The sequence below is a fragment of the Pseudophaeobacter sp. C1-32P7 genome (assembly GCF_041008775.1).
In the GTDB taxonomy this organism is placed as follows: domain Bacteria; phylum Pseudomonadota; class Alphaproteobacteria; order Rhodobacterales; family Rhodobacteraceae; genus Phycobacter; species Phycobacter gallaeciensis_A.
On record NZ_JAXGFR010000005.1, the window covers coordinates 115,344 to 226,355 of the forward strand.

Sequence of the window (111,012 nt, forward strand, 5' to 3'; positions counted from 1 at the left end):
AGGAGCTTTCGGAAACGGACCGCGCCACCGTGCGCCGCGCCCGGCAGATCGAACGGTTTCTGACACAGCCATTCTTTTCCACCGAAAAGATGACCGGCATACCGGGACGGTTCGTGCCGCTGAGTGAGACGCTGTCTTCCTGTGAGCGCATCCTGAATGATGAGTTCCGCGATCATCCCGAAAGCGCCTTTTACATGATCGGAACGGTGGCGGATCTGGCGCAGAAAGAGGGGGCGGGACATGCGGCTTAAGATCCTGCTGCCCGACCGGCTGTGCCTTGATCTGGAGGTCGTGCGTATCGTGGCCGAAGGGCCGGATGGCGCATTCGGGATGTTGCCGCACCATATCGATTATGTCTCTCAGCTGGCCCCGGGCATCCTGACTTACGAGGAGACGGGCGGGCAGGTGCGCTATGCTGGGATCCATTCCGGAACACTGGTGAAGGTCGGGGATGAGGTGCTGGTCTCCACCTCCGGCGCGGTGCTGGGCGATGATCTGCAGACGGTGCAACAGCGGGCGCAGGCCGATTTCCGCGCCGCCGAGCAAAGCGAACGGGCCGCCCGCGCCGCCTTGGCCCGGCTGGAGGCACAGATCGTGCGCCGGTTCCTGGAACTGGAGCAGGCGCTATGAACGGCGAACGGCCCGACGCAGAGGAGGCGGAAGAGATCGTCCGCAAGGCCCGTCGCAAACAGGCGGCACAAAAACACCCGCAGCGCAGCGCGCTTTATGGGCTGGGGATGTTCGGTCTTGTCGGCTGGTCAGTTGCGGTGCCGGTGGTTCTGGGCGTCGCGCTGGGCGTCTGGATCGATGGACACGTCCAGTCGCACCGGTCCTGGACGCTGATCCTGCTTTTGGCCGGTGCGGCGCTGGGTTGTCTCAACGCCTGGTACTGGGTGCAGCGCGAAGGGGGTGATGAATGACACAGGCGGAGACACCGTGATGCAGATCAGTCCCGATCAATGGATATTGGCCGAATGGCACGGGTTGCAGCTGACCGCCACTGTGGCGTTTACCTGGCTGGTGATGGCGCTACTGGCCGCCGGGTCCTGGCTGGTCACCTCGCGCCTGTCGACGGGCGAAAAGGTCTCCCGCTGGCAGGTCATGCTGGAGGTCATCGTTACCGCCATCCGCGACCAGATTTCCGAGATCAGCGGCGGTGACGGCGCGCGCTATCTGCCCTTTATCGGAACCCTGTTCCTGTTCATCGCCGCCGCCAACCTGCTGTCGGTGGTGCCCGGCTATGTGCCGCCTACCGGCTCCCTCTCCACCACTGCGGCGCTGGCCATCGCGGTGCTGGTGGCAGTGCCCGCCTTTTCCATCGCTCGGCAGGGGATCGGCGGTTACCTGAAGACCTATGTGCGGCCCAGCCCCATCATGCTGCCCTTCAATCTGGTGTCAGAGGCATCGCGGACCGTTGCCCTGGCCGTGCGCCTATACGGCAATGTCATGAGCGGCACGATCATCGTCGGCATCCTGATCAGCGTGGCGCCGTTCTTCTTCCCGGTGGTCATGCAGGTTCTGGGCCTGCTGACTGGCCTGATTCAGGCTTATATCTTTGCCGTTCTGGCGATGGTTTACATCGCCTCGGGCGCCCGCAGCAGCCGATCGCCGTCGTCTGGTGCGGGCGCCTCCCCTGCCAACCAAACCGGTCACAGCCAAACACGAAAGGAACCCTGATCATGGACGCTTCCGTCTGGATCGCCATCGCCTCGATTGTCACGGCGGGGCTGACCATCACCATCGGTGCCATCGCCCCCGCGCTGGCCGAAGGCCGGGCTGCGGCGCAGGCGCTGCAGTCCCTTGCACAGCAGCCGGACGCCGCCCCGACGATCACCCGCACCCTGTTCGTCAGTCTTGCGATGATCGAATCCACCGCGATCTACTGTTTCGTAGTGGCGATGATTCTGCTGTTTGCCAACCCATTCGTGGACATCGCTGCCCTGACTGCGGCGCTCCCGGGCGGAGGATGATCCGGTGCAGATCGACTGGCTGACCGTCGCGGCGCAACTGGTGAACTTCCTCGTTCTGATCTGGTTGCTGAAACGCTTTCTCTACGGGCCTGTGACCAAGGCAATGGCCGAGCGGGAACAACGGATTGCCGAGCGGCTTGGCGATGCGCGCCGCGTGCGTGAAGAGGCTGTCACCGAAGCCGAAGCGCTGCGGGCCGAGCGGCAGGCGCTGGACAGCCATAGGGAGGCCGAGATGGCAAAGGCCCGCGCCGCGGCCGAGGCGTTGCGCCAAGAGCTGGAGGCCGATCTGCGCGAAGACATGGAGCAGAAACGTGCGGCCTGGCTGGACCATTTGCAGGAGGACCGCACTGAAATCGTGCTGGAGATGCAAAAGCGCACAGCCGCCCACGTGGGGCAGGCGCTGCGCCGTGTTCTGGCGGATTTCGCCGGAGCAGATCTGGCGGAGCAGATGGCGGCAGAGTTCGCCCGGCAATTGTCCTCGCTCGACCTTGAGGAGCGCAGGCGGCTGGAACGGGCAGCGGAAGGCATGCCGGGGGCGGCGCTGGTGGAATGCAGCATGGAACTGCCAAGCGCGGCGCGGCGTCACCTGACCCGCGCCATCCACGACGAGATCGCAGAGGGTATCAAGGTGGATTATGCCACCGCCGGGGATGTTACCTTTGGCATCCGTCTGACGCTGGGCCATCAGGTGCTGGACTGGTCGGCGGGGCGTTATCTGGACCGGCTGGGCCTGCTGATCGAAGAAAGCCTGGATGCCGTGGCAAGCGAGGCTGCCGATGCCGCATGACGGGCAGAACGGCGGGCGCAATGACAAGCGCACAGACGGGCAGGGCATGGCGGGCCGGATTGCCGCAGGGCTGGTCGACCGGATGGACCGGATCCTTGCCGAAACCGCCCCGGTGGCCGAAATCACCGATGTTGCCCGGGTTCTGTCTGTTGGCAATGGCATTGCGCGGATCGCCGGGTTTCCCGACCTCAGGGCGGATGAGCTGGTGGTCTTTGCCGGTGGGCAGACCGGTATCGCCTCCAGCCTGGCCACCGACCGCATCGGGGTAATTGTACTGGGTGACAGCGTCGGCATCCGCCCCGGTGACAAGGTGCACCGCACACGCCGCGTCGTTGACACACCGGTTGGTGCCGCGCTGCTGGGGCGGGTTGTCGATGCGATGGGGCAGCCCATCGATGGTGCTGGACCGTTGCAGTGCCGCGACCGCGCCCCCATCGAACGTGCGGCCCCGCCCATCATGCACCGCGCCCCGGTCAGCGTGCCGCTGCAGACCGGGATCAAGGCGATCGATGCCGCCGTGCCCATCGGGCGTGGTCAGCGCGAGTTGATCGTCGGTGATCGGCAATCCGGCAAGACGGCCATCGCCGTCGATACCATCCTGAACCAGCGCGACACCGGGGTGATCTCGATCTATTGCGCCATCGGGCAGCGGGCCTCGGCCGTGGCGCGGGTGATTGATAGCCTGCGCAAGGGCGGCGCACTGGAGCGGACCATCGTCGTGGTGGCCGGCGGAGAAGACGCGCCGGGGTTGCAGTTCATCGCGCCCTATGCAGCCACTGCCATGGCAGAGCATTTCATGGATGAAGGGCGCGATGTGCTGATCGTCTATGATGATCTGACCCGCCATGCCCGCGCCTATCGCGAGCTGTCGCTGCTGTTGCGCCGCCCGCCCGGCCGCGAGGCCTATCCCGGGGACATCTTCTATATTCATTCGCGGCTTTTGGAGCGCGCCACCCCGCTGCGCGAGGAACACGGTGGCGGTTCGCTCACCGCCTTGCCGGTGATCGAAACCCAGGCGCAGAACATCTCGGCCTTTATTCCCACCAACCTGATTTCCATCACGGACGGGCAGATCTACCTGTCGCCCTCGCTGTTCGAAAAGGGCAGGCTGCCGGCCATCGACATCGGCACCTCGGTCAGCCGCGTTGGCGGCAAGGCGCAATTGCCTGCCTTTCGCGCCGTGGCGGGAGATTTGAGGCTCTATTACGCGCAATTTGAAGAGCTGGAGACCTTTGCCCGCTTTGGCACCCAGATCGATGCCGAGACACGGCAGCGGCTGGACCGGGGGCTGCGGGTGCGGGAAATCCTGAAGCAGCGTGAGCATCAACTGCTTGAGGTGGCGGACCAGATCGCGGCGCTGCTGGCCGCGACCGAAGGGTTGTTCGATGCCATTCCTGCTGACAGGGTCAGCGATGCGGGGCTGCATGCGGCTCGGGCCGCCCGCCGGACCTGTCCCGAGATCTGCGATGCCATCGAGGGCGGCGCGCCGCTGGACCCGGCGCAGCGGGCGGCCCTGATCACGGCGATGCAGGCGGCGCTGACCGGGTTCTATCCCGACGATTCGCATTCGCCGCGGCGCGAAGGAGTGGGTGATGCAGACGCTTGAGGCGCTTTCGGCGCGGATGCACACCACCGCCGAGATCCATTCCATCGTACGCACCATGAAAAGCCTCTCTTCGGTCAGTATCCGACAGTACGAACGCGCCGCTGCGGCGATGCTGCAGTATGAACGCACGGTGGATCTGGGGTTGCAGGCTGTGCTGCGTGATCAGTCTTTGCAGACGCAGGCGGGGTCACCCGCAGAGGTGGCGCCGAGATCAGCGCTGATCGTCATCGGCTCTGACCGGGGGCTGTGCGGGCGGTTCAACGACCGGATTGGTGGTCGCGCGGTCGCGCGGATCTTGGAGGAGAGCGATTGCCGCCTCTGCGTGCTGGGCCAGCGGGTGGCGGCGCATATGGAGGCAGAAGGGCATATGCCCGATGCGCTGTTTGCGCTGCCCGGATCGGCCGCCGGTCTGACGGCCACGGTGCATGCGGTTGCGGTGGAAATCGACCGTTGGACCGAAGCGGGCGTCGGGACAGTCTCGCTTTTGTTCAACCGCCGCGCCGGGGCTTCATTGGCGGTGCCGACCGAGTGGCCGCTGCTGCCGGTGCCGCGCGGGGATCTCGATGCGCTGGCACGTGAACCCTGGCCATCGCGCAGCCTGCCGACCTACCGCATGGCGCCGACCAAGCTGTTCTCCTGGCTGATCGGGCAGCGGATCTTTGTGCAGATCTATCGCGCGCTTGCCGAATCCCTGGCCAGCGAACACGCCGCGCGTCTGGCTGCCATGCGCCGGGCAGAGGGCAATATCAGCGACCACCGCGAAGAGCTGATGGATGCCTATCGCCAGAAACGGCAGGAGGAAATTACCCGCGAACTACTGGATATCATTTCAGGCTTTGAAGCGGTGGATCAGGGTGATCCAGCCTGACAGTCCTGTGTCGGCGCGGCGGACTGGATACAGGCGCCGTTACGGGCGTTGCAGCTGGCTTTTCGGCATCATCATATGCACGCCTTTTTCGCGGTTCACCGTCTGGGTGATGCGCAGATCGGCGGCGAGGCTGCAGAGCATATATGCGTCTTCCCGGCTGATCCCCAATCGCGCCTCGGCCACGGCAATCATATCCCGCAGGGCCATTTCGGCGCAGACATCCAGATCGGCATGCATGCCCATGGTGATGTGATGCGATGGCGTTTCTGCTTGTGGGTAGTCCAGCGACAGGTCCCTGCGCAGGGACAGGCGGAAATGCCCGCGCAGCGCCGTTTCGATGGCGGTGACGCAGACCTCGCCATCGCCCTGCGCGGCATGACCGTCGCCACAGGAAAACAACGCGCCCGGTGCCAGAACCGGCAGGTACAGGGTGGTGCCCGCGATCAGTTCCTTGTTGTCGATATTGCCGCCATGGCGACGTGGCTCGATGGTGGAGATCCGCCCCCACTCGGGCGGCGGCGCCACCCCCATGACCCCAAAGAACGGCGCCAGCGGCAGATCGGTGCCCCAGGGCAGGTGGGCCAGTTGCCGCTCGGCGTCCAGCGGCAGGATGGTGCGCTGGCGTTTGGGAAATTCCAGCGGCAGCGTCCCGGCCAAGGGCCGGATCATGTTGTAGCCCCAGTCCTGCCGCAGCGAGATATCGAGGATATCGACTTGCAGTACATCGCCCGGCTGGGCGCCACGTACCTCGACCGGGCCGGTCAGGATATGGCCCGGCATGCTCGGCAGGCCGGCGGCGTGAATTTCCAGCAATTCCGGCGGCACGTGAAAACCATCTCCGGGCAACATGTCGGGGCCGCCCGAGACGGTGTCGATGATGACCTCTTCGCCGCTGTCGATGGACAGGGCAGGCGGATGGGCCGCGTCGAAAAAGCCCCAGTGGCAGTTCTGCACCGATGCGGGAAGGGTGGATGTCATGATGCGTCTCCTGCCGGTTCCGTTGTGATCTGTGCGCCGCTGTTACTTGCCGGTGTCTATGTCGAACAGTTCGGTCTCCCAGCTGTCGTCGCCGGGGTCCATTTCGCTCCGCAGCGCGTCAAAGCGGGTGGTCAGGTGTTCGCGCATGGCTGTGCGGGCCACATCGCTGTCGCCGGTGGCAATCGCCTCGATGATGGTCACGTGCTCGCAATGCGACACCTCCAGCGACGGCCCGCTTCGGGCACGGGCGCGGATGCGGATCCATTCCGGGTTCTCGCGGATCCGGTCAAGCAGGGCAAAGGAGGTCAGCAAGGGCCGGTTGCGGGCGCATTGGGCGATCAGCCGGTGAAAGGCGCCATCCCAAAGTTCGATCGCTTCCGGACCGTTGGATTCAAACTGCCGCTGGGCCAGACGGCGCAGGCGCATCAGCTCATCCGGCTGCATCCGTTTGGCACACAGCGCGGCAAGCTCCGGCTCGATACACAGGCGCGCTTCCATCACTTGTAGCGCGTTGGTCTCCCCGGCGATCTTGGCCGCGAGGTCCCCAGTCGGATCGGCGGGTTGTCCGGCAAAGGTGCCCTTGCCCTGTTTGCGCCAGACCAGCCCCTGTTCTTCCAGACTGTCGAGCGCCAGACGCACCGCCCTGCGGCTGACGTCGAACTGTTCCGACAGCACCCGTTCGGTGGGCAATTTGCCGTCTGCGGCGAGGCTGCCCGATTTGATCAGGGCCAGAACCTTTTGTTTGATCGGCTCGATAGACGAGCTGCGGGAGTGTGATGACATGACAGACTTTTTCTCAGACAGGGTCTGCATATTGAAGCAAAAAATGGCGCAAAGGGTAAAAACAACAGCGCCCGGGGCATACCGGGCGCTGTTTGATCAATAATCGACGGCCTGCGATTTGCTGGGGCGTCCTTCTGCGATGCGGCGGGCCTCTGCCGCGGCGATATCGGCGTCGATGCCTTCGCGGGTGGGCAGGCCAGAGAACCGCTCGGCCGTGGGCATGCCCTTGGAGAAATGCACATAGCGTTCCTGCGCGACCTCCCAGAGGCGGGCCAGCTCACCTAGGGGGTCCGCGTGGTCATCGGCCCGGATGTCGAGCCAGGCATGCTCCTGTCCGCGATGGATCACCAGTCCGGCGGCCTGACGGCCCCGTTTGTCGCCACCTGCGGCCTCTCCGGCTTGCATGGCCACGATCAGACGCTCAGCAAAGGGCAGATCCGCGTTGTCCTTGTAGGCCGCCGAGGTTGCCTCGATCACCTCGGGGCCGGTCAGCATATTGCCCGCCACCGAATGATCCTCGGCCAAGAGGTGCCCGGCCCAGTCGACGCAATCGGCGCCGGTATGGGCGACAAAGCGACCTTCGGCATCCATCATATGGGCCTGGCGGATCGCCTGCCCCTGATCGCGAAGGGCGAAATCGGCGAGCACCGCCTGGGCGTTTTCACCGGCGGCCATGCGCCTGCGTCCCTCGGTGCCCCAGACCGGATTGCAGAAGGCCTGCGACGCCACGGCGACAGTCGGCCCGACAAAGGGCACCACCGCGCCGCAGGCGAAGAACCGGGAGGCGACGATCACAGCGATCGCGCCATCCTCGGGGTTCTTGGCAATCAGCGACCAGGTCATCGGCCGACCGCATAGGCCTGCATCAGGCGCGGGGTCGCCGCCGCGCGCAGCATGCCGTCCGGTTCGCGCAGGGCAGCGGTCAGCCGACCGACGGTCCAGGGATCCGCCACCACGACGTTGTGACCCCGGGCGCGCAGATCGGCGATCACCGCCTCGCCAAAGTTCGGCTCGACCATCATTTCGGCGGTGCGCACTTCGCGTGGGAAGAAGGATCCCTGGAAGTGCATGGAATGGAACAGCGGCGCATCCATGCATTGCTGCAGTTCCATGCCGAAATGCACGAAACGCAGGAACCAGATGAGCTGCCACTGGTCCTGCTGGTCACCGCCGGGGGTGCCAAAGACCATCTGCACACCGTCTTTTTCCGCATAGCTGGGGGTCAGGGTGGTGCGGGGGCGGCGGCCCGGCGCCAGCGAGGTCGGCAGACCGTCCTCCAGCCAGAACATCTGGGCGCGGGAGTTGAGCGGGAAGCCGAGGCCCGGAATGACCGGGGAGCTTTGCAGCCAGCCGCCTGAAGGGGTTGCGGCGACCATGTTGCCCCAGCGGTCGATCACGTCGAGATGCACGGTATCGCCGCGCTTTTCGGTGAGGTGCGACATGGTCGGCTCCTGCGCCGCCACCTGCCCGACGTTGAAGTCCCGCGCCGCGCGCGCGACATATGCGTCCGCCAGATGCTCGAAGCCGGGCACCCGGCCCGGGCGCTGCTCGGTCGAGGCCTTGTCGGTGATCAGTTTGCGGCGCTCGGCGTTGTATTCCTCGCTGAGGAGGTACTCCATCGGGATCTCGGACTGGGCAGGGTCGCCGTAATAGGCCTCGCGGTCGGCATAGGCGAGCTTCATCGCTTCGGTCACGGTGTGCACGAACTCGGCGCCGAAGGGATCCATCGCGCCAAGGTCAAAGCCCTTGAGGATGGCAAGGCCCTGCAGCAGTACCGGTCCCTGGCTCCAGGCGTGGGTCTTGTGCACCGTCCAGCCTTCGTATTCGTAAGACAGGGTGTCCTCATAGGTGGCACGCCAGTCCTTCAGGTCCTCGGGCGCCAGCACCGCACTGTGTTTCTCGTCCGAGACATCCATCACATGGGCGTCTTTCAGATAGTCAAAGATCGCCTCGGCCACGAAACCTTCGCGCCATTCGGCGCGGGCGGCGTCGATCTGGGCGACACGGTCCTCACCTGCGGCTTCGCCCGCTTCGGCCAGACGTTCATAGGTGCGCGCCAGATCTGGATTCTTGAACAGGGCGTTGGGTTTCGGCGCTTCGCCACCCGGGGCCCAGACAGCAGCCGAGGTTGGCCATTCGGTTTCAAAGAATTCCTGCAGACCGGCAATGGTATTGGCCACACGCGGCAGCACCGGATGGCCATCGCGAGCATAGCCGATCACCGGCTCCAGCACCTCGCGCAGGGACATGGTGCCGTGATCGCGCAGCATCATCATCCAGCCGTCAAAAGCGCCGGGAACAACGGTTGCGAGCAGACCCGAGCCGGGGATCAGGGTCAGCCCCTGTTCGGTGTAGGCTTCGATGGTTGCGGCCTTGGGCGCCACGCCCTGTGCACAGACCACCTTGGTTTCGCCTGTTTCCGCCTTGTGGAAGATCGCAGGCATATCGCCGGCCGGACCGTTCAGATGCGGTTCCACCACTTGCAGGACCAGCGCGGTTGCGACGGCGGCGTCAAATGCGTTGCCGCCCTTTTCCAGAATGCTCATGCCGACGGTCGAGGCAATCCAATGGGTCGAGGTTGCGACCCCGAAGGTGCCCCGGATTTCGGGCCGTGTTGTAAAATCGGACATCTATGTCTCCGTTTGGTCTAGTGCTCGCGGGGGTCCAGCGCATCGCGCAGACCATCGCCAAGAAGGTTGAAGCCCAGCACCACGAGAAAAATCGAGATGCCCGGCCACATGGCCATCCAGGGGGCTTGATTGAGGAAATTTTTCGCTGTGTTCAGCATCGACCCCCAGCTGGGCGCGGGCGCCTGCTGGCCAAGGCCGAGGAAGGACAGCGAGGCCTCGGCGATGATCGCCGTGGCAATGGTCAGGGTTGCCTGCACCAGGATCGGCGGCAGCACGTTTGGCAGGATATAGCGGCGCAGGATCTTGGGCGTCGGCAGGCCGATGGCCAGGGCGCTGTCCATGTAGTCTTCGGAGCGCACGGTCAGAACCTGCCCGCGGGTCAGGCGGATGAAGATCGGCGTGGCCGAGATCCCGATGGCAATCATCGCATTGGTCAGCGACGGACCAAGGAAGGCCGCCAGCGCAATCGCCAGGATCAGGAAGGGAGCCGCCAGCAGGGCTTCGGTGCAGCGCGAGATCACCGCATCGGTCCAGCCGCCGAAATAGCCGGCCAGAATGCCGAGCGGCACGCCAAGGGCGAGGGCAATCCCGACCGAGACCACACCGGCCAGAAGCGAGGCCTGCGCCCCCCAGATCAGGCGGGACAGCACATCGCGGCCAATCTCATCCGTGCCCATCCAATGGGCGGCCGAGGGCGCCTTGCGCACGGCGCCCCAGTCGGTGGCGGCGGGATCAGGGATCGGCAGCACGGGGGCCAAGAGGGCAATCGCCACGAAGAAGGCCACCAGAATGCCGCCGAACAAGGCGCTGCGGTGAGAGCGGAACTTCTTCCAGACGCGGTTCTTGCCGTCGCTGATTGCATCCTGCTCGGGGGTGAAGGGGGCTGTAGCTTCGGTCATCTTATTGCCCTCTCAGCCGTGGATTGAGGATGAAATACAGCGCATCGGCCAGAAGGTTCATAAAGATAAAGCCGACCGCGGTCACCAGAACGATACCCTGCACCACCGCATAGTCGCGGTTGAACACCGCATCGACGACCATCTTGCCAAAGCCGGGAATGGTGAAGATCTGCTCGGTCAGGACGGCGCCAGCCACCAGTTCGCCGAACAGCAGCGCGGTCAGGGTGACAATCGGGGTCAGCGCGTTGCGGAAGGCGTGTTTCAGAACCACGCGGCGTTCGGTCAGCCCCTTGGCGCGGGCGGTGCGGACGTAATCGGCGCTGAGCACGCCCAGCATGGCCGAGCGGGTGTGCCGCATCATCGTGGCGGCAAGGGCGGTGCCCAGCACGAAGGCAGGCATCAACATGGTGCGGATCGACTGGGTGAAATCCTCGGACAGGGGCACATAGCCGGATGCGGGCAGCAGCTGCCATTTCACCGACACCAGCAGGATCAGCATGATGCCAAGCCAGAAGTTGGGGATCGACAGGCCCGAGAGGGCTACCACATTGGCCAGGTAATCGGTCAGCGTACCCTTGCGGTAGGCCGACAGGATGCCCGCAGGCACGCCGATCGTCAGGGCAAAGATCATCGACATCGCCGCCAGTTGCAGCGTCACCGGCAGTTTCTGCATCATCAGCTCGGTGACCGGCTGGTTGGTGCGCAGCGAAATCCCGAGGTCTCCCTGCAGGGCATTGGTGATCCATGTGAAATACTGCACGATGATGGGATCGTTCAGGCGGTATTTCTCGCGCAGCAGTTCCAGTACCTCGGGGTCGCGCTCTTCTCCGGCCAGCACCAGAAGCGGATCCCCCGGCAGCAGCTTTTGCAGGGCGAAGACAAAGATCGAGATCAGTATGATCGTGGGCACCGCGATCAGGATGCGGCGCATGAGGAACAGGAACATCGGGCAGACCTGACGGATTGGCTGCGACCCCGAAGGGCCAGAAGATCTGCGCCGCCCGCGCGCAGGGCGGGGCGGCGCAGGGTGGGTATCACTCGTTCCAGGTGACGCCTTCGAGGCGGATCATCCCGTCCGGATAAGCGGTGAAGCCTTCCAGATTGGTGTTATGCGCCCAGATCCAGGTCTGGTGGTAGAGGTAGACAATCGGCGATTCCTCGACCAGCACGTCGCGCGCGGCATCATAGGACGCCTTGCGGGCCTCGGTGCTGGAAGCAACGCGCGCCGCGTTCAGCGCCTCATCCACGGCAGGGTTGGAGTATTTGCTGTCGTTGAGGCCACCGTTCGTGGTCATGAACTGGTGGATGTTGCCATCGGGATCGACCCGGCCGGACCAGCCGATCTGGCTGGCGGTGTAATCACCGGCGGATTGATCGGCCAGCAGGGTGGCGAACTCTTTCGAGACGATCTTCACGTCGATGCCTGCTTCGGCGGCCATGGCCTGAACCACCTGCATCAGCTGCAGCGGAACGGTGGTGTTGGGGACCTGAACTTCCAGCTCCAGACCATCGGGATACCCGGCTTCGGCCAGCAGTTCCTTGGCCTTGGCCACATCGCGGCCCGGAACCGGGTAATCGGCGTCATACCAGGGCGAGGTCGGCGGATAGGGCTGGTTGCCAGCGGCAAAGGCGCCTTCAAAGACCACCTGGTTGATCGCGTTGCGGTCGATGGCATAGCTGAACGCCTGACGCAGGCGCGCGTCGTTGCCCCAGGGGTTGTCGCCCTTTTCACCGTTGTTCAGGTTGAAGGTGATGCCCTGATAGCCCAGCGAAACCGCGTCGGCGACAGCGATATTCGCATCTGCATTGGCCTGTGCCAGGTCGGTGGCGGCCAGACGCTCCAGCATGTCGATATCACCCGACTGCAGGTTGGCCAGACGCACGGTGGTGTCCGGGATCGGCAGGAAGGTCACGCTGTCAAAGGCGATCTTGTCGGCGTTCCAGTAGTCCGGGAACCGCTTCAGGACGATCTTGTCCTGGGCGACACGCTCTTCAAAGCTGAACGGGCCGGAGCAGACCGGGTTGAGGCCGAAATCCACGCCTGCTGTCGCGGCGGCGGTGGGCGACATCATCATGCCGGCACGGTCGGCCAGCTGCGCCAGAAGCGTCGCGTCGGGGCCTTTGAGGTTCAGCTTGATCTCATACTCGCCGGTCACTTCGGTCGAGGTGATGGAGGACAGCTCGGATTTGCGGCGCGATTCATCGAGGGTCTTGGAGCGTTCGATATTCGCGGCCACGGCCTCGGCGTTGAAGGGGGTGCCATCGTGGAATACCACGCCTTCGCGCAGCTGCATGGTGACGGTCATGCCATCCTCGGACACCTGCCATGCGGTGGCCAGCTGCGGGATGATTTCCAGATCCGGGGTGATGTCGACCAGCTTGTCGCAGAGCGAGGCATAGACGATGCGGCCCACGAAGGTGCGCGACTGATCCGGGTCCAGCACGTCGGCGTCCGATTGCAGGCCGATGCGCAGATCCTTGGCGCTGGCGCCGGTGGTCATCATCCCCAATGCGGTGGCGCCGAGAAGGGCAGCCATCAGGGTGGGTTTCAAGTGTTTCATCGTCTTGGTCCTCTCTGTCGGGTCTTGCTTTTGGTTACGGTTGGTTCTGGGGGTGTTCTGATGGGATTATTCCGGCGTCAGCGGGGTGACCTTGGCGCCTTCGATGGCGGCGCGGTACAGGGCAAACCGTTCTTCGGCAGCGGCGGAATGGGGGGCCTGCTGCGGCGCACCGGCCGGAGCGTCGATCTCCTGCCAGTGGTGGCAGGCCACCTGATGTGATGCGCCCTCAACAGTCGAAAGATCCGGCACCGTGGTTTTGCAATCCGGCCGCGCAAAGGGGCAGCGGGTGTGAAACCGGCAGCCGGGCGGCGGTGCAGCGGGGCTGGGCATCTCGCCAGTCAGCGTCGTGATGCGGTCCTCGCCCTCGGCGCGGGGCGCCGGGATCGAGGCCAGCAAAGCCTGGGTGTAAGGATGGCGCGGGGCACTGAAGACCTCTTCGGCGGTGCCCATTTCCACGATACGGCCCAGATACATGACGGCGACACGGTCGCTCATGTGGCGGATCACGCCCAGATCATGGGCAATGACGACCAGCGTTACCCCCAGTTCGCGGCTGAGATCACCCAGAAGGTTGATCACCTGCGCCTGCACCGAAACATCCAGCGCCGAGACCGGCTCATCCCCGATGACCAGTTTCGGTCCGGTGATCAGGGCGCGGGCAATGCCGATCCGCTGTCGCTGCCCGCCGGAGAATTCATGCGGATAGCGGCCCGCGTGTTCTGCGGGCAGGCCGACCTTCTGCATGATGTCGGCCACCTTGGCGCGGCGTTCGGCGGCGCTCAGCTCGGGGGCGTGGACCTCCAGCGGTTCCGCGATCAGCTTGCCCACGGTCATGCGCGGGTTGAGCGAGGAAAACGGATCTTGAAAGATGAACTGCATATCGCGGCGTAGCCGGGTCAGATCCGGTCCGGCGGCATGGCTGATATCCTTGCCGTCAAAGACGACCTCCCCCGACGTGGGCTCCAGCAGCCGCATCAGCAACCGCGCGAGGGTGGATTTGCCGCAACCGGATTCGCCGACGATGGCAAAGGTCTCGCCGCGTTTCACCTCAAGCGAGATCCCGTCGACTGCCTGCACCACGGGGGATTTTTTCAGAAAACCGCCGCCGCCGAAATGTTTGGTCAGCGCGTCGGTGCGGAGAATCATGTCCTTGCTGCTCATGCCTGCACCGCCACATGGGTTTCCAGAGGAGCGAAATGGCAGGCGACGCTGTGATCGTCTGCAAGCGTTCGGAGATCGGGCCGCGTGCTGCAGGCGGCAGCGGCAAAGGCGCAGCGCGAGCGGAACCGGCAGCCTTCGGGCATGTTGCGGATCGCCGGAACTGAACCCGGCACCGTGGCCAGACGTTCGCCGGGGCGATCAAGGCGCGGCATCGCGCTCATCAGGCCGATGGTATAGGGATGCTGAGGATTGGCGAAAATTTCCTTGGTGGAGCCCTGTTCGACCACTTCCCCGCCGTACATGACGGCAACGCTGTCGGCCACTTCACCAACGACCCCCAGATCATGGGTAATCATGATGGTGCCCATGCCGGTGTCGCGGCGCAGATCGCAGATCAGATCAAGGATCTGCGCCTGAATGGTCACATCAAGCGCGGTGGTGGGTTCATCGGCGATCAGCAGCTGCGGATCATTGGCCAGCGCCATGGCGATCATCACCCGCTGACGCATACCACCGGACAATTGGTACGGATATTCGCCAAGCCGTTGACGTGGCGCGGGAATGCCGACCTTCTCCAGCATCTGATGGGCGCGTTCCATTGCCTCGGCCCGGGTACCACCCTGATGCTGCAGCACGGTTTCTGCGATCTGGTCGCCAACCGTGAAGGACGGGTTGAGCGAGGTCATCGGTTCCTGAAAGATCATCGCGATCTGATTGCCCTGTTGATCGGCGGGCAGGTTTTCCTTACGCAGATCGTAGGATTTCCCAAGGAAATCGAGATTTCCGGACAGAACTTCTGAGGATCCTTTGGGCAATAGCCCCATGATCGACATTGCGGTTACGCTTTTACCGCAACCCGATTCGCCGACGATACACAGGATTTCACCGGGGGAGACTTTCAGGCTCATACCGTTGACGGTGGCCTTCTCCTGGCCACGAAACCGCAGTGTAAAGTCTTCGAGGCGCAGAATATCCGCCGGTTCTGCATCTGTCTGAATCTGCCCTGTTGGCATATGCGGCCTCCCCGGCCTTTGGATTGGTCTGGATCATTTGTACCAATTCACTATTGGTTCAAATTGAGCAGCTGTCAACGCCCTCGATATCATCCAGGCGGACCACCGGGAAAATCTGACGAAAATTTAGGCAGGCGGGAAGGAAGGGGTGTGCCGAAGGTTCAGGCGCAGCGGGCGCGCTCAGCTTTGGCGGGTGGCGGAAAGGGTTGTTTTTCAGCGGGCAACGCACGGACGCCTCGTTGAAAAAGGGAGAGCTGAAAACGCCGGACGCAGCGGCAGGCCCGCGGCGTGATCGCGCTCACGCCGCGCCCGATGCTGGGAATACGCCTTTGGGATCTGTCGCTAGTGATTGAGAACTGTGATTTCCACGTCGCCACAGCCCAGGTCGCTGATGTGCTGGCGAATCTCGCCCTCGTAATTGGGGTTCATGATAATGATGGTCCGCACCCCCTGATCGCGCGCCGCTTTGGGCGGGAGGATCGGAGTGGCGGTTATCGGCATGAAACAGCCTTGCTTTGCAGTGTTGAGATCAATGGCGAAGTCAATCGGCGCGTCCTCTGCGCTGTTGAAAAGCAGGGAAAAGGTCACGCCCTTGGAAGCCGCCCCCCAAAGCGCGATGGGCCCCACCTTGTGCCGGGTCTCAAGATAGCCTTGCCACTGAGACCTGATTTGATTGGTCTCGGATACATACCGTCTGGCCGCGGCATCGTCGATTGCCGGCAGGGTGGGGTCGGATGCCTCCTGTGACGGCCTCATCCGGGCCGAGATCCACATGTACTGATCGTCATAGACGGGTGCGACCTCACAGGCCAAGCCATGGCGGGCCAGAAGCGTTGCAACGGATCTTGGCGTGTAGATTGAGCAATGCTCGTAGAAGAAGTCCTGAAAGGCCAGGTTGCGCAGAATCCAATCGGCGTCCGGCGTTTCCAGGAAAAGGCTCCGCTCCGGCGTCATTGACGCTGCCAGCGCCTCGGCAAAGGCCTGAACATCGTTGATATGCTCGATCGTGTGGCGTGAGCAGATGACATTGGCCTCTGCGGGAATTTTATCGATCTGATCGGGGGTGAACATGACCCGGTGGACCACGGCGCCGTCAGGCAGGTTGTCATCGCCCGTGAACGAAGGGTCAAATCCGGTCAGCGAGGCAACACGGCCTTTTCCACGCACGTGAAGCAGGGCCATGAAATCGCCCTCGCCACAGCCGATTTCAACATAGTGAATGGGCTGATCTTCGGGCACCGAGGCGAGAATTCGGTCGGCCATGGCATCAAGGTGGGCCAGGTAATAGGGTGATGCGGTGACGTCGTTGTTGTATCCTGCATCATAGGAAATATGGGACGGGTCAAACTCATCGTTCCAGACGAAACCACAGGCAGCGCAGCGCAGGATATGCAGCGCCCCGGTCGGAAATGTTCGCGCGGCATCCGGGGTTTCCAGGGCGACGTTCTGAAGCGAGGGGACCTGCGGGCGGCGCTCAATCGTCAGATTCCCAATTGCATTCTCGCAAACCGGGCAGGAGGAAATTGAAGCCTTCGTCATTCAGATTGACCCTTCTAGTCACTTTTTGTGCCCGAGTCCTGCCACAAGAGGATTAAGGAAAGCTTTGAGGTCCGCATGGCTTGTGCCTTTGGCGAAGGTTGGAGGGGGCGGTTGTGAAGGGGGAATCACGCCGAACTTCTGCGTCTGGATTGGGCAGTTGCGGGCAAGCGTGCGCAGGCGTGGTTATCGTTCGGGGATGGTTTGCGCCCGAGAAAGCCGGAGCATTCGCACCGATGTATCTATCGGTGTGTGATCAGTGATTTGAGTGTCTTGAAGAAAGTGGTGAGCCGTGCAGGATTCGAACCTGCGACCCACTGATTAAAAGTCAGTTGCTCTACCAACTGAGCTAACGGCCCACTTCTTCTTGCTGTCTAAGCGAAATACTCCCGAAGGATCAAGCGCTTAATTCGCGTCGGTGTCGCTTGGCTTGGTCATCCATGCTGTCCCGATAGGCGGCGTATCTAGGGGGAGTACGGCGGGGGGTCAACCCCTTTTTTCAAGTTTATTGGCACAAGGCTGGATTCATCTTTGCACGAGGTCTATATGCCCGCCATGAGCATGACAGAAAACATCGGTTTCCCCTTCATGAAGATGCACGGGCTGGGCAACGACTTTGTCGTTGTGGATGCGCGTGTGCAGGACATCGCGATCACGCCCGCGCTGGCGCAGGGAATCGCACACCGGCAGTTCGGTGTGGGGTTCGATCAACTCGCTGTGATCTCAAACGGTGCAGGCGATGCGCATCTGACCTTCTACAATGCGGATGGCTCGACCTCGGCGGCCTGTGGCAATGCCACCCGGTGCATTGCCCGCCATCTGATGCTTGAGACCGGCAAGGATGCGCTGCATCTGACCACCGACCGCGGTGATCTTTATGCGCGCGATGCGGGCGAGGGCCTGACTTCGGTCAATATGGGCCAGCCGCAGCTGGACTGGCAGGAAATTCCGCTGGCCGAGGAGATGGACACGCTGGAGCTGCCGATCGAGGGCGGGCCGACGGCCACTGGTATGGGCAATCCCCATTGTACCTTCTTTGTCGAGGACGCCGATCTCATCCCGCTGGGGGAGTTCGGCCCGCGTTATGAGCATCATCCGCTCTATCCTGAACGTACCAACGTGCAGGTGGCCCATATTGTCGGCCCCGATCATATCCGTATGCGGGTGTGGGAGCGCGGTGTGGGCGTGACTCTGGCCTCTGGCTCCTCGTCCTGCGCCACAGCGGTTGCAGCGGCCCGCAGGGGCCTCACAGGGCGCCGGGTGCGCATTGACCTGGATGGGGGCACCCTGTGGGTCGACTGGCGCGAGGATGGTGTCTGGATGACCGGTCCGACCATGCATGTCTTCAGCGGCACCTTCACCGCCGAATTCCTGGATTCGCTGCGATGACAGCGCCCAAGTTCACCACGCTGGGCTGCCGCCTCAACGCCTATGAAACCGAGGCGATGAAGGAACTGTCCCGCGCGGCGGGGCTGGAGGATGCCGTGGTGGTGAACACCTGCGCGGTGACGGCCGAGGCGGTGCGCAAGGCGCGCCAGGAAATCCGCCGTCTGCGCCGGGAAAACCCGGAGGCGCCGATCATCGTCACCGGCTGCGCCGCCCAGACCGAGCCCGAGACCTTTGCCGCGATGGAAGAGGTTACCCGCGTCATCGGCAATACCGAAAAGATGCAGCCGGACACCTGGGCTGAGATCGCAAAGGGGCCTGATTTCATTGGCGAGACCGAGAAGGTTCAGGTCGATGACATCATGTCGGTTACCGAAACCGCAGGCCACCTGATCGATGGATTCGGCACCCGCTCCCGCGCCTATGTGCAGGTTCAGAACGGCTGCGATCACCGCTGCACCTTCTGCATCATCCCCTATGGCCGCGGAAATTCGCGCTCGGTCCCTGCTGGTGTGGTGGTGGACCAGATCAAGCGGCTGGTGGACAAGGGCTATAACGAGGTGGTGCTGACCGGGGTGGATCTGACCTCCTGGGGCGCGGACTTGCCCGCTGAGCCGAAGCTGGGCGATCTGGTGATGCGGATCCTCAAGCTGGTGCCGGATCTGCCACGCCTGCGGATTTCATCCATCGATTCGATCGAGGTGGACGAGAATCTGATGCAGGCTATCGCCACCGAGCCGCGTCTGATGCCGCATCTGCACCTGAGCCTGCAGCATGGCGACGACATGATTCTCAAACGCATGGCCCGGCGCCACCTGCGCGACGATGCCATCCGATTTGCCGAGGAGGCGCGCAAACTGCGCCCCGATATGACCTTTGGTGCCGATATCATTGCCGGTTTTCCGACCGAGAGTGAGGCGCATTTCGAAAACTCGCTGAAGCTGGTGACGGATTGCGATCTGACCTGGCTGCATGTCTTTCCCTATTCGAAACGGGAAGGCACGCCTGCGGCGAAAATCCCGAAGCAGGTGGATGGCAAGGTGATCAAGGACCGCGCTGCCCGTCTGCGCGCCGCAGGCGATGCGCAGGTTCAGAAACACCTTGCTGCGCAGGTAGGGCGCACGCATCGGATCCTGATGGAAAACCCCCATATGGGCCGCACAGAGCAGTTCACTGAGGTGACCTTCGAAGCGGCGCAGGATGAGGGGCAGATCGTGACTGCGGTGATCACAGGCGCCTCCAAGGGCCAGTTGACTGCCTGAATCGGCCCTCCCTGCGCTTCTGCGCGGGGATCAGTCCTTTGGCGTCCAGTCGGGTTGGCCTGCAAAGGAGAGCACGTCAGGGCCGAGTTGGTCCCAATGCGGCCGGTCGCGTGCAAATACGACGACTTCGATCTCCAGACCCTCGGCATCGTCCATCGTGCCAAGCGACAGGGTCAGGTGATCGGGGGTGCGGGTGTTCTGTCCGTAGATCTGGCATCCACAGGTACCGCAGAAGGCCTTGGTGACCTCTGAGGCCTTTCCGGACTGGTACCTGAAGGTGCTGACTTCACCGCTGATGGTGACAGCCTCTATCGGGAACATGGCGCCGACTGTGTGACCTGTCCCGCTGATCCTTCGGCATTCCTCGCAATGGCATTGCGCGACAACGCGCGGCTGCCCTGTTGCTACATAGGTGACGGCGCCGCAAAGGCATTTTCCGGTGTATCTGGTCATGGACAGACCCTAGAGGGCATGGATGGTGCCGCAACCACAAAGAAAAGCCCCCGCCACTGGCGGGGGTTTTCTGTTTCTGCATCAGGGGAAGACCTGGTTTACGAGGTCTTCTTGCCCTTGTGGGGCGCCCAGAGGCGTTTGTTGGTCAGGTACAGCAGCACCGACAGAACGGTCAGGATCAGTACGCCGACGAAACCGGCGGTCTGACGGGCCATCATTTTGGGCTCTGCGGTCCACATCAGGAAGGCCGCGACGTCCTGCGCCATGTGGTGCACGTCGTTGGCGTGACCGTCAGCGAATTCCACCTGCTCATCCGACAGCGGCGGCGCCATCGAGATCCAGCCGCCGGGGAAGGCGGTGTTGCCGTAGAAGGTGGTGCCTGCTTCTTCCTTGGTCTCACCGGTGTAGCCGTCCAGCAGCGAGGCGATGTATTCGGCACCGCCCATGCCTTTGAACAGCTGGTTCAGACCCGATCCGTAGGGACCGTGGAAACCGGCACGCGCCTTGGCCATCAGGCTGAGGTCGGGGGCGCCGAGCGAGGTGTTCGCCGGGAAGTGGTCAACCGGTTTTGCGGGGCGGAAATCGTCCAGCTCGGCATCGAACACTTCGAAGTTTTCAGCGGCATAGGCGCGGACCTGATCCTCGGGCAGGCCGGGGCCGCCTTCGTCGGACAGGGTGCGCAGCGGCACGAACTTCAGACCGTGACAGGCCGAGCAGACCTCGGTGTAGATCTGCAGACCGCGTTGCAGCTGGTTCTGGTCATAGGTGCCAAAGGGGCCCTCGAAAGAGAACTGGAAGTCCTCCACGTGGCCGCTTCCGCCTGCCGCAAAACCTGCGGCAGGAATGAGCGCCAGAGCGAAGGCGGCACCGGTTGCGAGTTTCTTCAACATGGGTAGCTGTCCTTCTAGATTACTCGGCAGGAGTGGCTTCGCCGGATTTCTTGCCATAGTGGGCGTCGAAATCCTCTTCGATGGTGGCCGGCATTGCGGTCGGCTTCTCGATGACACCCAGCAGCGGCAGGATCACCAGGAAGTAGCCGAACCAGTAGGCCGATGCGATCAGCGAGAACGATGCATAGGGCTCTTCTGCGGGCATCGCACCCAGCCACATCAGGGCAAAGAAGTCGATGATCAGCAGGTAGAACCACCACTTGAACATCGGACGGTAGCGACCCGAACGCACGCGGCTGGTGTCCAGCCAGGGCGCCAGAGCCATCACTGCGATGGCACCGAACATGGCCAGCACGCCGAAGAACTTCGCATCGACGATACCGCCGGTGATGAAGGAGGCGATCTGAACCACCCAGACTTCGGAGGTGAAGGCACGCAGGATCGCGTAGAACGGCAGGAAGTACCATTCGGGAACGATGTGTGCAGGCGTCGCCAGCGGGTTGGCTTCGATGTAGTTGTCGGGGTGACCCAGGTAGTTCGGCATGAAACCGACGACGGCCCAGAAGATCACCAGAACGATGGCCAGACCCAGGAAATCCTTGATCACGAAGTAGGGCCAGAACGGCAGGGTGTCTTTCTCGGCTTCTTCCTTGGATCCTTTACGGACATCAACACCGGTCGGGTTGTTGTTGCCGGTGGTGTGGAAGGCCCAGATGTGGACGATCACGAGGCCAGCAATCACGAAGGGCAGCAGGTAGTGCAGCGAGAAGAAGCGGTTCAGCGTCGCGTTGCCAACAGCGGGTCCGCCCAGCAGCCAGGTCTGGATCGGCTCACCGATGAAGGGAATGGCGCCGAATAGGCCGGTGATCACGGTCGCGCCCCAGAAGGACATCTGACCCCAAGGCAGAACGTAGCCCATGAAACCGGTGCCCATCATCATCAGGAAGATCAGCATGCCGATGATCCAGGTGATTTCGCGGGGCGCCTTGTAGGAGCCGTAGAACAGGCCACGGAAGATGTGGATGTAGACCGCGATGAAGAACAGCGAGGCGCCGTTTGCGTGCAGGTAGCGCAGCATAAAGCCGCCGTTCACGTCACGCATGATGTGCTCAACGCTGGCAAAGGCCAGATCAGCATGCGGAGTGTAATGCATCACCAGCACGATGCCGGTGGCGATTTGCAGCGCCAGGCAGAAGGCCAGAACGATGCCCCAGATCCACCACCAGTTCAGGTTCTTGGGGGTGGGGATCATGATTGTGTCGTAGATCAGACCGACGATGGGCAGGCGGCTGTGCAGCCACTTCTCTGCGCCAGTCTTCGGTTCGTAATGGTCGTGCGGAATACCGGACATGTGGCGTCTCCTTATCCCAGCTTGATGGTTGTGTCGTCGTGGAACTCGGCGACCGGTACGTGCAGGTTCTGCGGGGCGGGGCCTTTGCGGATCCGGCCTGCGGTGTCGTAGTGCGAACCGTGGCAGGGGCAGAACCAGCCGTTGAAGTCACCAGCGCCATCGCCCAGCGGCACACAGCCGAGGTGGGTGCAGACACCCATCATGACCAGCCATTCGCCGGCTTCGTCCATGGTGCGGTTCTCGTCCGATGCGTCGGTGCCCGGCTTGTTCGGGTTTTCCGAGGCCGGATCGATCAGCGCGGACAGTTCAACCGCCCGGGCTTCGTCGATTTCGGCTTGGGTCCGGCGGCGGATGAACACCGGCTTACCAAGGAACATTACGGAAATCTGTGTTCCCACTTCCACGCCGCTGATGTCCACCATGATCGAGGACAGCGCCTTGACGTCAGCAGAGGGGTTCATCTGATTGACCAGGGGCCAGACTGCGGCACCTGCGGTGACTGCCCCGGCGCCGACAGTGGCGTAGTAGAGGAAATCTCTCCGGGTTCCTTCGTTGTCTTCTGCGTGGGACACGAGGTTTTCTCCAATTCCAGCGCCCGTTTAGGGCAAACATGCGCATACACTGCAAGAAACCCGCAGTGCCTTATCGCGCGTATCTAGCGGGGAGAAGCCCTTTCGTCCAGCCGTGATATACGCGCCGTTGTGTCGCGTGGGCAGTTTCTTTTGACAGACTGTCACAAAAGCCACTGTTGTTTTGACAGGCCCATCCCCGGTCGCAGGCTGCCGTTCAGGCGGCTGGCGGCTGGGTGGCCTGCATCGAGGGACGCGATTCGAATTCCGTGAACCAGTCCGCCAGCGCCTCGTTGCCGTGGCGCCAGTTCGAGGTCGGGTGGCGGAAATCGAGATAGGCGAGGGCGCAGGCGACGGCGATCTGCCCCATGTCCAGCGGTCCTTTCAGATGCGCCATCCAGCGACTGTTGAGCGCCGAGCAGGCCCCCAGCACTTTGCCTAGCTGAGCTTCGATCCAGTCTTCCCAGACCATGCCTTCGGGACGCAGACGCCGTTCATAGGTCATCAGGACCGCTGCATCCATCATGCCATCCGCAGTCGCCTCCAGCACCTTGGTGTCCCAGGAACGCGCATAAAGATTGCTGCCCGCGCGATGGTCCAGATAGGCGCAGATCACCCGGCTGTCATAAAGGGTTGGCCCGCTGGCCCGGGTCAGCGCCGGGATCTTGGCCAGCGGGTTGCTGGCCTTGAGATCGTCGCTGGGGGCGATGGCTGTGGTGTGCACATCGACAATGTCCACATCCTCCAGTTGCTCGGTTTCATGCAGCAGCACCATGACTTTGCGCACAAAGGGCGAGGCGGGCGAGTGAAAGAGTTTCATGATGGACCTCCCAAGGTTTGCCGCCACCCTAGATCGCCAGCGGGACAATACAATGTGAAAAAAATCTGCGGCGCGCTGAAACTTTTTCGCGGCTCCTGCGTGATTTCGGGGTGAACCGACATTGGTTCGCCAATTCGAACGCTTGAAACACATCTCTTGGAAGGAGTTTCACAATGAAATCCGTTATTCTGTCTGCCGCTCTGGTAACCACTGCCGCCCTGTCCGCCCCGGTGCTCGCCGGTGGCCATATGAAGCCCATGGTCATGGCCGAGGATCAGTCGGTTGCAAACGGCATGGTCAGTGCCAGCCAGGTTGTGGCGCCCGCAAACGGCTGGCTGGTGGTGCACCGCACCAATGTCGACATGAAGCCGGGCCCGGTTGTGGGGCACGCGCCGCTGCGCAAAGGTGAAACCGCCGATGTCGCCGCCATCCTGACCGAAGAGGTCGCGGCAGGGGACATGCTGATGCTGATGGTCCACGGCGAGGACGGCGGCATGAAGACCGGCATGTTCGAATACACGCTTGGCGCCAAGGAAGACGGCCCGGTCAAGATGGACGGCAACCTGGTGATGACCGTCATCACCGCCAAGTAAAACAGACTTTGGCTGACCGCTGGCCAGATGCCTCCTTCTTGGTTGCAAGACTAAGAGCGGAGGCAGGGCACCCGGCGTTCTGCGCCGGGTGTTTTGACTTTCTGTGCGACCTGTCTACCTAGGTGGGAAATCAGGGCCGGGCAGATATGACAACACCAGCAGAGATCGAGACGATGATCGCACGAATCGCCCTGCGCGACCGGCGTGCTTTCGCAGCGCTCTATGATGCGACCAGTGCCAAACTGTTCGGCGTCTGCCTGCGGGTGCTGAAAAACCGCGGTGAGGCCGAAGATACCCTGCAAGAGGTCTTTTTGCGGATCTGGGCCAAGGCGGATAGCTATGCGGTGACTGGGCACAGTCCGATGACCTGGCTGATCACCATCGCCCGAAACCTGTCGATTGACCGGCTGCGGTCCCGTCAGGCGCGGATGTCCGGTCAGGGCGACGGCGGCGATCTGCTGGAGCAGGTGCCGGACAGCAGCCCCGGCCCCGAAGCCACTACCATTGCCCGGTCCGAGCAGGCCCGCATGAACGCCTGCATGGAGGAATTGCCGCAGGACCGTGCAGAGGCCGTGCGCGGCGCCTATCTGGAAGGAGACAATTACCAGACCCTGGCGGAACGTCACGGCGTTCCGCTGAATACGATGCGTACCTGGCTGCGTCGCAGCCTCCAGAAACTGAAAGAATGTCTGACCCGATGAGCGGCACCGATACCCCTCAGGCAGAGCCTCCCTTCGACGACGAGTTCCTCGCCGCCGAATACGTGCTGCATCTTCTGGATGCCGAGGCACGGCGCAGCTTTGAGGCGCGCCTGGTGGCGGAGCCTGCCCTGCGGGAAGAGGTGCATCGCTGGGAGGCGCATTTTGCCAGCCTTGCCGAAGAGGTGCCCGAGACCGCGCCACCCGCCCGGGTGAAGGCGGCGCTGATGGCGCAGATCGACGCCGCGCCGGAAGGTCCAGAAGGCGTGCGGCGCATCTTCTCGGCCTGGCGCATGGGGCTTGGCGTGCTGGCGGCGGCGCTGGTTCTGGTGGCGGCGCTGGTGCTGGTGCCGATCCTGACGCGCCCGGATTTCTCACCGGCCTATCATGTTGATCTGGCCTCGGCCGATGGCGACCTCTTCGTGGCCGCCGGGCTAGATGCGGAGCAGAACCTGCTGCTGATCCGGCGTGATCAGGGCGCGCCGCGTCCCGGCCGGGCGCTGGAACTGTGGCTGATTGCCGATGGGGCCGAGGCGCCGGTCTCCCTTGGGGTGCTGCCGGATGAGAATGAGATTTTCGTGACTCTGCCTGCGGAGCTGGTGCAGCAGTTTGCCGGGGCGACTCTGGCGATCTCGGACGAACCGGAAGGCGGCTCGCCCACCGGTGCCCCCAACGGCGCGGTTCTTGCCGCTGCCGCCGTCGAGACCCTGTGATTGCGGCCCAGACCCGCGCGGGGCAGTCCGGGGATCAGGAGCGCATCATCCGGGCCAGATCATCCAGCTCGGCGCCAAAACCGGTGGTGATCTGATCCGCGACCGCCGTGCGGGCGGGCTCAGGCTTGTTCTGACTCAGCTTCCAGGTGCCCTCCACCGTTTCGATGCTGAGCCGCACCGGCACGATCATCCGCATCATCCGTTCCAGCGCCTCCGGCTCCATCTTGTCGCTGTGCCAAGGCGGTTTCGGCAGCAACCGCGCCTCGTAAAACGCGGATTGCCGGTCCAGAAGGCCCAGCAGTTCATCCTGCGGGCGCTGTTCCAGACTGCCGGTCAGATGCACGGCGACGTAATTCCAGGTCGGCACCTGATCGGCCAGCCCGTACCAATCGGGCGAGACATAGCCATCCGGCCCGCTGACGGCCAGCCGCGCAGCCTGCGGGGTTTTCAGCACCCGGGTGATCGGGTTCGACCGTACCAGATGCAGATCGGCAGAGGTGCCGTCTTCGCTCAGCAAAAATGGAACATGGCTGATCAGCGGCGCCTCTGCCGTGGAAACCGCCAGCACGCCAAAGGCGCGCGTCCGGGCAAAATCGAGATTCTGCGCGCGGTCTGCATCATGATAAATGGGATTGGGGTGCATATTGATCTCCTGACGTCGCGAACAGACTTGAAACACCGGCCCGCTGTTGGCAAGTTCCGCCTGTTCTCAGGGCGGGGCGAAATTCCCCACCGGCGGTATGCGGGGCGTGTCCCCGTCAGCCCGCGAGCGGCTTTTCGGGGCGTGTCCCCACAGCCAATGAGACGAACATCGGTTCCGGTGGCGTGGACAAGCGCGTCCACAGCCCGAAAAGTGGGAACCGTTTTTCGGATCAAGCTGTGGAGCAGTCAGGAAAGTGACAAGCAGATCTGGTGAGAGGCCAGAGCCGACGGTTATAGTCCGGATGGAAGAGAACGTGCGACAGGGGCTGCCTTTTTCGGGGCGGGGCTCCTGCTGTTCGTTATCGCCTTGGGTGACGTGTCGAACCTATAGGAGATAACCATGACACACACCCGATATGCATTCATCAAGGCCAATTGGCACGCCGATATCGTCGATCGCGCGCTCGAAGGATTTCAGGAATTGATCCCGGCCGAGCAGATCGATGTTTTTGACGTGCCTGGCGCATTCGAGATGCCGTTGATGGCGCAGGAGCTTGCCAAGACCGGCCAATACGCCGCCGTGGCTTGCGCTGCGCTCGTGGTGGATGGCGGCATCTACCGGCATGATTTCGTGGCGCAGGCGGTCGTGGACGGGCTGATGCGTGCAGGAATGGACACCGGCGTGCCGGTGCTGTCTGTCTCGCTGACCCCGCATCATTTCCAGGAAACCGATCACCACATGGCGATCTACCGCGACCATTTCGTTCAGAAGGGCCGTGAGGCGGCGCAGGCTGCGCTGATGATCACCAAGACGCGGGAGCAGGCAAAGGGATTGGCGCAGGCTGCGTAGACCTTCGTATTTGTGACCAACAGCCTGCCGCTTCAGCGGCAGGCACGCGTCCGCCCGCCCCCACGGCGGGCGCGTTCCGCTCCCACCTCGGTCGGACGCTGAACTGCCCTTCTGAAAACAAACTACCCCAGATAAGCCTTCAAGGCAGGCGGCGGGTTGTCCAAAAGATCCGCCGTTGGCCGGGGCGGATGAGCCTGCCCCTCGGCCACCAGCACCACCTGATCGGCAATGCGCCGGGCGTCGCCGGGGTCATGGCTCACCATCAACAGCGTTGCGCCGCTCTCCGTTGCCAGTTCCGCCACCAGATCCAGCATCTCGGCCTTCAAGGCAGGACCCAGTGCCGCGAAGGGTTCATCCAGCAGCAGGATATCCAGCCCCTGCACCAGCACCCGCGCCAGCGCGACACGGCTTTGCTGTCCGCCGGACAGGGCGGCAGGTTTGCGCGCCTCCATGCCTGAAAGGCCGACTCGCTCCAGTGCCTGCGCGACGCGCGCGTGTTCGGCATCGCTCAGTCGCAGGTTCGGTTGCAGGCCCAGCCCGACGTTCTGCGCCGCGGTCAGATGGGGAAACAGATTGCCATCCTGAAACAGCATGGCGACCGGACGCTTGCCGGGCAGCTGATCGCTCAGATCGTTCTCTCCCCAGAAGATCCGCCCGCCGGAGAGGGGCAGAAACCCGGCGATGGCCTCGATCAGGGTGGTCTTGCCCGCGCCGGATGGGCCGATCACCGCAACCCGCGCGCCGGGGGGAATCGCGAAATCGGCGGTCAGGATAAAGCCGCCATTGTCGATGCGGATATGTTCAAGCTTCAGCATGCCAGCGTCCTCCCCGGTCCAGGATCCAGAAGGCCCCCATCGACAGGCACAGCAGCACCAGTGCCGCACCCGCTGCCGCCTGCATCTGGTAGGCGCCCATCAGCCGGTAGACCTGCAAAGGCAGGGTGGCGACCTCGGGATCGGCAAAAAGGGCGATGACCCCAAGGTCCCCCATCGACAGCGCCGCCGCCAGCCCGGCGGCAAATCCGATCTGCGCCCGCATACGCGGTAGGACCACCCACAGGATAAAGGGTCGCCCGGTCATATCAAGAGAGAGCGCAAGCCGCCGGTGCCGGGTGATGACATCGCGGGCCGCCGGGATCAGGATCCGCATGGCAAAGGGCAGCGCCATCACCGCATTGACCAGCGCCGTCACTGGCAGCGCCAGCGCAAAGGGGCTGGCCACAGGATAGATCAGGATGAACAGCCCGGTGCCGATCACCAGCGGAGAGGCGGCAAGTCCCAGAAGTCCGGCGACCTCCATCGGCAGCGGGCGCCCCAGCGCCGCCGCCAGCGCCATCGGCAGGGCCAGCGCCAGCAGGATCAGGGTGCTGGCGCCTGCCACCAGGATTGAGGCCCCCGCGGCCTTCCAGACCGAGGCGGGCAGGGTCAACACGCCCGGCAGCCCCGACAGCACCACCGCCAGCAGCGGCAGGAGCAGGAACAAAGCGGCAAAGAGGATCCAGAAGCCATCAAGCCCGCGCGCCACCGCGCCGCGCCCGTCCCAGCGGCGCAGCATTCGGTCAAGCCCGCTGCCGAACCCTTCGCCCACCGGGGCGCGCAGGGCGATCATGGCCGCCAGCGCGGTCAGCAGCAATTGCACCGCCGACAACAGCGCCGCGCGGCCCAGATCGAAATCGAAACTGAAGGCCTGATAGATCGCCAGTTCAATGGTGGTGGCGCGCGGGCCACCGCCCAGCGTCAGGGCCACGGCAAAGCTGGAGAGGCAAATGGCAAAGACCACCGCCAAGGCGCCGGGTACGACGCGGGCTAGCATCGGTGCCTCCAAAAGCTGCCACATGGCGCGCGCGTCTGCGTCCAGTTGCGCGGCCAGACGAAAACGTTCGGCGGGGATCTCCTGCCAGCCTTGCAGGATCAGCCGCGTCGCCAGCGGCAGGTTGAAAAAGACATGGGCCAGCACAACACCGTGCAGACCATAGATGCTGAGGGGTTCAAGTCCGAACAGTCCCAGCGCATCGCTGACCCAGCCCGCGCGGCCAAAAACCGCGAGCAGGCCAAGGATGGCAACGATCACCGGCAGGATGAAGGGTGCGCCCAAAAGGGCGATCAGCAGGCTGCGCCCGGCAAAGCGCCGCCGCGCCAGCGCGCGGGCCACGGGCACCGCAAGGGCGACACTGAACAGCGCCGACAGGCCCGCCTGCACCAGCGTGAACCGCACCGCCGCCCAATCGGCGGTGACCAGCCCGCGCCCGGGTTCGGCGCGTAAGGCGACCGCTGCCAGCGTGCCAAGGATCAGCGCCGCCACCAGCAGGGCGGCGCCATATCCCGCAGCCGGGCTTAGCGGCTGAGCGCGCCGCGCCATTCGTCCAGCGCCGCATCACGCACAGCCGCAGCCTGATCGGCGGGCAGCAGCAGCGAATTTGTCGGGGTGATCAGCGTTTCAAATCCCTCGGGCAGACCGCCGTCAGGCGTCACCGCCGGATACATCCAGTTGGTGGTGGGGATGACGGACTGAAAGGCATCGGTGACCATAAACTGAAGGAACTGATCGGCCAGCTCGGGCTGGTCGCTCGCGGCGAGTTTGCCGGCGACCTCGACCTGCATGTAATGGCCTTCGTCAAACGACGCGGCCGCCTTGCTGGCGTCCTCTTCCGCGATCAGGTGATAGGCGGGGGAGGTGGTGTAGGAGAGCACCATGTCGGCCTCGCCCTCTAGGAACATGCCATAGGCCTCGGACCAGCCCTTGGTCACGGTGACGATATTGTCAGCAAGACCTTCCCAGATTGTCGGCGCCTCATCCCCGTAAGCGGCCTTCACCCACATCAACAGGCCCAGACCCGGGGTGGAGGAGCGCGGATCCTGGATCACGATCCGGGTGTCGCTGGCGGCCAGCGATTTGAAATCGCCCGGCACATCGGCAGCCGCATTGTGGACAAAGGCGAAATAGCCCCAGTCATAAGGAACAAAGGTCGCATCTTCCCAGGCGATGGGCAGATCGAACTCGGCGCTGACGGAATGATCCGCAAACAGGCCGCTGTCCTTGGCGGCGGCGGTGAGGTTGGTATCCAGCCCCAGCACCACATCTGCATCGGAACGGTTGCCTTCCAGCTTGATCCGCGCCAGCAGCGCGGCGCCATCGCCCGCGCCGACCAGTTTCAGATCGCAGCCGCAGACCTCTTCAAAGGCCTTCTCGACCGCAGGGCCGGGGCCCCAGTCCGAGACAAAGCTGTCGTAGGTGTAAACGGTCAATTCGGGCGTCTCGGCGAATGCCGCCGATGCGCCGAGCAGTCCCGCTGCAAAAACAGAATACTTCATGGCATCCTCCTTTGCGGCGATGGGCAAGGGTGGTGCCGTTGACGGGTCTTATCCATAGCCTTCCCTCCGCCGGTGTTAGCCGGTTCAGGTTCAACGGGTGTGATCTCAGCGCCCTTGTGCGACGCACCCCGAGGTGAGCGGCAACCTAAGTCGCGGGGGCGGCAAAGACAAGGAAAGAGGGTGGCGGCGCGGATGTTTCGCGCGCGAAACAGGTGACCAGTGCGTTGCCGCAGCGTGCGCGGGACAGGCAACGCGGGCGCAATTGCACTTGAGCCACGCCCGCCCCGCCGCTAAGCACGGATCGCAAAGGAGACCGCCCCCATGTCGATGAACAGCTTTGGCCATCTTTTCCGCGTCACCACCTGGGGTGAAAGCCACGGTCCCGCGCTGGGCGCCACCGTCGATGGTTGCCCGCCGAACGTGCCGCTGGAGCCGGAGATGCTGCAACAGTGGCTGGACAAGCGCCGCCCCGGTCAGAACAAGAACATGACCCAGCGCAATGAACCGGATGCGGTGAAGATCCTGTCGGGTGTCTTTGAAGGAAAATCCACAGGCACGCCGATCCAGCTGATGATCGAGAACACCGACCAGCGCTCCAAGGATTACGGCGATATCGCCCAGACCTTCCGCCCCGGTCATGCCGACATCACCTATTACCAGAAATACGGCAACCGCGATTATCGCGGCGGCGGACGGTCCTCGGCGCGGGAAACGGCGGCGCGGGTTGCAGCGGGCGGTGTCGCCCGCGAGGCGATCAAGGCGTTGGCGCCGGGGCTGGAGATCAAGGGCTATATGGTCGCCATGGGCGAGATGGGCATCGACCGGGAACGGTTCGATTGGGACGCCATCGATCAGAATGATTTCTGGATCCCCGATGCGGGCGCTGTGAAAGACTGGGAAGACTACCTGCAGGCGCTGCGCAAGGCGCATGATTCCGTCGGCGCGGTGATCGAGGTGGTGGCCCGTGGCGTGCCCGCCGGGATCGGCGCGCCGGTCTATGGCAAGCTGGACACCGATCTGGCGGCGGCGATGATGTCGATCAACGCGGTCAAGGGGGTGGAGATCGGTGAAGGCATGAATGCCGCGCGTCTTAAAGGCTCGGAAAACGCCGATGAGATCTTCATGGGCAACGATGGTCAGCCGGTCTATTCCAGCAACCACGCAGGCGGCATCCTGGGCGGGATTTCCACCGGCCAAGATGTTGTCGTGCGGTTCGCGGTAAAGCCGACCTCGTCGATCCTGACGCCGCGCCAGTCGATCCGCAAGGATGGCAGCCCAGCCGAGGTGATCACCAAGGGCCGCCATGACCCCTGTGTTGGTATCCGCGCGGTGCCGGTGGCCGAGGCGATGATGGCCTGCGTGATCCTAGATCACCTGATGCTGCACCGGGGACAGATCGGCGAGAACCAGGGGAAGATCGGCTAGGGGCCACAGAGCCATGGGCGCGATCCTGTCGATCACCTTTCCGATCTATGCGGCGCTGGGCCTTGGCTACGGGATCGTCTGGAAAGGCTGGTTCACCCCAGAGGATATGCGCAGGTTCGGGGCCTATGTGCTGAACATCGCCCTGCCGGCGCTGATCTTTTCCGCCGTGGCAGCGCGCAACCCGGCCGAAGTGTTCCAGCCCGGATATGTGCTGGCCTATGGTCTGGGCGGGGTCGCCACCATCGCGGTTTCCTTCGTGCTGTTCACCCTGCGCGGCGTGGATCCGCGCCGCCGGGCGTTGGGCGTGATGGGATCGACCTGTCCCAACAACGGCTTTGTCGGCTATCCGATCATGCTTCTGACCTTTCCGGATCTGGCTGGGGTGATCCTGGCGCTGAACCTGCTGGTCGAGAACCTGATCCTGATCCCCACGTGCCTGCTCTTGATGGAACTGGCGGGCAGCACGCCGGGCCAGCCTCTGCTACCGAAACTGCGCGGTATCCTGTGGAACATGGCGAAGATGCCGATGCTGATCGCACTGGCGCTGGGGCTTGTGGTTTCGGCTGCTGGCCTGACGCTGCCGGGGCCGTTCCTGCGTTTTGTAGATATGCTGGCGGCCTCGGCCGGGGCGCTGTCGCTGGTGGTGATCGGTGGATCTCTGGTGGGGCTGCCGATGCACGGCAACCGAAGTCTTGCGGCGCAGATCGCGGCGAGCAAGCTGCTCTTGCACCCGGCGCTGGTGGCTGGCGCGGCGGCGGTACTGCTATGGGCGGGTCTGGTGACGCTGCCGGAAGAGTTGCACAGCGCGGTGATCCTGTCGGCGGCGATGCCGATGTTCGGGATCTATACGGTGCTGGCCCAGCGGCAGGGGTTGGAGGGCGCGGCGAGTCTGGCCATGCTGACCGCCACGAGCCTCGCCTTTGTGACGCTGACCGTTCTGTTGTGGCTGCTGGTCTGATCTAAGTCTTTGGGGCAGGCGGAATGCTCCCGCGCCCGCAGGGGGCCGACTGCGCCAGCACCCTTTGTGTGGCATTGGGCCGGGCGCTGTCCTTTGGACAGCGCAAGTGTAATTGCTGAGAGGTCCATTGAGGGGCAGATCTGCCCTCAACGGACCTACACAAGGATCATACCCTCTGGCGCTGCCTCAAGGGTGAACCGCGCTATCGCGCGGCCGCAGTGCGGCCCTTGACCCATCACCAGAGAGCGGGGGCAGAAGGGCCGCTCAGGAGGTGGGGATCGCGTAGCTGTTCACCGGGCGGGAGACATTGTGCAGTTCGACCTCGCCCAGCGGAATGGCATTGGAGGGGTCTTTCAGTACATCGGCGCTGACCACGATCTGGTGACCTTGCGTCTTGCCATATTCACCCAGGCGGGCGGCGACGTTGGCGGCGCGTCCGATGACGGTGAAATCGAGCCGTTCCTGCGAGCCGACGTTGCCATAGGTGACCGAGCCATAGGCGAGGCCGGTGGCGCATTGCAGGGCCGCCAGCCCGGTGTCGCGCGCCAGCTCGGGCAGTGCATCGACGATGGCGCGGGCCGAGGCCAGTGCCTGGCTGCGGGCGCGGTAGCTTTTCTGCGGGTCGGCGGGGAAGACCGCCAGCACAGCGTCGCCGATGAATTTCAGCACCTCGCCGCCGTTGTCATGCACGATTGTAGAGGCGGTTTCAAAAAAGCCGTTCAGCAGCTGGATATAGGTATCGCGGCCCAGGTCCTCTTCGAGCCGGGTGGAATTGCGCAGATCGCAGAACATGATGGCGGCGTCGATCTCATCCCCGTCGCCGCGGCGGATTTCACCGCCCAGGACCCGCGCGCCGGAGCGTTTGCCGACATAGGTTTCCAGCAGCGATTGCGCGTTTTCGCGCTGCATGAAGACCTCGTAGTAGCGGGCGATCACGGCGCTGCATTCAAATATCAGGCCCAGATTGGCGGTGGTGAACCCGTCGGGGTGATCGCTGGCCACGGTCATCACGTTGATGCGCCCGTCCGAGAACGGCAGCGGCATGGCGACGTAATCGGTGGCGCCTTCGCTGCGCAGGTCCTGAAGGATCGGGAAGGCATCGTCGGGCAGATCGCGGTGCAGCCGGTGGCGCACACCGCCAAGCCCCTGCGAGACGTGGCGCAGGGGGCTGTTCTGATACTGCGGTTTGCTGAGGAGGTCATAGCTGGGTGCGGTGACGATGATCTCGGGGGAGCGGCGTTTCCAGACGTAATTCTTGCCCGCGATCATCGGGTGCAGGGACCAGGCCAGCACCGACAGCCGGGCCAGTTGCACGCCCTGTTCGCGCAGTTTTTCCGCCAGCGCCTCGGTAAAGCTTTCGGGAGTGTTCAGCATTGCCGCTTCGCGCAGCAGCCAGTCGATCAGCGGGCCGGAGATATTGCCGGAATCAGGCGGGGTGAGCGTGTTCTCCCCCAGATCCAGCTGTGTTTCATCATCCTGCACGAAACCCACATGGCCGGTGATCCCGGCAGCCTCCGGCAGGGTGTTCTCGTAGATCCAGACCGCATTGTCGACGCGCTCGTCCTCAAGCTTCAGATCGTGATAGCAGGCGGTGCCTTTGAACGGGCAGAAGGTTTGCAGCGCCACCCGTTCTGACAGGGGCACCAGCACATCGTCACGCGGGAAATAGACGGTGGGCGGCAGGCGGGTTTCATACATCACCTTTGCCGCGCTGCTTTCGGCGAGAAGGACACCGTTGCGGAATACCCGCACCGGACCGCTGAGCGGTTCGACCAGAATGCCGTATCCCCGGGCGGGGGGCTTAACGTGCACATTCATCCGGGCTGTCCTTTTTAAAAACCGATCTGTGGAGTTGGTCCTATATGGGGCGGGCTCTGCCGGGTTTCCAGATGCGAAACCGGCAGATGCCGCACAGGTGATGTGCAGGTTGCGCACGATGTCGGTGCTCTGTCGCGCATTATACCATGCGGATGACATCCTTGCTAATGGCGAGCACATAGCCGCGTTTGGCGATGTTCTTGACCAGAAGCTCGCTGATCATCTGGTTGCCAAGGGTATCGCGCAGGCGTTTGATCCGGGTGGCGCCGGCGGCCTCGTCACAATCGCTGCTGTGACGGCCGGAAATCACCGCTTCAATTTCAGCGCCCGACAGGACATCATCATCCATCCGCGCTTCGGCCAGGGCCGCGAGGGTCTCCATCGCTGCCGGGGTCAGGCGGAAGCCCATGCTGTTGAGGTAGACGGTGTTTTCCTCGCGGCTGATCAGCAGCTCGTTGACCTGAATGCCGGCGCGTTCGATCTGCGCCATGCGCCGGTTCAGGAGCAGCAGCATGGTCAGCACCACCAGCGCCGCCAGCATCATCGCAGCGGCAAAGACCAGCAGCACAAAGATCACCATGCGGTAGCTGGCCAGCGTATCGGCAAAGGCGGTGCCGGACTGGGCGAGAATCTCCAGCAGCTTGATCTCGGCCTGGGTTGTCAGATCGTTTTCCACAAAGACCCGTTCGACACGGGCGTCAAAGGCGTTGGCATCGGGCAGGGTCAGCAGAAGCCAGGTCCCGGCAATCGCCAGCAGCGCCACGATGGCGACGATACCAAACGCGACCACCCGCCCACCCGCGGCGCGCATTTCAGAAACGGAGGTAATAGGAGCCCGCATTGGCCTTCCTTTGTTGCAGGCCTTCGGGCCCAAAGACCGACAGCACGTTCAAGAGGGTCCATCCGGCAGGCGCCAGACGGGCCGTGATTTCCTTGCGGGCCGGGCCCTTCTTGCAGGGGCCGGACAGCTGGATGACGCCATAATGCAGTTTCAGCGGGTTGTCCTGCTTGGCCTTGTAATCGGCATAGCAATCGGCGGCCTGCGCCTGCGGTGCGCCCGCAGTCAGGGCCAGAGCCAGGAGGGGGATCAGGAGCATGTGTTTCATGACGCAACCCTGCGCCCGATCGCGCCGATATTCAATAACAGCAGCGTCTTGGCGGGGCTGATATCCGATATCAGGGGGGCGTTATTGCCTGTCCGACGGCAGCAAAGCCAGGGTTGGATCACCGGCTTCTGGCCACGATGAAACATTCAACGACATGCCGCCCTGCGCCCCTGATGAAAGGCTTTGATATGACCTACTCCGCTTCCACCCGCCGCTGCCCACAGGGCAAATCCCACCGCAAGTTCATTGCGTTGATTCTGTCGCTGTCGCTGGCCATTACCGGTATCTCCGCCGCGCCTGCCCGTGCCGACGAAGACGTGGCAAAGGTGCTGGCAGGAGTGGCTCTGCTTGGCATTCTGGGCGCGGCGATCAATGATGCGCGGCACCAGGACCGTTACACTGCACCGGTGACCACGCCGCCGCATGGCCATGGGTATCCTCAGCACGGCGCACACCCCCACCACGGTCGTCCGCATCACGGGTCGCGCCCGCTGCCGCCCCGGGTTGCGCGTTATGACCTTCCTGCGCAATGCGTGCGCTATTTCCCCCGCTACAGCCGCAGCCATACCTTGGTCGGGGAGAACTGCCTGAAGCGCCAATACCGGTACGAATCGGCGCTGCCGCAGGTCTGCCGGGTGACCTTCTGGAACGGGCACAAGCATCGCAGCGGTTACAAGCCGACCTGCCTGCAGAACCGAGGTTACTGGTTGGTGCGCCGGTGACGGGCAGGGCTGTGATATTTCCGCAACAGTGAGAGGCGATTTCAGAGGGGCATTGCCCCTCTTTTTCCTTTGGCCGGGCGTGACGGGATTGCAATACCGCGCTGGTTTGGGTCTCTCGGATCCATGGACAAGCCAGATTACAGCCTTGAAGACGCCGCCCGCGCCCGCGGGTCCCTGATCATCGCCGGAGTGGATGAGGTGGGCCGGGGGCCATTGGCCGGACCGGTCACGGCAGCAGCCGTCATACTGACCCCTGAATGCATTCCCGAGGGGCTGAATGATTCCAAGAAACTGAGCCCGAAAAAACGCCAGGCGGTGGAGCAGGCGATCTTTGACAATGGGGTGGTTGCGATTGCCCATGCCACCGTTGAAGAGATTGATTCCCTTAATATTCTCCGCGCCTCGCATCTGGCGATGGAACGCGCCGTGGCAGCTCTGAACCCGCAGCCGGATTACCTGCTGATCGACGGGAACATGATCCCCAACGGGCTGCAGATTCCGGCCGAAGCAGTGGTCAAGGGAGACGGCAAATCACTGTCGATCGCGGCGGCCTCGATCGTGGCCAAAGAGGCGCGGGATCGGATCATGGTGGATTTAGCGCAACAGTTTCCGGGATATGGATGGGAGAAAAACGCAGGCTACCCGTCGAAACAGCACCGCACGGCGCTGGAGGAATTGGGCGTCACCCCACATCATCGGAGATCCTTCAAGCCGGTCCACAAGATATTGTATCAAGAGTGAACCGTAGACTGCTGTTCTAAAAAACAAATTGACCTCGAATCCCGGATGACTCATCCTGTGGATAACCAAAATGAGCGCAAAAATGCGCCGTGGTTATTGAGGCAGAGCAAATGAACAAAACCATGACGAAGGGCGCCGCGGCGCTCCCTCTAAACGCGATTCTTGGTGGCAATTGCATCGAGGTCATGGCCGGACTCCCGGCAAATTCCGTCGATCTGATCTTCGCGGACCCCCCTTATAACCTGCAGCTGAAGGGCCAGCTTCATCGCCCCGACAACAGCAAGGTCGATGCTGTCGATGATCACTGGGATCAGTTCGACAGCTTCAAGGTCTATGACGATTTCACCCGCGCCTGGCTGCGCGAGGCGCGCCGGATCCTGAAGCCGAACGGCTCGATCTGGGTGATTGGCTCGTACCACAACATCTTCCGGGTCGGATCGGCGCTGCAGGACGAGGGCTACTGGATCCTGAATGATGTGATCTGGCGCAAGTCCAACCCGATGCCGAACTTCCGTGGCAAGCGCTATACCAACGCCCACGAGACGATGATCTGGGCGTCGAAGTCGGAAGGCGCAAAATACACCTTCAACTACGAAGCGCTGAAGGCCCTCAACGAAGGCATCCAGATGCGCAGCGACTGGGTGCTGCCGATCTGCACCGGGCATGAGCGTCTGAAGAACGAGAATGGCGACAAGGCGCATCCGACGCAAAAGCCGGAATCGCTGCTGCACCGCATCTTGGTCGGCTCGACCAACCCGGGCGACGTGGTGCTTGATCCCTTCTTTGGTACTGGTACCACCGGTGCCGTGGCCAAGATGCTGGGCCGCGAGTTCATCGGGATTGAACAGGAAGAGGCCTACCGCGAGGTGGCAGCAAAACGCATCAAGGCAGTGCGCAAGTTCGACCGTGAAGCCCTGCAGGTTTCGGCCAGCAAACGCGCGGAACCGCGTGTTCCCTTTGGCCAGCTGGTCGAACGCGGTATGCTGCGCCCCGGCGAAGAGCTGTTCTCGATGAACCAGCGCCACAAGGCCAAGGTGCGCGCCGATGGCACGCTGGTCGGCGGCGAGGTCAAAGGTTCGATCCATCAGGTCGGCGCCGCGCTGGAGGGCGCACCGTCCTGCAACGGCTGGACCTATTGGTGCTTCCGCCGCGATGGCAAAACCGTTCCGATTGATGTTCTGCGTCAGCAGATCCGCGCGGAAATGCAGGCCTGATCTAACCGAGAAAACCAAACAACACCGCTGGTGCCTGTGCCCCGACCTTTGGTCAGGGGCGCGGGCACCTCACCTTGCCCCGCCGATCTGGCGGGGCTTTTTTGGTTCTACCTGCGGGATAGGGGGTGCGTCCCGCCGGGGTGATGCCTATGGTCGGATCGGGAACGAAGGAACGGACGATGGCGGATACGGCTCTGGGTGCGGCGCAGCAGATGCGCGCCGCTGAGACGGTCAATGCGGCGGATCCCGTGGGGGACAGCCAATACGCAGCGGCGGCGCTGGAGGCGCACAAGCGCGAGGGTCTGGAACTCGCGGTGCGGGCGCGCTGGATTGCGATGGCTGTCATCTCGGTCTTTCTGGTTGCCGTCAGCCCGACCTGGGATGTGCTTTATTACCATGGCATTCTGCTGCTGCTGTGCCTCAACGGCTGGCTGATTCAGCGCTATGGACAGGTGGGGCGTTCCCGGGTCGAACTGTTGCTGATCTTCATGGACCTCTTGATCATGACGGTGGGCATGGTGGCGCCGAATCCCTTCAGCCCCAGTGATCTGCCGCTGGCGATGCAGTACAGGATCGACAACTTCCTCTATTTCTTTGTGATCCTGGCGGGCGGGACACTGGCGTTTTCCTGGCGTACGGTGATCGCGATCGGGGTCTGGACCTCTGCGATGTGGGCCGCTGGACTGGGCCTGGCGTGGTGGTTTGCGGACCCCTTTCCAGAACTGACCGCCGCCACGCAGGCCGCTTTTGGTCCCGGCACCGAATTGGCGTCGATGATGGATCCGAACAGTTTCAACATTCCCCTGCGTGTTCAGGAGATCTTTGTCTTTCTTCTGGTGGCGGTGACGCTGGGGATTTCCGCGCGCCGGTTCAGTCGGTTGCTGATGGACAACGCGGGGCTTGAACGCGAACGGGCCAACCTATCGCGTTATTTCTCGCCCAATGTGGTGGACCAGCTGTCGCAGAACGACGATCCGTTGAAGCAGGTGCGCAGCCAGGATGTGGGCGTGTTGTTCATCGACATCGTCGGCTTTACCCGGATGAGCGCGGGGCAAGATCCCCACCGGGTGATCGAGTTGCTGCGGGCCTTTCATGCCCGGATGGAGCGCGAGGTTTTCCGTCATCGGGGGACGCTCGACAAATATCTGGGTGATGGGCTGATGGCGACCTTTGGTACCCCGATGGCTGGACCGCAGGATGCCACCGATACGCTGGCCTGTGCCATTGCGATGCAAGAGGCGCTGGCGGATTGGAACCGCGACCGGCGCCGCCGGGGAGAGCCGGAGATCTGCGCCGGTATCGGCATTCACTATGGCGAGACCGTGTTGGGGGATATCGGTGCAAACCGGCTGGAGTATGCGGTGATCGGGACTGCGGTCAACGTGGCGGCACGGCTCGAAGAAATGACCCGCAGACTGCAGGCGCAGATCGTGATGAGTGATGATTTACGCGGGCAGGTCATGGCCGAGGGGCAGGCGCCGGAGCTTTTGAATGAGTTCACCTGTCACGATGGGCAGGATATCCGCGGTCTGGATCAGTCCATGCGCGTCTGGAGCGTAACCGCGACCTGTGGCTGACTCGGTCAAGCTACGCCAGCAGAGAAGAGCGTTTCAGGGCATTTTCGAACCGTTTAATGCGGACCCTTGGCGTAAGGCGGGGTGCATGCGGTATGCTGCTCTCTTTTTTAGATTTCAATAATCGAATTTATGGTGAATTAAAATCATTTCACCACAAAGGTTTAGGTCGGTATTCTTGTAACTTTCACGCACGTCTTTAACTAGTCATCAAATGCTGCAAGGCAGAAAGATCACAAGTTTAACAAGGGTACGGGCGTCACATGTCATCCACAGATCATCAGAGTTTTTTCCAGTGGTTTTCTCTTGATACCGATAGCAAGGATCTGATCGCCCAGACCGAAAAACTGCTCGTGCCGCACCTCGGCCGGGTGCTGGAGCGGTTTTATGATCGCGTGCTGGAACGCGAGGAAACCCGCCGTTTCTTTGCCGATGACAAGGTGGTTGCCCACGCCAAAGCGGCCCAGAAGGCGCATTGGCAGCGGCTGTTCTCGGGGCGGTTCGACCAGGAGTATTTTGATTCCGCTGCTCGGGTCGGCAGGGTTCACTACGAGTTGCGCCTGCCTTTCATTCAGTATCTCGGCGGCTATTCCTCGGCCGGGGCCGATATGATGGATATCCTGGTGCGCAAGCGGATGACCAGCCGGGCGGTGCTGTCAAAACAGGTCCAACTGGTGAACCGGTTGATGATGGCCGATTGCGAGCGGGTGATCGCCTCCTATTTCGAGGCGCAGCATGCCGAACACAGCAAGGCACTGGACGTGCTGACCACCGGTATTTTCGAGCTGGAGAAGGGCAACCTGACCAGGCCGATCCGACAAGAAGACGGGATTCCGGCGCGGTTCGACGGGATCCGAGAATCTTACAACAATCTGCTTGGCCGCTGGTCTGGGATCATTTCCGATGCCACAACACGCGCCAATTCGGTTGCCGACAAAATCAGCTCAACCTCGGAGCTAACACGGGAAATGGCAGAGCGCGCTGAACAGCAGGCGGCCACCCTGGAAGAGGCCGTCGCCGCCGTCAGCCATGTCTCCGCTGGCACCACCGAGGCCACCCATATGGTCGAGAAGGCCAGTCGACACTCGGACTTGAACCGTAAGGATGCCGAAGAAGGCGGTCTTGTGGTGGAGAGGGCCATCGAAGCGATGGAACGTATCGAAACGTCTTCGTCGAAAATCGCCAAAATCGTAGATGTGATCGAGGATATCAGTTTTCAGACCAACCTTCTGGCGCTGAACGCCGGGGTCGAGGCGGCCCGGGCCGGAGAGGCCGGGCGCGGATTTGCCGTGGTCGCCTCCGAGGTGCGCTCGCTTGCGGCGCGGGCGTCGGATTCCGCGAACGAGATCAAGGCCCTGATTGCCGAAAGCTCGATCCACGTCAACGATGGCAGCGATCTGGTTCGCGCCACGGGGCAAAGCCTGTCCGGCATTCGTCAAGGCGTGATCGACGTCTCGCAGCTGATGTCGGAAATCTCCGGGGTAATCTCTCGTCAATCGCTCAGCCTGCAGGAAATCGACAGCAGCATGAGCGATCTGGGCCAGACCACGCTGGATAACGCCACCCGGGCGGGTGCGGTTTATGAAACCACATCGAAGCTTGCCGAGGATTCGGGCCGACTGAAGACCAGCATGGATGGGTTCAGTACCCTTGGGCTTCATGCGGTGGGTGGAGCCGAGGGCCGGATGGACCAGGAGTTCGAAGCCTACCTAGCCAATTCAGTAGACGGCACCGAAGCCAACGCCGCCTGAAAACCGGGGGCGCGGGCACGACCTATCCGCCGCTGACACTGGTCGGTGGCGGTGCCTGGTCTGACATGTTGCCAACGCGAAACGGCAGAACATGGGCAACCGAATACGGCGCCTTTCCAGTTCTGTGACCCGGACCCCAAACCTGATCTTCCAATAGTTGATCACTGGCGACCCCGGCAGGATTCGAACCTGCAACCTGCCCCTTAGGAGGGGGCTGCTCTATCCAGTTGAGCCACGGGGCCGCGCGTTTCAGGCGATAGCAAATCACATCTGCCATCACAATGCTATGTGGCTGCGTGGTCGTATTTTTCAGATCCGGCAGGTCGGCGTGGTTGCCATTGTGTTGTCATCGCCGTCTGCGCTAACATCGCTCAGGAAACAATCAAAGAGGTCCACGCCCGTGACCACCGACAACAAGCGCCCGCTCACCCTTCGTGATGTCTCGGAAGCCACAGGTGTTTCGGAAATGACCGTCAGCCGGGTGCTGCGCAACCGCGGGGACGTGTCGGAAAAGACCCGTACCAAAGTTCTGACCGCGGCCAAGGAACTGGGCTATGTGCCCAACAAGATCGCCGGTGCGCTGGCGTCGAAACGGGTCAATCTGGTGGCGGTGATCATTCCTTCGTTGTCGAACATGGTTTTTCCCGAGGTGTTGACCGGGGTGAACAAGGTGCTGGAAAACACCGAGCTGCAGCCAGTCGTCGGGGTAACAGACTATCAGCCGGAAAAAGAGGAAAAGGTCCTTTACGAGATGCTGTCCTGGCGGCCCTCGGGGGTGATCATCGCCGGGCTTGAACATACCGAGGCGGCGCGCGCGATGCTCAATGCCTCGGGCATTCCGGTGGTCGAGATCATGGACACCGATGGCAAGCCGGTGGATGCCATGGTCGGGATTTCCCACCGCCGTGCGGGCAGCGAAATGGCCAAGGCGATCATCAAAGCCGGCTACCGTCACATCGGCTTCATGGGCACCAAGATGCCGCTGGACCACCGCGCCCGCAAACGCTTCGAAGGGTTCACCGAGGCGCTGGCCAAGGAAGGCGTCGAGATCGAAGATCGCGCCTTCTATTCCGGCGGCTCGGCGCTGGCCAAGGGGCGCGAGATGACGGCAGAAATGCTGGAACGCTCTCCGGATCTGGATTTCCTCTATTACTCCAATGACATGATCGGGGCTGGTGGGCTGCTGTATCTGCTGGAGCAGGGCATCGACGTGCCAGGGCAGATCGGCCTTGCGGGTTTCAACGGCGTTGAACTGTTGCAGGGTCTGCCGCGCAAGCTGGCCACCATGGATGCCTGCCGTCAGGAAATCGGGCGCAAGGCGGCGGAGATCATTGCCGCGCAGCTGGAAGATCCCGACGCCGAGATCGAACGCCACGTGACCCTGACCCCGACCATCGCCTATGGCGATACGCTGAAACGGCGCTGATGGCGCGGGCACGGCTGGGCAACCGGGCGGCGCGGCGGCTGTTTCTGGACCGGCACGCGCTGCTGGAGGCGCCGAGCGGCCCATCAAAGGGCGCTGACCTGCTGGATCTGATTTCGCGGCTCGGGTTTGTGCAGCTCGACAGTATCAACACGGTTGCGCGCGCGCATGATGTGATCCTCTATTCCCGCAGGCCCAGTTATCGCCCCGCCCATCTGAAACGCCTGTACGAGGCCGACCGGGGACTGTTCGAACACTGGACCCACGATGCCGCCGTGATCCCGATGGATTTTTATCCCCATTGGCATCTTAGGTTTCAGCGCGATGCCGATCTGCTGCGCAGCCGCTGGCGCAACTGGCGGCGGGACGGGTTCGAGGCGCAGTTTGCCACCGTGCTGGAACATATCCGCGATCACGGGGCGATCAGCTCATCGGATATCGGCAAGGACGAGAAGAAGGGATCGGGCGGCTGGTGGGACTGGCATCCCTCCAAGACCGCGCTGGAATACCTCTGGCGGTCCGGCGCGCTGACGGTGGTCGGGCGCGAGGGGTTTCAGAAACGCTATGACCTGACCGAGCGGGTGATCGACGAACACCTGCACCCGGACGCCGCGCCTGTGGATGTGGCGGCGACGGTCGACTGGCTGTGCAATGGCGCGATGGATCGGTTGGGTTTTGCCACCTCGGGCGAACTCGCGGCCTTCTGGGATACTGCCTCGGCCACTGAGGCAAAGGAATGGGCAGCGGCGCAGCTGCAATCTGGCGCCCTTGAGGAGGTCGAGATCGAACAGGCCGATGGTGGCTGGCGCCGGGTGCTGGCGCGCCCGGGCATCGTGGAACAGGCCGAGGCGTTGGGTCCGGCGCCGGGGCGGATGCGGGTGCTGAGCCCCTTTGACCCGGCCCTGCGCGATCGCAAGCGGGTCGAACGCCTGTTCGGCTTTCACTATCGGATCGAGGTCTTCACCCCCGCACCCAAGCGCAAATTCGGTTACTACGTCTTCCCGCTGATGGAGCGGGAGCGTCTGGTGGGGCGGATCGACATGAAAGCGGATCGCGGCGCGGGGCAGCTGAATGTTACCGCCGTCTGGCCCGAGCGCGGGGTCAGCTGGTCAGCGCCGCGTATCGGCAGGCTGGAGGCGGAACTGGACAGGGTGGCGCGCTTCGCCGGGCTGCAAATCGTTGCCTTCGCCGATGATTGGTTGCGCGACCCGATATGAGACAAGCTTGCGGATGCAATCCGGATCAGCCGGTAAAGCCGCGCTCCTGGACCATGGTGATCAGGCTGGCCAGAGACTGATCCACGGTCTGATCCGAGGTGTCCAGTTGCGCCAGCGACCTGCCATACAGGGCCTCGCGGCTGGTCAGGATCGAGCGGAGCTGTTCCATCGCCTCGGGGTTGCCCGCCATCGGGCGTTCATCGCCCTGCGCCCGCACCCGCGCCATATGTTCATCGGGCCGGGCCTTGATCCAGATGGTGTGAAAATGCGCCAGAACGTTGGTGTAGGTCTCCGGTTCGGCGACGATGCCGCCCGCGACGGCCAGGATCAGGCTGTCATGGGTTGCGATGATGCGGTTGATCGCCTGCGCCTCCAGTTGGCGGTAGCCTTCCTGGCCGTAAAGCGCCATCAGTTCGGACACCGGCATGCCGGACTGGCTTTCGATTTCGCTGTTGAGCTCGACAAAGGGAATGCCCAGCTCCTTGCCCGCCATGCTGCCAAGGGTCGATTTGCCTGCACCGCGCAGACCCACCAGACAGACGCGCCCGGCGCGCTGGGTTTCCGGCGTCTGCGGCGCCAAGAGGTCCAGAACCGCCTGCTGGGTGCTGCTGGTGGCGCCGCGATAAAGATCCGCCACCCGCACCGCGTCCGAGGTCCAGGGATCCTCTTCGCCGATCAGCCATTCGATGCGGTGATCCAGCGCCACGGCCACCCGTTGCAACAGCCCGATGGAGATATTACCCTCTCCGGCCTCCAGCTGCGCCAGATAGCGCGGCGACACACCCGAACGGTCCGATAGAACCCGGCGCGGAATACCCTTGCGCTCGCGTGCCTTGCGGACCCGTTCCCCCACGCGCGCAATCAGGGCGGGAACGACCTGGTCGATCTCGCTTTTGCCCTGCGCGGGCCGGGTTTCGCCCCGGAAATTGGTGATCTCACTCATGCGGCGCCGATATATGAAACATAATACACAAACTTAAGGCGCTGCCGCATCCGGTTCAAATGAAAACCGGTACGGGCGCGGCTGCGGAGTGCATTATCTTGCGGGACCCCACGTCAGTGGGGCGCGGGAGCGGGGAATGGGAACCTAGGCCGGGCGCAACCGGGGTTCGACCACGGCGCGGTAATCCGGGGGTGCCGCCTTGGCGGTGAAATTGGTCGGATCGATAAAGACGCAGGTAAAGGTGCCTTCGAAACACAAAACACCGTCCTGCCGTGCATCTACCCGGAAGGTGATCGATTTGGTGCCGAGCTTGCAGGGCCAGACCTCGCACATCAGCCGGTGGCGTGGGGTCACCGGCGACCGGAAATCGATGTTCATGTTCACGAAGGGGGTGCCGGTGCCGCGGTCCAGTTCCATCTGGAACCAGCCATCGCCATCCAGGTTATGTTCCCACCAGGCATCGATCGCCTCCAGCGCAAAGGCGGGCAGGCGGCCGGTATAGGCGATCTTGGCCGGATCGCAGTCGCCCCAACCGACGCGGATTTCGTGCACGAAGTTCTCCGTCCCGGCGTCCTGTCCGGCGGGGGCGATCTGGTCTGTCATCTGGGTTTTGTCCTGCGGCTCAATAGGTTTCGACGTGGTAACGTCCGTCGGTGCGCATCTTATCGCGCAGTTCGGCCCAGTTCAAACCATGGGAGCGGGCAATATCACGCAAGGCTTCTTCGACGCCTTGTTCCATTGCTTTCAGCCCGCAGATATAGATATGGCCCGCCGGGTTCTGCATCAGCGCGGCAACCCGGTCGGATTCCTCGCGCAGCCGGTCCTGCACGTATTGCTTGGGCGCGTCCTCCTGCCGGGAAAAGGCAAAGAGCTTGGTCATGAACGTATCGGGGATCTTTTTTAGCGGGCCGAAGTAGGGCAGCTCACCCGGGCGGCGGGCGCCAAAGATCAGGGTCATCTTGCCGGTCTCATGCGGTGCCTCACGCAGGCGGCGCATGGTGAAGGCGCGGAAGGGGGCCGAGCCGGTGCCGGTGCAGATCATCATGATGTCAGCAGCCGGATCCGAGGGCAGCAGGAAGGTGGCGCCGAAGGGCCCTGTCACCTGTACCTCGTCGCCCGCAGCAAGGTCGCAGACATAGTTGGAGCACAGGCCCTGTTCCTCGCGTTTCACGGTCAGCGAGATGTTGTGGTATCCGGGGCGTTCGCCGTCGCGCGGGCTGGACACGGAATAAAGCCGCGGCAGATGCGCTTTGCCTTCGGCGTCGGTGCCGGGGGGGATGATACCGATGCTTTGGCCTTCGAGAACCGGAAAGGGCAGGCCCGCCGGATCCAGGATGATGTGGCGCACATCGCTGTCGCTGTCCTTGTCGGTCAGCCGGTAATTGCCCTGCACCTTGACCCGGGCCGGTTTGCCGGGGGTGTACATGTTGATCACCGGCTTGCTGGCGCTCGCGGGGGCGGTCGCCTTGCCGCCCGCGCCGGCATGGGCATCGGCCAGCAGCGCAGCAACGGCATCGTCCATCGCCTCGACATCGCCTTCGGCAGCGTCGCCGCCGGAAATCTCTTCCTGCTCGGGCAGTTCCATCCATTCGAACTGCTCATCCACCGAATAGGGGGTGTTCACCACCCGCCATTCGTCGATTGAACCGGTCGGGCAGACCGGGATGCAATCCATGCAGAAATTGCATTTCTCCGCGTCGACCACGACGTTCATGTCGTCATGCTCGATCGCCTCTTCGGGGCAGGTCATTTCGCAGGTGTAGCAGCGGATGCAGATCTCGGGATCGATCAGATGCTGTTTCAGCGGCGCGGTGGGGGCGTTTGTCATTCAGCTTCTCGGCGCTTTTTTGAGGATCGCATCGGGCACGGTCAGCGCATCGATCAGCTCGCGACACATGCCGACACAGTCGGAACAGCCCACACAGGGGCCTTTGAGGCCATTGATCTGAACCGACACACGGTTGGCATTGGGCGTTTCAGCTTGGCTGCGGGTGATGTCCATCTGGGGATCCTCCGGTCTGGCTGTTGAATTCCGGCGCCTGCCGGTCAGTGTGACAGGCGCCGGCAAAGAGAGGGTTAAACCCTGCTTATGCCATGTGCAGTTTCACGTATTCGAAATCGCCCGGCTTGTTGTCGATGCCGACCTTGGGCGGCGAAATCCAGCTGGCGTATTTGCCCGGCTCGTAGACCGGTTTCATCAGCGACTGGATAAAGGCGCCATCTTCCTTGTTGGGCAGCCAGTCCTTGACCTTGGCGTCCCACTGCTCTTGCGAGATGATGTTGCCTTCGGGGTCGCAGCGCACTGCGGAGAATACGCCGATCTGGCGGTGGAAGCCTTCGTGCGGCAGCTTCATCTCGAATTCGATGCCGTGCTTTTCGATGATCTTGTTCCAGCGGCCCACGCCACCTGCGGCGTCTTTGACGTAGTCGTCGCGCAGACGCATGTTGATCGCGGTCAGGGCGGGGACCTCTTCGGCGACGATCTGACCATCCTTGACGGTGCGTACCACGTAGGTGTCGTTGGTCAGCTTGTGGTCGTCTTTCAGGCGCATTTCCATGTAACGCCCCTTAATGCCCGAGTTGAAGGCATTGGCGGCGTTGGTGGAGACTTCCTGACCAAAGAGATCAAGTGACAGCGTGTAGTGCAGGTTCAGCTTTTTCTGGATGGTGGGCAGGTCAATGACACCCAGATCGCGGATCTTGTTGATGTCATAGGGGTCGGTGATCCCGGCCTTGTTCATCGCTTCGCAGGTGGCCTGAATGGTCCGGCCCACACCGGTTTCGCCCACGAACATGTGGTGCGCCTCTTCGGTCAGCATGAAGCGGCAGGTGCGCGACAGCGGGTCAAAGCCCGATTGTGCCAGCGATTCCAGCTGCATCTTGCCGTCGCGGTCGGTGAAATAAGTGAACATGAAGAAGGACAACCAGTCCGGTGTTTCCTCGTTAAAGGCACCCAGCATCCGCGGCGCCTCTTCGGAGCCGGAGGAGCGGATCAGCAGCTCGTTCGCTTCTTCGCGGCCATCGCGGCCAAAGTATTTCTGCAGCAGGTAGACCATCGCCCAGAGATGGCGGCCTTCCTCGACGTTGACCTGGAACAGGTTGCGCATGTCATAGAGCGACGGCGCGGTGAGGCCGAGGAACCGCTGCTGCTCGACCGAGCCCGGCTCGGTATCGCCCTGAATGACGATCAGGCGCTTCAGCATGTTGCGGTATTCGCCCGGAACCTCCTGCCAAGCAGGTTCGCCATAGTGTTCGCCCATCGGGATGGTGCGGCCTTCGACCTGCGGCGCCAGCAGCACGCCCCAGCGGTATTCCGGCATCTTCACGTAGTCGAATTTGGCCCAGCCTTTGGGGTCGACCGAAACCGCGGTGCGCAGGTAGACCATCGATTCCTGAAAGTTCTGCGGGATCAGGTCGTTCCACCAGTTGATGTAACCGGGGTGCCATTTTTCCAGCGCCTTCAGCACCTTCTTGTCGCTGGACAGGCCAACGTTGTTGGGAATCTGGGTGTCATAGCTGACATTGATGAGATCAAGCATATCGTTCCTCCGTCACGCGGCGCCGCCTTGGGCTACCGCTGTATTTCCTGGTTACACGCGTTCCATGTTGTATTCGCCGCGCTGGCCGGTGCCGTAGCGCTGCAGGGCGCCATCGCTGCCCACCGCGTTGGGGCGCTGGAAGATCCAGTTCTGCCAGGCGGTCAGGCGGCCAAAGATACGGGTTTCCATCGTCTCGGGCCCGGCAAAGCGCAGGTTGGCCTCCATGCCGGTCATCGCATCGGGGCTGAAGCTGGCGCGTTCCTCAAGGAAGATGCGCACCTCGTCCTCCCAGTCGATATCGTCAAAGGCATAGGTCACAAGGCCCAGCTCTTCGGCCTGATCGGCCTCCAGCGGCTCACCGATATGATCGCGCAGCGCCTCGACCGACTCGGGGGTGCCGAGGAACCGGGTCTGAAGCCGCGTCAGGTCGTTGCCCATCGGATAGGTGCCAAAGTTCCCTTCGCTGAGGGTGATGGCGGCCAGCGGGCGATTGTCGCCTTCGAATTCCTCCAGCATCATGTAGGAGCGGTCGACGGCCCACAGCAGCTCCGCCAGCGGCCCGGCAAAGCAGGAGCCGTGTTCGACCACGGCCACCAGCGAGCGCGAGGTCATGTCGACGCGTTTCAGCAGGCGCTTCCAGTACATCAGGATTTCATTGGCCAGCCAGTGATCGCGGTTGTTCAGCAGCAGCGCTTCATGCGCCAGCAGTTTTTCGGCGTCGCCTTGGGTCTGGAACACCACGGTGCCGACTTCGCGTTCATTGAGGCGCAGATGCAGGATGGCATCGTCCAGCTCGCGCGCCAGACGCAGCAGGTAGGTCTGATCGCCTTCGGCCTGCAGCGCAGCGGTATCTGCCGGGGCATCGCCATCGGGGCCTTTCAGGGTCACGGTGGCACGGCCGCCTTTGCGGTCGATTTCGACCTCGACCAGCGTATAGGTGATCGAATCCTCGCCAAAGCTGCGGGTGATCGGGCCCAGGGTGATGCCGGTCAGCCCGTCTGCCTTACTGCTTGCAGCAGCAAATTCCTGGGCGCGTTCGGCAACGGTGTCGGCGAATTTCGAATTCGGCACCACCTCATCCACTAGACGCCAGTCGACGGCGCGCTGGCCTTTGACGCCTTCTTCGACCGAGCAGAAGATATCGGCCAGATCGCGGCGCACCTTGCGTTTGTCGGTGACGCGGGTCAGCCCGCCGGTGCCGGGCAGAACCGCCAGCAGCGGCACTTCGGGCAGGGCGACAGAGGAGGCGCTGTCATTGGTCAGCATGATGTAGTTGCAGGCGAGGGCCAGTTCATAGCCACCACCGGCGCAGGCGCCCTGAACGGCGGCAATGTACTTCTGACCCGAGTCCGCCTCGGCGGCCTCGTAGGTGTTGCGGGTCTCGTTGGTGAATTTACAGAAGTTCACCTTGTGGGCGTGGCTGGCGCCGCCCAGCATGCGGATATTGGCGCCGGCGCAGAATACCTTGTCCTTGCCCGAGCGCATGATCACCACCTTGACCTCGGGGTGTTCGAACCGCATCCGCTGCACGATGTCAGAGAGTTCGATGTCGACGCCCAGATCGTAGGAATTGAGCTTCAGCTGGTAGCCGTCGAACAGGCCGCCGTCTTCGTCCACATCCATGTAGAGGTTTGCGATGGGGCCATCATACTCCACCCGCCAGTGGCGATACTTCGAAGGGTCGGTTTGAAAATCGATTGCCTGGGGCATGTCGCGCTCCTGAGTTCTGTTGTGAGTAACCTACCGCAGCTTTGCAGGCTGGCAAAGGAAAAGATGCATAATAGTGCCTTATTTCGGCAGAATAATGCAGAATATTGCGGTGTGGTTGCGGAGTATCCGCTTTGATAATGCATTATAATGCACTTTTTGTGGTGTTCTCGGTCTGGCGGCGAAGGTCTAGCAGCTGCGTCCGAATCTGATCCTCCTGCAGGTCTGCGGTGATCCACAGCGCCCCTGGCAGGTCGGTCATCTGCGCGTCGGCGATATCGCAGAGCCGCTGCACCGCGCGCGGGCGCTGCATCTTCTGCTTCAGCGCTGCATTCGCGAGCTGGATCATCCCCTGCACTAGTCGTCGTTCGGCCGAGGGATCAGGCAGGGCCATCCAGACCGCTTCCCAGACCTCATGTGCTTCCCAGAAATAACCGGTCCGGAAATACTGACATCCGGCGCGCCACGCGTCTGACGCGAAAACAGCCCCAAGGGGCTGTTCCGGTCTTGCTGTCTCGCAGATCGCATCGAAGGTGCCTTCCAGATGTCGGGGCGTCTGGCCCGGGATATGGGCGTGCGGCGGATCCGGAAAGCGGGCCATGTCAGGCGGTTTCGACCTCGGCGGCCTCGATCCGGGCCAGACGGCTGGTGAATTCGGCGACCGCGTCGATGACCTTTTGTGGCTGGTCCTGTTGTGGGCTGTGGCGACAATCCTCCAGCACCAGCATATCGCAGGGGCAATAGGTGCGTTCCTCGATCACCTCGACCTGGGCGAGGGTGCCGTATTGGTCCTCGCGGCCCTGAATGGCCAGAACCGGCACCCGCAGATAGTCGATCACATCTGCTACGTCCCAGTCACGGAAGCCTTCGTCGAGCCAGACATCGTTCCATCCGCGGAAGGCGCCTTCGGGGTCCTTGTGGTATTTCGCCAGCTTTTCCTTCAGATCGCCGCTGTCATAGGCCTCTTTCGCCTTGGCGATTTCCGCAAGGCCGCCCGGTTCGGTGAAGAAATGCGGGGCCATCAGAATCAGCCCGCGCACCCGGTGGTCCAGCACGCTGCCGCCGTAGATCGCCGCGATAGTGGCGCCGTCGCTGTGGCCCATCAACACGCCATGCTCCAGACCGATGGTATCCAGCAGCACGGGCAGCACGTCCTTTGCCTCGCGGGTCATGAAATCGAGCGGCCGGGGCAGGGTCACGGGATCGGATTGGCCATAGCCCTGACGAGAATAGACAAAGACGCCCCAGCCGGTGGCCGCAGCCAGTTTTTCGGGAAAATCGCGCCACAGCGCCACGCAGCCTAGCCCTTCGTGCAGCAGCACAAGGGTTGGCGCCTGATCGGGCGCAGGCCCATGGCAGGCATATTCCAGATTGGCACCGCCTGCCGTGACCGTGCCACTTCCACCCCATTCAAACGCCATCATGCATCCTCCCGCAATTTGAAGCGCTGGATCTTGCCGGTTGCCGTCTTGGGCAGGTCGTCGGCATAGACGATCCAGCGCGGATATTTCCACTTGCCGACCTTTTCCTTCACAAACGCCTTGAGATCGGCGGTCAGGGCGTCGTTCCCGGTCCCGTCCTTCAGCACGATATGGGCCTTGGGTTTTTCCAGACCCTCCTCGTCGCGGGCGGGCACAACGGCAGCTTCCAGCACGGCGGGATGGGCGACCAGCGCTTGTTCCAGCTCAAACGGAGACAGCCAGATTCCGGAGACCTTGAACATATCATCGGTACGGCCACAGTAGATGAAACGGCCATCCGCGCCGCGTTCGTATTTGTCGCCGGTGCGGGTCCATTCGCCTTCGAAAGTGCTGCGGCTCTTGCCGCGTTGGTTCCAGTATCCTTCGGCGGCCGAGGCACCGCGCACCAGAAGTTCGCCGATGCCCCCCGCGGGCACTTCTTCGTCGTTCTCGTCCACCAGCCGCAGTTCGTACCCCGGCACCGCCACGCCGGAGGTGCCATAGACCACATCGCCCGGCGCATTCGACAGGAAGATATGCAGCATCTCGGTCGACCCGACACCATCGAGGATTTCGACGCCCCAGATGTCTTCCCATTTGCGGCCGACCTCTTCGGGTAGGGCTTCACCTGCAGAAATGCAGCGGCGCAGGGGCGCGTCAGGTTTCTCGGCGGTTTCCAGCGCCGCAACCGTGGCCGCATAAAGCGTCGGCACACCGCAATAGAGGGTTGGCTTTTCTGAATCGAGGATCGACAGCACCGAGTCCGGTGTCGGACGGCCATCGAACAGGATGGTGGTGGCGCCCGCCGACAGCGGGAAGGTCATGCCATTGCCCAGCCCATAGGCGAAGAACAGTTTTGCCGCCGAGAAGATTACATCGTCCTCGGCCACCTGAAGCACCTGCGCGCCATAGGTGTCGGCGGTGGCAGCCAGCGCCCCATGCACATGGCGCACGCCCTTGGGTTGCCCGGTGGAGCCAGAGGAATAAAGCCAGAAGGCGGTTTCATCAGGGCAGCAGGCCACGGCCTCCATCGGCTCTGCCCCGGCGAGGAAATCCTCGAAACTGTCGCAGCCTTCCGGTGTCTCGCCGCCGATCACCACGACGCGCTGTAGATCCGGGCAGGCGGCGACGGCGGGTTCCACCACTGGCCACAAGGCGGCGCTGACAAACAGGATGGTGGCGCGGCTGTCTTTCAGGATGACCTCGTAAACCGAGGTGGACAGCAGGGTGTTGAGCGGCACCGGCACGACACCGGCCTTGAGCGCGCCCCAGAAAATCTGCGGGAATTCGATCTGATCCAGCACCAGCATGGCGGCGCGGGATTCGCGGGCTATGCCCGCCCGGCGCAGGGCGCCTGCCATCCGGTCCGAGCTTTCGGCCAGATCGCCATAGGTAAGCTGCCGCTGCGCGCCGGCGGCCTCCCGGAAGGCCACCTTGTCCGGGCGCTCGCTCCGGTGGCGATCCACAAAATATCCTGCCGCATTGCCGCTGGGTGTCATCCTCGCTCCTCCCTGATGTGCCGCGGAAGGCGCGGGGCGCTCCGGCGGCCTGCGCGGCCCTCCCCGGCGGCGCAGTCTTGATCTGGGACGGATTAATGCACCGGTCGCAAAATAATGCAACATATCGCTGCAATAAATTGCACTATTTTGCACATATTTCCGCCGATGCAGGTGCAAGGCGGGCCGGTCTGGTGGCTTGCAGACAAAAAATCCCCCCGCCAGAGGTCTGACGGGGGGATCAATTGCAGGGGTCGTCGGACCCGATGGTCAGTGCAGCAGCATCAGCGGCAGCAGCGTGATGATCGGGAAGGCGACCAGGATAATCACCCGGATGATGTCCGATGCCACAAAGAACATCACCGCCTTGTAGGTGTCGACCATGCGGGTGGTCCGGTCCATCGCATTGATAATGAACAGGTTCATCCCCACAGGCGGGGTGATCAGGCCAACCTCGACCACGATCAGCACCAGAATGCCGAACCAGATGGCGACGTACTCCGATTCGATCCGGTTGACGCGACCTTCGGTGACGCGGATGCCCAGTTCCTTCATCTGCTCGCGGGTCAGTTCCATGCCGTTGGCGATGGCTTCCTGTATCGAGGCCAGCATTTCAGCCCCCATGCCATCCGGCACCCCGTTGCGCAGCACCTCCATCGCGGCATCCGCCTGCATCGCGGGCAGGGACAACAGGCCGAAGTCCATCACCGAGATCACCGGGAAGAAGATCGGGATGGTCAGCAGAATCATCGACAGGCTGTCCATCAGGCACCCAAAGACCAGGTAGAAGGCCAGGATCAGCGCCAGAACCATCCATGGGCTCAGCCCCTGGCTGACGACGAAATCTGCCAGTTCCTGTGGTACCTTGGTGAGGGCGAGGAAGCCGTTGTAGAAGCCGGCGCCCAGCACGATGAAGAAGATCATCGCGGTCGAACGGGCGGTAACGATGAAGCTGTCGACCATGGTTTCACGGTTCAGACCGCCATTCAGCCAGGCGATGAACCCGGTGCCGAATGCGCCTACGGCTGCACCTTCAGTCGGGGTGAACCAACCGGCGTAGATGCCGCCCACCACAAGGCCAAAGACCAGCAGAACTGGCCAGACCTTGACCAGGTTTTCCATCCGTTCCGCCCAGGGAACCGAGGGGCGGGTGCCCGCGCTTTTGGGGTACATGCGCACGTAGATCGAAATCGCGATGACATACCCAAGAGCCGCCAGCAGGCCGGGGATGAAGGCTGCAAGGAACAGCTTGGCGATATTCTGTTCGGTCAGGATGGCGTAGATCACCAGCACCACCGAGGGCGGGATCAGGATGCCTAGCGTGCCGCCCGCCGCCAGTGTTGCGGTCGAGAAGCCACCGGCATAGCCGTATTCCTTCAGCTCGGGCAGGGCGACACGGCCCATGGTTGCCGCTGTGGCGAGAGAGGAGCCGCAGATCGCGCCAAAGCCGGCGCAAGCCCCGATCGATGCCATGGCGACGCCGCCTTTCCTGTGGCCCAGGAAACTCGCGGCCGCCTTGAATAGGGCGGATGACATGCCGCCCAGCGTCGCGAAATGGCCCATCAGCAGGAACATCGGCACGATGGTCAGAGAATAAGAGGAAAAGGTCGAGTAGGTCTCGCTTTTCAGGCGACCAAAGGCAACCTGGGTTCCGTCGGTGACCAGGATCAACCCGACCAGGCCCACCAGGAACATCGAAAGCCCGATGGGAACCCGAAGGAAGATCAGGATCATCAGGATGGGGAATGAGGATATTCCGATTTCAAGAGCTGTCACTGCTCACCCTCCACACCGTCCCACAGCTCAATGCGGCCGGTCATAAATTCGGTTGTACGCACGATCGCGACATAGATCGCCACCACAGCAGCCATGCTGGAGGCGAAGAGGCTGGCGGCATAGGCCCACCAGGTAGGAAACTCGAGCAGGAACGACGTCTCGCCATTGTAGTACTTGCCGACCATGCCGGCGCCGAGCCGTTCTGTGATCAGGGCGAGAACCCCCGCGAACAGGATCGCGACCACCATGCGCAGGAACCGGTTCACCTTGACGGGAAAGGCGTTTGCCACCACGTCGACCGAGGCATGGCCCGATGTGATCTGGCACAGTGGGATAAACGCGAAGATGGCGAATGCCACGCCGGCCTCTACCAGTTCGAAGTCCCCGTTGATTGGTCCGATGTAGTTGATCAGCCAGTCTGACAGCGCAGGAGCGAGCCCTTGCATGAGGCTTCCGTGCAGCACGCCGTTCAGCAGGCGGCCGATGATCGAAAGGCAGGTCAGGATGATCAGGAGAACGAGGACCATACCGCCCAATATGGCCATCTTCCTGGCCAACCCCATCATGAGCTTTTGCATGGTGTTTACCCTTTTCTGAGTACGCAAAGGGCCGCGGCACGGGTGCGCTGCGGCCCTTTGACTATGCTACCGCTTACTTCACGTATTGCGGTGTGTATTTTTCGATCAGGTAGGTTGCTTCTTCCAGCAGGGCCTGCCCGTCGATGCCTTTTTCAGTCATGTCGGCCAGCCATTTGTTGTAGATCGGCTGAGCCAGCGCGCGCCACTCGTCGGTCTGTTCCTGGCTGAGGGTGATGACGTTGTTGCCGTTGTCCAGCGCAAATTCGCGGGCCGGGCCGTCGGAATCTGCTTGGGTGCCGCCGGCGAAGACGGAGAACTCCAGACCGGAGTTGTCGTCGATGGCCTTCTTCAGATCATCGGGCAGGCTTTCATACTTGTCCTTGTTCATCGCCAGAACGAAGGTCAGGGTATAAAGCGCCTTGCCGGTGAATTCGGTGTGGTTCTCGACCAGTTCCGGAACTTTCAGGGCGGTGGTGACTTCCCACGGGATGGTGGTGCCGTCGATCACGCCTTTGGACAGGCCTTCGGGGATCGCGGGAACCGGCATGCCGACGGGGGTTGCGCCCAGTTCGGTCAGCAGCGCGTTGACCGAGCGGGAACCGCCACGGATCTTCATGCCCTGCAGGTCGGCGGGGGTTTCAACCGGATCCGTGGTGTGGATCATACCGGGGCCGTGCACCCAGGTGCCAAGGATGTGGACGTCCTTGAACTCGGTGTCCTTCATGTGGCGTTCGAACATTTCCCAATAAGCGTGCGAGGTGGCACGCGCGTTGGTCATCATGAAGGGCAGTTCGAAGACTTCGGTCGACGGGAAGCGGCCCGGCGTGTAGCCGACCACGGTCCAGACGATGTCGGCAACGCCGTCGATGGCCTGGTCCATCAGTTCCGGCGGCTTGCCGCCCAGCTGCATGGAGGGATAGCGGTCGATCTTGATACGGCCATTCGAGGAGGCCTCAACGTTGTCGGCCCAGACATCCAGAACCAGTTTCGGCACATTTGCCTGCGCCGGCAGGAATTGGTGCAGCTTCAGCGTTACCTCCTGCGCGAAGGCGGATGTGGCGCATACTGCGGCAATGGCCGCCGCGCCTGCTGCGCCAAGAATCTTTCTGCGAGTGGTCATGTGATTCCTCCCTTTGACCCTACTTCCAAGCAACATAATGCAGGCAACTAACATTATTGCAATATATTGCCTATTTTCTTTCTGTTTTGGTCCCCTCCACACCCCTGCGGATCACAAAACAAACTTCGCTGACCTCCTGCTATTTGGTGCATTTGTAACCATCAACAGCAGATCATGCATTTTTCACTCATGAATTGGCTGGTCCCAAATCAGCGCTCAGACTCGTTTAGAAAATGTTACAAGATTTCCATATCTGAGCCATACCGGATACATTCCAGCATTTCATTTCGTGAAGATCAATCACTGATTGGCGCAGGAGCCATGAAAAAAGACATTTCGGCGGATCGCTGCCTTGCCGCTGCGGTCGCAACCCTCCCTATCGCTGCGCAGGACTGTGGTACGCTTTGCGCACAGCCCAGTAATTGATAGGGCCAAGGCGCCGGGATCAGGAATGGACCCAGCGCACATATTCTTGACGGTTTCGAACCTTCGGGGCGGCTCTATGTCCCTTTGATCTTATTCAGCGGCGCTGAGGGTCAGTTCGACCTGACTCAACCCGTCGATTCCGCCAGTCATCGACTGTCCGGCTGTTACCGCTCCCACTCCTGCTGGGGTGCCGGTGAGGATCAGATCGCCCGGCCGCAGGTGGTAATAACCCGACAAGTGGCAGAGGATGTCCTCGACCGACCAGATCATCTCATCCAGGCTGGCATCCTGACGTATTTCACCGTCGACGCTAAGCCAGATCCGCTTGCCCGCTGGGCCGTCCCAGTCAGCGCTGCGGGTCAGGGGGGCGAAAACCGTGCCTTGCTCCAGATCCTTGCCCAGATCCCAGGGGCGCCGTTTGTCCTTTGCCTGCCCCTGCAGATCCCGGCGCGTCATGTCCAGCGCGCTGCCATAGCCATAAACCGCTGTGCGGGCCTCTTCCGGTGTGGCGCGGAACAGCGGCGCGCCGATGGCCACGGCCAGCTCCATCTCGTGGTGGAAATCAGAGGTGCTAAGCGGGTAGGGCACGGTAGCGCCGGTCAGAATCGCATTGGCTGCGGATTTGGTGAAGTAAAAGGGCGCTTCGCGGTCGACCTCATTGCCCATCTCGGCAGCATGTGCGGCGTAGTTGCGCCCGACGCAGAAGATACGCCCGATGGGATAGGTGCGGTCCTCTCCCAGAACCGGGATCGTAGCGGTTTCGGGCAGGGTAAACAGGGTATCGGTCATCTCGGGCGCTCCTGATGGTCACGGGCTGGGCTGCGGTATCGTGATGGATGCCTAGCACAGGAAAACCCGTCCCGCAGCCCCGCACGGACCGATCACGGACAGCGACAGATCAGAGGCGCTCGGGGCCAAGATTCTACAACAATTTCAGGAGAGTGATATGGTGCCCAGAAGAGGACTCGAACCTCCACGTCCATACGGACACTAGCACCTGAAGCTAGCGCGTCTACCAATTCCGCCATCTGGGCACGGGTTGGTGAGGGGCCGTATAAGCAGAGTCGCGCGGGGCGTCAAACTCAAAATGACCCCAATGTCACAAATTTTTTGCAGGGCGATGAAAGCCGCCGATATCCCGCGAATTCAGGCGGTTGATTGCGCATCCGGCACAGGGTTGCCGATATGGCCGACCGGGCGGCTGTTTTTTCCTGTCCTTTTTGATCCTGCGCAAAGTCAGCGTGCGCCTGAGCGGCAAAAAGGCGGTATGACACAGATTGACCGCCTTGCCGCCCTTGGCCTGTTTGACAGCCGGGTGCCCCGCTACACCTCCTACCCGACCGCTCCGGTCTTTTCTTCCGCCGTGGGTGCGGCGGAACAGGCCGGGCATCTTGATGCGCTTGACCCGGGCGTTCCGGTTTCGGTGTATCTGCATATCCCGTTCTGCGAACGGCTGTGCTGGTTCTGCGCTTGCCGGACCCAGGGCACCCGTCGGCCCGAGCCGGTGGAAAGCTATGTCGAAACGCTGGAGGCCGAGTTGAAGCTGGTCGCGCCGCATCTGCCCGCGGGGCTGCAGATGGGGCGGTTGCACTGGGGCGGTGGCACGCCGACCATCCTGCCGCCAGCGCTGATCCACAAGCTGGCTCAGGCGGTCAAGGCGGTCTTCCCGCCGACGCCGGACTGGGAGTTCTCGGTCGAGATCGACCCGACGCTGGTGGACCGGGACAAGATCGCGGCGCTGGCCGAAGAAGGCATGAACCGGGCCAGTATCGGTATTCAGGATTTCAATCCCGAGGTGCAGGCCGCCATCGGCCGGGAACAGCCCTATGAGGTGACGCGCGCCTGCGTCGAGGATCTGCGCGAGGCGGGGATCACCTCGCTCAATGCCGATCTGGTCTATGGCCTGCCGCATCAGGATGCCGCGCGTCTGGCCGATACCGTTGAAAAGGTGCTGAGCCTTGCACCGGACCGGATCGCGCTGTTCGGCTATGCCCATGTGCCCTGGATGGCCAAACGTCAGGAGCTGATCGACGAATCCGCCCTGCCGGGAGACGCCGAACGCTATGATCTGGCCTGCGCGGCTGCGGATCAGTTCCGCGCCGCTGGTTATGAAACGATTGGTATCGACCATTTTGCTCTGCCCGAGGACGGTTTGGCCAAGGCGGCCAAAAGCGGCCACCTGCGGCGCAATTTCCAAGGCTATACCGATGACCGGTGCCCGACGCTGATCGGTTTGGGTGCCTCTTCGATTTCGCGTTTTGCCGGGGGATACGTGCAGAACGCCGCTGCGACCCCTGCCTATGTGGAGCGGATCGAAAAAGGGCAGCTCGCCGGGGCGCGGGGCCATGAGATGAGCGAAGAGGACCACCTGCGTGGTCGCGCCATCGAGATGATCATGTGTGATTTCCGTCTCGACCGCGCGGCGCTGGAACGGGAATTCGGTGATCTGTCGCGCAGTATCGATCCCGATCTGGTCGCCGTTCAGGCCCGGTTCGGAGAGCTGGTGACACTTGATGGCAAGGCGCTGGAGATCCGCCCCGAAGGGCGCGCCCTGACCCGGCTGATCGCCAGCCATTTCGATGCGCATAAACCCGAAGGCGCCCGCTACAGCCGCGCCTCCTGAGCCGCGAACACCGGGGTCTGCGTGGCCCCGGCCACAGCAGCCTCGTCAGCGGGGCATCGGGTTGCGCGCCTTGTTGTAGGCCGTCCAGTCGGTGATTTCCGGATAATACATCTGGCGCCAGTGGCGCACGCGCGGGTTCATCACCCGACGCCAAAGGGGCGGCATCATCGCTGCCACCGTCATCACCGGATAGCCATAGGGCAGCTGCGGCGCGTCTGCCTCGGTATAGTTCTGGAGCAGCGGGAAGCGCCGGTCGGGTTTATAGTGGTGATCGGAATGGCGTTGCAGATTGATCAGCAGCCAGTTTGACGCCTTATGCGCCGCGTTCCAGGAATGGCAGGGGCGCACCGGTTCGTATTTTCCGTCCCCCAGATGTTTGCGGGTCAGCCCGTAGTGTTCGACGTAATTGACGAGCTCCAGCTGCCAGATGGCGACGCCCGCCTGCACCAGAAACAGCACCAATCCGCCAAATCCGCCCAGCAGAACCGCCAGAACCAGCATGGCCGCCTGTAGCGCCCAGTAGCGGAAGAACGGATTGGCCGGATCGCTCCAGGGGCGGTCTTTCTTGGCCAGTTTTTCCTTTTCGGCGCGGAAGGCGGATTGCCAGCATTGCCGCAGCACCCGCGGGTAGAAGCGATGGAAGCCTTCGTTGTAGCGCGCCGTGACAGGATCGCGCGGCGTGCCGACATAGCGGTGATGCACCAGCAGGTGTTCGGAGCGGAAATGCGAGTAAAGCACCATCGCCAGCAGGATATCAGCCAGCCAGCGTTCCGCCCTGCTGCGCTGGTGCATCAGCTCGTGACTGTAGTTGATACCCACGGTGCCGCTGACCACGCCCATGCCAAAGAAGATACCGAATTTTTCCAGCCCGTTCAGCGTTTCACTGCCTGCCACGTAGAAGATCAGGCCAAACAGCGTCAGGAACTGGATCGGCACCCAGGCGATGGTCAGCATGCTGTACCATCGAAGGTCTTCCTCGGGCGTCATCGGGTCGGCATTGTCGAGGTTGAGGCCGAAAACCCCATCCAGCGCCGCAAAGAGATACCATGTCACCAGCGGCGTCAGCAGCACCCACCAGCCGCCCATGATGGCGGAAAACCACAACAGCGGCACCAGCAGGAAGGACAGCCAGAACGGCAGGGCCGATTGCCAGCGGCTTAGGGTTTCCGGTGCGATCTTGGCGGCGATCATCGTCAGCACTCCCAAAGTATGGCGCGTCGGGAAAACCCTATGCCGGGTCCGGCCCAAACCCAAGAGGTCGAATGGCCTCAGTCGCCGCCGGTCTGCCCGCCACGCCACAGGTCAAAGGCTTTGCGCATCACCGTCGGCAGGTCCGAGGGGCGGAACGCGTGTCGGGAGATGATCTCTTGTTGCTCGGCGGGTGCAAACCCCTCAGGCAGCTCTGCCACCATCACCCGCAGGATCAGGTGGAAATGGGTGAAGGTATGGCGCACCTCGGCGCCGAGATCCTGCCAATCCGCGTCAAACGGCGGCGCAGGCTGGGGCGACTCGCCCCATTCCGGGCCAGGCCAGCCCAGCATCCCGCCCAAAAGCCCCTTGTCCGGACGCCGCTCCAGCAGCCAGTCCCCGGCGCTGCTGTGCGCCAGATAGACGATGCCGTGGCGGGTGGGTTTGGCTTTCTTCGGGGTTTTCTTTGGCAATTCAGGCGCGGTGCCTGCGATTCGTGCAGCGCAGGGCTCCCGCCAGGGGCAGATGCCGCAGGCGGGCGATTTCGGGGTGCAGATGGTGGCGCCGAGATCCATCACCGCCTGTGCATAGCAGCCCGGGCGGACCTCAGGGGTCAGCTCGGCGGCGCGGTCCTTCAGCAGCGGTTTCGATCCTGGCAGCGGCGCGTGTATATCGTGCAGCCGCGCCATCACCCGCTCCACATTGCCATCCAGAACGGTTTCGGGGTGGTCGAATGCGATCGAGGCGATGGCCGCCGCCGTGTAGGGGCCGATCCCCGGCAGTTTCAGCAGCGCCTCGTAGCTGTCGGGAAAAGTGCCATCCAGCTCCTGCGCAACGACACGGGCGCATTTCAGCAGGTTGCGGGCGCGGGCGTAGTAGCCAAGGCCCGCCCATTCCGCCATCACGTCGGCATCCTCGGCCGCGGCAAGGTCCTCGACCCGGGGCCAGCGGGCGGTGAAGCGCTGAAAATAGTCGGTCACGGCGGCCACGGTGGTCTGCTGCAGCATCACCTCGCTCAGCCAGACGCGATAGGGATCGGGCCGCACCCCGGCGGCGCGGTCTGCTGGGCCGGTGCGCCAGGGCATGTCCCGCGCCTGCCGGTCGTACCAGTCCAGGATATCGCGGCTGAGCCCGCCTGGATCCGCATTCAGATCACGCATAGTTTACTCCCGGTTCCTGCCTTTTTCTGGCCCCTGCAAACGGACCCTTTACAATAGGGCAGTCAGTCACGCAAAACCACAGTTATGGCATTTAGGCGCAGCAGCACACGCGGGTTCGCACGGACTTCCAAGCTTTTGAACGACCAGATCCGCAAGGCTGGCGAAAGTCGGGGCTTTGCGGTATCGCGCCTGTTGACCCATTGGGAAGAGATCGTCGGGGCCGATCTGGCGGCAATGGCCCGGCCGGTCAAGGTTGGCTATGGCCGCAGTTCTTTCGGGGCGACGCTGACGGTGCTGACCACCGGGGCCAATGCGCCGATGCTTGAGATGCAGAAGGAACGGCTGCGCGAAAAGGTGAACGCGGTCTATGGCTACAATGCGATTTCCAAGGTGCTGATCACCCAGACCGCGCCGATCGGGTTTTCCGACGGTCAGGTCTCGTTCAAATACGCACCCAAGGAAAACACCCCGCTGCGGCCTGATCCACAGGCCGTATCCGAGGCCGCTGCGGCGGCCGAAGGGGTGGGAAACGAAGATTTGCGCGCCGCGCTGGAACGGCTGGGGCGCAACGTTCTGACAAAACAGAAAACAATTCGAAAGGGGTATGAATGACCCGTCTTATGTCTGGTGTCTTTGCCGTGGTGGCTGTCGCTGCCGGCGCCTATGCCATCTCTGGTCTGAGTGGCCAAAACCGGCTGCCCGAAAACCCGCTGATCGGGGCCGCCTATGCCCAGGACGCCGAGGTCGACACCTCGACCATCACCGAAATGGTGCAGGGCGCCGAGGACGCGCCGGTAACCCTGATCGAATACGCTTCTTACACCTGCCCGCATTGCGCCAACTTCCACACAGGCCCCTACAAGAAGCTGAAAGAGGAATATATCGACACCGGCAAGGTGAAGTTCATCTACCGCGAAGTCTACTTTGACCGCTATGGCCTCTGGGCCTCGATGATCGCGCGCTGCGCCGGTCCCGAGAAATTCTTTGGCATGACCGATCTGATCTTCAAGGAGCAGTCCGACTGGGCCCGTGCCGGTGGCGCCACCGAGATCGTCGACGCGCTGCGCAAGATCGGTCGCCTCGCCGGGCTTGAGAACGATCAGCTGGAAGCCTGCCTGCAGGATGGCACCAAGGCGCAGACCCTGGTGACCTGGTATCAGGAAAACGCCGAAGAGCATGACGTGACCGCGACGCCGTCCTTCGTGCTGAACGGCAAGAAGATCGAGAACCAGTCCTACGACTCCTTCAAGGCCCTGATCGACGCCGAACTGGACGGCTGATCAGGTCCAGAGACAAGTACATGGAAACCCGGCCCCGGTGGCCGGGTTTTTCTTTGGTTGTATATGCAATCCTGTTGGTCCGGTGTGGGGTCATACACTCGAATGCTGCACTTCGTTTGAAGGTCGACTATCGTTTCAAGTCTCTCCGAAGGAGGAATTGCAAGTTTTCTAGAGATTCTCCCTTCTAAAACTCCAAAACAGAACGGAAAGGTTTCCAACCCTGACCAAGGTTATAGTTGTCGTAGAAGCCAAAAACCTGCTTGGAAACACCGTCGTAGACGCACCCACAATATGAGCAACGTTTCGGTATTCCGACAGCTTTCCTGTGTGCCTCTGGTAGCTGCTCAAGCATTCCAGCGCTCATATCGCTTTGACGATCAGAATAGCCGCCCGAGCAATCGCCAGCCGGACAGACTTTGGTCATGTTTCGCCATCCTGATATTCCATTCCAACGAACGTATTGCCCTTGTGTTGGTAGATGTGCATCTGCACGTCGGCAGGGCAGTTTTCGCAGGTAAAATTGATGGTTAGACCATGGCGGCGACCGCTAGGGTTGCCCGTAAGATCCCTATCCGTTTGGACTTTGTCACCCTCAATAGTGACGTGAGTTCCTTCGCCTTCATCCTCGCTGCGATTGAATACCTCAGTACGGCCCTGGCGAAGGTAGAACCCGTCGCAAGCGGGACAATGCAGTGTGTTTTCTCCGAACGACGAAACCATGTCGCTCAATTTTGCAGCCTTCTTTGTCATTCTAAATCGTCCTACATGCTGATTGATATTAATAATGAAGAAGCCACTAAGGGCGGGATTTAACTGAATACATAGGTGTATTCCTGAAGTCACCAACTTTGACTTGCGTCCGGCGGCTGCTAACATGTCAAGCCCAGCGAAAGTCTTCTTCGTCAGCAAACACGACCAACACGATTTTCTGACATGGCCTATTCTGTTCGTGGTTAGGGCGGTGGCGGTGCCGCCCGCTTCAGAAGATCAATCAGCGGGTCTGCCTCTTCTATCTCAAGCCGCACCGGCAGGGTGATCACCTTGTGGCGGAAACTGGCGGGCAGGCGCACGGCGTCCTTTTCGGTGGTGACCAGTTGCGCGTTCAGTGCCTTTGCATCGGATTCGAGCCGGGTCAAAAGCGCCGTTGGCAGGCTTTGGTGATCGTCCAGTGCCTCGGCCCGGGCCAGATCGGCGCCAAGAGTGCGCAATGTATCAAAGAACTTCTGCGGATAGCCAATGCCGGCAAAGGCCAGAACCCGGGTGCCCTGCCAGGGCATACCGGTTTGCAAAGGCGCTAGATGGGCCGAGACATGCGGCAACCCCTCCAGCGCCGCACCCCAGAGTTGGGCGAACTTCTCCTGCGCCTCAGGGGCGCCGATGGACAGCACCGCATCGGCGCGCGCCAGACCTTCGGCCACCGGTTCGCGCAGCGGCCCGGCGGGCAGGCAGCGGCCATTGCCGAATCCCCGCGCCGCATCCACCACAACCAGCGACAGATCCTTGGCCAGGCTTGGGTTCTGAAACCCGTCGTCCAGCAGGATCACCGTCGCCCCGGCAGCCGCAGCGGCGCGTGCTCCGGCGGGGCGGTCGCGGGCGACCCAGACATTGGCAAAGGCGGCCAGCAACAGCGGCTCATCCCCGGTTTGCGAGGCTTTGTGGCGGGCGGGAATGACCTCTTCCGGGCCGGTCAGCGTGCCGCCGTAACCACGGCTGACCACATGCGGGTCGTGCCCCATGGCGCGCAGGGTCTCGATCAGCCAGATCACCGTCGGCGTCTTGCCGGTGCCCCCGGCATTGAGGTTGCCGACGCAGATCACCGGCACATCGACCTTCGCTGGCGTGCCCTTGGCAAGGCGGGAGCGGGTCACCGCGCCATATAGACGGCCCAGCGGCGCCAGCAGGATGGCGCGCAGATCAAAGGCACCGGGCGCCTTGTTCCAGAACTCAGGAGGCCGCATTACGCTCCTCCCTCAGGTCGAGCAGATCCTGCACCCGGTCGATCAGCTGATCAGTCATCGCTGCGCCCTCTGTGACGGCTTCCCAACCTGCCAATGCCATTTCCGCCGCCATATCGGGGGCCGACAGGTGCAGTACCATTTCGGCCAACTCCTGGGGTGTGTAGACGCACTCGGCAGCGCCGCAATTCGCCAGCTGGGCATAGATCTCCTGATGCCGCACGGTGCCGGGACCGTGCAGAATGGCCGAGCCGAGCGCGGCGGCGTCCAGCGGCGAATGACCCTCGCGGCCCCGGTGCAGGCTGCCCGCCATCAGGCAGACAGGCGCCAGCCGATACCAGAGGCCAAGGTCGTCCTTGTCCGCCAGCAGAACCTGCGTGTAGTCGTCCGGTTCATCCCCGGCGTCCCAATCGGCATATTGCAGCCCGCTGTCCTTCAGGGCGGCGCGACATTCATTGAGGCCACCATAGCTGTCTGGTGACAGCACAAGGATCAGCCGGTGCAACAGCCGCAGAGCGATCCTGTGTGCCTCCAGAACCATCGGCAATTCGTCCGGGCGCACTTGCGCCGCCAGCCAGACGGGACGGCTGCCAAGCACCCCTTGCAACTCTGTCAGTTCCTCGTCGTTGCAGCCGGGCGGCGAGGTCGAGATCCGCAAACGTCCGGCCATCTGCAGCTTGTCCGGCGAAATGCCGGTGCGCTGCAACTGGCTCTGGACCTCGGCATCGGGAGTCAGGATCGCAGCGAAGCCATCCAGCATGCGGCGGCGCTGATCGGGCAGCCAACGGCTGGTGCGGCTCGGCAGTTCCTTCTCCGTCAGATCAACCAGCAGCGCGTCGATCCGTTGTTCGCGCATGTGCCGCAGCAGGACGCGGCGCAGCCGTCCGCCGGACCAGATGCAGAAATCCGGGCGCCAGAGGTTCAGAAAGGCGCGCACATCCGTCGGGCTGTCAGGGGGCAGGTGGCCAGCGGGGATATCGCAGCCTTCGGCCTCGGGCGGGGGCGCCATGTCCGGCTCCCAGGTGGCAAGAACCGACAGATCCGGCCGCGCCGTCTTCAGCCGGTTTCCGACATCGCAGAGGGCCATGTAGCGTTCGGTGCTGGTCGCATGCACCCACAGAACTTCCCCCTCCGGGCGCGGAGGCAGGTCAGTGCTGGGAACCGTCCTTGATACGGGGCGGGAGCTGCGGCTGGGCATATGGGGCGTCCAAAAATTCATCTGCGTGTCGCGGGCAACCGGTGTGGTCGGACCGTAACGTCCGGATCAGCTTGCAATGCCGGGGCCGTCGGGGTCCAGCGCTGCGATCAGCTCCTTATGCAGGGCCGGAGGTCCGGCCACCACCCCATTGAGCAATGGCACAGGATTGTTGAACCTCAGGTCGTGGCCCAGACGGTCGGTCGCCTGCCCGCCAGCCTCGCGCAGGATCAGATCGCCGGCGGCGATGTCCCATTCCCAACTGCGGCGCAGGGTCAGCATGGCACCGGCGCGCCCGTCTGCGACCTTGGCCATGCGATAGGCCAGCGAGGGGCGATAGCTACGGGTGAAACCGGGGGCATTGCGGGTGCGCCAATGTTCGGCGGCGAGGTTGGGCCGCGCGGTCAGCACCTCGGCCAGCGCCAGATCGGTCAGCGAGGAGGCGCGGATCGGGGTGCCATTCCGTGCAGCTCCCTGTCCCTGGGCCGCGGTGTACATCAGACCGCGCTGCGGCAGGTAGATCACCGCAGCTGTAACCCGGCCCGCGGTGGCAATGGCAAGAGAATGCGCCCAGGTGCGCGAGCCTTCGGCAAAGGCGCGGGTGCCGTCTATGGGGTCGATGATGAAGACGCTGTCGCGGCTTAACCGGTCGGCGCTGTCCTCGGTTTCTTCGGATAGCCAGCCATAATCAGGCCGCGCCTCGGGCAGCATCTCTTCCAGCAGCGCATTCACCGCCAGATCTGCCTCGGTCACCGGCCCCTGACCGCCGGGCTTGTCCCAGCGCCGCGCCGTTGGCCCGCTGTAGCGGCTGGCGATCTCGCCCGCAGCCTCGGCGGCGCGGATCAGCAGTTCGAGGTCCGTAAGGCCCTTTGCCTGTTCTTCTGTCTGGGCGTCGTCAATTGCCGGCAAGCGTCATCCCCTCGACCAGCAGAGATGGTACAACGCGGGACAGGTAGCTCCGCGCGTCATTGGCGGGCACGATCCGCATCAGCATGTCGCGCAGATTGCCCGCGATGGTGCATTCGTTCACCGGATAGGCGATTTCACCGTTCTCGACCCAGAACCCTGAGGCGCCGCGCGAGTAATCGCCGGTGTTGGGATTGATGGTTGAGCCGATCAGCGAGGTGACGAGCAACCCGGTCCCCATGCCCGCAATTAGATCGGCGCGGCTTTGATCGCCCTCAGTCAGCGCCACGTTCCAGTTGGATGGCGACGGCACCGAGCCGATGCCACGGGCGGCGTTTGCGGTGCTTTCCATCCCCAGTTTGCGGGCCGAGGCCAGATCCAGCGTCCAGCCGGTCAGGGTGCCGTCCTCGACGATGGCGCGGCGGCGGGTGGCCAGACCTTCACCATCAAAGGGGCGCGAGCCTGCAATGCGTGGGCGGTGGGGATCCTCGATCACCGACAGATGCGTGGGCAGCACCTGCTGTCCCAGACTGTCCTGCAGCCAGGAGGAGCCGCGAGCGATGGCGGCGCCATTCACCGCCGACAGAAGATGACCGACCAGCGATGCGGAAATCCGTTCGTCGAACAGCACCGGATAGGTGCCGGTCTTGGGCCTGCGTGCGTTCATCCGCGCCACGGTGCGTTCCCCGGCGTTGCGACCGATCTCTTCGGCGCTGCGCAGGTCGCTTTGATAGGTGCGGGAATCGCCGTCGTAATCACGCTCCATCCCGGTGCCGGTGCCCGCGATGCCGGTGCAGGAAATCGACCGGCCGGTGCGGGTGTAGCCGCCGGAAAACCCGTTCGAGGTCGCCAGATAGACCGAGCTGCGGCCATAGCCCGCGCCTGCGGATTGCACCTGGCTGATCCCGTCGATGGCCTGACAGGCGGCTTCGGCGGCCAGCGCATCCTCTTGCAGGGCGGCCGGGGCCGGATCGGCGGTGGGGTCGTTCAGATCCAGCGCCGCAAGGTCCCAGTCCTGCGCTAACTGATCCGGTGCGGCAAGGCCGGTATAGGGGTCCTCGGGCGCCTCTCGGGCCATGGCCACGGCGCGTTCGGCCATGGCGGCAATGGTTTCGGGGCGGCTGTCGGAGGAGGAGACCAGCGCCTGACGCTGGCCCAGGAAGACGCGCAATCCCAGATCGGTGCCTTCGGAGCGTTCGGCATGCTCCAACTGGCCCTCGCGCACCTCGATGCTGAGGGAACTGCCTGCAGCGGCCATGGCATCGGCAGCATCTGCGCCTGCCTTGCGGGCGGCATCGATCAGGGCATGGCAAAGCGTCTCGGGGGTCTGGGTCATGGGCGTCTCGGGCCATCCTGTTGCTGCGGGTCGCCATAGAGCTAGCCAGAGGAACCCCCTGCTGCAAGGGCGCAGGGACAATTGCCGCAAGAAAAAGGGACCGCGCAAAGGCGGTCCCGCAAAGCGTTTTTGCTGTGGGTCAGCTTATTTGATGCGCTGGCCGTTGGCGAGGATCTTGCCGTCTTCGGAAATCTCGATCTTCGAGTTCAGCGTGTCTTCGCCTTCGCCGGGAACAGCCAGCATGCCCATCATCATCCGGGCGCCCATGGCGTCATCATCGCTCATCAGGCCCATTTCGATCAGCTTGTCCATCAGGGTGTTGGCGCCGGTCAGCGACAGGTTCGCTTCGCCCGAGGGGGCCGGCATGCCGTCAAAGCTGGTCAGATCATCGTTGTTGAAGGCGAAATCGCCGGTACCGGTCAGCTTGGCACCCGCTGCCGAGACCAGCAACTCCTGGATGGTGACCGCGTTCAACTCACCCGGTGCGACCTCGCCATCCTCGACCTTTTCCATGGCTTCGGCATCAAAGACGTCGAACAACACCTTGCCCTTGCCGGTGAGGCTCAGCACGACGCTGGCCGGATCATGCGGCAGGGCGCCGGCCGGATCGACCATGCCCCAGAGCATTTCTGGAACCGCGAAGTCGCGCAGCGCCACGCCAAGCGCGAAGTCCTGTTCTTCCTCGGACTTGGCAAGGGGAATGGTGATGTTGAAACCAGCCTCGGCCATGCTGAGCGCCAGTGGGAAGGGAATGTCCGATCCGGTGACGTTGAAGGCCATGTCCTTTTGCGTGACGTCATAGGTCAGTTTGCTTGCGTCCATCGCAACGCCAAAGTTGCCGCCGCCCGAGGTGCTGTCAAAGGTCAGGCTGTCGCTGCCATCCTGAAAGGCAAAGGCAGAGGTGCCGCTGGTGTAGGAGAAATCGGTATCAAGACCAAAACCGGCGGCCAGCAGCGCGGAGAAATCACCGCTCTTGTCCAGATCGGCCGGAACCGTGCTGGTGCCATGCGCCTGAAGCTGCTGCATCGCGCCGTTGAAGGAGGCGAAATCCTCGCTGTCCGGATCCTTGAAGCCAAGATCATAGCTCAGCGCTGAAGCGGTCCAAGTCTGATCGTAGCTGCGCACCCCGGCCAGCGACATGGTGGTTTTTGTCACCATGTCGGACAGGGAGACGGTGCCCCGGATCGCATCCTGGGGGATGTCCTCGCCAGTGGCTTCCAGCCCGTCCAGCGTCATCGTCATCTCGCTGGTGGCATAGTCATAGGTCATGTTCTCGGAATCACCCGAGACCGTCACCGGCGTGCCGTCGTGGGTGATGATCAGATTTACCGTCAGCTTGTCATCATCTTCGCTGGCGCGCACGGTCAGCGGAAATTCCTTGGGCACCAGAATGCTGACGGTTCCGTCGCTATTCTCGGTGAATTTGATCTCGGGCATGCTGAGCCCGGCGGTCACGTCTTCTTCGTCGGGGATCGGCATCATCATCGACAGATCGGACACCGTCAGCGTGTCGCCCGACATGCTTTCGGTGGCGGTCACCTCGTAACCGGTGCCGGTCATGTAGGATTTCCAGTCGGACCAGACGTCCTTGGCGCTGAGATCGGCCAGCGCCCCCTGGGCGGAAACAGTCAGAAGAAGAGCGGCGCCACAGCTGCGCGCGAGAAAAATGGACATGGGTGAAACCTTTCGTAGCAAGCGTTGGATACCATGGTCCGTCGCGGCGCCACCGGCGTCAAGGGGCCTGGGGCTGGACCGTTCCCCCTAGGGAGTTTACCACAGAGGGGAACCACTGTCGCGATACAGGTATTGGAGAGAAATCATATGGATATGCAGGGCAAGACGGTCGTCATCACAGGGGCCAGCCGCGGTATCGGAGCCGATGCAGCAAGGGTTTTCGCCGCCGCGGGGGCCAACCTGGCGCTGCTGGCGCGCAGCACCGATGCGCTGGGCGAACTGGTCGGGGAACTCGGCGGAAATGCGCTCGCCTTTGCCTGTGATGTGGCGGAACCAAGCGCGGTTGCGGCGGCGCTGGAAAAAGCACACGAGCATTTCGGAAGCCTTGATGTGCTGATCAACAACGCCGGGGTGATCGAACCGATCGCGCGTCTGGAAGAGGCCGATCCAGCGGCCTGGGGCAAGCTGATCGATATCAACATCAAGGGTGTATTCAACGGCATCCGCGCGGCACTGCCGTTGATGAAACCCGCCGGGGGCGGCACCATCATCACGGTGAGTTCCGGCGCTGCGCATAACCCGCTGGAGGCCTGGAGCGCCTATTGCACCTCAAAAGCCGGGGCTGCGATGCTGACTCGCGCCCTGCACCTGGAGGAAGGCGGCAACGGCATCCGCGCCATGGGCCTGTCGCCGGGCACCGTCGCGACCCAGATGCAGCGCGAGATCAAGGCCAGCGGCATCAACCCGGTCAGCGAGCTCGATTGGGAAGATCACATTCCCGCAGAATGGCCCGCCAAGGCGCTGTTGTGGATGTGCGGCAGCGATGCCGATGATTTCCTCGGCCAGGAGATTTCCCTGCGTGAAGACGCGATCCGCCGCAGGGTGGGTCTGGTATGATCAATCTCGAGATTTCGAATGAGGGCCTTTGGGTGGTGACGATCAACCGCCCGGACAAGGCGAACTCGCTGACGGCTGAGATGCTGACGGAACTGGCCGAGATCGCCGAACGCGCGGGCGAGGCGCGAGGCTTTATCCTGACCGGTACCGGCAAGGTGTTCAGCGCCGGCGCCGATCTGGAGGCGGCGCGCGCGGGGCTTGCGACCTCGCCCCTGTGGGAGCGGCTGTCGGGCGCCATCGCGGCGCTGCCCTGCCTGACCATCGCGGCGCTGAACGGCACGCTGGCCGGGGGCGCCAACGGTATGGTGCTGGCCTGTGATATCCGTCTGGCGGTGCCGTCGGCAAAATTCTTCTATCCGGTGATGAAGCTTGGCTACCTGCCGCAACCTTCGGACCCGGCGCGGATGGTGGCCTTGATCGGCCCGGCGCGCACCAAGATGATTCTGGCCGCCGGTCAGAAGATCGAGGCGGAAGAGGCCTGCGCTTGGGGGCTGGTGGACCGGATCGTGGAACCGGGTGCCCTGATGGACAGCGCCCGCGCCCTGCTGAGCGATGCGCTGGCGGCCAAGCCGGAGACCGCGCGCGGGATCCTAGAGATGTGCCGCTAGGAAGGGCACGGGCGGCTCCCGCCCGTCCTTGGGGCATGCCATGCCCCGCGTCCCGTTGGGCGTAGCGCCGCGCTGCCGCGCGGCGTTTTCTTTTCGCTGAGAGGCCCTTTGAGGGCAGAAACTGCCTCAACAGGGCCATATCGAGTATAGAGGCACCGTCACCGCCTCAAGGCGCTTTGCCCCTGCTGTGCAGGGTGGCCTGCGGCCAGCCTTGACCCGCTGTCGGTGCCGGAGCAGAGCGGGGGCGCATCACCGCTTGCGCCGTTTTCCGGGTACGCGGGAGGAAAAGCCGGGGGGGCGTTTCCTGACCCAGGCGATGAAGCGGGCGAGGCGCGGATGGCTGCGCAGCGCGTCGATGGTGGCATAGTCGCGGGCCAGCTCGGCCTCGCTGAGGGCGGCGTGGATTTCGCGGTGGCAGATATGATGCAGCAGCACGGTGGGGCCGCCCTTGCCACCTTTGAGTTTCGGGATCAGGTGGTGCAGGCTTTGCGGCACGTTCGCGGGGATGGGGCGGCTGCAGAGGGGACATATGGGTGTCGGGTTCGGCTCTGGCATCCTGACCTCTCGTCTTTGCGGCTGGACTGCATTAGATGCGGCGCAGATGGATGCGGGCAAGGGGCGGAAGGCGGAGTTTCATGGCGGGGCAATCGGAACAGTGGGATGCGGTGGTCATCGGCGGTGGGCCTGCGGGGTTGCTGGCGGCTGAGGAACTGGCGCGCGCAGGCTATCGCGTGCTGGTGGCCGAGGCCAAACCATCGCTTGCGCGCAAGCTGTTGATGGCGGGGAAATCCGGTCTGAACCTCACCAAGAATGAACCCTTTGACGATCTGATCACGCAATATGGCGGGGCGCGAGCATGGCTGGCGCCGATGTTGCGGGACTTTGACGCCGAGGCGGTGCAGGACTGGGCACGGGGCCTGGGGCGGGATCTGTTTACCGGCTCCACCGGACGGGTATTTCCCAGGGAAATGAAAGCCTCGCCACTGCTGCGGGCCTGGCTGGCGCGGCTGGAGGATCTGGGCGTTGCGCGCCGCACCCGCTGGCACTGGACTGGCTGGGAGGGGGACTGCCTGAGTTTTGAGACGCCCGAAGGAACTGTACAGCTGCGCGCGGGGGCAACGGTTCTGGCGCTAGGCGGTGCAAGCTGGGCGCGGCTCGGCTCGGACGGGGCCTGGGCGGAGTTGCTGGCGGCGCGGGGTGTGGCGTTGGCGCCCTTCAAGCCTGCCAATGCCGGGCTAGTGGTGGATTGGTCAGATCACATGGCGGCGCATTTCGGCGTTCCGCTGAAAGGGATTGCGCTGCGCGCGGGGGCGCTGTCGTCGCGCGGGGAGGCGGTGATCTCAAACCGGGGTCTGGAAGGGGGCGGAATCTACGCCATTTGCGCGGCGGTGCGGGAGGGCGCGGATTTGACGCTGGACCTGCTGCCGGATCTGACCGTGGAAGAGGTGACGCGCAGACTGACGCGCCCGCGTGGCAAGGCGAGCCTTGCCAATTATCTGCGCAAGGCGCTGAAACTGACGCCTGCGCAGATCGCGCTGATGCAGGAATTTGCCCGGCCGCTACCGCAGGATTCTGCAGAGCTTGCGGCGCGGATCAAGTCCCTGCCGGTGCGCCATTCCGGGCTGCGGCCGATGGATGAGGCGATCTCGACGGCTGGCGGAGTGTGCCGTGAGGCGCTGGATGCGGTGCTGATGCTGAAAGAAATCCCCGGCACCTTTTGCGCCGGGGAGATGTTGGATTGGGAGGCTCCCACGGGGGGCTACCTTCTGACCGCTTGCCTTGCCACCGGGCGCTGGGCCGGACGTGGTGCGGTCGATTACTTGGCCAGCGCTGCGGTGCGCTGAAAGGCGTCGCGGCTGCGCACGGTCTTGGAATAGTCGAGCAGGGCACGGCTTTCGACCGGGAACTTGGCGCCATAGGCCCAGTTCAGGCAATGCACGCAGATGATATCGGCGATGGTGAACGCGTCCCCCATCAGGTAGGGGCCGGTCAGGCGCGCTTCGAGCCGGGCGATGTTGCGCTCGAACTCCCAGCGCAGGCTGTCCTTGATTTCGGGCACGCGCTGCTCTTCGGGCAGGGCAAAGCTGTGGCGGGCGGCGGTCCAGAGCACGGCGTCGATTTCATCCAGGATCTGATGGGTGACGGCATCCTGTTTGGCGCGGGCCATGGTCCCCGCGGGCGCGGTCAGCGCGCCGTGTTTGTCCGCCAGATAGGTGATGATGGCGGTGGAATCGGTGATCACCTCGCCATCTTCGACCAGCGCCGGAACCTTGCCCGAGGGGTTCACGGCGACGATATCCGGGCTGTGCGGGGCGGCGGTATTCAGATCATAAGGCTGGCCAAGTTCTTCGAGCGTCCAGATCACGCGGAAGGCGCGGGTCATCGGTTTGCCGATCACGGTGTACATAGGTTTCTCTCCCTCAGGTTTTGCTGCGCATCAGATGCGCGCAGCTGTCTTTGCGTCAAGGCTGAAGCCTGCCTGCACCCGTCGATGGCCGCAGAACGTTGCGGCCTTTTGGGCCCTTACTGGCGGGCGCGGCTGAGCATCGCCAAGCGGATCAGTGCCCGCTCCATCAGCGCCAGCGCCGGGGCGGTCTGCCCGGCTGATCGCAGCTGCAGGTCGGTATCGGTCAGAATGGTCAGCGCGGTCTGCAGCTTGGCGGCGCCCCAGCCCTGTGCCTGCCGCAGCACCCGGTCGCGGCGCTTGCCATAAAGCGGTGGGCGCAGGCGGCCGATGCCCTGCGCCGGACCACCGGGATCGGCGGCCACGGTGTAAAGCGTGCGGAAATGGCGGGTCGCCCCGATGCAGAGAGTCACCGCATTGGTACCCTGCGCCTGAAGGCGGCGCAGAAGCGGGCCGATCTCGGCGCTGCGCCCCTCGGCCACCACGTTCAGCACATCGTCAAGCGCCGCTTCGGTGGATTGCGGCGCGACGGCGTCGATATCCTCAAGGCTCAGGGGGCTGCTGTCCTGGTATTTGTAGAGCGCCAGCTTTTCGATCATGCGGGAGAAATCGCCGGGGCCGATGTCATTGGCGATATCGGTCAGCGCCGACATGCTGTCGCCGGGCACATCGCGGATCTGCGCTTCTGAGAGGATCCGCTCGATCTCAGCTCGCGAGGGCGGATCGTCATAGATGCCGGTGGCATAGGCATTGCGATGCGATTCGAAACCCTTGCGCAGTTTCGATGTGGCTTTCAGCTGTCCGGCGGTGACGACGATCTGGGCATCGCCTGGTTGCCAGTCCTCCAGCGCCGCGAGAATCGCAGGGGCGGCGCTGTCGTTGGCCTCTTCGACAAAGACCGCACGTGGGCCGGGAAAAAAGCCGACCGCCTTGACCGCGTCCAGAAGCTGTGCCGGATCCTTGCGCAATTCGGAGCCGGGCATCCGGGTCAGGCGCATTTCTTCCTCAGCGGCGGCGCCCAGCAGGGCCGCCAGCATCTGTTGCCGTTTCAGCGCCACCCGCATGGCATCGGCACCATAGATCAACAGGCCCGTCTTGTCCGGGTCGGGCTTTTTGAAATAGCCCTCGGCGTCGCGCGGGGAGAGCTTCATTCCGCAGTCGGCGCCGCAGCGGCCAGATCCGCAGTGGTCAGCACCCGGGCGGTGATCTGGTCAGCCAGAATCTGCATCAGCCGCGCATTGGCATCGCGTTCCCCGGCCAGGGTTTCCACCGTCGATCCGGTGGCAGAATAGCCGGTAAAGGCATCTTCGCTGCCGCTGGCCACGATCACGCCGTCGGACAGGCGGGTCAGGCTGTAGCTGGCAACGCCGACGATGGAATAGCGGGTGGTTTCATTACCCGCGGTGATCGCCTGACCTTCGCTGCGGGTGCGCAGCGACAGGTCCAGCCGGTAATCGCCGCCAGAGGCGCGGCCAAGCCGTTCCTCCAGATTGCGGACCAGCAGGTAGGCGTTCACTTCGTTGTCGGTCTTGATCTCCTCGGGGGACTGAATGGCGATCTTGCCATAAAGCGCCGCGCCGGTGCCCCCCGGCGCATAGACCGGGGTGAAACCACAGGCGGCCAGCCCCAGCAACAGGACCAGCGGCAGCGCGAGGATATGCCTTGGATCAGGCAACGACATTGACGATACGACCCGGCACGACGATCACCTTCTTCGGGGCGCCGCCATTCAGCGCCTTTTGCACAGCTTCGTGCGCCAGCGCGCGTTTTTCAACCTCGGCCTTGTCCAGATCCTTGGCGACGGTGATTTCGCCGCGGCGTTTGCCGTTGATCTGGATCGGCAGGGTGACGCTGTCCTCGACCAGCATCGATTCGTCGGCAGCGGGCCAGTTGGCCGTGGCGACCAGACCTTCGCCGCCCTGCGCTTCCCAGACGGCCTCGGCCAGGTGCGGCGTCATTGGCGACATCAGCTGCGCCAGCGCCATGATCGCCTGTTTCTGTGCCGCCGCGCCCGCCTTGGATTTGGCCAGCGTATTGGTAAAGGCGTAAAGCTTGGCAATCGCCGCGTTGAAGCCGAAGGATTCGACACCCAGCGTCACGTCGCGGATCGCCTTGTGCATCTCGCGCAAAAGATCCTCGTCGCCGTTGCCGGACGCACCCGGGTCCATCTCTGCGATCTTCACGGAGAGGTTCCAGACCCGGTTCAGGTGCTTGTAAGCGGCCTCGGCCCCGGCTGCGGTCCATTCCACGTCGCGCTCCGGCGGGCTGTCGGACAGCACGAACCAGCGCGCGGTATCGGCGCCAAAGGCCGAAATGATGTGCAGCGGGTCGACCACGTTGTTCTTGGATTTCGACATCTTGGCCGAGGGAATCACCTCAACCTCGGCGCCGGTCTCCTTGAGGAAGGCCTTGCCGTCGCGCAGTTCGACCTCTTCGGGGTAGTGATAGACCGGGCGGCCATTGTCGCCTTTGGTCTGGTAGATCGCGTGGGTCACCATGCCCTGGGTAAAGAGCGCGTCGAACGGTTCTTTCGACTTCTCCGGCAGGTGGCCGCAGATGTGCATCGCGCGGGCGAAGAAGCGCGAATACAGCAGGTGCAGAATCGCGTGTTCGATGCCGCCGATATACTGGTCAACGTTCATCCAGTAATCGGCCTCTTCCATTACCGTGGGCGTTTCGGCGCGCGGCGCGGTGAAGCGGGCGAAATACCAGGAGGAATCGACGAAGGTATCCATGGTGTCGGTTTCGCGCTGGGCAGGCTTGCCGCATTTCGGGCAGGCGCAGTCGCGCCAGCTGGGGTGGCGGTCCAGCGGGTTGCCGGGCACCGAGAAATCGATGGCCTTGCCGTCTTCGTCATAGGGCAGGGCGATCGGCAGGTTTTCCTTCTTCTCCGGTACCACGCCGCAGGCGTCGCAATGGACCACGGGAATCGGGCAACCCCAATAGCGCTGACGGCTGAGCCCCCAGTCGCGCAGGCGGAATTTGGTGACGCCTTCGCCCCAGCCTTCGGATTCGGCCTTGTCGATGGTGGCGTTGATCGCCTCTTCACCGGTGGCCACGTCCAACCCTGCGAAGTGGTTGATCCATTTCACCTTTTCGGTCTTCGGAGGCACAAAGGCCTCGTTTTCGACCGGCTTGGGGTCGTCCAGCGCCAGGAAGGTGTCGGTGACCGGCAGGTCGTATTTGCGGCAGAAATCGAGGTCACGCTGATCATGCGCCGGGCAAGCAAAGATCGCGCCGGTGCCGTAATCCATCAGGATGAAGTTGGCGATCCAGACCGGCAGTTCCCACTCCGGGTTCAGTGGATGTTTGACGCGGATGCCGGTGTCGCGGCCCAGTTTCGGCGCGGTCTCAATCGCCTCGGCGGTGGTGCCGCCCTTGCGGCATTCGGCCAGGAATTCAGCGAGTTCGGGGCTTTCGGCCTCAAGCTGCTTGGCAATCGGGTGGTCCGGGGAAATCCCCACGAAGGAGGCACCCATCAGCGTGTCGGGGCGCGTGGTGTAGACCTCGATCGACTCACCACCGTCGGCGCGCTCAAAGGAGAACTGCAGGCCGCGCGATTTGCCGATCCAGTTTTCCTGCATCAGGCGCACCTTGGCGGGCCAGTTGTCCAGACCATCAAGGGCGTCCAGCAGTTCCTCGGAATAGTCGGAGATCTTGAAGAACCATTGCGTCAGTTCGCGCCGTTCCACCAGCGCGCCGGAACGCCAACCACGACCGTTTTCAACCTGTTCGTTGGCCAGAACGGTCATGTCGACTGGGTCCCAGTTCACCACGGCGTTCTTGCGGTAAACGAGATCCTTTTCCAGGAAATCCAGGAACAGCGCCTGCTGCTGGCCGTAATATTCCTCGTCACAGGTGGCGAACATCCGCGACCAGTCGAGCGACAGGCCCAGCGGCTGCATCTGTTCGACCATGGTGTCAATATTGGCGTAGGTCCAGTCCTTGGGGTGCCCGCCCGAGGCCATGGCGGCGTTTTCCGCAGGCATGCCAAAGGCATCGAACCCCATCGGGTGCAGTACGTTGTGGCCGGTCGCAATCTTGTAGCGCGCGATCACGTCGCCCATGGTGTAGTTGCGCACATGCCCCATGTGCAGCTTCCCCGACGGATAGGGGAACATCTCCAGCACGTAATACTTCGGCTTGTCTGCCGTCCGTTTGGCCTGGAAGATTCCGGCCTTTTCCCAGGCCTCCTGCCATTTTGCTTCGATCTCGGAGGCAGAGTAACGCGACATGGATGCGGTCCTTTAGAATGAAAACGCCGGGCTGCAGGGCCCGGCGCTGGTGATACTGATGTTTTGCACGTCTTTCCAGAGGGCAGCGTGTTAGAACTTTTTGTCTGCGATCCGCAGCTGGCGCGCCCGCGCGAGAATCGCGTCCTCAACGGCGCGCACGGTGCCCGCGCTGACCGATCCGCCCCGGCTTTGCAGCGAGACATTGAGCGAGCGCGCGTCCAGCGCCGGGTCGCGCACGTGCACCGTGGCGCGATACGCCCGGCCGCCGCCCGGCGGCGTGCCGTAGCCGGTGACGATCACGCCGGTGAACGGGTCCACCGTCTGCACCGGCAGGAAGTTCAGCACATCCAGCGTCGCCGCCCAGATGTAACGGTTCACATTCACCGTCTGATCGCCGGTGCCCGACCCGAACACGTCCCAGATGGAGGATTTGGAGTAGTTGGTCACTGCCGAATCCGAGCCCAGGTTCGCACCCCCGTCGGCATGTGGCGTCCCGACAGTCACCCGATTGAACAGGCCGCCACCGCCACCTTGCCTGCGCGCCCCACAAGCGGCCACGGCGGTGGCCAGCACGAGAATCAGCGTCAACTTTAGGGTCCGGTGCAGGGTCATTGTTTCGTTCCGAAGCGGCGGTTTCCAACCATCCTACCCAAGCCCTCGCGGGGGGGCAAGGGCCTTGTCATTTCCGGCCTTTTGCCCGCCTATCATATTGAATCCGCCCACAATGCGCATATTTCCCGCAGTCCTTTGGGTTTTCGACAAAATTCGAGTCGCCCTCCGACACATGGTAAGACTGTGGCAAAGCTGCACCATACGCCACGACTTTGCCACAATGCCGGGGCCAAGCCTTGCAAAACACCCGGCGAAGGAGTGAAACGCTCCTCATACCCACACCGGATTCTCTGGTATGGGCGTATGATTTTTAAACCGAGGGAAAAACTATGAAAAAAGTTCTCTTCGCAACGACGGCGCTGATTGCTACTGCCAGCATGGCCGCCGCCGAAGTGCGGATCAGCGGCTACGGTCGTTTCGGTCTGGGCTACACCAGCGGCAGCGACGCGCGCACCGCCGGCGGCGTCCAGGTCACTGGTGGATATCCGAACAACGGCAACGAACAGGCAATCAACGGTGCGTCCAAGAGCCAAATCATCAGCCGTATGCGTCTGCAGTTCGACATGTCGACGGAAACCGACGGCGGCGTGGCCCTTGGTGGTCGTATCCGCACCGAGTCCGATACCGGACAAAGCAGCGCATCGCAGACCGTGCTCTGGAGCGCCCCGCGCTTCTACGCCACCGTTGGCGGGTTCACCCTGGGTGTCGGCAACATCATCGGCGCTTTCGAAGGTGTTCCGGGTGCCTATCTCGAGACACGCTCCGCCGGTAACGGTCTTGACGGCATGCAGTTCGTTTCCCACGTCGGCAACGTGAACAACGAATACTTCAACTGGGATTACTTTGACTCCGACGGCGTCGGCTTCAATGGCGTCGAAGCTCTGTATTCGGCTGGCGCATTCAGCGCGCATGTGTCCTACAGCGTCGACGATGGCTCCGCCGCCGTTACGTCCCTGCCGAACCCGGCACCTGTGGGCTCCGGCGCTGTCACGGCGTTGAACCGCAAGCGTTCCGCGGTGAACCTTGCCTACACCTTCGGTGACTGGACAGCTGCGGTCGGCTTCCAGGATTCGAACTACCGTTTCGAAGACAAGGCGTTTGTCTCCATCGCAGGTCAGCTGGGTCAGTTCGGCGTTCGTCTGGCTTATGCTGACAACGACGGCATCGACAAGTTCGGTCTCTATGGCAACATGGACATCGGCGCGGCTTCCAACATCGTGCTTTGGGTGACCAGCGAAGACGCGGTTTCCGCCACTGACGTTGCCAACGGTCGTAACGACAACCGCGATGCGATTGCCACTTCGAACCAGCAGGAAGGTACCTCCTACGGTATCAACTATTCGTATGACCTCGGTGGCGGCGCTTCCTTCGAAGCCGGTGCCCAGCGGTCTTCGTATGGCAACACTCAGGTTCAGGCCGGCGCTGTATTCAGCTTCTAAGCTGAACCACAGCACGCTGAACGCGTGAACTTGGGCGGGTCTTCGGACCCGCCCTTTACTTTTGCGCGGCAGTTGTGTTTGGTGAACCCGAACGCAACTGTACGGGGCACACTATGCCGCTGGACGACATTCTGGCCCGCGTCGCGGCCGCCGAAACCAGGGCCGGGCGGGACAACGGGTCTGTCACCCTGATCGCGGTCTCCAAGATGCAGCCCGACGAAAGGGTGCGCGCGATGCTGGAGCAGGGCCATCGCGTTTTCGGTGAAAACCGGGTGCAGGAGGCGGCCGGGAAATGGCCGGGCTTCCGCGCCGAATTCGACGGGGTCGAATTGCACCTCATCGGCCCGCTGCAGACCAACAAGGCCCGCCAGGCCATGGCCCTGGCGGATGTCATTCATACGCTGGACCGGCCCCGCCTGGCGACTGCGCTGGCCCGGCTGGCCCAGGAAACCGGCGCCTGCCCGGATCTGTTCGTGCAGGTCAATACCGGCGCCGAGGAACAAAAGGCCGGGGTTCTGCCCGAAAACGCGGATCAGTTTGTCGCCGACTGCCGGGCGCTGGATTTGCCAATCAAGGGCCTCATGTGCATTCCGCCTGTGGAAGAAGAGCCCAGTTTGCATTTTGCGCTCTTGGCCAAGATAGCCGCGCGCAATGGGCTGCAGGGCCTGTCGATGGGTATGAGCAGCGACTTTGAACAGGCGATTGCCTTTGGCGCTACCCACGTCCGGGTTGGGTCAGCCATCTTTGGCGCGCGTGGCTACTAAAGCGTCATGCGAAAGACCTGAATCACATAACGCTGCCTGAAATCAAAGATTGGGGCGCGTTACGTGATACCTGATGTTTCAAGTATTTCGTCAGACGCTATAGAAGATTTTGAGAAGATTTTGCGCGCGGGCTAGCCCTTGTGCCGCTGTATTGTACGAGGGGCCAGCCCCTCGTGCTGCCGGTTTAATACGAGGGGCCAGCCCCTCGTGCTGCCGGTTTAATACGAGGGGCCAGCCCCTCGTGCTCCCCGGGATATTTCTGGAAAAACGAAGGGGGGCGGCGGTTTGTGGCAGTCGATTTGATCTGAGCCTAGCGGCCGTGCGCCAGGCCTGCGGGTATGATCAGGCGTGCGCCAGGGCGGATATGCCGGGCCAGCCAGCCAAGGTTGGGGCGTGAGAATGCCAGGCAGCCTTCGGTTGGGTAGCCCGGGCGGCGCCATTGATGCAGGAAGATGGCCGAGCCGCCTTTGGGGGTGGCTCTGGGCCAGTTCCAATCGGTGATCAGCACCAGATCATAAAGCGGATCGGCGCGGCGCAGGCGCTCGTGACTGTAGCTATGCGGCGTGCGGACCATCAGGTTGTAGTCAGGATCTTTCACATCGTCTGACCATAGGTCGCTGGGTCCGATCGGCACCGCCCAATCCGTGGGGGGAAGCATACGGTCCGGACGGTAGAGCATCCCGGCGATGCGATGTACGCCCACGGGTGTAGCGCCGTCGCCTTCGCGCTTGCTCCGCGTCAGCCCGCCCTTGCCGATGGCGCAGGGCAGGAGGCGCCCCATGAAACGCAGACCGCGCGGGGTCAGGACCAGATCCCGGGGAGACAGCGCGGGGGGCATCACAGCAGATGTCCGGATTTGGCCGCCTTGGTCGCGAGGTAGCCTGCGTTATGGGCGTTTTCGCCAACCTTCAGCGGCACCCGCTCGGCCACCGCGATGCCGGTCTTTTCCATCATGGCGATCTTGTTGGGGTTGTTTGTCATCAGCCGCACGGAACTGAAACCCATCTCTTTCAGAATCGCAGCGCCTAGGCGGAAATCGCGCTCGTCATCTTCGAACCCCAGCCGGTGGTTTGCCTCGACAGTGTCAAAGCCCTGGTCCTGCAGGCTGTAGGCGCGCATCTTATTGGCAAGGCCAATGCCGCGCCCTTCCTGGTTGAGGTAGAGCAGCACGCCTGCGCCCTCGTCTCCCATCTGCGCCAGTGCCCCGCGCAGCTGTGGCCCGCAATCGCATTTCAGCGAGCCCAGAACATCGCCGGTGAAACAGGCCGAATGCAGCCGCGCCAGCACGGGCTTGCTGCGGTCGGGGCGGCCGATTTCGACCGCATAATGTTCCTCGGCGCCGTCTTCGGGGCGGAAGATATGCAACCGGCCCGCCTCGGCCGCGGCCATGGGCAGGCGGGCCGCGGCCACCGGATGCAGGGGCGAACTTTGGCTGAGCAGCGGCTCGGCAGCAGCCCGGGCGATTCGGGTGAGCCCGTGCTTGGCTGCGAATTGGGCGGCCGACCCGATGGGCACCAGTAGCGCCGCGGGCAGCAGCCGCGCTGATTTCACCAGGGCAATCGCCAGACGGTGCAGATCGGCGGATCCGTCGCGCAGGCTGGTGAGCGGGCCTTTCATCGGCGTATTGAGATCATCGGCGGGATCGGCCAGCGCCTGTATCCACTGCAAGGAGGCCTGAGCGGGGACTTGGATGCGCGCGAGATCCTCATCATAGGCGCGCGCCTTCAGGGTTTCGGCGCGCCGGGCGGTCAGCGCCAGCGACACCGGGCCAAGGGCCAGAAGCTCCGTCAGCCGCTCGGGCGTCAGGCTTTCGACGGCAATCGCCAGCGCCGCGCTGTCGCCACCCTCCAGCACCACGGGCAGGCCCATGCGCAAATCGACCCGTGCGCGGGCCAGCAATTCAATCATGGTGGGCATCAGGCTCATGCGACCATCCGGAAGTTCGTGACATTATAACAGCCCTTACCTAGGCCCAAATGCAACGGAAGTGAAACAATTCCTGTCTGACGGACACGAGGGCGTGAAACTTCTGCAGCATACCTTGTCGTTGGGGGATGCTGACCGCATCTGTCTGCACACGAACTGGAGGACACCGCCATGGCGCAACTGAAGAAGATTTTGCTGGTAGACGATGACGACGATCTGCGCGAGGCGCTGAGCGAGCAGCTGATCATGACCGAGGACTTTGATGTCTTCGAAGCAGAGAATGGCCAGGCCGCCATGGAGCGGGCCAAGGAAGCGCTCTATGATCTGGTGATCCTCGACGTGGGGCTGCCCGATACAGATGGCCGCGAGCTGTGCCGCCTGCTGCGCAAACAGGGCGTCAAGGCACCGATCCTGATGCTCACCGGCCATGACAGCGACGCCGATACCATTCTCGGCCTTGACGCGGGCGCCAATGACTATGTGACCAAGCCGTTCAAATTCCCGGTGCTGCTGGCTCGGATCCGCGCCCAGCTGCGCACCCATGAACAGTCCGAAGACGCCGTCTTTGCGTTGGGTCCCTATACCTTCAAACCGGCGATGAAGCTGATGGAGACAGAGGACAACCGCAAGATTCGCCTGACCGAGAAGGAAACCAACATCCTGAAGTTCCTCTACCGGTCGAACGACGGTGTGGTGGCGCGCGATGTGCTGCTGCACGAGGTCTGGGGTTATAATGCTGGCGTGACCACTCATACGCTGGAAACCCATATCTATCGTCTGCGCCAGAAGATCGAACCCGATCCCTCCAATGCCCGTATTCTGGTAACGGAATCCGGTGGCTACCGCCTGTCGACCTGACCGGATTGTGACAGTTCGGGGCTTGAAACCTGCGGGGAAAAGCTGTTGACGCAGATCAAAGATCTGTCTGTCAGTCATCTTTACCCTGATCCCATCCCGCGCATATCCGGGTCATGATATGCACCTCCCTGTTGGACTGGGCCGGGCCTTGTGCCCGGCCTTTTTTTGTCTGCGGACTTACAGGGGGGGATCGGGGGAGCCGGAGAAATAGGCTCTGGTATCCGACGGGCCGGGAGGGCAAGAATAGCGCCGAGCCGCTGCCATGACCCGCTGTTACGAAAGAGACGCGCAATGCCCTTTACCCTTGCCACCTGGAACATCAACTCTGTCCGCCTGCGCGAGCCGATCGTGCTGAAGCTGCTGCAGGAAGAGGCGCCCGATGTCCTGTGCCTGCAAGAGTGCAAGAGCCCGGTCGACAAGATCCCGATGGAGGGCTTTGCCGCGCTTGGCTATACCCACATGATCGCGCGAGGGCAGAAGGGGTACAACGGCGTCGCTATCCTGTCGCGGATGCCCATCACCGAGGTCGGCAGCATGGATTTTGCCGATCTGGGCCATGCCCGCCATATTGCGGGTCAGCTGGACAATGGCGTCACCATCCACAACTTTTACGTCCCTGCCGGCGGCGACAAACCCGACCGCGAGATCAACGAGAAATTCGGTCAGAAGCTCGACTACCTCACTGGCATGCGGGACTGGTTCCACGGCGAAAAGCCACAGAAATCGATTCTGGTCGGCGACCTCAACATCGCCCCGCGCGAAGACGATGTCTGGGACCACAAGAAACTGCTGAAGATCGTCAGCCACACCCCGGTCGAGGTCGAACACCTCGCCGAGACGCAGGATGCAGGCGACTGGGTCGATATCACCCGGCAGGACATCCCGGATGGGCGACTCTATAGTTGGTGGTCCTACCGGGCAAAGGACTGGGATGCAGCGGATAAGGGGCGGCGTCTGGATCATGTCTGGGCGACGGGCGACATTTCCAGCGCAGGTCACTCTAGCCGCGTTCTGCGGGACGCCCGTGGTTGGGAAAAACCCAGCGATCACGCACCGGTCTTTGCCACCTTCGACCTTTAGGCAGAGGGTGGGGCGCTTCCGCCTGCTTTGGAGCAATCGTTGATTGCCCCGCCGCAGTTGGGCCGGGCGCCGTGCTGACGCACGGCGCGGTGCCGTGTTCAGAAGTCACCGTCGTGGAGAAACAGCAGCGCGGTAACGCGCTGCCCGGCCCAAGGCCGCATGAAGTCGCCCCATGGGGCGGCTGCGGGCGCGGGAGGGCGTGCCATCAGTGCAGCCATTTTGCATATTCCGGGCGTTGCACCTGCATGTCCTGATACAGCCAGACCATCCTGTCAAAGAACCAGAGTTTTCCGCCGACCATCAGGCTGAGACCGAACAGTGTCAGACCTGGGTCCAGCTGCCACACCCCGTAAACCCACGGAACAACGCCCAGCCCGGAGATCAGGGTCAGGATCCTGGCCCATTGCGCGTGATGCGGTGGGATCGGCACCTTGGCACGGTTCAGAAAGACCCGTTCGCCGAAGGTGCCCCGCGCTGCCCAGCTGTCGGTTGTGGCTGGCGGGCCAAAGGCGCGCGGGTTCCACCATGTCCATATCAGTACCAGAGCAACCGGCGCCAAAGCGCCCCACCCGAGCCAGAGATGAGACCAGACCGCGAGGGTCATAAGCGGGAGGATCGACACCCGGCTGTAAACGCTCAGCGGATTTGCGTGACGGGCCCAGGCAGCGTCGTCCATAGCCATCAGGCGCTCGGACAGGGCAAAGATGTCGATGCGCGGAACCGGCACGCGGCAACTCCTCTCTTGGTTTCTTGGCCTTGGGATTCCATATAGGGGGCAAGTTCCAAACGGAGAACAAGAGCATGATGGATATTCTCGGAGGCGCAGGCGCGCCCACGCCCGCAGGTGATCTGATCAAGGACGTCACAGAAGCGACCTTTATGCAGGACGTGGTCGAGGCCTCGATGCATGCGCCGGTGATCGTCGATTTCTGGGCGCCCTGGTGTGGCCCTTGCAAGACATTGGGTCCGGCGCTGGAGGCGGCTGTCACGCGCGCCAATGGCGCGGTCACCATGGCCAAGATCGATGTGGACCAGAACCAGCGTCTGGCGCAGGCGCTGGCGCAGCAGGGGCTGCCGCTGCAATCGATCCCCACAGTGGTGGCCTTTGTGCAGGGCCGCCCGATCGACATGTTCCAGGGCGCGCTGCCACCAAGCGAGATCGACGCCTTCCTGAAAAAGGTGATTGAGGCCGCAGGCGGGGAAGCAGGCGGTGGCCTTGGTGAGGCGCTGGAGGCGGCTGAGGAAATGCTCGCCGAAGGCGCGGCGGCCGATGCGGCGCAGACCTTTGCCGCGGTTCTGGGCGAGGATGACAAGAACGCCGCCGCCTATGGTGGTCTGGCGCGGGCGCATATCGCGATGGAAGATCTGGATCAGGCCGAGGCAATTCTGAACGGCGCGCCTGCCGAGATTTCCGACGCGCCCGAGATCGAAGCGGCTCGGGCCCAGATCGAGCTGGCCCGTCAGGCGCAGAATGCCGGTCCGGTAGCCGATCTGCGCGCCAAGGTCGAAGCCGACCCGGCCGACCATGCAGCGCGTTTCGATCTGGCGCAGGCTCTGCATGCGGCTGGTGATGCCGAGGCGGCGGTGACCGAACTTCTGGAGCTGTTCCGCCGTGATCGCGAATGGAACGACGGCGCGGCCAAGGCGCAGCTCTTCACCATCTTCGAGGCGTTGCCTGCCAACGATCCGGTTGTTCTGAACGGGCGCCGCAAGCTGAGCTCGATGATATTTGCCTAAAGGCACCTGCGCGCTAAACTGAAGGCTATGTTTAAGCCTGCAGATCTGCCTGACACGATTCCCGTGTTTCCCTTGCCCGGGGCGCTATTGCTGCCCCGGTCAAAGCTGCCCCTTCATATCTTCGAACCGCGTTATCTTCAGATGCTGGAAGACACGCTGAAGACGCGCACGCGGCTGATCGGGATGGTACAGCCCTGTCCGCTGCGCAGCGGTGATGCCGAGGGGCTGCATGCCATCGGCTGTGCCGGGCGCATATCGCAATTTTCCGAAACCGATGACGGGCGCTATCTGATCACCCTCTCCGGGATATCCCGGTTCCGGGTGGTGCAAGAATGCGATGGCTTCACGCCCTACCGCCGCTGCGAGGTGAATTGGAGCGGCTTTGAGGGTGATCTGGGCCGGAGCGAACCGGATTGCGGGTTCGAACGGGGGGACCTGCTGGAGCTGTTGGAACGCTTTTTCGCGGCACGCGGCCTGTCGACGGATTGGGAATCGTTGCAGGAGGCCGATGACGAGCTGTTGATCAATTCCCTGTCGATGCTGCTGGATTTCGATCCCGAGGACAAACAGGCCTTGCTAGAGGCGCCCTGCCTTGCCACAAGGCGCGAAACCCTTGTCACCCTGATCGAATTCGCTTTGCGAAGCGGTTCAAGTGAGGACCCCCTGCAATGAGTGAAGAACACACCGCCGCGCCCGCCTTTGACCGTCGCATGCTGGAGGCGCTGGTCTGCCCGGTGACCAATGCGGTTCTGGAATACGACGCCGCGGCGCAGGAGCTGATTTCCAAACCTGCCAATCTGGCCTTCCCGATCCGCAATGGGATCCCGGTGATGTTGGTGGACGAGGCCCGCCCGCTGGAGTGAGGCGAAGCCGGGATACTCCCGCGTCCGGCCTGTCCTTTGGCTGCGCCCAAGCAAGAGGTTGGGACTTGGGCCCGGCGCCGCACAAGCGGGCGGCGCGGTTGCGTCCTGATCAGATCGGCTTGCCTTGCAACAGTCGCGGCAGATCGCCGGTCAGCCCGGCGGCTTCGCGCATGAAGCCGCGGCGCAGGCCCGGGACGGCGCCTGCCAGACCCATGCCGATATCGCGGCCCAGCCGCAGCAGCGGGTTGTCGTTCGAGAACAGCTTGTTGAAGGTATCCGTCGCCAGCGCCAGCGTTGCGGTGTCAAAGCGGCGCCACTGCTGATAGCGGTCCAGCACCAGCGATGATCCGATATCCTCGCCGCGCCGGGTGGCCTCGGTCAGCACCTCGGCGAGGGCGCCAACATCGCGCAGCCCAGCGTTGAGACCCTGGCCAGCAATTGGATGCATGCCGTGGGCCGCATCGCCGATCAGCGCCATACGGTCCCCGATGAAACTGTTGGCGAGCGTCAGGTTCAGCGGATAGGTAAAGCGTTTGCCCGCAAGAGAAATCTCACCCAGGAAATCGCCAAACCGGGGTTTCAGCGCGGCGATGTAATCGGCGTCGCTCAGGCCCTGAATAGCCTCCGCAGTCTCAGTCTTTTCACTCCAGACGATGGAGGAGCGGTTGCCGGGCAGGGGCAGGATGGCCAGCGGCCCCGCGGGCATGAAGAACTGATGCGCGATGCCGTGGTGGGGTTTTTCATGCTCGATGGCGCAGACCAGCGCGGTCTGGCCGTAGTCCCAGCCGGTGCGTTTGATCCCGGCGCGGGCGGCGGTGCCGCTTTTGCGTCCGTCCGAGCCGACCAGCATGCGACCGCGCAGCTCGGCGCCATCATCCAGCGTCAGGGTGACGCCGCTCTGATCCGGTGCCTGCGCCACCACGCGGCGGCCATTCACCGTGGTGATCCGGGGCGCGTCCTCCATCGCCTGCTGAAAGGCGCGGCGCAGAAAGCGATCCTCGACCATATAGCCCATCGGCCCGTCTTCGATCTCGGTATGGTCGAAATGGATGAAGAACGGCGCGGGCCCCTCTCCGGCGTGTCCGTCGGAGGCCTTGATCTCCAGCATCGGCTGCGCCTTGTCCGCGACGTGTTGCCAAACGCCGATCCGGTTGAGCAGACGTTTGGAGGCCAGCGCCAGCGCATAGCCGCGCCCGTCGAAGCCTTCGTCCTTCAGGGCGACCTTGGGCAGCGCATCAATGACGGTGACGCTGTGGCCAGTCTGGGCCAGCGCCAAGGCCAGGGCAGGGCCGTTCAGCCCGCCGCCGACAATCAGGATATCGGAGCTGTTCTTCATGCCCTGCAATATGCGCCTTGCATTCGGAATGTCCATCGCATTGTCCGGTCTTGCGAGTGCGCGGGATTGTCCCTCAGCGCTGCTGCCGTTACCGTCCCCGGCAAAACATATGGAACACGCGACGGGAGACTTTGCGGATGCAGGACTGGCTGAAGATGACGGCTGCGGATCTGGGGCGCGGCATTGGGGCAGGGGAGATCGATCCTATTGCGCTGACCAAATGCTACCTGGAGGCCATTGACGCGCATCCGCTGCGCGACCGGATCTATACCGTGGTTACGCATGAGCGCGCCCTGGCCGAAGCGGAAGCCGCGGCCGAGCGGGCGCGGATGGATTTGCGGCGCTCGCCGCTGGATGGGGTGCCGATCAGCTGGAAAGACCTGTTCGACAGTGCCGGAACCGGTACCGAGGCGGGATCGGACCTGCTCAAAGGCCGGGTGCCGGATCAGGACGCACGGGTTCTGGCCAATGCCACCGCCATGGGCACCGTCTGCCTGGGCAAAACCCACATGAGCGAGCTGGCCTTCTCTGGGCTGGGGCTGAACCCGGTCAAGGAAACCCCGCCCTGCGTCAATGATGAGGGCGCGGCGCCGGGGGGATCGTCCTCTGGCGCGGCGGCTTCGGTGGCCTTTGGGCTGGCGGCCTGCGGTATTGGCTCGGACACCGGCGGTTCGGTGCGTATCCCTTCGGCCTGGAACAACCTTGTGGGGCTTAAGACCACGGCAGGTCGGATCAGCCTAGAGGGCGTGGTGCCTCTGTGCCTGAAGTTCGACACTGTCGGTCCGCTGGCGCGCTCGGTCGAAGATGCGGGCCTGATGCTGGGGCTGCTGGAGGGCACCAAGGGGCCGGACCTGCGCAACCCACCGTCGCTGCAGGGGCGCCGCTTTGCCGATCTGCGCACCGTGGCGCGCGATGATCTGGAGCCTGAGGTTGCCGCTGCCCATGTGGAGTGTCTGGGCAAGCTGAAGGCGGCCGGCGCTGAGATCGTACCGCTGGAGGTGCCGGAGCTGCAGGACGCCATGGATCTGAGCGGAATTCTTTATACGACAGAGGCTTATGGTCTGTGGAAGGATGTGATCGAGGCGAGCCCGGATCTGATGTTTGCCGAAATCCTGGAGCGGTTCCGCGCTGGCGGTCAGCACAGTGGTCCCGATTATGTGGCGGCCTGGGCCAAGCTGGAACAATGCCGGATGGTCTGGGATCAGGCGGTGGCGGGCTTTGACGCGGTGCTGACGCCCTCCTGCCCGATTCTGCCGCCGAACATGGCACAACTTCAAGGCGATCATGACTATTACGTCCGGGCCAATCTTCTGACCCTGCGCAATACCCGGATCGGCAACCTGATGGGGCTTTGCGCGCTGTCCTTGCCCACGAGTAAACCCAGCTGCGGCTTGCAGCTATTGGGGCAACCGGATTGCGAAGAGGCACTGTTGCGGATCGGGGCCAGCGTCGAGGCGGCGCTGTGTTGATCTGACGGCTATCGCACGTTGTTGCAAAAGCACAACTGGACCGTGGGTGCCCTATGCGGCTGGACGCAGGCGCCCACGCTCTGTACCTTATCTGCAAACGGGGCACGAATGATCCCGAAACTGAGGCAATTGTGATGAACTTCCCAGAGCGGTTTTTGAACCTGCCGCCCTATGCGTTTCCGCGTCTGCGAGCGCTGCTTGACCACCATACGCCCGGCGGGGATGTGGTGCATATGACCATTGGTGAGCCGAAACACACCTTTCCCGCCTGGGTCACGGATGTGATCGCGGAGAATGCGGCTGGGTTTAACAACTACCCGCCAAACGAAGGCTCCGAGGAACTGCGCGGCGCAATGTCTGACTGGATCGCGCGCCGCTATGGCGTGAAGATGGATGCGGACCGGCAGGTGATGGCGCTGAACGGCACCCGCGAAGGGCTCTACAATGCGGCGATGGCCCTGTGCCCGGAAACCAAGAACGGCGCCCGTCCGGCGGTGCTTATACCGAATCCCTTCTATCAGGTTTACATGGTGGCGACGATTTCCGTCGGGGCCGAGCCGGTGTTTGTGCCTGCCACGGCCGAAACCGGCCATCTGTCCGATTACGCCAGCCTGCCGACCGAGGTGCTGGACCGCACAGCGGTGGCCTATATCTGCTCGCCTGCCAACCCGCAGGGCGCAGTGGCCACGCGCGAATACTGGGCCGATCTGATCCGGCTGGCGGAAAAGCATGATTTCCGCATTTTCGCTGATGAATGCTATTCCGAAATCTACCGCGACGCTGCGCCCGTGGGTGCGCTGACCGTAGCGCAGGAACTGGGCGCCGATCCCGAACGGGTGGTGCTGTTCAATTCTCTGTCGAAACGTTCGAACCTGCCCGGGCTGCGTGCTGGTCTGATCGCGGGCGGCCCTGAATGCATTGCCCGCCTCAAACAGCTGCGCGCCTATAGCGGCGCACCGATGCCCGGCCCGTTGCAGGCTGCGGCAGCGCGGGTCTGGGCCGATGAGGCGCATGTGGAGGAAAACCGCGCGCTTTATCAGGAGAAATACCAGATCGCCGATCAGGTGTTTGATGGTCTGGAAGGCTACATGTCCCCCGAAGCCGGGTTCTTCCTGTGGCTACCGGTCAAGGACGGCGGCGAGGCGGCAGCGCTGAAGCTGTGGCAGGAAACCGGCGTGCGGGTGCTGCCGGGTGCCTATCTGGCGCAGGGCGCGCCGGGGCAGAACCCGGGTGAAGGATATATCCGCGTGGCGCTGGTCGCCCCGGCGGAGGCAACACAGACGGCGCTGACCACCCTGCGCAGCTGTCTGTACTGATACGACTGCCACGCGGCCCCGGCTGGGGGCGCGCGGCCAAAATCAATAGACCACCGGATGCCAGGATCCCGCGGCACAAGCGGGGCAGGCGCCGAAAAATGGAACCGAGGTAGGCATGGCATTTCAAACCCGCAGCCGCGATCCGTTGCTTGACAGCAACATGCAGGCAGCCATTGAAAAGCGCGGTAAGGAACTGATCGGGATCGCCCTTCTGGGGCTGGGCCTGATGGCCGCCGCGATGATCGGCTCTTATACGCCGGATGATCCCAACTGGATGGTCTCCACCGATGCGCCGGTTCAGAACTGGATGGGCCGGATGGGGGCTTCTGTGGCGGCGCCGCTGTTCATGGTTGTCGGTTGGGGCGGCGTGGCCCTCGCGGTGACGCTGCTCGCCTGGGGTGTTCGCTTCCTGCTGCATCAGGGCGCCGAGCGGGTCATCGGGCGGATTGTCTTTGCACCGGTTCTGATCGCCGTGGGCTCGGTCTATGCAGCGACGCTGGTGCCGGGCGCAGAATGGCGCGCCACTCATAGTTTTGGCCTTGGAGGTCTGTTTGGCGATACCGTGATGGGGGCGCTGCTGACGCTGGTGCCGATCAGTTCGCATTTCGCGGTCAAGCTGATGTCGCTGCTGATGGCCATTGGCATGCTGGCGCTTGGCACGTTTGTCTGCGGCTTTTCGCGTGCGGAACTGCAGCGGGCCGGACGGTTCCTGCTGGTCGGGCTTATCCTGGCCTATGGCACGCTTGCCAGCCTTCTGGGCCGTGGCGCCTCCAGCGGTGTCCAGGCGGCGCTGTCCTATCGTGAAAAACGCGCTGCCGCCGCAGAACAGGCAATGGCCGCCGAGGATGATACGACCTGGTTCGGACAGGAGGAGGAAGAGCCTCAGATGTTCGAAACCGATGTGACTGCGCCTCCGCCGATCGAGGTCGCAGCGCCTGCCGCACCGACAAAAACCGGATTGTTCTCTCGGGTGCCCAATCTGATCCGCCGCGCTGATCCCGATTTGGCTAATGCGCCGATGCCGCAGCCCGAGTTGGTCGAGAGCGCACCGCAGATCAGTGATGAGGATCTGCCGGGTGATGACCGGATTTCGCAGAAGATCGCAAATGCCGTGCGTGTGCGTCGCGCTGCTGGGCAGCCGCCGGAACCCGATCCGAAGCTGCCCCTGACCAAGGGGCGCGGTCGCCGTCCTGAGCCGCTGGTCTTCAATCCCGATCCCGCGCCCCATGCGGGGCTGCCGCCCGAACCACCACTGACCGCAGCGCATGCCCCTGCTGCTCCGGCGGAATTCAGTGCCGAGGCGCCTGCCGCCCCCGGGCCGTCGCAGGTTCCGCCCGCGCCGACCGTTGGGGCGCCTGCAGCAGACACCGGATATGGCGCCGATCTGGAGCCCGACCGGGTCCCAGCCGAGGAGTTGCCGACCCACGCGCCTGCTGAAACCGCTGAGCCCGCGATCACGGCTCGCGCAGAGCAACCCGCCGAGGGCCTGACCATCCCGGTGGCAGAGCCGCGCAAGGTGGTTGTGGAGCAGCCCCAGCGCCGCGCGCCGGAGCCGTCGACCCGCGCCAAGGCGGAAGCCCAGCCGCGGCTGGCCTTTGAAGAGAACGATTCCAGTGATTTCGACCTGCCGCCGCTGTCGCTGTTGGCCAATCCTGCCGCGGTCGAGCGTCATCATCTGAGCGATGAGGCGCTGGAAGAGAACGCGCGTATGCTGGAATCGGTGCTGGATGACTATGGCGTCAAAGGCGAGATCGTCTCGGTCCGGCCCGGCCCCGTCGTCACCATGTACGAACTGGAACCGGCGCCGGGCCTGAAGGCCAGCCGGGTGATCGGTCTGGCGGATGATATCGCCCGCTCCATGTCGGCCCTGTCGGCGCGTGTTTCGACCGTGCCGGGCCGCTCGGTGATCGGCATCGAACTGCCCAATGAAAAACGGGAAATGGTCAGCTTCCGCGAAATCCTGTCGAGCCGCGATTATGGCGATGGCACCCAGAACCTGCCGCTGGCGCTGGGCAAGGATATCGGTGGCGACGCCATGGTGGCGGACCTTTCGAAGATGCCGCACCTATTGATCGCGGGTACCACCGGGTCCGGTAAATCGGTGGCGATCAACACCATGATCCTGTCGCTGCTGTACAAGCTGACGCCGGATGAATGCCGCCTGATCATGATCGACCCCAAGATGTTGGAACTCTCTGTCTATGATGGCATTCCGCATCTTCTGTCGCCCGTTGTGACCGATCCGAAAAAGGCGGTCGTCGCCCTGAAATGGGTCGTGGGCGAGATGGAAGACCGCTATCGCAAGATGTCCAAGATGGGCGTGCGCAATATCGCAGGCTACAATGGTCGCGTGAAAGAGGCGCTTGCCAAGGGTGAGATGTTCTCCCGCACGGTGCAGACCGGGTTTGACGATGACACGGGCGAGCCAGTGTTCGAGACCGAAGAGTTCGCACCCGAGGCACTGCCCTATATCGTTGTGATCGTCGACGAGATGGCCGACCTGATGATGGTGGCTGGCAAGGAAATCGAAGCCTGCATTCAGCGTCTGGCGCAGATGGCGAGGGCGTCGGGCATTCACCTGATCATGGCCACGCAGCGTCCCTCGGTCGATGTGATCACCGGTACCATCAAGGCGAACTTCCCCACCCGGATTTCCTTCCAGGTGACCGGCAAGATCGACAGCCGCACTATCCTTGGCGAAATGGGCGCCGAGCAGCTGCTGGGGATGGGTGATATGCTCTATATGGCGGGCGGCGCCAAGATCACCCGCTGCCACGGTCCCTTCGTGTCGGATGAAGAGGTCGAGGAAGTCGTCACCCATCTGAAGCAATTCGGCCCGCCTGCCTATGTGGGCACGGTTCTGGATGGCCCGGATGACGAGAAGGCCGACGACATCGACGCGGTTCTGGGGCTGTCCACCGGCGGCAATACTACGGGCGAGGATGCGCTGTATGACTCCGCCGTGCAGATCGTGATCAAGGACCGCAAGTGCTCTACCTCTTACATCCAGCGCAAACTGGCGATCGGCTATAACAAGGCCGCGCGTCTGGTTGAGCAGATGGAGGACGAAGGGCTGGTGTCTCCGGCGAACCATGTCGGCAAACGGGAAATCCTGGTCCCCGAACAGTAGATCGGCGGATGGGTGCGCAGGGTCTCCCGCAGCGGCGGGTGGCTCTTCCTTTTCCACAGTCAGGGCTTATCTAAGGGTCATGAAACAGATTGCACTTGTCGCGGCGCTGATCCTGTGTGCCCCTGCTGCCTGGGCGGCAGAGAAGCTGAGCCTGTCGGAACTGTCGGCTTACCTGAACGCCCTGACCACGGCCGAGGCCAGTTTTACCCAGATCAACGATGATGGCACGCTGTCCACTGGCAAGCTGTATATCCATCGGCCGGGCCGGATGCGGTTCGAATATGATGGCGAAAATGGCGCCACGGTGGTGGCTGGGGCCGGGTCGGTGGTGATCCACGATCCGAAATCGAACCAGCCGCCGGAGACTTATCCGCTTAAGCGTACGCCGCTGTCGATCATCCTGGCCAAAACTGTCGATCTGGGGCAAGCCGATATGGTTGTGGGCCACCAGTTCGACGGAACGACAACGATCCTGCAGGCGCAGGACCCGGAGAACCCCGAATACGGCGGGCTGGAGCTGATGTTCACCGATGACCCGGTCGAATTGCGCAAATGGGTTGTGCATGACAGCGCCGGGGGCCGCACGACGGTGGTTCTGGGCGCTCTGGAAACCGGGGGCAAGCTATCCTCCTTCCTCTTCACCACGGGCGCAGGCAGCGGATCCCGCTGACTACTGTAGAGTCTGACCTCGGCAGCCGGTAGGCCGTCAATCATACAGCTGAATGCTCCCGCCCCCGCAGGTGCCCGGGCTTTGCCCGAACCCCTTGGCGGTGTTGGGCCGGGCGCCACGCCAAGGCGTGGCGCGCTCGGTGATATCTGAACATTCCGTGGAACACTGGCGCCCGTGGCGCGGGTCGCACCGCCGTCAGGCGGTGCCGGGCCCAACGGGGGAGGGCCTTCGCAGAAGGGTTCGAGACTGGCGGGAGTGCCCCCTAAGCGTTTCCCTGGGGCAGCCCGGACGGGAACCAATTCGTTGTGGCACGTGCCCGGAGGGTCAGCGGAACTTACGGCAGGTGGCCAGTTGCGCCTGATACATCAAGGAGCGAGATTCCACCTTGCTCGCCACCCGCATCAGCCAGGATTTCGCACGGTAGCTGCCGCGGGCATAGCCGCTGTGCCCTTCGTGATAGGCAAGATACTGATTGCGGGCATCATAAAGCGCGATGCCGTTCTTTTCGCGGCTCTTGTTCATGTACCAGCCCATGAAATCCGCGGCATCCTTGATCCGGTCGCGCTTGGCCCGACGGCGTCCTGTGTCGCGCCGGTAATCGTCCCAGGTGCCGTCCAGGGCTTGGCTGTAGCCATAGGCGCTGGACTGGCGGCCCATCGGGATGACGCCCAGAAGATAGTTGTGCGGCGTGCGGGCATCGCCGTCAAAACGGCTCTCGTGATAGATTGTGGCCATCTGCACGTGCACTGGAACACCCCAGCGCCGTTCGGTCGCGCGGAAGGCTTTCAGGTATTCAGGCCGCTGTTTGATAATGCTGCAGGCATTATCAAGATTGCGCGGCGGGGACTTGTACCCACCCCCACAGGAGGCAACCGCCAACAGGAGGATCAGGGCGACGATGATTCTGCTCATTGCCTCTGCCTTTTTTATTTTGGCGGCAGTCTAGCGAATTGCGCCTGTGGATGAAATCACAATTCCAGAAGCAGGGACAGCAGGAGAGGCAGAGCTGCAACGGACATCAGCGTGGAAACCACCACCATGCCAGCAACCGCCTGCGCATCGGCTTCGAATTTTTCGGCCAGCAGGTAAGAAGTCACCGCCACGGGCGTTGCCAGCTGCAGCACCAGAACGCCGAATGCCGTGTAATCGAGCCCGAATGCCAGCCCCAGCCCCCAGCCGATGGCCGCGCTGAGCGTGACCTTGATCAGCGACAGTAACACGGCAAGCCCGGTCTTGCCCGGTGTCAGCCGCGCCACCGCAACGCCAAGGGTGATCAGCATCAGTGGAATTGCCATTTGCCCGATCAGATCCAGCGCATTGGTCAGGAATTGCGGCGTCTGCCAGCCCTGCCACAGAAAGAGCGCGCCCAGAAGCGTGGCCCAGACCATCGGTTCACGCAGCGCCTTGCCGCCGCCGCCTTCACCGGCGACCAGATAGATGCCAAAGGTGAAGGACAGCACCGCAGAAACCGCGAGCATCGCCACCGCATAGCCAAGGCCCGCCTCGCCAAAGGCAAAGAGCGACAGCGGAATGCCAAGGTTGCCGGTATTGCCGAAAATGAAGGGCGCCAGATAGCTGCGCCGCTCCAGCTGCATCACGCGCACCAGTGCTGCGCCTGCCAATGCCAGCAGCGCATGCCCGGCAAGGGCAGCCAGCACGAACCAGCCGATCGCGGCCTTGTCCAGCTCGGTTTTCATCAGCGCCGTGAAGATCAGGCAGGGCACCGCCAGCGTCATGGCCAGACGGGTAACAAATTGAATCCGATACTCAAATCCAAGCCGCACCCAAGCGAACCCGACCCCGGCAAGCAGGAAGACGGGGGCCACGATTTCAAGCACTGTCAGAGCAAGGTTCACAGTCTGTTTCCTCGAAAATTTGCCTCAAGAGTTGGACATCTGCCGCGCATCCGCGTTAGTAACAAAAGACGGGGGCAGCAAGACCATGTTGAGAACGCGCGCAAAATATAACCTGGGCCAGGTCGTCCGCCACCGGAAGCATCCCTTCCGCGGGGTGGTGTTTGACGTCGATCCAGCCTTTGCAAATACCGAGGAGTGGTACGAATCCATTCCCGAAGAAAGCAGGCCGGTGAAGGATCAACCCTTCTACCATCTGCTGGCCGAAAACGATCAGACCTATTACGTGGCCTATGTGTCCGAGCAGAATCTGGTTGCCGATTATTCCGGCGAACCGATCAGCCATCCGGATCTTTCGGAAATGTTCGGCAAATTCGACGGCGCGGCCTATTCCCTGCAATACCAGCTGAACTAATCGCCGGATCGCGTCCGGTGCCCCGCTGCGCTTTTGCTGCAGCGAAGCACCGGTGAGGCCTGATCAGTAGCCGAGCGCGCAGCCATCCTTGCGCGGGTCGCTGGCGCCTTCCAGCAAATCGCCATCGTGGATGCGGATGCCCTGCGAGCCGCCAATCGCCGTTTCGGGGACCTCCACCTTGTGGCCCATCTCGGTCAGCTCTTGGCGCACCTTGTCGGAATAGCCACGCTCGACCTTCATGACACCTGCGTCCGAGAAGCTGCGCGGTGCGTCCATGGCGGCCTGCGGCTCCATGCCGAAATCGGTAAGGTTGGAAACGAAACGCGCGTGGCCATTGGGCTGATAGGCACCGCCCATCACACCGAAAGGCATCGTCACGCGCCCGTTCTGGCGCAGCATGCCGGGGATGATCGTATGCATCGGCCGTTTGCCACCGCCCAATTCGTTGGCGTGGCCTTCTTCCAAGGTGAAACCGGCGCCCCGGTTCTGCAGCAGGATGCCGAATTTGTCCGAGGCGATGCCCGAGCCAAAGCCATGGAAGATCGAGTAGATCAGCGACACGGCCATGCGGTCCTTATCGACCACGGTGATATAGATCGTATCCTTGTGCACGGCCTCGCTCAGCGGGGCGGCGGCGGCCATGGCGCGTTTCGGATCGATCAGTGCGGCCAGTTTGGCCGCGGTTTCGGGCGCCAGCATGTGGTCCAGCCGGGTGGTATGATCGGCATCGGCGATGAAGCGGTTGCGGGCATCATAGGCCAGCTTGGCGGCTTCGGCCTCGATATGGGCGCGTTCGGCGCCAAAGGGGTCCATGCCCGCGATGTCGAAATGTTTCAGGATATTCAGCATCAGGATGGCGGTCGCGCCCTGACCGTTCGGCGGATGCTCGACCAGATCGGTGCCTTTGTAATCGCCGGAAACCGGCGTCACCGACATGCAGGCGGTAGCGGCGAAATCATCAACCGTGTGCACGCCGCCAAGCGCGTTGAGCGCGGCAACCATGTCTTCGGCGATTTCACCAGTGTAAAAGGCATCGCGACCGTCCTTGGCGATCCGGCGCAGAACTTCGGCCTGGCCCGGGGCGCGGAAGATCTGCCCAACGGTCGGGACGTTGCCCCCGATCAGATAGCTGTCGCGGGCCGCGCCTTGCAGGGTGTCCGCGTCATTGGCCCAGTCAAAGGCAACACGCGGCGCTACCGGAACGCCGGTTTCGGCATAGTGGATTGCGGGGGACAGGATCGCATCAAGGCCCAGTTTGCCTTCGGTTTGCGACAGGTGGCAAAAGGCGTCGATGGCGCCCGGCACGGTAACCGCATGCGGGCTGCGCAGCGGCACGGCGCTCAGCCCTTCGGCGCGCAGATCTGCGGCATTGGCGGCGGCAGGTGCCCGGCCGGACCCGTTCAGCGCGTGGATTTCATCGCTGCCCGGACGGGTATAAAGCACAAAGCAATCGCCGCCGATCCCGGTCATCTGCGGCTCGCAAATACCGAGCAGAACCGCCCCGGCGATGGCCGCATCCATGGCGTTGCCGCCGCGTTTCAGAATGTCGATGGCGGCACCGGCCGCAAGGGGGTGCGATGTGGCGCAGATACCGTTCTGTGCAAAGACCGCAGAGCGTCCGGGTTGTTGAAAATCGCGCATATGCCTCTCCCTCTTGAATAGCAGCGAAACACTAGTGGCTTCGCCGCCGAAGGCAATGCGAAAGGCATCCATGCTTGTCGCGTCTTCGGCGCATCAAAAGACGGCCATTTCCGGTAGCGGTGCAAAACCGGGGCGGAGATTTCCATGCTTGCAGTGGAAGGGGAGAGGATGTTCCCCGGCGCAACATGCACGATGGGGGCAGTGGAACGTAGCGCCGGGGACAGCTATCAAAAGCTTCTGATGTAACAGAAAGCACATTTTTCAGGCGATTTAGGGGTGATTATGTGGCGCAATTGCGGCGAAGTCCGGAGCCACCCCTTCGGCGCACTCGGCGTGCTATTGGCAGGACGCTTTAGAAAACATGGGTTTGGAGCAATAAAAGCTCTGCGGCTGGTACAGCGACAGGTCGGTACCAGATCAAAACAGGGGGCAGGTAACGGGGATCAGGCCCGGGTCACCTGAATTTCGAAACACAAGGACAGCTGGTTGTTGCCGGCGCTGCGTTCATAGTGGATGTCGCTTGTCAGCTCCCGGATCAGAAACCAGCCAAAGCCACCTTCGGGGAGATCTTCCGGCGCCACATCCAGATTTGCCGGCTTGCCTTCGGGCAGTTCGCCTTCGGGGAAGGGGGCTCCGGCATCGGTGATATTGATCCACAGACGCTCAGGTTCCAGGGAACAGCGGATCCGCACGTCTCCCGGGGTCTTGCCCGCATAAGCGTGCTCGACCACATTGTTCACGGCTTCGGCCAGCGCGATCTGGACTTCATCGACCCGCAACTCGGGGATGCCCAGTCCGCGCAGCCGTTTCACAACCTGCGTAATGCCGGACCGGGCATCAAGCTCTGTTGCCGTGAACGAGCAGGCAAAGGTTTCAACCATTCGTTTCTCGCTTTGCGCGGAGGATCATATACGGAATCACGTGCCGACTTTGGGTTCAGACATCGCTTCGGTCAGCGAGCCATATAGATCGAAAATCGTGTCCATCCGGGTGAGGCGGAAAACCTTTTCCACCATCGGGGTCGGGCCAGCCAGATCAAGGCGGCGACCGCTGCCAAGCTGTTTCATGGCTGCGACAATGGCGCCAAGACCGCTGGAATCGATGAACTGGACCTCGGACAGGTCCAGGATCACGCGGTCGGGTCCGCTTTCGGTGGCAGAGCGCATGTCTTCCTTGAACCGAATCGCGATGGCCGCGTCGATCCGCTCCGCATTCACTGTGACGATCTGCGCACCGTCCGTTACCGTACTGGATAAGCTCATGTTTGTTCCCCGAGGGTCTCTCTGTACTTCACACTGACTCTAGACCTCAAACCTTAGCATTCTGTATGGATAATTTCGACGATTGGAGGAAAATTTCATGAAACACGTTGTAATTGCCGGAGCGGCGCGCACCCCCATGGGTGGGTTCCAGGGCGTTTTCGATGGCGTGACTGCTGCCGAACTGGGTGGCGCCGCGATCAAGGCAGCGCTCGCCGGGGCCGGAACCGACACCGTCGATGAGGTTCTGATGGGCTGCGTTCTGCCCGCGGGGCAGGGGCAGGCGCCCGCGCGGCAAGCTGGTTTTGCAGGCGGTCTGGGCGAAGAGGTCCCGGCCACGACGCTCAACAAGATGTGCGGATCGGGCATGAAGGCGGCGATGATTGCCTTTGATCAGATCGCTCTTGGCCACACTGACACGATGATCGCGGGCGGTATGGAGAGCATGAGCAATGCGCCCTATCTGCTGCCCAAGATGCGCGGGGGTGCGCGGATCGGTCACGGGCAGGTCATCGACCACATGTTCCTCGATGGTCTGGAGGATGCCTATGACAAGGGTCGTCTGATGGGCACCTTCGCCGAGGATTGCGCCGAGAAGTTCCAGTTCACCCGCGAAGCGCAGGATCAATACGCGCTGGCCTCGTTGTCGAACGCGCTCGACGCCGAACGCACCGGTGCTTTTGCGGATGAGATCACCTCGGTCACGCTGCATACCCGCAGCGGTGAACAGGTCATCACCACCGATGAGCAACCTCAGTCGGCCCGCCCGGAAAAGATTCCGAACCTGAAACCGGCCTTCCGCAAGGATGGCACTGTGACCGCAGCAAATGCCTCGTCGATTTCGGACGGGGCGGCGGCGCTGGTGCTGGCCTCGGAAGAGGCGGCAGAAGCCAACGGTCTGACGGTGCGGGCGCGGATCATGGGCCACGCCAGCCACGCGCAGGCACCAGGATGGTTCACCACCGCACCGGTTCCGGCGGCCCAGAAACTGCTGAAACAGATCGGCTGGTCGGTCGAGGATGTGGATCTGTGGGAAGTGAACGAGGCTTTTGCGGTCGTGCCCATGGCCTTCATGCACGAGCTGGGCATTTCCCGCGACAAGGTGAATGTGAACGGCGGCGCCTGCGCGCTGGGTCACCCGATCGGTGCCTCCGGTGCGCGGATCATGGTGACGCTGCTGAACGCGCTGGAGAAACGCGGGCTGAAACGCGGTGTTGCGGCGATCTGCATCGGTGGCGGCGAAGGCACCGCCATCGCTATCGAACGGGTCTAATCGCGGATCAGTGAGTGAAGGGCAGAGGGGGCGACCTCTCTGCCCTTTTATGTGCCTGCAGCCTGCCGTGGCTTGCGCGGTTGCCCTCTCCTCCGCAGAGTAGCCCTGTCTCCGCCGTGAATTCTGGCGGGGTGCAGGTGATTTCAGTGCGGGGGATTTCCAATGAAGAAAGTAAAGTTGATCTGGGCCTTGCTTCGGGTGCTGCTGCCCGAGAGCGCGGTGCGCCTGCTTTATGGTGGGGCCTTGCCCGTGGTCGATGGACGGCGGGCCAACCCCAAGGCGCAGGCGGTTGCGGATCTGGTTGGTCTGGTGCGCGATCCCGCAGTCCAGCCGACGGTTGAGGACAGCCGGGTGCAACTCGCCGGTTTCGTGGAAAAATTCGATGCCCCATGCCGGGAGCCGGTTACGCGCAACGACATGACCCTGCCGGGCGGCGATGGTCCCCGGCCTGCGCGTGTCTATGTCCCTGCCGAATGCGACGGGGCGCAAAGCCTTCCGACGCTGATCTATCTGCATGGTGGCGGCTGGATACAGGGCAGTATCGACACCCATGATGCGCTGTGTGCGAAACTGGCGGTGCGGGCCTGGGTGCGGGTGGTTTCAGTCAGCTACCGTTTGGCACCGGAACATCCCTTTCCGGCGGCGGCGCAGGATGTGCTGGCCTCCTATCTGGCCTTGCTAGAGCGGGCGGAGGATCTTGGCATCGATCCGGCGCGCATTGCTGTCGGGGGCGACAGCGCGGGGGCGAATCTGACGGCCAGCCTGATGCACAGCCTGTCGGAAGCGGGCAAACCTCTGCCCCGGGCGCAGCTCTTGATCTATCCGGCGGTGGATGCGCGGCTCACCTCGGCCTCGGTGCAGGCCTTGCAGGATCACCCGCTGCTGTCGCTGCCGCGGATGCAGTGGTACATGGATCAGTATATTCCCCAAGGTCAGGACCGTCTGGCGCCCGAGATATCGCCGCTGATGTCGACCCATCTGGCCGGGCAGCCGCAGGGATTCGTGCTGTTGGCGGGGCATGATCCCCTGTGGGACGATGGCCTGTCCTATGCGGCAGCGCTGGAGCAGGCAGGCGTGCCCGTCACGGTGAAGCAGTATCCGGGGCAGATCCACGGCTTCCTGAACCTAACCAAGGTGATCCCGCAGGCGGATGAAGCCATATCCGATGCTGCAGGCTGGCTGCGGGGCGCGCTGAACACCGCCGCGTGAAGGGGGCCTTGCGTCGCCTGCGCCTGCGCGGGATACAGCAGCACCAGAACAGACTGACCCGGGAGCCGACCAGATGAGCCTCGATTACACCACTTTGGCAAAGACCATCGCCGCCCTGACCGAGGGCGAAACCGATGAGGTCGCCCTGATGGCCACCGTCGCCTGCGAGGTGCATCACAGCGATGACCGGTTCGACTGGACCGGGTTTTATCGCGTGGTGGCGCCCGAGCTGCTGAAAATCGGCCCCTACCAGGGCGGACACGGCTGTCTGCAGATCCCGTTCTCGCGCGGCGTTTGCGGCGCGGCGGCGCGCAGCGGCGAAGTGCAGCTGGTGCCGGATGTTGAGGCCTTCCCCGGCCATATCGCCTGTGCTTCCTCCACCCGGTCTGAACTGGTGCTGCCTGTCTGGAACAAGGCGCGCGAGGTAATCGGCGTCTTTGACATCGACAGCGACCAGCCCGATGCCTTCACCCAGGAAGATGCGGATCAGCTGGGCGCCATCCTCAAACAGGTCTTTGCCGCCTGACTGGCTTTTTGCGGGTTTCGTGAAAAAATGCTTTGAAATTTCATGCAATGTGAGTCAGCGTGAAAAAGAGATGTGTTTTTTTCACGAAGCGGAACCGGCATTGAGTGATCTATCCCCACAGACAGCGACCCTTGGCGCGGATATCCGCGCCCTGCGCAAGGCGCGCGGGCTGACGCTGGCCGATATCGCGGCGCGGCTGAACCGGTCGGTGGGCTGGCTCAGCCAGGTTGAGCGGGACCTGTCCGAACCGTCGATTTCCGATCTGCGCCAAATCGCACAATGTCTGGGCGTGCCCATGTCCATGCTCTTTGCCCATTCCAACGTGCCCGCGTACGAACAGGGCTATGTGGTGCGTGCAGGTGCCCGCCGCCCGATGGGATCGGGCGAAGAAGGTCTGATCGAGGAACTGCTGTCGCCGGACCTGACCGATGATTTTGAGATGGTGCATTCTACCTTCGCACCGCAGTCCCGCATGCAGACCCCGGCCAACCGCCCCACGCAAGAGGTTGGCTACATGATCTCGGGGCAGCTGGATCTGGTGATCGGCGGGCACGCCTTTACTGTCGGTCTCGGCGACAGTTTCCGCATCCGTCACGAACCCTATCAATGGGCCAACCCATATGACGCGCCCGCCGTGGCGGTCTGGGTCATTGCCCCGCCCGTTTATTAAAGCATGAGATATGACTGATGAGTTTTGAAGCCTGGACCCTGTTTGCCCTGTTCTGGGTGGTCTTTGTCACCACGCCCGGCCCCAATGCAGTGAATTGCATTTCGAACGGCATGACGCTGGGCCTGTCCAAGGCGATGCTGGGGGTGCTGGCGATCCTGACGCAGGCCAGCGCCTTTCTGATCCTGTCGGCGCTGGGGGTGACGGCGCTGATCGCGGCCTCGCCCACCGGGTTCTTCGTGGCCAAGGTAATCGGGGCGGGCTTTCTTATCTTTCTTGGCGTGCGTGGTTGGATCAACGCAACGCGCCCTACGCCCGCAGTGGAACGCCCGGCACGCCATGTTTACCTGCACGCGCTGGCGGTCGCCACGATCAACCCCAAAAGCGTTGCCGGATACCTTGCCGCCTTTTCCCAGTTCGTGCAGCCCGGTGTGCCGATCTGGGAGCAAATGTCGGTGATCATGCCCACGGCACTGGTGCTGACGACGCTCAGCTATACGGGGTTCACCCTATTGGGTGTGTTGATGGGCAAGGCGGCGCTGAAGGCGGTGTTCAACGTCTGGATCCGCCGCCTGCTGGCGGTCTGCTTCATCGTCTATGGCGTGCTACTGGGGGCCAGCAGCACACCGCAGTTGGAGGGCGTGCAATGATCCGAGGAGCCTGCCTGTGCGGTGATATCCGCTTTCAAACCGCCGCCGCGCCGCAAGGATCGTCGATGTGCCATTGCAGCCAGTGCCGCAAGCAATCGGGCGGTGTCTGGGCCTCGGCCTATGTGCCGGAAACCGAGTTGATCCTTCACGGTCCGGTCAGCTGGTACGCGGCCAGCGCGGGCGCCGAACGGGGCTTTTGCGCGCGCTGTGGCTCCTTTCTGTTCTGGAAGGCCCATGACGAGGACACGATCAGCTTTGCCCTTGGCGCGGTCGAGGACCCCAGCGGGCTGAAGATCGAAAAGCACATCTTTTGCGCCAGCAAGGGCGATTACTACGAGATCGCCGACGGGCTGCCGCAGAAACCATAACACCCGCAGCAACAGGGAGCGGATATGTCTGATTTTCCATCAAAGGCCCGCGTGGTCATCATTGGCGGCGGCGTTGTCGGCTGCTCGTCCCTGTATCATCTGGCCAAACGCGGCTGGAGCGATTGCGTGCTGCTGGAAAAGAATGAGCTGACGGCGGGATCGACCTGGCACGCGGCGGGCAATGTGCCGACCTTCTCGACCTCCTGGTCGATTATGAACATGCAGCGGTATTCGACCGAGCTGTACGCACGACTTGGGAACGAGGTCGATTACCCAATGAACTACCACCAGACCGGCTCGATCCGGCTGGCCCACACCAAGGAACGCATGCAGGAGTTCGAGCGTGCTGCCGCCATGGGCCGCTATCAGGGCATGGGGATGGAGATCCTGACCCCAGAAGAGGCCAAGGCGCGCTATCCCTTCCTTGAAACGCATGATTTGGCGGGCGCTCTGTATGATCCCAATGACGGGGACATCGACCCGGCGCAGGTGACGCAGGCCCTGGCCAAGGGCGCGCGCGACATGGGGGCGAAGATCCTGCGGTTCTGCCCCGCGACCGGCGTTACGCAAACAAACGACGGCTGGATCGTTCACACCGACAAGGGCGATATCGCCTGCGATTACGTGGTGAATGCGGCCGGTTATTACGCGCAGCGGGTGGGGGAATGGTTCAAACCCTACGGCGGGCGCACCGTGCCGATGATGGTGATGAGCCACCAATACCTTCTCTCCGAGGAAATCCCCGAGATCGAGGCCCATACCAAGGAGACCGGTAAGAAACTGCCGCTCCTGCGCGATGTGGATGTGTCCTACTACCTGCGGCAGGAAAAACATGGTTTCAACCTTGGACCCTATGAGCCGAACTGCCGCGCCCATTGGGAGACAGAGGCCGACCCCATGCCCGAGGATTTCTCCTTTCAGCTGTGGAACGACGATTTGGACCGGATCGAGGAAATCGTCACCGACGCCATGGAGCGGGTGCCTGCGCTGGCGACCTCGGGCGTGTCCCGCGTAATCAACGGGCCGATCCCCTATGCGCCGGACGGGCTGCCGCTGCTTGGCCCCATGCCGGGCGTGAAGAACGCCTTTGAGGCCTGCGTCTTTACCTTTGGCATCGCGCAGGGCGGCGGCGCGGGCAAGGTGCTCGCGGAATGGATTGTCGATGGGCAGACCGAATGGGACATGTGGTCCTGCGATCCGCGCCGCTATACCGACTACACCGATCACGAATACTGCGTCGCCAAGGGGCTGGAGGTCTACGGCCACGAATATGCCATGCACTTCCCGCGCCACGAATGGCCTGCCGGACGCGACCGGAAACTGTCGCCGGTTCATGACAGGGTCAAGGCGCTGGGCGGTCAGATGGGCGCCTACAACGGCTGGGAACGGGCCAACTGGTTCGCGAAAGACGGCGATGACACCTCCGAGGAAGCCACCCGCACCTGGGGCCGCGCTGGACCGTGGCAGCAGCGCATCCGCGAGGAATGCGAGGCGGTGCGCGACCATTGCGGTGTGCTCGATCTGCCAGGATTTTCCCGGTTCGAGGTCAAGGGACCCGGCGCGCGCGACTGGCTGCTCGGCAAGATCACCGGCGGCTTGCCCGGTGAGGGGCGTATGGGGCTGGCCTATTTCACCGATCCCCGAGGCCGTATCCTGACCGAGATGAGCGTGATGTGGCATGGCGAGGATCACTACATGCTGATCACCGCCGCCATGGCGCAATGGCACGATTACGATGTTCTGGCACATGACCTGCCGGAATGGATCACCCTCAGCGACCGGACGAAAGATTTTTCGACCCTGATCGTCACTGGCCCCGCCGCGCGCGAGATCTTCACCGCCATCGGGACCGAGGCGGATCTGTCGCTGCCGTGGCTGTCAGTGCAGGGCGCGCGGATCGTTGGGCGCGACTGCGGGTTGGCGCGCGTGTCCTTTGCCGGGGAGCTGGGCTGGGAAATCCACGCCGCGCCAGATGATATTCCCGCGCTTTATGAGGCAGTTCTGGAGGCAGGCGCGAAACCCTTTGGCATGTATGCGTTGAATTCCCTGCGGATCGAGAAAGGGTACCGCGCGTGGAAGGGCGACCTGTCCACCGATTATTCGGCCATCGAAGGGGGCCTCGACCGGTTCATTCGACTGAACAAGCCGCATGATTTCCCCGGCAAGGCGGTACTGGCGGCAGAGGCGCAGGATGGCCCGGCCAAACGGTTTGTCACTCTGATTGTCGAGGCGGGTGAGGCGGACGCGCCCTATATGTCCTGCATCTGGAAGGATGGCGAGATCATGGGCGAGACCACCTCGGGCGATTGGGGATACCGCGTCGGCGCTTCTGTCGCGCTGGGCATGGTGCGCAGTGATCTAGCCACGCCCGGCACCGAGTTGGAGGTGGAGATCTACGGACAAATGCACCGGGCCGTGGTCCAGAAGGATGAACCGCTCTGGGATCCGGAAAACGCGCGCCTGCGGGCCTAACGTCCTGTTTGAATGAGGGTACACGGAGTGGATCAGAAGGGTTCGGATCTGAAAGAGGCCTCGCAAGGCTGGCATTTCGACATTCTGGTCTGCGATGGGTTCGTACTGACGGAAATGGCCGCAGTCACCGACACGCTGCGCATTGCCAACCGAGTGCTGGCGCGCCCTCTGTTCGACTGGACGGTGCGCTCTGCCTCTGGCGGGCAGATCACCTGCCGGTCAGGGCTGAGCGTCGACACCCAGTGTTTCGCCGCAAAGCCAGAGGCTGATTTTGCCTTTGTCCTTGGCAATTCCGATCCGGCGCATCCGGGCTTGTCGCTGGGCCGGGTGGTCCAGAGCTACACCAGCCGCGGCGCGCAGGTCTATCTGCTGGCCGAAGCCGCCGCCCGCCATATCCGCAGCCAGTCCGGCGGGGCGGGGGCGCACACCACCCATTGGGAGAACTCGGACCTGCTGCGTGAACAGCTTGGGCTGGATCTTGGTGCCTATGCGTTGGCCCGTCAGGATGGTCTGGTGGTGACCTGTGCCGGCATGGGCGCCACCACCGATGTGGTTCTGGCCCTTGTTGGGCAGCTGACCTCGGCGGCGGCGCAGGTCACGGTGGCCAATATCCTGCTGCACGACCACATCCGCGACTTTGCCTCGCTGCAACCCTTTGCCGGTCATGCGCCGACCACATCGGGCGACCGGGATCTGGACGATTGCATCCGCCTGATGCAGGCCAATATCGAAGAGCCGATGCCAATCCGCAGTATCGTCACCGAACTGGGCCTGTCCAACCGCTCGTTGGAGCGCAAGTTCCGGACGTTTTTCGGCACCACGCCAAACGGGTTTTATCGGGAAATGCGGCTCAGCAAGGCGAACAACCTGCTGCTGAACACCACGCTCAGCGTGCGTGAGATCGGCCTAGCCTGCGGGTTTCCCAACGGGTTTTCCTCGCTCTACAAATCCGTTTTCGGGATCACCCCCTTTGCCCTGCGCAAACAGCGCCGCACCCGCCCGGTGTCTGAAACCGCCCACAGTGCGCATTCTGGGGCGCCACGGCCGGTTTGAAAAAACGGGTCGGGGATAAGACATTCCCCCGTTTGACGTTTTTGATGCATTTTCTGACGCAAGTCTGTGCCACTCTGATCCGTAAATCGGTTCGGAGAGCATGAGATGAGCGATCTTCCAAAGTCGGCCGGCGTGGTCATCATCGGCGGCGGCGTGGTGGGCTGTTCGGTGGCCTATCACCTGACGAAACTCGGCTGGCAGGATGTGGTCCTGCTGGAGCGCAAACAGCTGACCTCTGGCACCACATGGCATGCGGCCGGGCTGATCGGGCAGCTGCGGGCATCCTCCAACATGACGAAGCTGGCGCGCTATTCCGCCGATCTGTACCTCGGGCTGGAGGAAGAAACCGGCGTTGCCACCGGTATGCGGCAGGTAGGGTCAATCTCGGTCGCGCTGACCGATGAACGGCTGGAGGAGCTGTACCGAAATGCCGCCATGGCGCGGGCTTTTGGCGTGCCGGTCGAGGAGCTCTCCCCGGCAGAAGTGAAAGCGCGCTACGACCATATCAACCTCGATGGCGTCACCGGTGGTGTCTGGCTGCCGACCGACGGTCAGGCGGATCCGGGGAATATCGCGCTCGCCCTGGCCAAGGGTGCCCGCCAGCGCGGAGCGCTGGTCAAGGAGAGGATCAAGGTCACCGGCATTGCCCGCGAAGGACGGCGGGTGACGGGAGTGGACTGGGTGTCCGATTCAGGCTCTGATACGGGGCATATCGCCTGTGACATGGTGGTGAACTGCGCTGGCATGTGGGGGCATGAAGTGGGCCGTATGGCGGGCGTCAACGTGCCGCTGCACGCCTGCGAGCATTTCTACATCGTCTCGGAACCGATCCAGGGGCTCAGCCAGATGCCGGTGCTGCGGGTGCCGGATGAATGCGCCTATTACAAGGAAGATGCGGGCAAGATCATGCTGGGCGCCTTTGAACCCAAGGCGAAACCCTGGGGGATGAAGGGCATTCCCGACAGTTTCGAATTCGACCAGCTGCCCGAGGATTTCGATCACTTCGAGCCCATCCTGGAGGCCGCCTGCAACCGGATGCCGATGCTGGCCGATGCCGGGATTCATACCTTCTTCAACGGGCCCGAAAGCTTTACGCCCGACGATGCCTATCACCTGGGACTGGCGCCCGAGATGGACAACGTTTGGGTCGCGGCGGGGTTCAATTCGATCGGGATCCAGTCGGCGGGTGGCGCGGGCATGGCGCTGGCGCAATGGATGCAGGATGGCGAAAAGCCCTTTGACCTGGGCGATGTGGATATCACCCGCATGCATCCCTTCCAGGGCAACAAACACTACCTGTTCGAGCGCTCCAAGGAAACGCTGGGCCTGCTTTATGCCGATCACTTCCCCTATCGGCAAAAGGCAACCGCGCGCGGGGTGCGGCGCTCTCCCTTCCATCACCAACTGGCTGAGGCGGGCGCGGTTTTTGGCGAACTGGCGGGCTGGGAGCGCGCCAACTGGTTTGCCGAGGCGGGGCAGGAACGGGAATACCGCTATAGCTGGAAGCGGCAGAACTGGTTCCAGAACTCCGCCGCCGAACACCGTGCGGTGCGCGAAAACGTTGGCATGTACGATATGTCCTCCTTCGGGAAAATCCGTGTGGAAGGACCGGATGCCGAAAGTTTCCTGAACCAAATCTGC

Annotated in this window: 108 protein-coding genes, 3 tRNA genes and 2 riboswitches (2 of these 113 running past the window's edge); of the genes, 50 read left to right on the forward strand and 61 right to left on the reverse strand. The window is 62.8% G+C overall.

The window, feature by feature from the left end:
• The 8 genes in view from atpD to SM763_RS09115 are tightly spaced (at most 19 nt apart) and all read left to right on the forward strand, a layout consistent with a single transcriptional unit that may run on beyond the window.
• A protein-coding gene (atpD, locus tag SM763_RS09080) for a F0F1 ATP synthase subunit beta (protein WP_274833145.1) crosses the window boundary here: on the forward strand, positions 1 to 251 show its end. Its footprint begins 1,150 nt before the window's first position; 251 of the gene's 1,401 nt are visible here — the last part of the coding sequence; the start codon falls outside the window, past its left edge; it ends in the stop codon at positions 249 to 251.
• A complete protein-coding gene (locus SM763_RS09085) occupies positions 241 to 630 on the forward strand; it encodes a hypothetical protein (protein WP_065271944.1) in 390 nt (129 codons plus the stop codon). Before atpD ends, SM763_RS09085 begins: the two co-directional genes overlap by 11 nt.
• Positions 627 to 920, forward strand: a complete 294-nt coding sequence (locus tag SM763_RS09090; RefSeq protein ID WP_065271943.1) for an AtpZ/AtpI family protein — start codon at positions 627 to 629, stop codon at positions 918 to 920. Before SM763_RS09085 ends, SM763_RS09090 begins: the two co-directional genes overlap by 4 nt.
• Positions 921 to 939: 19 nt before the next feature.
• Positions 940 to 1,677 (forward strand): F0F1 ATP synthase subunit A, encoded by a 738-nt coding sequence (locus SM763_RS09095; RefSeq protein WP_368998293.1) that lies wholly within the window; start codon positions 940 to 942, stop codon positions 1,675 to 1,677.
• A gap of 2 nt (positions 1,678 to 1,679) precedes the next feature.
• Positions 1,680 to 1,970, forward strand: coding sequence for a F0F1 ATP synthase subunit C (locus SM763_RS09100; RefSeq protein ID WP_065271941.1), 291 nt, complete (start codon positions 1,680 to 1,682; stop codon positions 1,968 to 1,970).
• Between the two features lie 4 nt (positions 1,971 to 1,974).
• Positions 1,975 to 2,757, forward strand: a complete 783-nt coding sequence (locus SM763_RS09105) for a F0F1 ATP synthase subunit B family protein (protein WP_065271940.1) — start codon at positions 1,975 to 1,977, stop codon at positions 2,755 to 2,757.
• Entirely contained in the window at positions 2,723 to 4,363 is a 1,641-nt protein-coding gene (locus SM763_RS09110) for a F0F1 ATP synthase subunit alpha (protein ID WP_368998295.1), read from the forward strand. The genes SM763_RS09105 and SM763_RS09110 overlap by 35 nt, the downstream gene beginning before the upstream one ends.
• The gene (locus tag SM763_RS09115) at positions 4,350 to 5,231 is read left to right on the forward strand and encodes a F0F1 ATP synthase subunit gamma (RefSeq protein ID WP_368998296.1); all 882 of its coding nucleotides are present in this window, start codon (positions 4,350 to 4,352) and stop codon (positions 5,229 to 5,231) included. Before SM763_RS09110 ends, SM763_RS09115 begins: the two co-directional genes overlap by 14 nt.
• 39 nt (positions 5,232 to 5,270) lie before the next feature.
• On the opposite strand, the gene SM763_RS09120 is transcribed toward SM763_RS09115, so the two are convergent.
• The 11 genes from SM763_RS09120 to SM763_RS09170 all read right to left on the reverse strand — a co-directional run bounded on the left by SM763_RS09120 (position 5,271) and on the right by SM763_RS09170 (position 17,151).
• A complete protein-coding gene (locus tag SM763_RS09120) occupies positions 5,271 to 6,209 on the reverse strand; it encodes an acetamidase/formamidase family protein (protein ID WP_368998298.1) in 939 nt (312 codons plus the stop codon).
• Positions 6,210 to 6,251: 42 nt separating this feature from the next.
• Entirely contained in the window at positions 6,252 to 6,992 is a 741-nt protein-coding gene (locus SM763_RS09125) for a FadR/GntR family transcriptional regulator (RefSeq protein ID WP_065273639.1), read from the reverse strand.
• A 96-nt stretch (positions 6,993 to 7,088) separates the two neighbouring features.
• Positions 7,089 to 7,835, reverse strand: coding sequence for a DUF1028 domain-containing protein (locus SM763_RS09130; protein WP_368998299.1), 747 nt, complete (start codon positions 7,833 to 7,835; stop codon positions 7,089 to 7,091).
• Entirely contained in the window at positions 7,832 to 9,622 is a 1,791-nt protein-coding gene (locus SM763_RS09135) for a gamma-glutamyltransferase family protein (RefSeq protein WP_274835205.1), read from the reverse strand. Before SM763_RS09135 ends, SM763_RS09130 begins: the two co-directional genes overlap by 4 nt.
• A 17-nt stretch (positions 9,623 to 9,639) precedes the next feature.
• A complete protein-coding gene (locus SM763_RS09140) occupies positions 9,640 to 10,521 on the reverse strand; it encodes an ABC transporter permease (protein ID WP_368998300.1) in 882 nt (293 codons plus the stop codon).
• 1 nt (position 10,522) lies between these two features.
• Positions 10,523 to 11,467 (reverse strand): ABC transporter permease, encoded by a 945-nt coding sequence (locus tag SM763_RS09145; protein ID WP_274867904.1) that lies wholly within the window; start codon positions 11,465 to 11,467, stop codon positions 10,523 to 10,525.
• A gap of 88 nt (positions 11,468 to 11,555) precedes the next feature.
• On the reverse strand, positions 11,556 to 13,082 hold the full coding sequence (locus tag SM763_RS09150) for an ABC transporter substrate-binding protein (protein WP_368998301.1): 1,527 nt from the start codon (positions 13,080 to 13,082) through the stop codon (positions 11,556 to 11,558).
• 66 nt (positions 13,083 to 13,148) lie between these two features.
• Positions 13,149 to 14,243, reverse strand: coding sequence for an ABC transporter ATP-binding protein (locus SM763_RS09155; RefSeq protein WP_274835207.1), 1,095 nt, complete (start codon positions 14,241 to 14,243; stop codon positions 13,149 to 13,151).
• Complete coding sequence (locus SM763_RS09160) at positions 14,240 to 15,256, reverse strand: ABC transporter ATP-binding protein (RefSeq protein WP_368998302.1); 1,017 nt, start codon at positions 15,254 to 15,256, stop codon at positions 14,240 to 14,242. The genes SM763_RS09155 and SM763_RS09160 overlap by 4 nt, the downstream gene beginning before the upstream one ends.
• A gap of 342 nt (positions 15,257 to 15,598) precedes the next feature.
• Positions 15,599 to 16,795, reverse strand: a complete 1,197-nt coding sequence (locus tag SM763_RS09165; RefSeq protein ID WP_368998303.1) for a class I SAM-dependent methyltransferase — start codon at positions 16,793 to 16,795, stop codon at positions 15,599 to 15,601.
• Between the two features lie 280 nt (positions 16,796 to 17,075).
• Positions 17,076 to 17,151: transfer RNA gene (locus SM763_RS09170), tRNA-Lys, on the reverse strand.
• Between the two features lie 187 nt (positions 17,152 to 17,338).
• On the opposite strand from SM763_RS09170, the gene dapF reads away from it, so the two are divergent.
• Together dapF and mtaB are read left to right on the forward strand one after the other, a co-directional pair.
• Positions 17,339 to 18,181 carry a diaminopimelate epimerase gene (gene dapF, locus SM763_RS09175; RefSeq protein WP_368998304.1) on the forward strand — a complete coding sequence of 281 codons (843 nt, stop codon included), beginning with the start codon at positions 17,339 to 17,341 and terminating at the stop codon, positions 18,179 to 18,181.
• The gene (mtaB, locus tag SM763_RS09180) at positions 18,178 to 19,440 is read left to right on the forward strand and encodes a tRNA (N(6)-L-threonylcarbamoyladenosine(37)-C(2))-methylthiotransferase MtaB (protein ID WP_274838086.1); all 1,263 of its coding nucleotides are present in this window, start codon (positions 18,178 to 18,180) and stop codon (positions 19,438 to 19,440) included. The genes dapF and mtaB overlap by 4 nt, the downstream gene beginning before the upstream one ends.
• A 30-nt stretch (positions 19,441 to 19,470) precedes the next feature.
• Here the strand turns inward: mtaB and SM763_RS09185 are convergent, their stop codons facing one another.
• The 5 genes from SM763_RS09185 to SM763_RS09205 form a co-directional block, all read right to left on the reverse strand.
• Entirely contained in the window at positions 19,471 to 19,893 is a 423-nt protein-coding gene (locus SM763_RS09185; protein WP_368998305.1) for a GFA family protein, read from the reverse strand.
• Between the two features lie 98 nt (positions 19,894 to 19,991).
• Positions 19,992 to 20,783, reverse strand: a complete 792-nt coding sequence (locus SM763_RS09190; protein WP_065271915.1) for a cytochrome c1 — start codon at positions 20,781 to 20,783, stop codon at positions 19,992 to 19,994.
• 19 nt (positions 20,784 to 20,802) lie between these two features.
• The gene (gene petB, locus SM763_RS09195; protein WP_065271914.1) at positions 20,803 to 22,134 is read right to left on the reverse strand and encodes a cytochrome b; all 1,332 of its coding nucleotides are present in this window, start codon (positions 22,132 to 22,134) and stop codon (positions 20,803 to 20,805) included.
• 11 nt (positions 22,135 to 22,145) lie between these two features.
• Positions 22,146 to 22,706 carry a ubiquinol-cytochrome c reductase iron-sulfur subunit gene (gene petA / locus SM763_RS09200; RefSeq protein ID WP_368998306.1) on the reverse strand — a complete coding sequence of 187 codons (561 nt, stop codon included), beginning with the start codon at positions 22,704 to 22,706 and terminating at the stop codon, positions 22,146 to 22,148.
• A 214-nt stretch (positions 22,707 to 22,920) separates the two neighbouring features.
• On the reverse strand, positions 22,921 to 23,523 hold the full coding sequence (locus SM763_RS09205; protein ID WP_368998307.1) for a glutathione S-transferase: 603 nt from the start codon (positions 23,521 to 23,523) through the stop codon (positions 22,921 to 22,923).
• A 173-nt stretch (positions 23,524 to 23,696) separates the two neighbouring features.
• Here SM763_RS09205 and SM763_RS09210 point away from each other — a divergent pair, with 173 nt between their 5' ends.
• From SM763_RS09210 to SM763_RS09220, 3 genes are all read left to right on the forward strand, one after another.
• Complete coding sequence (locus tag SM763_RS09210) at positions 23,697 to 24,116, forward strand: DUF7282 domain-containing protein (RefSeq protein WP_368998308.1); 420 nt, start codon at positions 23,697 to 23,699, stop codon at positions 24,114 to 24,116.
• Between the two features lie 146 nt (positions 24,117 to 24,262).
• Positions 24,263 to 24,817, forward strand: coding sequence for a sigma-70 family RNA polymerase sigma factor (locus tag SM763_RS09215; protein WP_274835214.1), 555 nt, complete (start codon positions 24,263 to 24,265; stop codon positions 24,815 to 24,817).
• Positions 24,802 to 25,527: an anti-sigma factor gene (locus tag SM763_RS09220; RefSeq protein WP_368998309.1), complete on the forward strand. Its 726-nt coding sequence runs from the start codon at positions 24,802 to 24,804 to the stop codon at positions 25,525 to 25,527. Before SM763_RS09215 ends, SM763_RS09220 begins: the two co-directional genes overlap by 16 nt.
• A 34-nt stretch (positions 25,528 to 25,561) precedes the next feature.
• Here SM763_RS09220 and SM763_RS09225 read toward each other — a convergent pair whose 3' ends face one another.
• Positions 25,562 to 26,170 carry an FMN-binding negative transcriptional regulator gene (locus tag SM763_RS09225; RefSeq protein ID WP_368998310.1) on the reverse strand — a complete coding sequence of 203 codons (609 nt, stop codon included), beginning with the start codon at positions 26,168 to 26,170 and terminating at the stop codon, positions 25,562 to 25,564.
• Positions 26,171 to 26,228: 58 nt separating this feature from the next.
• Positions 26,229 to 26,487, forward strand: a riboswitch (FMN riboswitch).
• 82 nt (positions 26,488 to 26,569) lie between these two features.
• On the opposite strand from SM763_RS09225, the gene SM763_RS09230 reads away from it, so the two are divergent.
• Positions 26,570 to 27,019, forward strand: a complete 450-nt coding sequence (locus SM763_RS09230) for a 6,7-dimethyl-8-ribityllumazine synthase (RefSeq protein ID WP_065271908.1) — start codon at positions 26,570 to 26,572, stop codon at positions 27,017 to 27,019.
• A gap of 122 nt (positions 27,020 to 27,141) precedes the next feature.
• On the opposite strand, the gene SM763_RS09235 is transcribed toward SM763_RS09230, so the two are convergent.
• From SM763_RS09235 to thiB, 3 genes are read right to left on the reverse strand one after another with little or no spacing between them, the layout of a single operon-like run.
• Entirely contained in the window at positions 27,142 to 27,834 is a 693-nt protein-coding gene (locus SM763_RS09235; RefSeq protein ID WP_368998311.1) for a thiamine ABC transporter ATP-binding protein, read from the reverse strand.
• Positions 27,821 to 29,377 carry an ABC transporter permease family protein gene (locus tag SM763_RS09240; RefSeq protein WP_368998312.1) on the reverse strand — a complete coding sequence of 519 codons (1,557 nt, stop codon included), beginning with the start codon at positions 29,375 to 29,377 and terminating at the stop codon, positions 27,821 to 27,823. The genes SM763_RS09235 and SM763_RS09240 overlap by 14 nt, the downstream gene beginning before the upstream one ends.
• Complete coding sequence (thiB, locus tag SM763_RS09245; protein ID WP_368998313.1) at positions 29,353 to 30,330, reverse strand: thiamine ABC transporter substrate binding subunit; 978 nt, start codon at positions 30,328 to 30,330, stop codon at positions 29,353 to 29,355. The genes SM763_RS09240 and thiB overlap by 25 nt, the downstream gene beginning before the upstream one ends.
• 44 nt (positions 30,331 to 30,374) lie before the next feature.
• Positions 30,375 to 30,471: riboswitch (TPP riboswitch) on the reverse strand.
• 180 nt (positions 30,472 to 30,651) lie between these two features.
• Between thiB and aroC the strand changes: the two genes are divergently transcribed.
• Positions 30,652 to 31,755 (forward strand): chorismate synthase, encoded by a 1,104-nt coding sequence (gene aroC / locus SM763_RS09250; protein WP_065271905.1) that lies wholly within the window; start codon positions 30,652 to 30,654, stop codon positions 31,753 to 31,755.
• Positions 31,756 to 31,768: 13 nt separating this feature from the next.
• On the forward strand, positions 31,769 to 32,713 hold the full coding sequence (locus tag SM763_RS09255) for an AEC family transporter (RefSeq protein ID WP_274833120.1): 945 nt from the start codon (positions 31,769 to 31,771) through the stop codon (positions 32,711 to 32,713).
• Positions 32,714 to 32,977: 264 nt separating this feature from the next.
• On the opposite strand, the gene SM763_RS09260 is transcribed toward SM763_RS09255, so the two are convergent.
• The 3 genes from SM763_RS09260 to SM763_RS09270 form a co-directional block, all read right to left on the reverse strand.
• A complete protein-coding gene (locus SM763_RS09260; RefSeq protein ID WP_368998314.1) occupies positions 32,978 to 34,531 on the reverse strand; it encodes a DUF427 domain-containing protein in 1,554 nt (517 codons plus the stop codon).
• A 139-nt stretch (positions 34,532 to 34,670) separates the two neighbouring features.
• Positions 34,671 to 35,372 carry a winged helix-turn-helix domain-containing protein gene (locus SM763_RS09265; RefSeq protein ID WP_368998315.1) on the reverse strand — a complete coding sequence of 234 codons (702 nt, stop codon included), beginning with the start codon at positions 35,370 to 35,372 and terminating at the stop codon, positions 34,671 to 34,673.
• Positions 35,344 to 35,637: a hypothetical protein gene (locus tag SM763_RS09270; protein ID WP_274833117.1), complete on the reverse strand. Its 294-nt coding sequence runs from the start codon at positions 35,635 to 35,637 to the stop codon at positions 35,344 to 35,346. Before SM763_RS09270 ends, SM763_RS09265 begins: the two co-directional genes overlap by 29 nt.
• A 188-nt stretch (positions 35,638 to 35,825) precedes the next feature.
• Between SM763_RS09270 and SM763_RS09275 the strand changes: the two genes are divergently transcribed.
• From SM763_RS09275 to SM763_RS09295, 5 genes are all read left to right on the forward strand, one after another.
• Positions 35,826 to 36,359 (forward strand): hypothetical protein, encoded by a 534-nt coding sequence (locus tag SM763_RS09275; RefSeq protein ID WP_368998316.1) that lies wholly within the window; start codon positions 35,826 to 35,828, stop codon positions 36,357 to 36,359.
• 123 nt (positions 36,360 to 36,482) lie between these two features.
• Complete coding sequence (rnhB, locus tag SM763_RS09280) at positions 36,483 to 37,100, forward strand: ribonuclease HII (RefSeq protein ID WP_368998317.1); 618 nt, start codon at positions 36,483 to 36,485, stop codon at positions 37,098 to 37,100.
• A 110-nt stretch (positions 37,101 to 37,210) separates the two neighbouring features.
• A complete protein-coding gene (locus SM763_RS09285) occupies positions 37,211 to 38,314 on the forward strand; it encodes a site-specific DNA-methyltransferase (protein ID WP_065271899.1) in 1,104 nt (367 codons plus the stop codon).
• 179 nt (positions 38,315 to 38,493) lie between these two features.
• On the forward strand, positions 38,494 to 39,891 hold the full coding sequence (locus SM763_RS09290; RefSeq protein ID WP_490363274.1) for an adenylate/guanylate cyclase domain-containing protein: 1,398 nt from the start codon (positions 38,494 to 38,496) through the stop codon (positions 39,889 to 39,891).
• A gap of 260 nt (positions 39,892 to 40,151) precedes the next feature.
• Complete coding sequence (locus tag SM763_RS09295; RefSeq protein ID WP_065271897.1) at positions 40,152 to 41,639, forward strand: globin-coupled sensor protein; 1,488 nt, start codon at positions 40,152 to 40,154, stop codon at positions 41,637 to 41,639.
• A 165-nt stretch (positions 41,640 to 41,804) separates the two neighbouring features.
• On the opposite strand, the gene SM763_RS09300 is transcribed toward SM763_RS09295, so the two are convergent.
• A tRNA-Arg gene (locus SM763_RS09300) sits at positions 41,805 to 41,881 on the reverse strand.
• Positions 41,882 to 42,039: 158 nt separating this feature from the next.
• Here SM763_RS09300 and SM763_RS09305 point away from each other — a divergent pair.
• The gene (locus tag SM763_RS09305; RefSeq protein ID WP_368998318.1) at positions 42,040 to 43,065 is read left to right on the forward strand and encodes a LacI family DNA-binding transcriptional regulator; all 1,026 of its coding nucleotides are present in this window, start codon (positions 42,040 to 42,042) and stop codon (positions 43,063 to 43,065) included.
• Positions 43,065 to 44,279, forward strand: coding sequence for a winged helix-turn-helix domain-containing protein (locus tag SM763_RS09310; RefSeq protein ID WP_368998319.1), 1,215 nt, complete (start codon positions 43,065 to 43,067; stop codon positions 44,277 to 44,279). The genes SM763_RS09305 and SM763_RS09310 overlap by 1 nt, the downstream gene beginning before the upstream one ends.
• A gap of 25 nt (positions 44,280 to 44,304) precedes the next feature.
• Here SM763_RS09310 and SM763_RS09315 read toward each other — a convergent pair whose 3' ends face one another.
• From SM763_RS09315 to SM763_RS09380, 14 genes are all read right to left on the reverse strand, one after another.
• On the reverse strand, positions 44,305 to 45,222 hold the full coding sequence (locus SM763_RS09315) for a helix-turn-helix transcriptional regulator (RefSeq protein ID WP_368998320.1): 918 nt from the start codon (positions 45,220 to 45,222) through the stop codon (positions 44,305 to 44,307).
• Between the two features lie 144 nt (positions 45,223 to 45,366).
• Complete coding sequence (locus SM763_RS09320) at positions 45,367 to 45,825, reverse strand: acyl-CoA thioesterase (RefSeq protein WP_065271893.1); 459 nt, start codon at positions 45,823 to 45,825, stop codon at positions 45,367 to 45,369.
• Positions 45,826 to 45,844: 19 nt separating this feature from the next.
• Positions 45,845 to 47,050: a benzoyl-CoA 2,3-epoxidase subunit BoxA gene (boxA, locus tag SM763_RS09325; RefSeq protein ID WP_274829911.1), complete on the reverse strand. Its 1,206-nt coding sequence runs from the start codon at positions 47,048 to 47,050 to the stop codon at positions 45,845 to 45,847.
• Entirely contained in the window at positions 47,051 to 47,224 is a 174-nt protein-coding gene (locus tag SM763_RS09330; protein ID WP_165832684.1) for a hypothetical protein, read from the reverse strand. It lies immediately after the preceding gene.
• Between the two features lie 85 nt (positions 47,225 to 47,309).
• Positions 47,310 to 48,761 (reverse strand): benzoyl-CoA 2,3-epoxidase subunit BoxB, encoded by a 1,452-nt coding sequence (gene boxB, locus SM763_RS09335; protein WP_065271891.1) that lies wholly within the window; start codon positions 48,759 to 48,761, stop codon positions 47,310 to 47,312.
• Positions 48,762 to 48,812: 51 nt separating this feature from the next.
• Entirely contained in the window at positions 48,813 to 50,471 is a 1,659-nt protein-coding gene (gene boxC / locus SM763_RS09340) for a 2,3-epoxybenzoyl-CoA dihydrolase (protein WP_274833113.1), read from the reverse strand.
• A 142-nt stretch (positions 50,472 to 50,613) separates the two neighbouring features.
• On the reverse strand, positions 50,614 to 51,069 hold the full coding sequence (locus SM763_RS09345) for a DUF309 domain-containing protein (RefSeq protein WP_368998321.1): 456 nt from the start codon (positions 51,067 to 51,069) through the stop codon (positions 50,614 to 50,616).
• Position 51,070: 1 nt separating this feature from the next.
• On the reverse strand, positions 51,071 to 51,892 hold the full coding sequence (locus SM763_RS09350; RefSeq protein WP_368998322.1) for an alpha/beta fold hydrolase: 822 nt from the start codon (positions 51,890 to 51,892) through the stop codon (positions 51,071 to 51,073).
• On the reverse strand, positions 51,889 to 53,427 hold the full coding sequence (locus SM763_RS09355) for a benzoate-CoA ligase family protein (protein WP_368998323.1): 1,539 nt from the start codon (positions 53,425 to 53,427) through the stop codon (positions 51,889 to 51,891). The genes SM763_RS09350 and SM763_RS09355 overlap by 4 nt, the downstream gene beginning before the upstream one ends.
• 267 nt (positions 53,428 to 53,694) lie before the next feature.
• A complete protein-coding gene (locus SM763_RS09360) occupies positions 53,695 to 55,200 on the reverse strand; it encodes a TRAP transporter large permease (protein ID WP_368998325.1) in 1,506 nt (501 codons plus the stop codon).
• Positions 55,197 to 55,778, reverse strand: coding sequence for a TRAP transporter small permease (locus tag SM763_RS09365; protein WP_065271886.1), 582 nt, complete (start codon positions 55,776 to 55,778; stop codon positions 55,197 to 55,199). The genes SM763_RS09360 and SM763_RS09365 overlap by 4 nt, the downstream gene beginning before the upstream one ends.
• 73 nt (positions 55,779 to 55,851) lie before the next feature.
• Entirely contained in the window at positions 55,852 to 56,898 is a 1,047-nt protein-coding gene (locus tag SM763_RS09370) for a TRAP transporter substrate-binding protein (RefSeq protein WP_065271885.1), read from the reverse strand.
• A 516-nt stretch (positions 56,899 to 57,414) separates the two neighbouring features.
• Positions 57,415 to 58,113: a fumarylacetoacetate hydrolase family protein gene (locus tag SM763_RS09375; protein ID WP_368998326.1), complete on the reverse strand. Its 699-nt coding sequence runs from the start codon at positions 58,111 to 58,113 to the stop codon at positions 57,415 to 57,417.
• Positions 58,114 to 58,271: 158 nt separating this feature from the next.
• Positions 58,272 to 58,358, reverse strand: a tRNA-Leu gene (locus SM763_RS09380).
• Between the two features lie 233 nt (positions 58,359 to 58,591).
• Between SM763_RS09380 and hemN the strand changes: the two genes are divergently transcribed.
• Complete coding sequence (gene hemN / locus SM763_RS09385; protein WP_368998328.1) at positions 58,592 to 59,947, forward strand: oxygen-independent coproporphyrinogen III oxidase; 1,356 nt, start codon at positions 58,592 to 58,594, stop codon at positions 59,945 to 59,947.
• Between the two features lie 45 nt (positions 59,948 to 59,992).
• Here the strand turns inward: hemN and SM763_RS09390 are convergent, their stop codons facing one another.
• Together SM763_RS09390 and mutY are read right to left on the reverse strand one after the other, a co-directional pair.
• The gene (locus SM763_RS09390; RefSeq protein ID WP_368998330.1) at positions 59,993 to 61,138 is read right to left on the reverse strand and encodes an alkane 1-monooxygenase; all 1,146 of its coding nucleotides are present in this window, start codon (positions 61,136 to 61,138) and stop codon (positions 59,993 to 59,995) included.
• Between the two features lie 77 nt (positions 61,139 to 61,215).
• A complete protein-coding gene (mutY, locus tag SM763_RS09395) occupies positions 61,216 to 62,295 on the reverse strand; it encodes an A/G-specific adenine glycosylase (protein WP_368998331.1) in 1,080 nt (359 codons plus the stop codon).
• 84 nt (positions 62,296 to 62,379) lie between these two features.
• On the opposite strand from mutY, the gene SM763_RS09400 reads away from it, so the two are divergent.
• Both SM763_RS09400 and SM763_RS09405 read left to right on the forward strand, forming a co-directional pair.
• A complete protein-coding gene (locus SM763_RS09400; RefSeq protein WP_368998333.1) occupies positions 62,380 to 62,907 on the forward strand; it encodes a DUF721 domain-containing protein in 528 nt (175 codons plus the stop codon).
• Positions 62,904 to 63,575, forward strand: coding sequence for a DsbA family protein (locus SM763_RS09405; protein ID WP_368998335.1), 672 nt, complete (start codon positions 62,904 to 62,906; stop codon positions 63,573 to 63,575). Before SM763_RS09400 ends, SM763_RS09405 begins: the two co-directional genes overlap by 4 nt.
• A 420-nt stretch (positions 63,576 to 63,995) precedes the next feature.
• On the opposite strand, the gene SM763_RS09410 is transcribed toward SM763_RS09405, so the two are convergent.
• From SM763_RS09410 to SM763_RS09435, 6 genes are all read right to left on the reverse strand, one after another.
• A complete protein-coding gene (locus SM763_RS09410; RefSeq protein WP_368998336.1) occupies positions 63,996 to 64,325 on the reverse strand; it encodes a hypothetical protein in 330 nt (109 codons plus the stop codon).
• Positions 64,326 to 64,528: 203 nt separating this feature from the next.
• Positions 64,529 to 65,533 (reverse strand): tetraacyldisaccharide 4'-kinase, encoded by a 1,005-nt coding sequence (gene lpxK, locus SM763_RS09415; RefSeq protein WP_368998337.1) that lies wholly within the window; start codon positions 65,531 to 65,533, stop codon positions 64,529 to 64,531.
• The gene (locus tag SM763_RS09420) at positions 65,520 to 66,749 is read right to left on the reverse strand and encodes a 3-deoxy-D-manno-octulosonic acid transferase (protein WP_490363275.1); all 1,230 of its coding nucleotides are present in this window, start codon (positions 66,747 to 66,749) and stop codon (positions 65,520 to 65,522) included. Before SM763_RS09420 ends, lpxK begins: the two co-directional genes overlap by 14 nt.
• 45 nt (positions 66,750 to 66,794) lie before the next feature.
• Positions 66,795 to 67,634: an inositol monophosphatase family protein gene (locus SM763_RS09425; protein ID WP_368998340.1), complete on the reverse strand. Its 840-nt coding sequence runs from the start codon at positions 67,632 to 67,634 to the stop codon at positions 66,795 to 66,797.
• Positions 67,621 to 68,967 (reverse strand): TldD/PmbA family protein, encoded by a 1,347-nt coding sequence (locus tag SM763_RS09430; protein ID WP_368998341.1) that lies wholly within the window; start codon positions 68,965 to 68,967, stop codon positions 67,621 to 67,623. Before SM763_RS09430 ends, SM763_RS09425 begins: the two co-directional genes overlap by 14 nt.
• 144 nt (positions 68,968 to 69,111) lie before the next feature.
• Positions 69,112 to 70,641 carry a DUF2125 domain-containing protein gene (locus SM763_RS09435; RefSeq protein WP_274829895.1) on the reverse strand — a complete coding sequence of 510 codons (1,530 nt, stop codon included), beginning with the start codon at positions 70,639 to 70,641 and terminating at the stop codon, positions 69,112 to 69,114.
• Between the two features lie 147 nt (positions 70,642 to 70,788).
• Between SM763_RS09435 and SM763_RS09440 the strand changes: the two genes are divergently transcribed.
• The gene (locus SM763_RS09440; protein ID WP_368998342.1) at positions 70,789 to 71,538 is read left to right on the forward strand and encodes an SDR family oxidoreductase; all 750 of its coding nucleotides are present in this window, start codon (positions 70,789 to 70,791) and stop codon (positions 71,536 to 71,538) included.
• The gene (locus SM763_RS09445) at positions 71,535 to 72,146 is read left to right on the forward strand and encodes an enoyl-CoA hydratase/isomerase family protein (protein WP_368998343.1); all 612 of its coding nucleotides are present in this window, start codon (positions 71,535 to 71,537) and stop codon (positions 72,144 to 72,146) included. Before SM763_RS09440 ends, SM763_RS09445 begins: the two co-directional genes overlap by 4 nt.
• Positions 72,147 to 72,395: 249 nt before the next feature.
• On the opposite strand, the gene SM763_RS09450 is transcribed toward SM763_RS09445, so the two are convergent.
• The gene (locus SM763_RS09450) at positions 72,396 to 72,701 is read right to left on the reverse strand and encodes an HNH endonuclease family protein (protein ID WP_368998344.1); all 306 of its coding nucleotides are present in this window, start codon (positions 72,699 to 72,701) and stop codon (positions 72,396 to 72,398) included.
• Between the two features lie 80 nt (positions 72,702 to 72,781).
• Between SM763_RS09450 and SM763_RS09455 the strand changes: the two genes are divergently transcribed.
• A complete protein-coding gene (locus SM763_RS09455; RefSeq protein WP_368998345.1) occupies positions 72,782 to 73,990 on the forward strand; it encodes a TIGR03862 family flavoprotein in 1,209 nt (402 codons plus the stop codon).
• Here the strand turns inward: SM763_RS09455 and SM763_RS09460 are convergent.
• The 5 genes from SM763_RS09460 to SM763_RS09480 form a co-directional block, all read right to left on the reverse strand.
• Positions 73,963 to 74,553, reverse strand: coding sequence for a glutathione S-transferase family protein (locus SM763_RS09460; RefSeq protein WP_065271870.1), 591 nt, complete (start codon positions 74,551 to 74,553; stop codon positions 73,963 to 73,965). The two genes, SM763_RS09455 and SM763_RS09460, sit on opposite strands and share 28 nt — an antisense overlap.
• Positions 74,554 to 74,669: 116 nt before the next feature.
• Positions 74,670 to 75,701 (reverse strand): DNA polymerase III subunit delta, encoded by a 1,032-nt coding sequence (gene holA, locus SM763_RS09465; RefSeq protein WP_274829891.1) that lies wholly within the window; start codon positions 75,699 to 75,701, stop codon positions 74,670 to 74,672.
• Entirely contained in the window at positions 75,698 to 76,231 is a 534-nt protein-coding gene (gene lptE, locus SM763_RS09470; RefSeq protein WP_368998346.1) for an LPS assembly lipoprotein LptE, read from the reverse strand. The genes holA and lptE overlap by 4 nt, the downstream gene beginning before the upstream one ends.
• Positions 76,218 to 78,785: a leucine--tRNA ligase gene (gene leuS / locus SM763_RS09475; RefSeq protein ID WP_368998347.1), complete on the reverse strand. Its 2,568-nt coding sequence runs from the start codon at positions 78,783 to 78,785 to the stop codon at positions 76,218 to 76,220. Before leuS ends, lptE begins: the two co-directional genes overlap by 14 nt.
• Positions 78,786 to 78,875: 90 nt before the next feature.
• Positions 78,876 to 79,373, reverse strand: a complete 498-nt coding sequence (locus SM763_RS09480; protein WP_490363276.1) for a DUF3576 domain-containing protein — start codon at positions 79,371 to 79,373, stop codon at positions 78,876 to 78,878.
• Positions 79,374 to 79,726: 353 nt separating this feature from the next.
• Between SM763_RS09480 and SM763_RS09485 the strand changes: the two genes are divergently transcribed.
• Positions 79,727 to 80,836 (forward strand): porin, encoded by a 1,110-nt coding sequence (locus SM763_RS09485; RefSeq protein WP_368998348.1) that lies wholly within the window; start codon positions 79,727 to 79,729, stop codon positions 80,834 to 80,836.
• A 113-nt stretch (positions 80,837 to 80,949) separates the two neighbouring features.
• Positions 80,950 to 81,600 (forward strand): YggS family pyridoxal phosphate-dependent enzyme, encoded by a 651-nt coding sequence (locus SM763_RS09490; RefSeq protein WP_347508221.1) that lies wholly within the window; start codon positions 80,950 to 80,952, stop codon positions 81,598 to 81,600.
• 310 nt (positions 81,601 to 81,910) lie between these two features.
• Here SM763_RS09490 and SM763_RS09495 read toward each other — a convergent pair whose 3' ends face one another.
• Both SM763_RS09495 and ribA read right to left on the reverse strand, forming a co-directional pair.
• Entirely contained in the window at positions 81,911 to 82,438 is a 528-nt protein-coding gene (locus SM763_RS09495; protein ID WP_368998349.1) for a L,D-transpeptidase family protein, read from the reverse strand.
• Positions 82,438 to 83,526, reverse strand: coding sequence for a GTP cyclohydrolase II (gene ribA, locus SM763_RS09500; protein ID WP_368998350.1), 1,089 nt, complete (start codon positions 83,524 to 83,526; stop codon positions 82,438 to 82,440). Before ribA ends, SM763_RS09495 begins: the two co-directional genes overlap by 1 nt.
• 171 nt (positions 83,527 to 83,697) lie before the next feature.
• Between ribA and SM763_RS09505 the strand changes: the two genes are divergently transcribed.
• Together SM763_RS09505 and SM763_RS09510 are read left to right on the forward strand one after the other, a co-directional pair.
• Entirely contained in the window at positions 83,698 to 84,384 is a 687-nt protein-coding gene (locus SM763_RS09505) for a response regulator transcription factor (protein WP_065271862.1), read from the forward strand.
• Between the two features lie 291 nt (positions 84,385 to 84,675).
• Complete coding sequence (locus SM763_RS09510; protein WP_065271861.1) at positions 84,676 to 85,464, forward strand: exodeoxyribonuclease III; 789 nt, start codon at positions 84,676 to 84,678, stop codon at positions 85,462 to 85,464.
• Between the two features lie 205 nt (positions 85,465 to 85,669).
• Here the strand turns inward: SM763_RS09510 and SM763_RS09515 are convergent, their stop codons facing one another.
• Positions 85,670 to 86,191: a DUF6653 family protein gene (locus SM763_RS09515; protein WP_368998351.1), complete on the reverse strand. Its 522-nt coding sequence runs from the start codon at positions 86,189 to 86,191 to the stop codon at positions 85,670 to 85,672.
• Positions 86,192 to 86,265: 74 nt separating this feature from the next.
• Between SM763_RS09515 and SM763_RS09520 the strand changes: the two genes are divergently transcribed.
• The 3 genes from SM763_RS09520 to SM763_RS09530 are packed head-to-tail and all read left to right on the forward strand — an operon-like array spanning position 86,266 to position 88,064.
• Positions 86,266 to 87,201: a tetratricopeptide repeat protein gene (locus SM763_RS09520; protein WP_368998352.1), complete on the forward strand. Its 936-nt coding sequence runs from the start codon at positions 86,266 to 86,268 to the stop codon at positions 87,199 to 87,201.
• Between the two features lie 27 nt (positions 87,202 to 87,228).
• Complete coding sequence (locus SM763_RS09525; protein ID WP_065271859.1) at positions 87,229 to 87,873, forward strand: LON peptidase substrate-binding domain-containing protein; 645 nt, start codon at positions 87,229 to 87,231, stop codon at positions 87,871 to 87,873.
• Complete coding sequence (locus SM763_RS09530) at positions 87,870 to 88,064, forward strand: Trm112 family protein (RefSeq protein ID WP_065271858.1); 195 nt, start codon at positions 87,870 to 87,872, stop codon at positions 88,062 to 88,064. Before SM763_RS09525 ends, SM763_RS09530 begins: the two co-directional genes overlap by 4 nt.
• Positions 88,065 to 88,173: 109 nt before the next feature.
• Here SM763_RS09530 and SM763_RS09535 read toward each other — a convergent pair whose 3' ends face one another.
• The gene (locus SM763_RS09535; protein ID WP_368998353.1) at positions 88,174 to 89,400 is read right to left on the reverse strand and encodes a UbiH/UbiF/VisC/COQ6 family ubiquinone biosynthesis hydroxylase; all 1,227 of its coding nucleotides are present in this window, start codon (positions 89,398 to 89,400) and stop codon (positions 88,174 to 88,176) included.
• A gap of 137 nt (positions 89,401 to 89,537) precedes the next feature.
• On the opposite strand from SM763_RS09535, the gene SM763_RS09540 reads away from it, so the two are divergent.
• From SM763_RS09540 to SM763_RS09555, 4 genes are all read left to right on the forward strand, one after another.
• Entirely contained in the window at positions 89,538 to 90,869 is a 1,332-nt protein-coding gene (locus SM763_RS09540) for an amidase (protein ID WP_368998354.1), read from the forward strand.
• Positions 90,870 to 91,003: 134 nt separating this feature from the next.
• Positions 91,004 to 92,185 carry an aminotransferase class I/II-fold pyridoxal phosphate-dependent enzyme gene (locus tag SM763_RS09545; protein WP_368998355.1) on the forward strand — a complete coding sequence of 394 codons (1,182 nt, stop codon included), beginning with the start codon at positions 91,004 to 91,006 and terminating at the stop codon, positions 92,183 to 92,185.
• A 115-nt stretch (positions 92,186 to 92,300) separates the two neighbouring features.
• Positions 92,301 to 95,315 (forward strand): DNA translocase FtsK 4TM domain-containing protein, encoded by a 3,015-nt coding sequence (locus SM763_RS09550; protein WP_368998356.1) that lies wholly within the window; start codon positions 92,301 to 92,303, stop codon positions 95,313 to 95,315.
• Positions 95,316 to 95,394: 79 nt separating this feature from the next.
• Positions 95,395 to 95,985, forward strand: a complete 591-nt coding sequence (locus SM763_RS09555) for a LolA family protein (protein WP_274833083.1) — start codon at positions 95,395 to 95,397, stop codon at positions 95,983 to 95,985.
• Positions 95,986 to 96,309: 324 nt separating this feature from the next.
• Here SM763_RS09555 and SM763_RS09560 read toward each other — a convergent pair whose 3' ends face one another.
• On the reverse strand, positions 96,310 to 96,897 hold the full coding sequence (locus SM763_RS09560; protein WP_065271853.1) for a transglycosylase SLT domain-containing protein: 588 nt from the start codon (positions 96,895 to 96,897) through the stop codon (positions 96,310 to 96,312).
• A 56-nt stretch (positions 96,898 to 96,953) separates the two neighbouring features.
• Positions 96,954 to 97,841, reverse strand: coding sequence for an AEC family transporter (locus tag SM763_RS09565; protein WP_065271852.1), 888 nt, complete (start codon positions 97,839 to 97,841; stop codon positions 96,954 to 96,956).
• A gap of 85 nt (positions 97,842 to 97,926) precedes the next feature.
• Here SM763_RS09565 and hspQ point away from each other — a divergent pair, with 85 nt between their 5' ends.
• Entirely contained in the window at positions 97,927 to 98,253 is a 327-nt protein-coding gene (gene hspQ, locus SM763_RS09570; RefSeq protein ID WP_065271851.1) for a heat shock protein HspQ, read from the forward strand.
• 63 nt (positions 98,254 to 98,316) lie between these two features.
• Here hspQ and SM763_RS09575 read toward each other — a convergent pair whose 3' ends face one another.
• The 3 genes from SM763_RS09575 to SM763_RS09585 form a co-directional block, all read right to left on the reverse strand.
• A complete protein-coding gene (locus SM763_RS09575) occupies positions 98,317 to 99,894 on the reverse strand; it encodes a gamma-glutamyltransferase family protein (RefSeq protein ID WP_274838122.1) in 1,578 nt (525 codons plus the stop codon).
• A gap of 443 nt (positions 99,895 to 100,337) precedes the next feature.
• A complete protein-coding gene (locus SM763_RS09580; RefSeq protein WP_065271850.1) occupies positions 100,338 to 100,775 on the reverse strand; it encodes an ATP-binding protein in 438 nt (145 codons plus the stop codon).
• Positions 100,776 to 100,811: 36 nt separating this feature from the next.
• A complete protein-coding gene (locus SM763_RS09585) occupies positions 100,812 to 101,156 on the reverse strand; it encodes an STAS domain-containing protein (RefSeq protein ID WP_065271849.1) in 345 nt (114 codons plus the stop codon).
• A 97-nt stretch (positions 101,157 to 101,253) separates the two neighbouring features.
• Here SM763_RS09585 and SM763_RS09590 point away from each other — a divergent pair, with 97 nt between their 5' ends.
• The 9 genes from SM763_RS09590 to SM763_RS09630 all read left to right on the forward strand — a co-directional run.
• Positions 101,254 to 102,426 carry a thiolase family protein gene (locus SM763_RS09590; protein ID WP_368998357.1) on the forward strand — a complete coding sequence of 391 codons (1,173 nt, stop codon included), beginning with the start codon at positions 101,254 to 101,256 and terminating at the stop codon, positions 102,424 to 102,426.
• 162 nt (positions 102,427 to 102,588) lie between these two features.
• Complete coding sequence (locus SM763_RS09595) at positions 102,589 to 103,635, forward strand: alpha/beta hydrolase (protein ID WP_368998358.1); 1,047 nt, start codon at positions 102,589 to 102,591, stop codon at positions 103,633 to 103,635.
• 73 nt (positions 103,636 to 103,708) lie between these two features.
• Positions 103,709 to 104,161 (forward strand): GAF domain-containing protein, encoded by a 453-nt coding sequence (locus SM763_RS09600; protein ID WP_368998359.1) that lies wholly within the window; start codon positions 103,709 to 103,711, stop codon positions 104,159 to 104,161.
• 70 nt (positions 104,162 to 104,231) lie between these two features.
• Entirely contained in the window at positions 104,232 to 104,831 is a 600-nt protein-coding gene (locus tag SM763_RS09605) for a helix-turn-helix domain-containing protein (RefSeq protein ID WP_490363277.1), read from the forward strand.
• Positions 104,832 to 104,848: 17 nt separating this feature from the next.
• Positions 104,849 to 105,478: a LysE family translocator gene (locus SM763_RS09610; protein WP_274829873.1), complete on the forward strand. Its 630-nt coding sequence runs from the start codon at positions 104,849 to 104,851 to the stop codon at positions 105,476 to 105,478.
• Positions 105,475 to 105,846 (forward strand): GFA family protein, encoded by a 372-nt coding sequence (locus SM763_RS09615; protein ID WP_368998362.1) that lies wholly within the window; start codon positions 105,475 to 105,477, stop codon positions 105,844 to 105,846. The genes SM763_RS09610 and SM763_RS09615 overlap by 4 nt, the downstream gene beginning before the upstream one ends.
• Before the next feature lie 24 nt (positions 105,847 to 105,870).
• Positions 105,871 to 108,318 carry a GcvT family protein gene (locus SM763_RS09620; RefSeq protein ID WP_368998363.1) on the forward strand — a complete coding sequence of 816 codons (2,448 nt, stop codon included), beginning with the start codon at positions 105,871 to 105,873 and terminating at the stop codon, positions 108,316 to 108,318.
• Between the two features lie 114 nt (positions 108,319 to 108,432).
• Complete coding sequence (locus tag SM763_RS09625) at positions 108,433 to 109,371, forward strand: GlxA family transcriptional regulator (protein WP_368998418.1); 939 nt, start codon at positions 108,433 to 108,435, stop codon at positions 109,369 to 109,371.
• A 105-nt stretch (positions 109,372 to 109,476) separates the two neighbouring features.
• Positions 109,477 to 111,012 carry the 5' portion of a GcvT family protein gene (locus SM763_RS09630; RefSeq protein ID WP_368998365.1) on the forward strand. The gene runs 915 nt beyond the window's last position, so the window shows 1,536 of its 2,451 coding nt (coding positions 1-1,536); its start codon is at positions 109,477 to 109,479; its stop codon lies beyond the right edge, outside the window.

What these genes read in the sequence shown, in the direction of transcription:
- SM763_RS09085 (WP_065271944.1), top strand. Translation starts at nt 241, where the DNA reads ATGCGGCTTAAGATCCTGCTGCCCGACCGGCTGTGCCTTGATCTGGAG.
- SM763_RS09090 (WP_065271943.1), top strand. Translation starts at nt 627, where the DNA reads ATGAACGGCGAACGGCCCGACGCAGAGGAGGCGGAAGAGATCGTCCGC.
- SM763_RS09095 (WP_368998293.1), top strand. Translation starts at nt 940, where the DNA reads ATGCAGATCAGTCCCGATCAATGGATATTGGCCGAATGGCACGGGTTG.
- SM763_RS09100 (WP_065271941.1), top strand. Translation starts at nt 1,680, where the DNA reads ATGGACGCTTCCGTCTGGATCGCCATCGCCTCGATTGTCACGGCGGGG.
- SM763_RS09110 (WP_368998295.1), top strand. Translation starts at nt 2,723, where the DNA reads ATGCCGTGGCAAGCGAGGCTGCCGATGCCGCATGACGGGCAGAACGGC.
- SM763_RS09115 (WP_368998296.1), top strand. Translation starts at nt 4,350, where the DNA reads ATGCAGACGCTTGAGGCGCTTTCGGCGCGGATGCACACCACCGCCGAG.
- SM763_RS09120 (WP_368998298.1), bottom strand. Translation starts at nt 6,209, where the DNA reads ATGACATCCACCCTTCCCGCATCGGTGCAGAACTGCCACTGGGGCTTT.
- SM763_RS09125 (WP_065273639.1), bottom strand. Translation starts at nt 6,992, where the DNA reads ATGTCATCACACTCCCGCAGCTCGTCTATCGAGCCGATCAAACAAAAG.
- SM763_RS09130 (WP_368998299.1), bottom strand. Translation starts at nt 7,835, where the DNA reads ATGACCTGGTCGCTGATTGCCAAGAACCCCGAGGATGGCGCGATCGCT.
- SM763_RS09135 (WP_274835205.1), bottom strand. Translation starts at nt 9,622, where the DNA reads ATGTCCGATTTTACAACACGGCCCGAAATCCGGGGCACCTTCGGGGTC.
- SM763_RS09140 (WP_368998300.1), bottom strand. Translation starts at nt 10,521, where the DNA reads ATGACCGAAGCTACAGCCCCCTTCACCCCCGAGCAGGATGCAATCAGC.
- SM763_RS09145 (WP_274867904.1), bottom strand. Translation starts at nt 11,467, where the DNA reads ATGTTCCTGTTCCTCATGCGCCGCATCCTGATCGCGGTGCCCACGATC.
- SM763_RS09150 (WP_368998301.1), bottom strand. Translation starts at nt 13,082, where the DNA reads ATGAAACACTTGAAACCCACCCTGATGGCTGCCCTTCTCGGCGCCACC.
- SM763_RS09155 (WP_274835207.1), bottom strand. Translation starts at nt 14,243, where the DNA reads ATGAGCAGCAAGGACATGATTCTCCGCACCGACGCGCTGACCAAACAT.
- SM763_RS09160 (WP_368998302.1), bottom strand. Translation starts at nt 15,256, where the DNA reads ATGCCAACAGGGCAGATTCAGACAGATGCAGAACCGGCGGATATTCTG.
- SM763_RS09165 (WP_368998303.1), bottom strand. Translation starts at nt 16,795, where the DNA reads ATGACGAAGGCTTCAATTTCCTCCTGCCCGGTTTGCGAGAATGCAATT.
- dapF (WP_368998304.1), top strand. Translation starts at nt 17,339, where the DNA reads ATGCCCGCCATGAGCATGACAGAAAACATCGGTTTCCCCTTCATGAAG.
- mtaB (WP_274838086.1), top strand. Translation starts at nt 18,178, where the DNA reads ATGACAGCGCCCAAGTTCACCACGCTGGGCTGCCGCCTCAACGCCTAT.
- SM763_RS09185 (WP_368998305.1), bottom strand. Translation starts at nt 19,893, where the DNA reads ATGACCAGATACACCGGAAAATGCCTTTGCGGCGCCGTCACCTATGTA.
- SM763_RS09190 (WP_065271915.1), bottom strand. Translation starts at nt 20,783, where the DNA reads ATGTTGAAGAAACTCGCAACCGGTGCCGCCTTCGCTCTGGCGCTCATT.
- petB (WP_065271914.1), bottom strand. Translation starts at nt 22,134, where the DNA reads ATGTCCGGTATTCCGCACGACCATTACGAACCGAAGACTGGCGCAGAG.
- SM763_RS09205 (WP_368998307.1), bottom strand. Translation starts at nt 23,523, where the DNA reads ATGAAACTCTTTCACTCGCCCGCCTCGCCCTTTGTGCGCAAAGTCATG.
- SM763_RS09210 (WP_368998308.1), top strand. Translation starts at nt 23,697, where the DNA reads ATGAAATCCGTTATTCTGTCTGCCGCTCTGGTAACCACTGCCGCCCTG.
- SM763_RS09215 (WP_274835214.1), top strand. Translation starts at nt 24,263, where the DNA reads ATGACAACACCAGCAGAGATCGAGACGATGATCGCACGAATCGCCCTG.
- SM763_RS09220 (WP_368998309.1), top strand. Translation starts at nt 24,802, where the DNA reads ATGTCTGACCCGATGAGCGGCACCGATACCCCTCAGGCAGAGCCTCCC.
- SM763_RS09225 (WP_368998310.1), bottom strand. Translation starts at nt 26,170, where the DNA reads ATGCACCCCAATCCCATTTATCATGATGCAGACCGCGCGCAGAATCTC.
- SM763_RS09230 (WP_065271908.1), top strand. Translation starts at nt 26,570, where the DNA reads ATGACACACACCCGATATGCATTCATCAAGGCCAATTGGCACGCCGAT.
- SM763_RS09235 (WP_368998311.1), bottom strand. Translation starts at nt 27,834, where the DNA reads ATGCTGAAGCTTGAACATATCCGCATCGACAATGGCGGCTTTATCCTG.
- SM763_RS09240 (WP_368998312.1), bottom strand. Translation starts at nt 29,377, where the DNA reads ATGGCGCGGCGCGCTCAGCCGCTAAGCCCGGCTGCGGGATATGGCGCC.
- thiB (WP_368998313.1), bottom strand. Translation starts at nt 30,330, where the DNA reads ATGAAGTATTCTGTTTTTGCAGCGGGACTGCTCGGCGCATCGGCGGCA.
- aroC (WP_065271905.1), top strand. Translation starts at nt 30,652, where the DNA reads ATGTCGATGAACAGCTTTGGCCATCTTTTCCGCGTCACCACCTGGGGT.
- SM763_RS09255 (WP_274833120.1), top strand. Translation starts at nt 31,769, where the DNA reads ATGGGCGCGATCCTGTCGATCACCTTTCCGATCTATGCGGCGCTGGGC.
- SM763_RS09260 (WP_368998314.1), bottom strand. Translation starts at nt 34,531, where the DNA reads ATGAATGTGCACGTTAAGCCCCCCGCCCGGGGATACGGCATTCTGGTC.
- SM763_RS09265 (WP_368998315.1), bottom strand. Translation starts at nt 35,372, where the DNA reads ATGCGGGCTCCTATTACCTCCGTTTCTGAAATGCGCGCCGCGGGTGGG.
- SM763_RS09270 (WP_274833117.1), bottom strand. Translation starts at nt 35,637, where the DNA reads ATGAAACACATGCTCCTGATCCCCCTCCTGGCTCTGGCCCTGACTGCG.
- SM763_RS09275 (WP_368998316.1), top strand. Translation starts at nt 35,826, where the DNA reads ATGACCTACTCCGCTTCCACCCGCCGCTGCCCACAGGGCAAATCCCAC.
- rnhB (WP_368998317.1), top strand. Translation starts at nt 36,483, where the DNA reads ATGGACAAGCCAGATTACAGCCTTGAAGACGCCGCCCGCGCCCGCGGG.
- SM763_RS09285 (WP_065271899.1), top strand. Translation starts at nt 37,211, where the DNA reads ATGAACAAAACCATGACGAAGGGCGCCGCGGCGCTCCCTCTAAACGCG.
- SM763_RS09290 (WP_490363274.1), top strand. Translation starts at nt 38,494, where the DNA reads ATGGCGGATACGGCTCTGGGTGCGGCGCAGCAGATGCGCGCCGCTGAG.
- SM763_RS09295 (WP_065271897.1), top strand. Translation starts at nt 40,152, where the DNA reads ATGTCATCCACAGATCATCAGAGTTTTTTCCAGTGGTTTTCTCTTGAT.
- SM763_RS09310 (WP_368998319.1), top strand. Translation starts at nt 43,065, where the DNA reads ATGGCGCGGGCACGGCTGGGCAACCGGGCGGCGCGGCGGCTGTTTCTG.
- SM763_RS09315 (WP_368998320.1), bottom strand. Translation starts at nt 45,222, where the DNA reads ATGAGTGAGATCACCAATTTCCGGGGCGAAACCCGGCCCGCGCAGGGC.
- SM763_RS09320 (WP_065271893.1), bottom strand. Translation starts at nt 45,825, where the DNA reads ATGACAGACCAGATCGCCCCCGCCGGACAGGACGCCGGGACGGAGAAC.
- boxA (WP_274829911.1), bottom strand. Translation starts at nt 47,050, where the DNA reads ATGACAAACGCCCCCACCGCGCCGCTGAAACAGCATCTGATCGATCCC.
- SM763_RS09330 (WP_165832684.1), bottom strand. Translation starts at nt 47,224, where the DNA reads ATGGACATCACCCGCAGCCAAGCTGAAACGCCCAATGCCAACCGTGTG.
- boxB (WP_065271891.1), bottom strand. Translation starts at nt 48,761, where the DNA reads ATGCTTGATCTCATCAATGTCAGCTATGACACCCAGATTCCCAACAAC.
- boxC (WP_274833113.1), bottom strand. Translation starts at nt 50,471, where the DNA reads ATGCCCCAGGCAATCGATTTTCAAACCGACCCTTCGAAGTATCGCCAC.
- SM763_RS09345 (WP_368998321.1), bottom strand. Translation starts at nt 51,069, where the DNA reads ATGGCCCGCTTTCCGGATCCGCCGCACGCCCATATCCCGGGCCAGACG.
- SM763_RS09350 (WP_368998322.1), bottom strand. Translation starts at nt 51,892, where the DNA reads ATGATGGCGTTTGAATGGGGTGGAAGTGGCACGGTCACGGCAGGCGGT.
- SM763_RS09355 (WP_368998323.1), bottom strand. Translation starts at nt 53,427, where the DNA reads ATGACACCCAGCGGCAATGCGGCAGGATATTTTGTGGATCGCCACCGG.
- SM763_RS09365 (WP_065271886.1), bottom strand. Translation starts at nt 55,778, where the DNA reads ATGCAAAAGCTCATGATGGGGTTGGCCAGGAAGATGGCCATATTGGGC.
- SM763_RS09370 (WP_065271885.1), bottom strand. Translation starts at nt 56,898, where the DNA reads ATGACCACTCGCAGAAAGATTCTTGGCGCAGCAGGCGCGGCGGCCATT.
- SM763_RS09375 (WP_368998326.1), bottom strand. Translation starts at nt 58,113, where the DNA reads ATGACCGATACCCTGTTTACCCTGCCCGAAACCGCTACGATCCCGGTT.
- hemN (WP_368998328.1), top strand. Translation starts at nt 58,592, where the DNA reads ATGACACAGATTGACCGCCTTGCCGCCCTTGGCCTGTTTGACAGCCGG.
- SM763_RS09390 (WP_368998330.1), bottom strand. Translation starts at nt 61,138, where the DNA reads ATGATCGCCGCCAAGATCGCACCGGAAACCCTAAGCCGCTGGCAATCG.
- mutY (WP_368998331.1), bottom strand. Translation starts at nt 62,295, where the DNA reads ATGCGTGATCTGAATGCGGATCCAGGCGGGCTCAGCCGCGATATCCTG.
- SM763_RS09400 (WP_368998333.1), top strand. Translation starts at nt 62,380, where the DNA reads ATGGCATTTAGGCGCAGCAGCACACGCGGGTTCGCACGGACTTCCAAG.
- SM763_RS09405 (WP_368998335.1), top strand. Translation starts at nt 62,904, where the DNA reads ATGACCCGTCTTATGTCTGGTGTCTTTGCCGTGGTGGCTGTCGCTGCC.
- SM763_RS09410 (WP_368998336.1), bottom strand. Translation starts at nt 64,325, where the DNA reads ATGACAAAGAAGGCTGCAAAATTGAGCGACATGGTTTCGTCGTTCGGA.
- lpxK (WP_368998337.1), bottom strand. Translation starts at nt 65,533, where the DNA reads ATGCGGCCTCCTGAGTTCTGGAACAAGGCGCCCGGTGCCTTTGATCTG.
- SM763_RS09420 (WP_490363275.1), bottom strand. Translation starts at nt 66,749, where the DNA reads ATGAATTTTTGGACGCCCCATATGCCCAGCCGCAGCTCCCGCCCCGTA.
- SM763_RS09430 (WP_368998341.1), bottom strand. Translation starts at nt 68,967, where the DNA reads ATGACCCAGACCCCCGAGACGCTTTGCCATGCCCTGATCGATGCCGCC.
- SM763_RS09435 (WP_274829895.1), bottom strand. Translation starts at nt 70,641, where the DNA reads ATGTCCATTTTTCTCGCGCGCAGCTGTGGCGCCGCTCTTCTTCTGACT.
- SM763_RS09440 (WP_368998342.1), top strand. Translation starts at nt 70,789, where the DNA reads ATGGATATGCAGGGCAAGACGGTCGTCATCACAGGGGCCAGCCGCGGT.
- SM763_RS09445 (WP_368998343.1), top strand. Translation starts at nt 71,535, where the DNA reads ATGATCAATCTCGAGATTTCGAATGAGGGCCTTTGGGTGGTGACGATC.
- SM763_RS09450 (WP_368998344.1), bottom strand. Translation starts at nt 72,701, where the DNA reads ATGCCAGAGCCGAACCCGACACCCATATGTCCCCTCTGCAGCCGCCCC.
- SM763_RS09455 (WP_368998345.1), top strand. Translation starts at nt 72,782, where the DNA reads ATGGCGGGGCAATCGGAACAGTGGGATGCGGTGGTCATCGGCGGTGGG.
- SM763_RS09460 (WP_065271870.1), bottom strand. Translation starts at nt 74,553, where the DNA reads ATGTACACCGTGATCGGCAAACCGATGACCCGCGCCTTCCGCGTGATC.
- holA (WP_274829891.1), bottom strand. Translation starts at nt 75,701, where the DNA reads ATGAAGCTCTCCCCGCGCGACGCCGAGGGCTATTTCAAAAAGCCCGAC.
- lptE (WP_368998346.1), bottom strand. Translation starts at nt 76,231, where the DNA reads ATGTCGTTGCCTGATCCAAGGCATATCCTCGCGCTGCCGCTGGTCCTG.
- leuS (WP_368998347.1), bottom strand. Translation starts at nt 78,785, where the DNA reads ATGTCGCGTTACTCTGCCTCCGAGATCGAAGCAAAATGGCAGGAGGCC.
- SM763_RS09485 (WP_368998348.1), top strand. Translation starts at nt 79,727, where the DNA reads ATGAAAAAAGTTCTCTTCGCAACGACGGCGCTGATTGCTACTGCCAGC.
- SM763_RS09490 (WP_347508221.1), top strand. Translation starts at nt 80,950, where the DNA reads ATGCCGCTGGACGACATTCTGGCCCGCGTCGCGGCCGCCGAAACCAGG.
- SM763_RS09495 (WP_368998349.1), bottom strand. Translation starts at nt 82,438, where the DNA reads ATGCCCCCCGCGCTGTCTCCCCGGGATCTGGTCCTGACCCCGCGCGGT.
- ribA (WP_368998350.1), bottom strand. Translation starts at nt 83,526, where the DNA reads ATGAGCCTGATGCCCACCATGATTGAATTGCTGGCCCGCGCACGGGTC.
- SM763_RS09505 (WP_065271862.1), top strand. Translation starts at nt 83,698, where the DNA reads ATGGCGCAACTGAAGAAGATTTTGCTGGTAGACGATGACGACGATCTG.
- SM763_RS09510 (WP_065271861.1), top strand. Translation starts at nt 84,676, where the DNA reads ATGCCCTTTACCCTTGCCACCTGGAACATCAACTCTGTCCGCCTGCGC.
- SM763_RS09520 (WP_368998352.1), top strand. Translation starts at nt 86,266, where the DNA reads ATGATGGATATTCTCGGAGGCGCAGGCGCGCCCACGCCCGCAGGTGAT.
- SM763_RS09525 (WP_065271859.1), top strand. Translation starts at nt 87,229, where the DNA reads ATGTTTAAGCCTGCAGATCTGCCTGACACGATTCCCGTGTTTCCCTTG.
- SM763_RS09530 (WP_065271858.1), top strand. Translation starts at nt 87,870, where the DNA reads ATGAGTGAAGAACACACCGCCGCGCCCGCCTTTGACCGTCGCATGCTG.
- SM763_RS09535 (WP_368998353.1), bottom strand. Translation starts at nt 89,400, where the DNA reads ATGAAGAACAGCTCCGATATCCTGATTGTCGGCGGCGGGCTGAACGGC.
- SM763_RS09540 (WP_368998354.1), top strand. Translation starts at nt 89,538, where the DNA reads ATGCAGGACTGGCTGAAGATGACGGCTGCGGATCTGGGGCGCGGCATT.
- SM763_RS09545 (WP_368998355.1), top strand. Translation starts at nt 91,004, where the DNA reads ATGAACTTCCCAGAGCGGTTTTTGAACCTGCCGCCCTATGCGTTTCCG.
- SM763_RS09550 (WP_368998356.1), top strand. Translation starts at nt 92,301, where the DNA reads ATGGCATTTCAAACCCGCAGCCGCGATCCGTTGCTTGACAGCAACATG.
- SM763_RS09555 (WP_274833083.1), top strand. Translation starts at nt 95,395, where the DNA reads ATGAAACAGATTGCACTTGTCGCGGCGCTGATCCTGTGTGCCCCTGCT.
- SM763_RS09560 (WP_065271853.1), bottom strand. Translation starts at nt 96,897, where the DNA reads ATGAGCAGAATCATCGTCGCCCTGATCCTCCTGTTGGCGGTTGCCTCC.
- hspQ (WP_065271851.1), top strand. Translation starts at nt 97,927, where the DNA reads ATGTTGAGAACGCGCGCAAAATATAACCTGGGCCAGGTCGTCCGCCAC.
- SM763_RS09575 (WP_274838122.1), bottom strand. Translation starts at nt 99,894, where the DNA reads ATGCGCGATTTTCAACAACCCGGACGCTCTGCGGTCTTTGCACAGAAC.
- SM763_RS09580 (WP_065271850.1), bottom strand. Translation starts at nt 100,775, where the DNA reads ATGGTTGAAACCTTTGCCTGCTCGTTCACGGCAACAGAGCTTGATGCC.
- SM763_RS09585 (WP_065271849.1), bottom strand. Translation starts at nt 101,156, where the DNA reads ATGAGCTTATCCAGTACGGTAACGGACGGTGCGCAGATCGTCACAGTG.
- SM763_RS09590 (WP_368998357.1), top strand. Translation starts at nt 101,254, where the DNA reads ATGAAACACGTTGTAATTGCCGGAGCGGCGCGCACCCCCATGGGTGGG.
- SM763_RS09595 (WP_368998358.1), top strand. Translation starts at nt 102,589, where the DNA reads ATGAAGAAAGTAAAGTTGATCTGGGCCTTGCTTCGGGTGCTGCTGCCC.
- SM763_RS09600 (WP_368998359.1), top strand. Translation starts at nt 103,709, where the DNA reads ATGAGCCTCGATTACACCACTTTGGCAAAGACCATCGCCGCCCTGACC.
- SM763_RS09605 (WP_490363277.1), top strand. Translation starts at nt 104,232, where the DNA reads ATGTGTTTTTTTCACGAAGCGGAACCGGCATTGAGTGATCTATCCCCA.
- SM763_RS09610 (WP_274829873.1), top strand. Translation starts at nt 104,849, where the DNA reads ATGAGTTTTGAAGCCTGGACCCTGTTTGCCCTGTTCTGGGTGGTCTTT.
- SM763_RS09615 (WP_368998362.1), top strand. Translation starts at nt 105,475, where the DNA reads ATGATCCGAGGAGCCTGCCTGTGCGGTGATATCCGCTTTCAAACCGCC.
- SM763_RS09620 (WP_368998363.1), top strand. Translation starts at nt 105,871, where the DNA reads ATGTCTGATTTTCCATCAAAGGCCCGCGTGGTCATCATTGGCGGCGGC.
- SM763_RS09625 (WP_368998418.1), top strand. Translation starts at nt 108,433, where the DNA reads ATGGCCGCAGTCACCGACACGCTGCGCATTGCCAACCGAGTGCTGGCG.